108 protein-coding genes (1 of these 108 cut by a window edge) are annotated in these 112724 nt (G+C 71.4%); 48 read left to right on the plus strand and 60 right to left on the minus strand.

From position 1 onward, the window contains the following. Positions 1–73: 73 nt before the first annotated feature. From ACSUPV_RS03910 to ACSUPV_RS03920, 3 genes are all read right to left on the minus strand, one after another. Complete coding sequence (locus tag ACSUPV_RS03910; protein ID WP_436946914.1) at positions 74–1837, minus strand: BCCT family transporter; 1764 nt, start codon at positions 1835–1837, stop codon at positions 74–76. 159 nt (positions 1838–1996) lie between these two features. Further along, positions 1997–4333 (minus strand): FdhF/YdeP family oxidoreductase, encoded by a 2337-nt coding sequence (locus ACSUPV_RS03915; protein WP_436946915.1) that lies wholly within the window; start codon positions 4331–4333, stop codon positions 1997–1999. A gap of 694 nt (positions 4334–5027) precedes the next feature. Next, entirely contained in the window at positions 5028–6629 is a 1602-nt protein-coding gene (locus tag ACSUPV_RS03920; protein WP_037764677.1) for a multicopper oxidase family protein, read from the minus strand. Between the two features lie 266 nt (positions 6630–6895). Between ACSUPV_RS03920 and ACSUPV_RS03925 the strand changes: the two genes are divergently transcribed. After that, the gene (locus ACSUPV_RS03925) at positions 6896–7114 is read left to right on the plus strand and encodes a hypothetical protein (RefSeq protein WP_436946916.1); all 219 of its coding nucleotides are present in this window, start codon (positions 6896–6898) and stop codon (positions 7112–7114) included. 203 nt (positions 7115–7317) lie between these two features. Here ACSUPV_RS03925 and ACSUPV_RS03930 read toward each other — a convergent pair whose 3' ends face one another. Both ACSUPV_RS03930 and ACSUPV_RS03935 read right to left on the minus strand, forming a co-directional pair. Continuing rightward, a complete protein-coding gene (locus ACSUPV_RS03930) occupies positions 7318–7866 on the minus strand; it encodes a hypothetical protein (RefSeq protein WP_436946917.1) in 549 nt (182 codons plus the stop codon). After that, on the minus strand, positions 7863–8111 hold the full coding sequence (locus tag ACSUPV_RS03935; protein WP_436946918.1) for a hypothetical protein: 249 nt from the start codon (positions 8109–8111) through the stop codon (positions 7863–7865). Before ACSUPV_RS03935 ends, ACSUPV_RS03930 begins: the two co-directional genes overlap by 4 nt. Positions 8112–8235: 124 nt before the next feature. On the opposite strand from ACSUPV_RS03935, the gene ACSUPV_RS03940 reads away from it, so the two are divergent. Together ACSUPV_RS03940 and ACSUPV_RS03945 are read left to right on the plus strand one after the other, a co-directional pair. After that, positions 8236–8823 (plus strand): TetR/AcrR family transcriptional regulator, encoded by a 588-nt coding sequence (locus ACSUPV_RS03940; protein ID WP_031120042.1) that lies wholly within the window; start codon positions 8236–8238, stop codon positions 8821–8823. Positions 8824–8973: 150 nt separating this feature from the next. Further along, entirely contained in the window at positions 8974–9873 is a 900-nt protein-coding gene (locus ACSUPV_RS03945; protein WP_436946919.1) for a DUF5134 domain-containing protein, read from the plus strand. A gap of 130 nt (positions 9874–10003) precedes the next feature. Here the strand turns inward: ACSUPV_RS03945 and ACSUPV_RS03950 are convergent, their stop codons facing one another. From ACSUPV_RS03950 to ACSUPV_RS04000, 11 genes are all read right to left on the minus strand, one after another. Continuing rightward, positions 10004–10864, minus strand: a complete 861-nt coding sequence (locus ACSUPV_RS03950) for a F510_1955 family glycosylhydrolase (RefSeq protein ID WP_436946920.1) — start codon at positions 10862–10864, stop codon at positions 10004–10006. A gap of 129 nt (positions 10865–10993) precedes the next feature. After that, positions 10994–11674, minus strand: coding sequence for a DUF305 domain-containing protein (locus ACSUPV_RS03955; protein ID WP_436946921.1), 681 nt, complete (start codon positions 11672–11674; stop codon positions 10994–10996). Positions 11675–11767: 93 nt separating this feature from the next. After that, a complete protein-coding gene (locus ACSUPV_RS03960; protein ID WP_436946922.1) occupies positions 11768–12232 on the minus strand; it encodes a DUF6153 family protein in 465 nt (154 codons plus the stop codon). Positions 12233–12427: 195 nt separating this feature from the next. Next, positions 12428–13849, minus strand: coding sequence for an NADH-quinone oxidoreductase subunit N (locus ACSUPV_RS03965; RefSeq protein ID WP_436949869.1), 1422 nt, complete (start codon positions 13847–13849; stop codon positions 12428–12430). Between the two features lie 5 nt (positions 13850–13854). Further along, positions 13855–15363: a complex I subunit 4 family protein gene (locus ACSUPV_RS03970; protein WP_359787881.1), complete on the minus strand. Its 1509-nt coding sequence runs from the start codon at positions 15361–15363 to the stop codon at positions 13855–13857. Positions 15364–15368: 5 nt separating this feature from the next. Then, positions 15369–17225, minus strand: coding sequence for an NADH-quinone oxidoreductase subunit 5 family protein (locus tag ACSUPV_RS03975; protein WP_436946923.1), 1857 nt, complete (start codon positions 17223–17225; stop codon positions 15369–15371). Then, the gene (gene nuoK, locus ACSUPV_RS03980; RefSeq protein ID WP_436946924.1) at positions 17222–17527 is read right to left on the minus strand and encodes an NADH-quinone oxidoreductase subunit NuoK; all 306 of its coding nucleotides are present in this window, start codon (positions 17525–17527) and stop codon (positions 17222–17224) included. Before nuoK ends, ACSUPV_RS03975 begins: the two co-directional genes overlap by 4 nt. Then, positions 17524–18087 carry an NADH-quinone oxidoreductase subunit J gene (locus ACSUPV_RS03985; RefSeq protein WP_031120051.1) on the minus strand — a complete coding sequence of 188 codons (564 nt, stop codon included), beginning with the start codon at positions 18085–18087 and terminating at the stop codon, positions 17524–17526. Before ACSUPV_RS03985 ends, nuoK begins: the two co-directional genes overlap by 4 nt. A gap of 18 nt (positions 18088–18105) precedes the next feature. Beyond that, on the minus strand, positions 18106–19050 hold the full coding sequence (locus ACSUPV_RS03990; protein WP_359787874.1) for an NADH-quinone oxidoreductase subunit H: 945 nt from the start codon (positions 19048–19050) through the stop codon (positions 18106–18108). Further along, positions 19043–20335, minus strand: a complete 1293-nt coding sequence (locus ACSUPV_RS03995; protein ID WP_436946925.1) for a hypothetical protein — start codon at positions 20333–20335, stop codon at positions 19043–19045. The genes ACSUPV_RS03990 and ACSUPV_RS03995 overlap by 8 nt, the downstream gene beginning before the upstream one ends. A gap of 119 nt (positions 20336–20454) precedes the next feature. After that, complete coding sequence (locus ACSUPV_RS04000) at positions 20455–20805, minus strand: NADH-quinone oxidoreductase subunit A (RefSeq protein WP_359787869.1); 351 nt, start codon at positions 20803–20805, stop codon at positions 20455–20457. Between the two features lie 157 nt (positions 20806–20962). On the opposite strand from ACSUPV_RS04000, the gene ACSUPV_RS04005 reads away from it, so the two are divergent. The 3 genes from ACSUPV_RS04005 to ACSUPV_RS04015 all read left to right on the plus strand — a co-directional run bounded on the left by ACSUPV_RS04005 (position 20963) and on the right by ACSUPV_RS04015 (position 24013). Continuing rightward, a complete protein-coding gene (locus ACSUPV_RS04005) occupies positions 20963–21181 on the plus strand; it encodes a heavy-metal-associated domain-containing protein (RefSeq protein WP_037764686.1) in 219 nt (72 codons plus the stop codon). Positions 21182–22389: 1208 nt separating this feature from the next. After that, entirely contained in the window at positions 22390–23058 is a 669-nt protein-coding gene (locus tag ACSUPV_RS04010; RefSeq protein WP_436946926.1) for a hypothetical protein, read from the plus strand. Between the two features lie 349 nt (positions 23059–23407). Next, entirely contained in the window at positions 23408–24013 is a 606-nt protein-coding gene (locus ACSUPV_RS04015; protein WP_031120058.1) for a dihydrofolate reductase family protein, read from the plus strand. A gap of 181 nt (positions 24014–24194) precedes the next feature. Here ACSUPV_RS04015 and ACSUPV_RS04020 read toward each other — a convergent pair whose 3' ends face one another. Beyond that, complete coding sequence (locus ACSUPV_RS04020) at positions 24195–25166, minus strand: hypothetical protein (protein WP_436946927.1); 972 nt, start codon at positions 25164–25166, stop codon at positions 24195–24197. A gap of 174 nt (positions 25167–25340) precedes the next feature. On the opposite strand from ACSUPV_RS04020, the gene ACSUPV_RS04025 reads away from it, so the two are divergent. The 4 genes from ACSUPV_RS04025 (at position 25341) to ACSUPV_RS04040 (ending at position 28944) form a co-directional block, all read left to right on the plus strand. Next, positions 25341–25613, plus strand: a complete 273-nt coding sequence (locus tag ACSUPV_RS04025; RefSeq protein ID WP_031120062.1) for a heavy-metal-associated domain-containing protein — start codon at positions 25341–25343, stop codon at positions 25611–25613. 87 nt (positions 25614–25700) lie between these two features. Beyond that, on the plus strand, positions 25701–27968 hold the full coding sequence (locus tag ACSUPV_RS04030) for a heavy metal translocating P-type ATPase (protein WP_382616792.1): 2268 nt from the start codon (positions 25701–25703) through the stop codon (positions 27966–27968). A 24-nt stretch (positions 27969–27992) separates the two neighbouring features. After that, positions 27993–28274: a metal-sensitive transcriptional regulator gene (locus tag ACSUPV_RS04035; RefSeq protein WP_382616790.1), complete on the plus strand. Its 282-nt coding sequence runs from the start codon at positions 27993–27995 to the stop codon at positions 28272–28274. Between the two features lie 241 nt (positions 28275–28515). Continuing rightward, on the plus strand, positions 28516–28944 hold the full coding sequence (locus ACSUPV_RS04040; RefSeq protein WP_078650910.1) for a BlaI/MecI/CopY family transcriptional regulator: 429 nt from the start codon (positions 28516–28518) through the stop codon (positions 28942–28944). Between the two features lie 97 nt (positions 28945–29041). Here ACSUPV_RS04040 and ACSUPV_RS04045 read toward each other — a convergent pair whose 3' ends face one another. Together ACSUPV_RS04045 and ACSUPV_RS04050 are read right to left on the minus strand one after the other, a co-directional pair. Beyond that, on the minus strand, positions 29042–30541 hold the full coding sequence (locus ACSUPV_RS04045; protein ID WP_436946928.1) for an MFS transporter: 1500 nt from the start codon (positions 30539–30541) through the stop codon (positions 29042–29044). Between the two features lie 397 nt (positions 30542–30938). Further along, positions 30939–32375 (minus strand): MFS transporter, encoded by a 1437-nt coding sequence (locus tag ACSUPV_RS04050; RefSeq protein ID WP_436946929.1) that lies wholly within the window; start codon positions 32373–32375, stop codon positions 30939–30941. A gap of 882 nt (positions 32376–33257) precedes the next feature. Here ACSUPV_RS04050 and ACSUPV_RS04055 point away from each other — a divergent pair. The 4 genes from ACSUPV_RS04055 (at position 33258) to ACSUPV_RS04070 (ending at position 37342) form a co-directional block, all read left to right on the plus strand. Beyond that, positions 33258–33974: a hypothetical protein gene (locus ACSUPV_RS04055; RefSeq protein ID WP_436946930.1), complete on the plus strand. Its 717-nt coding sequence runs from the start codon at positions 33258–33260 to the stop codon at positions 33972–33974. Positions 33975–34506: 532 nt separating this feature from the next. Beyond that, complete coding sequence (locus ACSUPV_RS04060; RefSeq protein ID WP_436946931.1) at positions 34507–35349, plus strand: hypothetical protein; 843 nt, start codon at positions 34507–34509, stop codon at positions 35347–35349. A gap of 106 nt (positions 35350–35455) precedes the next feature. Then, on the plus strand, positions 35456–35986 hold the full coding sequence (locus ACSUPV_RS04065) for a carboxymuconolactone decarboxylase family protein (protein ID WP_436946932.1): 531 nt from the start codon (positions 35456–35458) through the stop codon (positions 35984–35986). An 81-nt stretch (positions 35987–36067) separates the two neighbouring features. Then, positions 36068–37342: an MFS transporter gene (locus tag ACSUPV_RS04070; RefSeq protein WP_436946933.1), complete on the plus strand. Its 1275-nt coding sequence runs from the start codon at positions 36068–36070 to the stop codon at positions 37340–37342. Positions 37343–37741: 399 nt separating this feature from the next. Here ACSUPV_RS04070 and ACSUPV_RS04075 read toward each other — a convergent pair whose 3' ends face one another. Continuing rightward, positions 37742–39130: a glycoside hydrolase family 43 protein gene (locus tag ACSUPV_RS04075; protein ID WP_037764715.1), complete on the minus strand. Its 1389-nt coding sequence runs from the start codon at positions 39128–39130 to the stop codon at positions 37742–37744. A 243-nt stretch (positions 39131–39373) separates the two neighbouring features. Between ACSUPV_RS04075 and ACSUPV_RS04080 the strand changes: the two genes are divergently transcribed. The 7 genes from ACSUPV_RS04080 to ACSUPV_RS04110 all read left to right on the plus strand — a co-directional run bounded on the left by ACSUPV_RS04080 (position 39374) and on the right by ACSUPV_RS04110 (position 47012). Beyond that, entirely contained in the window at positions 39374–40798 is a 1425-nt protein-coding gene (locus tag ACSUPV_RS04080) for an amidase (RefSeq protein ID WP_436946934.1), read from the plus strand. 65 nt (positions 40799–40863) lie between these two features. After that, the gene (locus ACSUPV_RS04085; protein WP_436946935.1) at positions 40864–41310 is read left to right on the plus strand and encodes a type II toxin-antitoxin system PemK/MazF family toxin; all 447 of its coding nucleotides are present in this window, start codon (positions 40864–40866) and stop codon (positions 41308–41310) included. Between the two features lie 936 nt (positions 41311–42246). After that, a complete protein-coding gene (gene egtA, locus ACSUPV_RS04090) occupies positions 42247–43560 on the plus strand; it encodes an ergothioneine biosynthesis glutamate--cysteine ligase EgtA (RefSeq protein ID WP_436946936.1) in 1314 nt (437 codons plus the stop codon). 32 nt (positions 43561–43592) lie between these two features. Then, on the plus strand, positions 43593–44948 hold the full coding sequence (gene egtB / locus ACSUPV_RS04095; RefSeq protein WP_436949870.1) for an ergothioneine biosynthesis protein EgtB: 1356 nt from the start codon (positions 43593–43595) through the stop codon (positions 44946–44948). After that, a complete protein-coding gene (gene egtC / locus ACSUPV_RS04100) occupies positions 44948–45727 on the plus strand; it encodes an ergothioneine biosynthesis protein EgtC (RefSeq protein ID WP_031120076.1) in 780 nt (259 codons plus the stop codon). Before egtB ends, egtC begins: the two co-directional genes overlap by 1 nt. Beyond that, positions 45724–46686: an L-histidine N(alpha)-methyltransferase gene (gene egtD / locus ACSUPV_RS04105; RefSeq protein WP_436946937.1), complete on the plus strand. Its 963-nt coding sequence runs from the start codon at positions 45724–45726 to the stop codon at positions 46684–46686. The genes egtC and egtD overlap by 4 nt, the downstream gene beginning before the upstream one ends. 110 nt (positions 46687–46796) lie before the next feature. Then, positions 46797–47012 (plus strand): dodecin, encoded by a 216-nt coding sequence (locus tag ACSUPV_RS04110; protein WP_031120079.1) that lies wholly within the window; start codon positions 46797–46799, stop codon positions 47010–47012. Positions 47013–47027: 15 nt separating this feature from the next. Here ACSUPV_RS04110 and ACSUPV_RS04115 read toward each other — a convergent pair whose 3' ends face one another. Beyond that, a complete protein-coding gene (locus ACSUPV_RS04115; RefSeq protein WP_436946938.1) occupies positions 47028–47276 on the minus strand; it encodes a hypothetical protein in 249 nt (82 codons plus the stop codon). 89 nt (positions 47277–47365) lie between these two features. Beyond that, positions 47366–47860 carry an LNS2 domain-containing protein gene (locus tag ACSUPV_RS04120; RefSeq protein WP_031120081.1) on the minus strand — a complete coding sequence of 165 codons (495 nt, stop codon included), beginning with the start codon at positions 47858–47860 and terminating at the stop codon, positions 47366–47368. A gap of 99 nt (positions 47861–47959) precedes the next feature. Between ACSUPV_RS04120 and ACSUPV_RS04125 the strand changes: the two genes are divergently transcribed. The 6 genes from ACSUPV_RS04125 (at position 47960) to ACSUPV_RS04150 (ending at position 55314) form a co-directional block, all read left to right on the plus strand. Continuing rightward, a complete protein-coding gene (locus tag ACSUPV_RS04125; protein ID WP_382616759.1) occupies positions 47960–49159 on the plus strand; it encodes a right-handed parallel beta-helix repeat-containing protein in 1200 nt (399 codons plus the stop codon). Positions 49160–49655: 496 nt separating this feature from the next. Beyond that, positions 49656–50033 (plus strand): DUF485 domain-containing protein, encoded by a 378-nt coding sequence (locus ACSUPV_RS04130; RefSeq protein WP_436949871.1) that lies wholly within the window; start codon positions 49656–49658, stop codon positions 50031–50033. Then, positions 50027–51622, plus strand: coding sequence for a cation acetate symporter (locus ACSUPV_RS04135; protein WP_037764737.1), 1596 nt, complete (start codon positions 50027–50029; stop codon positions 51620–51622). Before ACSUPV_RS04130 ends, ACSUPV_RS04135 begins: the two co-directional genes overlap by 7 nt. 113 nt (positions 51623–51735) lie before the next feature. Then, positions 51736–51906, plus strand: coding sequence for a 50S ribosomal protein L32 (rpmF, locus tag ACSUPV_RS04140; protein ID WP_031120085.1), 171 nt, complete (start codon positions 51736–51738; stop codon positions 51904–51906). A 49-nt stretch (positions 51907–51955) separates the two neighbouring features. Next, the gene (locus tag ACSUPV_RS04145; protein WP_436946939.1) at positions 51956–52954 is read left to right on the plus strand and encodes an LLM class flavin-dependent oxidoreductase; all 999 of its coding nucleotides are present in this window, start codon (positions 51956–51958) and stop codon (positions 52952–52954) included. Between the two features lie 11 nt (positions 52955–52965). Then, on the plus strand, positions 52966–55314 hold the full coding sequence (locus tag ACSUPV_RS04150; protein WP_436946940.1) for an ATP-binding cassette domain-containing protein: 2349 nt from the start codon (positions 52966–52968) through the stop codon (positions 55312–55314). A gap of 7 nt (positions 55315–55321) precedes the next feature. On the opposite strand, the gene ACSUPV_RS04155 is transcribed toward ACSUPV_RS04150, so the two are convergent. The 5 genes from ACSUPV_RS04155 to ACSUPV_RS04175 all read right to left on the minus strand — a co-directional run bounded on the left by ACSUPV_RS04155 (position 55322) and on the right by ACSUPV_RS04175 (position 60458). Further along, entirely contained in the window at positions 55322–56137 is an 816-nt protein-coding gene (locus ACSUPV_RS04155) for a lysophospholipid acyltransferase family protein (protein ID WP_382616747.1), read from the minus strand. Next, a complete protein-coding gene (locus ACSUPV_RS04160; RefSeq protein WP_037764745.1) occupies positions 56137–56904 on the minus strand; it encodes a GNAT family N-acetyltransferase in 768 nt (255 codons plus the stop codon). Before ACSUPV_RS04160 ends, ACSUPV_RS04155 begins: the two co-directional genes overlap by 1 nt. Positions 56905–57092: 188 nt before the next feature. After that, complete coding sequence (locus ACSUPV_RS04165) at positions 57093–57842, minus strand: succinate dehydrogenase/fumarate reductase iron-sulfur subunit (protein ID WP_031120091.1); 750 nt, start codon at positions 57840–57842, stop codon at positions 57093–57095. Next, complete coding sequence (locus ACSUPV_RS04170) at positions 57839–59788, minus strand: fumarate reductase/succinate dehydrogenase flavoprotein subunit (protein ID WP_382616741.1); 1950 nt, start codon at positions 59786–59788, stop codon at positions 57839–57841. Before ACSUPV_RS04170 ends, ACSUPV_RS04165 begins: the two co-directional genes overlap by 4 nt. 1 nt (position 59789) lies before the next feature. Then, complete coding sequence (locus tag ACSUPV_RS04175) at positions 59790–60458, minus strand: succinate dehydrogenase (protein ID WP_359787803.1); 669 nt, start codon at positions 60456–60458, stop codon at positions 59790–59792. A 119-nt stretch (positions 60459–60577) separates the two neighbouring features. Here ACSUPV_RS04175 and ACSUPV_RS04180 point away from each other — a divergent pair, with 119 nt between their 5' ends. After that, positions 60578–61462, plus strand: coding sequence for a LysR family transcriptional regulator (locus ACSUPV_RS04180; protein WP_031120094.1), 885 nt, complete (start codon positions 60578–60580; stop codon positions 61460–61462). Positions 61463–61528: 66 nt separating this feature from the next. Next, positions 61529–61849: a hypothetical protein gene (locus ACSUPV_RS04185; protein ID WP_037764752.1), complete on the plus strand. Its 321-nt coding sequence runs from the start codon at positions 61529–61531 to the stop codon at positions 61847–61849. A 169-nt stretch (positions 61850–62018) separates the two neighbouring features. Here the strand turns inward: ACSUPV_RS04185 and ACSUPV_RS04190 are convergent, their stop codons facing one another. The 4 genes from ACSUPV_RS04190 to ACSUPV_RS04205 all read right to left on the minus strand — a co-directional run bounded on the left by ACSUPV_RS04190 (position 62019) and on the right by ACSUPV_RS04205 (position 66715). Next, complete coding sequence (locus tag ACSUPV_RS04190; RefSeq protein ID WP_031120096.1) at positions 62019–64163, minus strand: putative bifunctional diguanylate cyclase/phosphodiesterase; 2145 nt, start codon at positions 64161–64163, stop codon at positions 62019–62021. Further along, positions 64160–64972: an SAM-dependent methyltransferase gene (locus ACSUPV_RS04195; protein ID WP_031120097.1), complete on the minus strand. Its 813-nt coding sequence runs from the start codon at positions 64970–64972 to the stop codon at positions 64160–64162. Before ACSUPV_RS04195 ends, ACSUPV_RS04190 begins: the two co-directional genes overlap by 4 nt. A gap of 330 nt (positions 64973–65302) precedes the next feature. Beyond that, positions 65303–66283 carry an SCO0930 family lipoprotein gene (locus tag ACSUPV_RS04200; RefSeq protein WP_037764760.1) on the minus strand — a complete coding sequence of 327 codons (981 nt, stop codon included), beginning with the start codon at positions 66281–66283 and terminating at the stop codon, positions 65303–65305. A gap of 282 nt (positions 66284–66565) precedes the next feature. Beyond that, positions 66566–66715, minus strand: coding sequence for a hypothetical protein (locus ACSUPV_RS04205; protein ID WP_359787797.1), 150 nt, complete (start codon positions 66713–66715; stop codon positions 66566–66568). A 21-nt stretch (positions 66716–66736) separates the two neighbouring features. On the opposite strand from ACSUPV_RS04205, the gene ACSUPV_RS04210 reads away from it, so the two are divergent. The 4 genes from ACSUPV_RS04210 (at position 66737) to ACSUPV_RS04225 (ending at position 68673) form a co-directional block, all read left to right on the plus strand. Continuing rightward, positions 66737–66892 (plus strand): hypothetical protein, encoded by a 156-nt coding sequence (locus ACSUPV_RS04210; protein ID WP_382616735.1) that lies wholly within the window; start codon positions 66737–66739, stop codon positions 66890–66892. A gap of 151 nt (positions 66893–67043) precedes the next feature. Then, positions 67044–67172: a hypothetical protein gene (locus ACSUPV_RS04215; RefSeq protein WP_037764767.1), complete on the plus strand. Its 129-nt coding sequence runs from the start codon at positions 67044–67046 to the stop codon at positions 67170–67172. A gap of 25 nt (positions 67173–67197) precedes the next feature. Further along, positions 67198–67962, plus strand: a complete 765-nt coding sequence (locus ACSUPV_RS04220; RefSeq protein ID WP_382616734.1) for a hypothetical protein — start codon at positions 67198–67200, stop codon at positions 67960–67962. Positions 67963–68163: 201 nt separating this feature from the next. Then, positions 68164–68673, plus strand: a complete 510-nt coding sequence (locus ACSUPV_RS04225; protein WP_031120101.1) for a hypothetical protein — start codon at positions 68164–68166, stop codon at positions 68671–68673. Between the two features lie 122 nt (positions 68674–68795). Here ACSUPV_RS04225 and ACSUPV_RS04230 read toward each other — a convergent pair whose 3' ends face one another. Then, on the minus strand, positions 68796–69284 hold the full coding sequence (locus tag ACSUPV_RS04230; RefSeq protein WP_031120102.1) for a hypothetical protein: 489 nt from the start codon (positions 69282–69284) through the stop codon (positions 68796–68798). A 351-nt stretch (positions 69285–69635) separates the two neighbouring features. Between ACSUPV_RS04230 and ACSUPV_RS04235 the strand changes: the two genes are divergently transcribed. Then, a complete protein-coding gene (locus tag ACSUPV_RS04235) occupies positions 69636–70304 on the plus strand; it encodes a class F sortase (RefSeq protein WP_031120103.1) in 669 nt (222 codons plus the stop codon). Between the two features lie 42 nt (positions 70305–70346). On the opposite strand, the gene ACSUPV_RS04240 is transcribed toward ACSUPV_RS04235, so the two are convergent. Beyond that, on the minus strand, positions 70347–71174 hold the full coding sequence (locus tag ACSUPV_RS04240) for a polysaccharide deacetylase family protein (RefSeq protein WP_436946941.1): 828 nt from the start codon (positions 71172–71174) through the stop codon (positions 70347–70349). Positions 71175–71529: 355 nt separating this feature from the next. On the opposite strand from ACSUPV_RS04240, the gene ACSUPV_RS04245 reads away from it, so the two are divergent. Both ACSUPV_RS04245 and ACSUPV_RS04250 read left to right on the plus strand, forming a co-directional pair. After that, positions 71530–71991, plus strand: a complete 462-nt coding sequence (locus tag ACSUPV_RS04245; RefSeq protein WP_037764775.1) for a universal stress protein — start codon at positions 71530–71532, stop codon at positions 71989–71991. A 32-nt stretch (positions 71992–72023) separates the two neighbouring features. Next, positions 72024–72152 carry a hypothetical protein gene (locus tag ACSUPV_RS04250; RefSeq protein ID WP_359787789.1) on the plus strand — a complete coding sequence of 43 codons (129 nt, stop codon included), beginning with the start codon at positions 72024–72026 and terminating at the stop codon, positions 72150–72152. A gap of 4 nt (positions 72153–72156) precedes the next feature. On the opposite strand, the gene ACSUPV_RS04255 is transcribed toward ACSUPV_RS04250, so the two are convergent. Next, a complete protein-coding gene (locus ACSUPV_RS04255; protein ID WP_436946942.1) occupies positions 72157–73311 on the minus strand; it encodes a CapA family protein in 1155 nt (384 codons plus the stop codon). Between the two features lie 222 nt (positions 73312–73533). Between ACSUPV_RS04255 and ACSUPV_RS04260 the strand changes: the two genes are divergently transcribed. The 4 genes from ACSUPV_RS04260 (at position 73534) to ACSUPV_RS04275 (ending at position 76836) form a co-directional block, all read left to right on the plus strand. Further along, the gene (locus ACSUPV_RS04260; protein ID WP_031120108.1) at positions 73534–74079 is read left to right on the plus strand and encodes a sigma-70 family RNA polymerase sigma factor; all 546 of its coding nucleotides are present in this window, start codon (positions 73534–73536) and stop codon (positions 74077–74079) included. Between the two features lie 151 nt (positions 74080–74230). Further along, positions 74231–74743 carry a hypothetical protein gene (locus tag ACSUPV_RS04265; protein WP_037764784.1) on the plus strand — a complete coding sequence of 171 codons (513 nt, stop codon included), beginning with the start codon at positions 74231–74233 and terminating at the stop codon, positions 74741–74743. A 151-nt stretch (positions 74744–74894) separates the two neighbouring features. Then, positions 74895–75548 carry a zf-HC2 domain-containing protein gene (locus ACSUPV_RS04270; RefSeq protein ID WP_037764787.1) on the plus strand — a complete coding sequence of 218 codons (654 nt, stop codon included), beginning with the start codon at positions 74895–74897 and terminating at the stop codon, positions 75546–75548. Positions 75549–75654: 106 nt separating this feature from the next. Further along, positions 75655–76836 (plus strand): PP2C family protein-serine/threonine phosphatase, encoded by a 1182-nt coding sequence (locus tag ACSUPV_RS04275; protein ID WP_436946943.1) that lies wholly within the window; start codon positions 75655–75657, stop codon positions 76834–76836. A gap of 28 nt (positions 76837–76864) precedes the next feature. On the opposite strand, the gene ACSUPV_RS04280 is transcribed toward ACSUPV_RS04275, so the two are convergent. The 3 genes from ACSUPV_RS04280 to ACSUPV_RS04290 all read right to left on the minus strand — a co-directional run bounded on the left by ACSUPV_RS04280 (position 76865) and on the right by ACSUPV_RS04290 (position 81073). Beyond that, positions 76865–77728: an Fpg/Nei family DNA glycosylase gene (locus tag ACSUPV_RS04280; protein WP_031120113.1), complete on the minus strand. Its 864-nt coding sequence runs from the start codon at positions 77726–77728 to the stop codon at positions 76865–76867. A 22-nt stretch (positions 77729–77750) separates the two neighbouring features. Next, entirely contained in the window at positions 77751–79838 is a 2088-nt protein-coding gene (locus tag ACSUPV_RS04285) for a SpoIIE family protein phosphatase (protein WP_031120114.1), read from the minus strand. A 77-nt stretch (positions 79839–79915) separates the two neighbouring features. Beyond that, the gene (locus ACSUPV_RS04290; RefSeq protein ID WP_436946944.1) at positions 79916–81073 is read right to left on the minus strand and encodes a DUF6777 domain-containing protein; all 1158 of its coding nucleotides are present in this window, start codon (positions 81071–81073) and stop codon (positions 79916–79918) included. Between the two features lie 150 nt (positions 81074–81223). Between ACSUPV_RS04290 and ACSUPV_RS04295 the strand changes: the two genes are divergently transcribed. After that, positions 81224–82645 carry a lipase maturation factor family protein gene (locus ACSUPV_RS04295; RefSeq protein WP_037764795.1) on the plus strand — a complete coding sequence of 474 codons (1422 nt, stop codon included), beginning with the start codon at positions 81224–81226 and terminating at the stop codon, positions 82643–82645. Here ACSUPV_RS04295 and ACSUPV_RS04300 read toward each other — a convergent pair. Genes ACSUPV_RS04300 through ACSUPV_RS04335 form a run of 8 tightly spaced genes read right to left on the minus strand, consistent with a single transcriptional unit; the run spans position 82633 to position 90490 of the window. Beyond that, complete coding sequence (locus ACSUPV_RS04300; RefSeq protein ID WP_037764798.1) at positions 82633–83466, minus strand: amidohydrolase family protein; 834 nt, start codon at positions 83464–83466, stop codon at positions 82633–82635. The genes ACSUPV_RS04295 and ACSUPV_RS04300 overlap by 13 nt on opposite strands. After that, complete coding sequence (locus ACSUPV_RS04305; RefSeq protein WP_031120121.1) at positions 83463–83780, minus strand: L-rhamnose mutarotase; 318 nt, start codon at positions 83778–83780, stop codon at positions 83463–83465. Before ACSUPV_RS04305 ends, ACSUPV_RS04300 begins: the two co-directional genes overlap by 4 nt. Then, complete coding sequence (locus ACSUPV_RS04310; protein ID WP_037764801.1) at positions 83777–84775, minus strand: aldo/keto reductase; 999 nt, start codon at positions 84773–84775, stop codon at positions 83777–83779. Before ACSUPV_RS04310 ends, ACSUPV_RS04305 begins: the two co-directional genes overlap by 4 nt. Beyond that, on the minus strand, positions 84772–85527 hold the full coding sequence (locus ACSUPV_RS04315) for an SDR family NAD(P)-dependent oxidoreductase (protein ID WP_436946945.1): 756 nt from the start codon (positions 85525–85527) through the stop codon (positions 84772–84774). Before ACSUPV_RS04315 ends, ACSUPV_RS04310 begins: the two co-directional genes overlap by 4 nt. Next, positions 85524–86867, minus strand: coding sequence for an L-fuconate dehydratase (locus ACSUPV_RS04320; RefSeq protein ID WP_037764807.1), 1344 nt, complete (start codon positions 86865–86867; stop codon positions 85524–85526). The genes ACSUPV_RS04315 and ACSUPV_RS04320 overlap by 4 nt, the downstream gene beginning before the upstream one ends. Before the next feature lie 35 nt (positions 86868–86902). Continuing rightward, the gene (locus ACSUPV_RS04325; protein WP_037764809.1) at positions 86903–87928 is read right to left on the minus strand and encodes an ABC transporter permease; all 1026 of its coding nucleotides are present in this window, start codon (positions 87926–87928) and stop codon (positions 86903–86905) included. Next, positions 87921–89411 (minus strand): sugar ABC transporter ATP-binding protein, encoded by a 1491-nt coding sequence (locus ACSUPV_RS04330; protein WP_031121020.1) that lies wholly within the window; start codon positions 89409–89411, stop codon positions 87921–87923. Before ACSUPV_RS04330 ends, ACSUPV_RS04325 begins: the two co-directional genes overlap by 8 nt. Positions 89412–89416: 5 nt before the next feature. Further along, positions 89417–90490 (minus strand): sugar ABC transporter substrate-binding protein, encoded by a 1074-nt coding sequence (locus ACSUPV_RS04335; RefSeq protein ID WP_037764813.1) that lies wholly within the window; start codon positions 90488–90490, stop codon positions 89417–89419. A gap of 167 nt (positions 90491–90657) precedes the next feature. Here ACSUPV_RS04335 and ACSUPV_RS04340 point away from each other — a divergent pair, with 167 nt between their 5' ends. Then, on the plus strand, positions 90658–91362 hold the full coding sequence (locus tag ACSUPV_RS04340; protein ID WP_031121023.1) for a FadR/GntR family transcriptional regulator: 705 nt from the start codon (positions 90658–90660) through the stop codon (positions 91360–91362). A gap of 67 nt (positions 91363–91429) precedes the next feature. Here ACSUPV_RS04340 and ACSUPV_RS04345 read toward each other — a convergent pair whose 3' ends face one another. Then, entirely contained in the window at positions 91430–91903 is a 474-nt protein-coding gene (locus ACSUPV_RS04345) for a carboxymuconolactone decarboxylase family protein (RefSeq protein WP_382616705.1), read from the minus strand. A gap of 123 nt (positions 91904–92026) precedes the next feature. Between ACSUPV_RS04345 and ACSUPV_RS04350 the strand changes: the two genes are divergently transcribed. Beyond that, positions 92027–93070: an alpha/beta hydrolase family protein gene (locus ACSUPV_RS04350; RefSeq protein WP_436946946.1), complete on the plus strand. Its 1044-nt coding sequence runs from the start codon at positions 92027–92029 to the stop codon at positions 93068–93070. A 4-nt stretch (positions 93071–93074) separates the two neighbouring features. On the opposite strand, the gene ACSUPV_RS04355 is transcribed toward ACSUPV_RS04350, so the two are convergent. Continuing rightward, complete coding sequence (locus ACSUPV_RS04355; RefSeq protein WP_436946947.1) at positions 93075–93251, minus strand: hypothetical protein; 177 nt, start codon at positions 93249–93251, stop codon at positions 93075–93077. A 98-nt stretch (positions 93252–93349) separates the two neighbouring features. On the opposite strand from ACSUPV_RS04355, the gene ACSUPV_RS04360 reads away from it, so the two are divergent. Both ACSUPV_RS04360 and ACSUPV_RS04365 read left to right on the plus strand, forming a co-directional pair. Further along, on the plus strand, positions 93350–94690 hold the full coding sequence (locus ACSUPV_RS04360) for an amidase (RefSeq protein WP_436946948.1): 1341 nt from the start codon (positions 93350–93352) through the stop codon (positions 94688–94690). A gap of 206 nt (positions 94691–94896) precedes the next feature. Further along, entirely contained in the window at positions 94897–95316 is a 420-nt protein-coding gene (locus tag ACSUPV_RS04365; RefSeq protein ID WP_037764815.1) for a VOC family protein, read from the plus strand. On the opposite strand, the gene ACSUPV_RS04370 is transcribed toward ACSUPV_RS04365, so the two are convergent. From ACSUPV_RS04370 to ACSUPV_RS04410, 9 genes are all read right to left on the minus strand, one after another. Then, positions 95288–95893, minus strand: a complete 606-nt coding sequence (locus ACSUPV_RS04370) for a GNAT family N-acetyltransferase (protein WP_031121028.1) — start codon at positions 95891–95893, stop codon at positions 95288–95290. The genes ACSUPV_RS04365 and ACSUPV_RS04370 overlap by 29 nt on opposite strands. Before the next feature lie 16 nt (positions 95894–95909). After that, on the minus strand, positions 95910–96392 hold the full coding sequence (locus ACSUPV_RS04375; RefSeq protein ID WP_031121029.1) for a GNAT family N-acetyltransferase: 483 nt from the start codon (positions 96390–96392) through the stop codon (positions 95910–95912). 54 nt (positions 96393–96446) lie between these two features. Next, positions 96447–96620, minus strand: a complete 174-nt coding sequence (locus ACSUPV_RS04380; RefSeq protein ID WP_167526749.1) for a hypothetical protein — start codon at positions 96618–96620, stop codon at positions 96447–96449. A gap of 375 nt (positions 96621–96995) precedes the next feature. Further along, positions 96996–98498, minus strand: a complete 1503-nt coding sequence (locus ACSUPV_RS04385; RefSeq protein ID WP_037764818.1) for an SDR family NAD(P)-dependent oxidoreductase — start codon at positions 98496–98498, stop codon at positions 96996–96998. Positions 98499–98602: 104 nt separating this feature from the next. Next, entirely contained in the window at positions 98603–99946 is a 1344-nt protein-coding gene (locus tag ACSUPV_RS04390; RefSeq protein ID WP_359787754.1) for a wax ester/triacylglycerol synthase family O-acyltransferase, read from the minus strand. 144 nt (positions 99947–100090) lie between these two features. Next, on the minus strand, positions 100091–102709 hold the full coding sequence (locus ACSUPV_RS04395; protein WP_436946949.1) for a PA14 domain-containing protein: 2619 nt from the start codon (positions 102707–102709) through the stop codon (positions 100091–100093). 126 nt (positions 102710–102835) lie between these two features. Then, positions 102836–104056: a glucose-1-phosphate adenylyltransferase gene (glgC, locus tag ACSUPV_RS04400; RefSeq protein WP_031121033.1), complete on the minus strand. Its 1221-nt coding sequence runs from the start codon at positions 104054–104056 to the stop codon at positions 102836–102838. A 51-nt stretch (positions 104057–104107) separates the two neighbouring features. Further along, the gene (gene glgA, locus ACSUPV_RS04405; protein ID WP_436946950.1) at positions 104108–105259 is read right to left on the minus strand and encodes a glycogen synthase; all 1152 of its coding nucleotides are present in this window, start codon (positions 105257–105259) and stop codon (positions 104108–104110) included. A gap of 39 nt (positions 105260–105298) precedes the next feature. Beyond that, positions 105299–106054 carry a (2Fe-2S)-binding protein gene (locus tag ACSUPV_RS04410; protein WP_031121035.1) on the minus strand — a complete coding sequence of 252 codons (756 nt, stop codon included), beginning with the start codon at positions 106052–106054 and terminating at the stop codon, positions 105299–105301. Positions 106055–106264: 210 nt separating this feature from the next. Between ACSUPV_RS04410 and ACSUPV_RS04415 the strand changes: the two genes are divergently transcribed. Beyond that, a complete protein-coding gene (locus ACSUPV_RS04415) occupies positions 106265–107509 on the plus strand; it encodes a DMT family transporter (RefSeq protein ID WP_382616688.1) in 1245 nt (414 codons plus the stop codon). On the opposite strand, the gene ACSUPV_RS04420 is transcribed toward ACSUPV_RS04415, so the two are convergent. Next, positions 107499–108785 (minus strand): transglycosylase family protein, encoded by a 1287-nt coding sequence (locus ACSUPV_RS04420; protein ID WP_382616686.1) that lies wholly within the window; start codon positions 108783–108785, stop codon positions 107499–107501. The two genes, ACSUPV_RS04415 and ACSUPV_RS04420, sit on opposite strands and share 11 nt — an antisense overlap. A gap of 348 nt (positions 108786–109133) precedes the next feature. On the opposite strand from ACSUPV_RS04420, the gene gndA reads away from it, so the two are divergent. Then, positions 109134–110573, plus strand: a complete 1440-nt coding sequence (gndA, locus tag ACSUPV_RS04425) for an NADP-dependent phosphogluconate dehydrogenase (RefSeq protein ID WP_031121039.1) — start codon at positions 109134–109136, stop codon at positions 110571–110573. Between the two features lie 575 nt (positions 110574–111148). Here the strand turns inward: gndA and ACSUPV_RS04430 are convergent. From ACSUPV_RS04430 to ACSUPV_RS04440, 3 genes are all read right to left on the minus strand, one after another. Then, positions 111149–111493 carry a GNAT family N-acetyltransferase gene (locus tag ACSUPV_RS04430; RefSeq protein ID WP_031121040.1) on the minus strand — a complete coding sequence of 115 codons (345 nt, stop codon included), beginning with the start codon at positions 111491–111493 and terminating at the stop codon, positions 111149–111151. A gap of 28 nt (positions 111494–111521) precedes the next feature. Continuing rightward, positions 111522–111941: an aspartate 1-decarboxylase gene (gene panD / locus ACSUPV_RS04435; RefSeq protein WP_031121041.1), complete on the minus strand. Its 420-nt coding sequence runs from the start codon at positions 111939–111941 to the stop codon at positions 111522–111524. Between the two features lie 86 nt (positions 111942–112027). Beyond that, a complete protein-coding gene (locus tag ACSUPV_RS04440) occupies positions 112028–112255 on the minus strand; it encodes a DUF6059 family protein (RefSeq protein ID WP_051649004.1) in 228 nt (75 codons plus the stop codon). A 360-nt stretch (positions 112256–112615) separates the two neighbouring features. On the opposite strand from ACSUPV_RS04440, the gene ACSUPV_RS04445 reads away from it, so the two are divergent. Then, positions 112616–112724: the beginning of an AAA family ATPase gene (locus ACSUPV_RS04445; protein WP_436946951.1), read on the plus strand. The gene runs 2558 nt beyond the window's last position; the window shows 109 of its 2667 coding nt (coding positions 1–109); it begins with the start codon at positions 112616–112618; its stop codon lies beyond the right edge, outside the window.

Genomic DNA, 112724 nt, shown 5'->3' on the forward strand with positions numbered 1-112724 from the left:
GCGGGAACGCCCGGCGGGGCCGTGGCGGACCAGGTCCGTGCCACGACCCCGCCGGGCGAGGGGACTTGCGGGCTCAGCGAGCGGACGCGGAGGGGGTCTGCGTCGCTGGCGGGGACTTCTGGGACGGCGGCGCGGCTTCCGTGGTCTCGTTGCACGCGACGGGGCCGATGCGCAGCTCGAAATCGCCGTCGTACTTCTCGTGGCCGGTGATGACGGCAGTTTCGATGGCTTCCTTGCCGATGCGCCCGCGGATGATGAGCGGGTCCTGGCGCAGATCGCGGGTGAGCGCGACACACAGGCCGACCATGACCAGGGTGAAGGGCGCCGCCGCGAGGATGGTGAGGTTCTGCAGTCCGGTGAGTGCGTCCCCCTTGCCACCGCCGATGAGCAGCATGATCGCGGCGACCGCCCCGGTCAGCACCCCCCAGAACACCACGATGCCCCGGGTCGGTTCCAGGGATCCGCGCTGCGAGAGCGTGCCCATCACGATCGAGGCGGCGTCGGCGCCGGAGACGAAGAAGATCCCGACGAGGACCATCACCACCACGCTCGTCACCGTGGCGACCGGGTACTGCTGGAGCACGTCGAAGAGCTGGCCCTGGGCGGTCGAGGCGCCGTCGAGGCGCTTCTCGTCCTGGAGGTGCATCGCAGAGCCGCCGAAGACGGCGAACCACATCAGGCTGACGGTGCTCGGCACCAGGATGACCCCGCCCACGAACTGCCGGATGGTCCGGCCGCGGCTGATGCGCGCGATGAACATGCCGACGAACGGCGTCCAGGAGATCCACCAGGCCCAGTAGAAGACCGTCCAGCCGGCCAGCCAGTCCGCCACGCCCTCGCCGCTGGACGCCTCGGTACGCCCCGCCATCTGGGTCAGGTCGCCGAAGAAGGCGCCGAGGGAGGTGGGCAGCAGGTCGAGGATGAAGATGGTCGGCCCGACGAGGAACACGAAGACGGCGAGCGACACCGCCAGCACCATGTTGATGTTGGACAGCCACTGGATGCCCTTGGCGATCCCGGACACGGCCGAGGCGACGAACGCGACGGTCAGCACCGCGATCACGGCGACCAGCAGACCGGTGCCGGCGGATCCCATCCAGCCCAGTCCGGTGAAGCCGCTGCCGATCTGCAGGGCGCCGAGCCCGAGGGAGGCCGCGGAGCCGAAGAGGGTGGCGAAGATGGCGAGGATGTCGATGATCCGGCCACCCCAGCCGTTCGCCCGCCGCTCGCCGATGAGCGGGGTGAACACGGCGCTGATCAGCTGTCGGCGGCCGCGCCGGAAGGTGCTGTAGGCGATCGCCAGGCCCACCACCGCGTACATCGCCCACGGGTGCAGCGTCCAGTGGAAGAGAGTGGTGGCCATGGCGGTCTCCATGGCCTCGTTGGCGTCGGCCGGGTCGGTGCCCGGCGGTGGCGTGACGAAGTGGGACAGCGGCTCGCTCACGCCGTAGAACATCAGGCCTATGCCCATGCCCGCGCTGAACATCATGGCGATCCACGAGACCGTGCGGAACTCGGGCTCCTCACCCTCCGCTCCCAGGGTGATCCGCCCGTAACGGCTGACCGCCAGCCAGAGGGCGAAGACCACGAAGCCCGAGGCGGCGAGGACGAAGGCCCAGCCGCCGTTGCGGATGGTTCCGTCCAGCAGCCTCCCCGACACGCTCTCCAGTGTGTCGGTCGCGGTGGCTCCCCACACGACGAAGGCCAGGGTGAGGGCCGCGGCGACGCCGAAGACGATCAGATCGGTCCGAGGGCCGGTGGACGCGGCCGGGCTGCCCGGCAGATCCGCTTCGACGGGACTACTGCGGCCATCATCCCTTTCGCGGGTTCTGTTCATCGGCTGGTCCTTTCCACAGACGGCAGTGGTGGTGGAGTCCTGGTCGCGGAAGAAGGTCAGGCGGAGCGGTCACCGTGACGCGTCGTTGCGCATAACCGTTGCGGATAATGCATCAGGCTTCACTATGAGCAACAACCATCCGAGGCCCGGAGAGGGCTGTCAAGAGGGCGGACGTGCCGTTGTCCCGCCGGACCGGGCACCGGCGGACCGCGGTTCCAGCCGGACGACGATGGACTTCGACGTGGGGGTGTTGCTGACGGCCGCCGTGGAGTCCAGGGGGACGAGGACGTTGGTCTCGGGGAAATAGGCGGCGCAGCAGCCCCGGGGGGTCGGGTACGGCACCGCCCGGAAGGCCGGTGCGCGGCGTTCCACGCCGTCCTCGAACTCACTGACGATGTCGACGAGGTCGCCGTCGGCCAGGCCTCGCTCGGCGAGGTCGTCGGGGTGCAGGAAGAGGACCCGGCGGCCCTGGTGGATGCCGCGGTAGCGGTCGTCCAGGCCGTAGATGGTGGTGTTGTACTGGTCGTGGGAGCGGAGCGTCTGCAGCAGCAGCCGGCCCGGCGGGACATCGGGGCTCTCCAGCCGGTTGACGGTGAAGTTGGCCAGGCCGGTGGCGGTCGGGAACCGGCGCTCGTCACGGGGCGGATGGGGCAGGCCGAAGCCGCCCGGCCGCCGCACCCGGGAGTTGAAGTCCTGGAAGCCGGGGATCACGCGTGCGATGCGGTCGCGGATGCGGTCGTAGTCCTCCTCGAAGTCGTCCCACGGCACCTGGGAGCCGGCCTCCCCGAGTGCGGCCCGCGCCATCCGGCAGATGATCGCGACCTCGCTCAGCAGCCGGCCGGACGCGGGCGCCAGCCGTCCCCGCGAGAGGTGCACCATGCCCATGGAGTCCTCCACCGTGACCAACTGGGGCCCGTTCGGCCGCAGGTCGGCCTCGGTCCGGCCGAGGCACGGGAGGATGAGGGCCTGCTCCCCGGCGACGACATGGGAGCGATTGAGCTTGGTCGAGATCTGGACGGTGAGACGACACCTGCGCAGTGCCTGCTCGGTCAGGTCGGTGTCGGGGGCCGCGGCGACGAAGTTGCCGCCCAGCGCGACGAAGACCCGCACCTCCCCGTCGCGCATGGCGCGGATGCTGTTGACCGCGTCGTGGCCGTGGTGGCGCGGGGGCGTGAAGGCGAACTCGTCGCCGAGCCGGTCCAGGAAGGCGTCGTCCGGCTTCTCGTGGATGCCCATCGTCCGGTCGCCCTGCACATTGGAATGCCCGCGCACCGGGCACAGGCCGGCGCCCGGGCGCCCGATGTTGCCGCGCAGCAGCAGGAAGTTGACGACGTCCCGGATGGTGGGCACGGAGTGCTGGTGCTGGGTCAGGCCCATCGCCCAGCAGACGACGATCCTCTCGGCGCCCAGCACCTGGCGGAACGCGGACCGGATCTCCTCCTCGGACAGGCCGGTGGCCGCCAGGATGTCCGCCCAGGACGCCTTGCGGGCGTGCTCGGCGAACTCCTCGAAGCCATGCGTGTACCGCTCGATGAAGGAGGTGTCCAGACAGGTGTCCGGCGCCTCGTCCTCCGTCTCCAGCAGCATGCGGTTGAAGGCCTGGAAGAGTGCCTGGTCTCCGCCCAGTCTGATCTGCAGGAACCGGTCCGCCAGCTTGGTGCCGCCGCCGAGGACACCGGAGGGCCGCTGGGGGTTCTTGAACCGGAGCAGCCCGGCCTCGGGCAGCGGGTTGACCGCGATGACACGGGCGCCCCGCTGCTTGGCCTTCTCCAGCGCGGAGAGCATGCGGGGGTGGTTGGTGCCGGGGTTCTGGCCCACCACGAGGATGAGGTCGGCTTCGTGGAGGTCCTCCAGGCTGACGCTGCCCTTGCCGATGCCGATGGTCTCCGTCAGGGCCGAGCCGCTGGACTCGTGGCACATGTTGGAGCAGTCCGGCAGGTTGTTGGTGCCGAACATGCGGACGAAGAGCTGGTAGAGGAACGCGGCCTCGTTGCTCGCCCGTCCCGAGGTGTAGAAGGCCGCCTGGTCCGGGTGATCGAGCGCGGCGAGTTCGCGGGCGATCACGGCGAACGCGTCGTCCCAGGAGATCGGCCGGTAGCGGTCGTCGCCGGCGGGGCGGTACATGGGGTGCGTGAGGCGTCCCTGCTGTCCGAGCCAGTAGTCGCTGCGCGGGAGCAGATCCTCCAGGGTGTGCTCGGCGAAGAAGTCCGGGGTCACCCGGCGGAGGGTCGCCTCCTCGGCCACGGCCTTGGCCCCGTTCTCGCAGAACTCCGCCTTGTGCCGGTGTTCCGGTTCGGGCCAGGCGCAGCCGGGGCAGTCGAAGCCCTCCTTCTGGTTGACCCGGAGCAGAGTGAGCAGGCTGCGGCGGGCCCCCATCTGTTCGCTCGCGTGCCGGAGCGAGGAGGTGACCGCGGGGATGCCGGCGGCGTACTCCTTCGGCGGGCCGACCCGCAGACGGGCGTCACCGGGGTCCTCGGCAGGTGGCTTGCGAGTCATCTGTAGCGCTACTCCGCGGTGTGGGGAGACCGGAGTCACGCCATGACCCCAGGTTGCGCATCACACAACGGTATCGTGATGCGCAACATGGAAAGGGAAACCTCGGAGCGGCGCCGTGTCAAGAGAACGACGGCAAGGGGGGAGGAACCGGAGCACCTGCTCGACGCCGTCCGCCTGTCGCGGCCGGTGTCCATTCGGCCGGGCCGGCCGTGGCGGGGCTCAGGCCCAGGCCGTCACCGGCACGAACGAACTGTCCTGCCGGGAACGTCCTGATGCTTCTGGGCACCGCGCTGACCTGCGTAGTAGCCCCATCGCGCAGCACCCCGTGCACATCGCGTGCACAATGGCAGCGGCCATCTCAGTGAGCGAGGCGCGCACGGTGAGGCCGCAGATCATCTCTGCCCCCTCTCCTTGCGAGCTGTGACAGCTGAGCCCGACACCCGCTTGATTGGTGCGCCGCCCCGGTGGCCACGCCCCCGCCCCACGCCAGCTTGTCGTCCCCGCCGCTGTGAGCGCGGCACCAGCGCCGCGTCGGGCAGTCCCACTGGGGCCGGAATGCCGAACAGCTCCTCGAAGGAAGCCGGTGCAGTTCCCAGTCCACTTCCAGGGCGAAGCCATTAGTCGCGCCCCTTCACTTCCGGCCCCGGGGCCTGCCGGACGGGTCAGACCCCGGGACCGAACACAGCGATGGCGGTCAGCTCTGGTAGGCGATCAGAGCCATCATGCCGACCTCCCCGTGGTACGCGTTGTGGCAGTGCATCATCCACTGGCCGGGGTTGTCGGCGTCGAAGACGACGGAGAGCTTCTTCTTGGGCAGCACGATGGCGGTGTCCTTGCGCGGGCCACTGTCCCCGAGCTGGTAGGTGTGCCCGTGCAGGTGCATCGGGTGCCACATCTCCGTGCTGTTGACGAAGTCCAGCCGGACCCGCTGCCCTTCCTCGACCGTGAGCGGATTCGCGGTCGGGTCGGCCATGTCGTAGGCCTTGCCGTTGACGGCCCAGTCGTACTTGTCCATGCCGCCGGTCAGCTCGACGCGGTGCACCCGGTCCACCTTCTTGGACGGAAGGCGTACGTCGTCAGCCGCGCGCAGCTCTGACGCCGTCAGGATCCTGCCGTTCAGTTCCTTCGGGCGGACGGTGGCCTTCGGCGCACCGCCGGATGCCGTACGCGCCAGGGCCATGCCGGTGGCGTCCTTGCCCTCGGCCAGCGCGACGAGCGGGAAGACGCCGTCTCCGAGGGTGACCAGGACGTCGTACCGCTCCCCCATGCCGATCAGCAGGGCGTCGACCTGCTGATGCTCGACAGGGAAGCCGTCGGTGTGGGTGATGGTCAGCTTGTGGCCGCCGAGCGCCACCCGGTACGCCGTGTCGCCGCCCGCGTTGATGATGCGCAGCCGGACCCGCCGGCCGGGCTTGGTCTGCAAGACGGCGGGGTCAGCGGGGACACGGCCATTGACCAAGTGGTACGGGTACTTCACGTCGCCGGCGTCGCCACCGAGCAGCTCGCTCTCGGCGCCCATCAGCATGAACTTCATCGACGAGCCACCGGACGAGGGTGAGGCGGACGGGGACGGCGAGTCCTCCCCCATGTCCATGTCGCCCATGTCGTGGCCCTCGTGAGCACCGGAGCCGGCGTGGCCGCCCATGTCCATGCCGCTCATACCGCGCCGCATCTCGGCAAGGACCTCGTCGGGGGTGCCGGTGACTCCGTCGACCCAGTCGTCCAGGACGACGACCCATTCGTCGTCGTACGACAGCGGTTCCTTCGGGTCCTCGACGATCAGCGGCGCGTAGAGGCCCCGGTCGAGTTGGACGCCGACGTGGGGGTGGAAGAAGTAGGTGCCGGGGGCGTCGGCGATGAAGCGGTAGGTGAAGTTGGCGCCCGCGCGTACGGCCTGCTGGGTAACCGGTGGTACCCCGTCCATATCGTTGCGCATGGCGATGCCGTGCCAGTGGATGGACGTGGTGGTCTTACTCGGCAGCTGGTTGGAGAGTTCGGCGGCCAGGGTGTCGCCGGCGGACAGGCGGATCTCCTTGCCCGGGGCCTGGCCGCTGAAGGCCCAGCTCTTGGCCATGACGCCGCCCCCGAGGTCGAGCATGGCGGGCGCGGCGGTCAGGGCCACCTTCTGCGTCCTGCCGGTGCACTTCCGCTTCCTCTCGGCTGCGGCGACCGCCGAGCCTGAGGGGCTGACCAGGGCGGGTGCCGCGCTGGAGCCGCTGCTGCAGGCGGCGAGCGCGCCGACGCCCGCGACGCCGAGCCCGGCGAGCAGGACGGAGCGGCGGTTGATGCTGTTCATGGGTGTCCTCGATCTCAGTGTGCGCATACGGTGGTTGGCGTGCTGGGACGGCTCCTCGGCATGACGAAGGCGCGAGGAAGCCGTTGGGCACGGCCTAAATGCGCAGTTGAGAGAGAACGGACAGGTCCGGGGGCGCTCGATCCACTGTCCCGGCGGAATGGGGCGCTGCGGCGACGGCTTCGGGAGCGGGGAGACCCCACGGCGCCGGGGTCTGTACCGGCACCGGGACCTTCACGACCTCCAAGCTCCCGGTCGAGCAGTGCTGCATGGCCACACCGGAGCAGGGCGGGCCATCAGCACTGCTCATCGGCGGCACGGAGGCCATCGTCGGCTCTGCGGCCTGCCCGGCGGTGCTTCGGTGCTCATGCCCGGACATGGCCGTCGCCGGTGCGCTATGGCCGCCCGACATCACCATGCCGGACGTCATCACATGCGTGGCGGATGAAGCGGTCGGGCCGATCGCCACGGCGACCGTCTCATGGTGAATCAGTACGGCGAGTGCTGCGAGCAGAGCGATGACGGCGGCACGTACCCAGCGGACGACGCCGTGCGCGGCATGGGTCCGCGGGGCACAAGCTCCACGTGGGGGCATCGCTTCCCTCTGGGTTCCGGTGAGATGACTGCCGCCAATATACCCGTAGGGGGTAAGCCGAACTCCGGGCCGCAGACGCGCCCGACCGCAGTGCCCTCACGTCTGAGGCACGGACACCGCACCCGGCGCGCTACGCCCCTCGCGCTGCGCTCCCTGCTTTCGCTGCCCGAACGGAGTGACGCCCCGCGGCTTGTACACCGCGAGCACCATGGCCAGCAGCAGCACGACCAGTGCGAGCACGGAGTGCAGCACAGGAGAGAAGTCGCGCACCGAGGACAGCTCAGCCTCCGGGTCCGCCGCCCTGTGCGCCATGGACCTGAACGTCCCCATGTAGATCAGCAGGACGACGGTGGCCACGACGTTGATCAGAAGCTTGAACAGGACCCAGTAGTGACGGAAGAGGCCCCAAGGCGTCCCCAGCGACTGGACGATGCCGGTGAGCAGCGCGGCAAAGGCGAGCGGGACGAGGGTGTACCAGGCGGTCGGCTCCATCACGAGGTAGACGCCGCGCACCGCCGCCGGGTCCTGGCTGGTTGTGCCGATCACCGCCAGGGCGAGAAAGGCCACGACCGCGCCGAGCCAACCGACCGAGGACGTGACGTGCGCGACGAGGGCCAGCTTGCGCAGGCGGGGCGGCATGGTCATCCGATGCCCCCGGTGGACGGTCCGTCGGGTGCAGACACGCCGACGGGCGGAACCTGTCCCCCGAAGTGACTGCCGGGACCGTGACCACCCGGTCCCGCCACCAGATGCATGATCACGAAGAGCAGGACCACGACCAGCGCGACGAACCCGGCCTTCACCCAGCGCGGCACTCCCGCGCGCGTTGCGCTGCCGGAAGTCCCATCGGCCGTCTTGCGAGTGGCCGGCTCCTGGGACGGATCCACCATGAGGGTTCTCCTTTTCTCGCCCAGGCCTGGGCGGCGTGCCGGTCGAACGAGCCCAGCTTTATCGAGACACTCTGTCGCTGTCAAACCATAGTGTCTCCACATCGGCGTCCCGTACGCTTTCTGCGTGCCGAAGCTCTGGAACGAGACGATCGAGGCGCACCGCCGCGAGGTGCGCGACGCCATCCTGGACAGCACCGCCGCACTCGCGGCCGAGAAGGGCCCCCTGTCGGTGACGATGTCTCAGATCGCGGAGAAGGCCGGTATCGGGCGGGCCACGCTGTACAAGTACTTCCCGGACGTCGAAGCGATCCTGCACGCCTGGCACGCGCGCGAGATCGCCGGTCACCTGGCCCGGTTGACGGAAGTCCGGGACCGGACCGACGGACCGGGCAAGCGCCTCGAAGCGGTCCTGGAGGCCTACGCCCTCATCACCCATGCGTCCCACGGCCACCACGACACGGACCTGGGAGCGTTCCTGCATCGGGACAGCGGCGACCACCTCGCCCACTCACACCGTCGCCTCCAGCACATGGTTCAGGACCTGCTGACCGAGGCGGCACAGGCCGGCGACGTCAGGGCCGACATCCCGCCCGCCGAACTCACGCGCTACTGCCTCAGCGCCCTGGCGGCAGCACGAACCCTGCCGTCCGAGGCCGCCGTGCGACGCCTGGTCACGGTCACCCTGGCCGGCGTGCGCCCTTCACCGCACTGACGCCCTCGGAGAGGGAACTTCCGCCTTCTGAACGCGCCTTGGCCTCACCACGTACTAAGGGCATCCGTAGACAACAGCCAGAGGACGGCCCACGTCGACGCGTCCGCGAACCACCGCACGCGCGACGGCCGGTCGATGCGGAGGGCAGCAATGGGAAGTCCGGCTCTGACCTGGACGCTGACGACGGTCGCCGCACTCGTGACCGTCGTGAGCGCAGCCCGGCTCGCCGCAGCGGGCAACGGAGAGGCCCGATTCGCCGCCGGAGGCGACGTCGTCATGGCCGGTGGCATGGCCGCGATGTTCCTGCCCGCGACGGCAGCCAGCTTCGGCGACCACGGCCTGTGGTGGGTCACGGCGTTCACCGCCGTCGGCCTCGGCGGTGTGGCCCTGTCCGTGCACCACGCTCGGCTGCACGGCTGGCAACACGGTCGCCGCTGGGCACACCACGTCATCGGCAGTGCCGCGATGGTGATCATGACGCTGGCCATGCCGGGCACCGATTCCCCGCCGGCTCTGGCTCTGGGTGGGCACTCGATGGCCGGCATGAATCACGGACATGGCCACGGGTCCGCCGGAACGTCCGAAGCCCCGGAGCTGGCGGGCATGGCCGGCATGGACCACTCCTCAGGGATGACCGCCCACGACATGACGACCGGCGCCGGCCACAGCGCCGCGGCGGGAGGCTCCGCTTCTGTGTGGCGTGTCGTTCTGTTCGCGCTGGCCTTGTACTTCCTGCTCTCGATCGTCGCGTCCGTATGGGCGCGGCTCCGCGGCACCGACCGGCAGGCGGGCGCGGGCCGCGGCGCAGGCAGGGGCCGCTGGGCACGGCGGTTCCTGGCCCTGCCCGACGCGATCGTGGTGTTCGTCGCGTCCCTGGCCCTGTCCGTCTGGGACAAGGCCCGGTCGGGAGGGAACAAGCGCCGGGCCCACGCGGCGGCAGGCAACCGGAGCCGCCGTCGCCCGCCGGGTACGTCACCGGCCGCAGCGCTGATGGCCCACATCGGCATGGGCGGCACGATGTGCGCCATGCTCGTCATGATGGCCGGCTGACGCCCCGTCGCCCGGACTTGGAGCACAGGGTGAGGCCCCTGCGGCGTCGGGAGCCATCGGGCACCGCAGGGGTCCACGTGGACGCCGAGTCGAGCTCTGGTGTGAAGTCGCGCGGCCCGGGAGATACCGCTCAGTGGGCGCCGTTCGATTCGACGGCGAGGCGCTTCGTGAACGCGTTGCCGCCGTTCTTCGACTCGTACACCCCGGTCTGGGTGGCTGCCAGGATGTGCTCGGCGTCGACGGCCGTGAGTGCTTGGGGCTGGCCGCCCGGCACGGTGGCGACCTTCTTCCAGGTGCGTCCGCCGTCACTGCTGCGGTGTACGCCCCCGGAGGTGTCGATGCCGTACAAGGCGTTCTTCGCCGCCCAGGAGAGGAAGGCCATCACCGGCTTCTCGCCCTTGGCGAAGGTCCTGCCGCCATCGGCGCTCCGGGCCACGCCGTCGGCGGTGGTGGCGAGCACAAGGTCGGGGTCCTGCGGGCTGACCGCGATGTCGATGGCTTCCAGCCGCGCGCCGTCCTTCCAGGAGACGCCGTCCTTGGTCGTGCGGACCAGGCCGTTGGTGGAGTCGTAGCCGTAGACCGTGCCGTGGGCGAACTCCAGGGCGTGGAAGTCCGACTCGCCGGACAGGGACAGGGACTTCCAGCTCCTGCCCGCGTCGGTGCTCTTGATGAGCCCCTTGTTGCCACCGGAGGCCGGGTGGCCGCTGGCGTAGAAGGTCTTGGCCCCGGCCACGGTGAAGCCCATGAAGTCGTCCTTGCTGTCACCCACCAGCTCGGGCTCCCCCTTGGCGTCGGGGCTGTAGACGCCCTCGTGGGTGGCGACGTACAGGCGCTGATCGGCGGGGTCCAGACCGAGACCGTGGATGTGACTCACGGTCGTCCCAGAAGCGGCGGAGCCGGTCGCGGCGTCGCCTCCGCTGCCGGAGCAGGCGGCCAGGGTGAGGGCAAGAGCCAGGGCAGTGGCTGCCACGGCGGCAGGGCGCTTGTTCATGATTCCTCGGGGCGTACGTGTGCACCGGAGCGGCGACGGCCGATCACGGTGATGGCGGCGTGGGGAGACGACCGCCCGGGCTCCTCGGGTGGCGCCTCGGAGCCCTGGGCGGTCAGTGGGTGATGCGGATCAGAGCCGGTCGAGGATCTTCTCGAACTTCTCGACCTCGGCGGACTGGGTCTTCACGACGTCGGCTGCGAGCTTCTTGGCCGTGGCGTTGCGGCCGTTCTTCTGCTCGTCCTCCGCCATGGTGATCGCGCCCTTGTGGTGCTCGATCATCATCTCCGCGAACATGCGGTCGAACTCGGTGCCCTTGGCGGCCTCGAGCTTCTTCATGTCCTCGTCGGACATCATTCCGGACATCCCGGATCCATGGTCCATGCCACCGGACCCGTGGTCCATGCCGGGCATGCTCTCCTCGGCGGACTCCGGCTTGCCCCAGGCCTTCAGCCAGGACTTCATGGTCTGGATCTCGGGATCCTGGGCCTTCTCGATCTCCGCGGCCAGGGTCTTGATCTCCGCGTCGTAAGCCCGGCCGTCCGCGAGCTTGGACATCTCCAGAGCCTGCTCGTGGTGCGGGATCATCATCTGGGCGAACATCACGTCGGCGTCGTTGAACGCGCCGGGCGCCGGGTTGTCGCCCGCGGTCTGCGTGGGCGTGGCGGAGGCGGAGCTACCGCTCCCGTGGTCCATGCCCTCCATGTCGTCCCCGCCGCAGGCGGCGAGCAGCAGCCCGCCTGCCGCGACGGTGCTCACGATCGCCATACGACGACGGAGACGGCGGCGCAGGGCAGGGTTGTGGGCAGTCATGTGCGAATACCTCGCTTGATCAGTTCTGTCAGTGAAGGTGGGGGATACACGCCGTGTGCACGGGCATGACGAAGCCCGGGCTGCGGGTCCGGCCTATATCCGCAGCACTGACAGCTGAACGAGGAGAGGTCTGGGCGGTGGCGGGAAGGGACGCAGCACTGCCATCGCGCGGGCGAGCAGGGCCGTCAGCTGGCCTTTCCGACGAGCCGCCGCGCACGGGAACAGCCAGAGCAGCCATCCGGTGAGAACAGCCACGCACACGGACAGCACGTCCATGCCGGTAACGGGCCCTTCCGCGGTCGGTTCGGTCGGTGCAACCGCCCCATGGTCCACCATTGCCACGGGCTCGGTGGAGGTCCGGGTCTCTGCAGCTCCCTGGGCCATGTCGCCCTGGTGCGTGACCGAGACGGCATGAGATGCGCCGCCCGTTCCTGAGCCGGACGAGTGCTCCGGATGTCCCATCGTGTGCATGGCGAAGACGCCGAATGCGAGCGCGGCGACCAGCAGCAGGTACCCGAAGGCCCCTCCCACACGCAGCCGACTGCTCACAGGCAACATGCCGGACATGCTACTAAGACGCTTCCTGGGACGGCGACCTGCCGACCGGCCCCGCAAGCTCACCCTCGCACCAGCCGTCGCAGATGCCTGGACATATTCACGCCGGTCCGCCACCACCTCAGCCGTGTCGCCTCACCGGCCAGGATCGACACCATGCGCGTACCCCTGATCAGCAGTGATGGCGCGTCTGGCCCGTCAGCGCGAGAGTGGTCCGCCCAGTACGTCCAGGACGGTCCCGCCGAGCACTCCGAGTACGACGGATCCGGTGGCCGCCCCGTAGGCGACTGCGGCAGCTGACCTGGACATCGCGCCCGGATCACTCCCGGGTCCGCGTGCGAGAAAGGCTGGGGCGATCCAGCGCAGGTAGTAGAAGAGGGAGGCCACCGTGTTGACGGCCGCGACGACGGCGAGCCATGCGTAGCCGCCGTCGATGGCCGCGCTGAAGGCTTCCAGTTTGCCGAGGAAGACGGCGGTCGGGGGTGTGCCCACCAGGCCCAGCAGGCAGACGACGAGCGAGGCGACCAGGGCCGGGTGCGCCCGTGCCAGGCCGCGGTAGTCGTCGATGGCGTGGGCGCCCGGGAGCGCGCAGACGACGGCGAAGGCGCCGAGGTTGGTCAGCGCGTACGCGGCGAGGTAGTACAGCAGCGCCTCCTGGTCGAGGGCGGTGCGTCCGGCGACGGCCACCGGGAGCAGGAGGTAGCCGACCTGGCTGATGGTGGAGTACGCGAGCAGGCGCTTGACATCCTGCTGGAAGAAGGCCGCCAGGTTGCCCAACGTCATCGAGGCGACCGAGAGCACCGCCACCAGGCCGGCCCACGGCAGGTCGGCGTCCGCGAGCGGCACGGCGGCGAGCCGGTAGAACGCCGCCAGGGCGCCGATCTTCGGGATCGTGGTGAGGAAGGCAGCAACGGGCCCCGAGCTGCCCTGGACCGCGTCCGGCACCCAGAAGTGGCCGGGCACGCCTCCGGCCTTGAACAGGACGCCGGCGAGCAGGGCGAGCGTGCCGGCTGCCACCAGTCCCGCCGGTGCCTCGGCGAGTTCAGTGCGCAGCATCGGGTACGACGTGACGCGCCCGGCGGCGAGGAGGGCGGTGATACCGGCGAGCATCACGACGCCGAGGAGCGCACCCACCACGTAGAACTTCATGGCCGCCTCGGTGCCGGGGCCGTCTTTGCGGAACCCTGCGAGCGCGTAGGCGGGCACGCTGGCCAGCAGGTAACCGGCAGCGAGGAGGAGCAGGTCCTGGGCGCCGGCCATCATCAGAGCGCCGGCGGAGGCGAGCTGGAGAAGGACGTAGAACTCCGTCTCGCGTGGGTCGGCGTACATGCGCGGCATTGCCAGCGCGAGGACCAGCAGTGTGGCGCCGAGGATGACGATCCTGCTGGTGGCAGTGAGCGTGTCCAGGGCGAAGGAGTCGCCGAAAGCCGTCTCCACGGGGCCGGCCGCCGCAATCGCGGCGGCCACGATCCCCCCGGTGCAGGCCGCGCCGGCCATCGCTCCGGTAAGCCACTGGCGGCCGCGCGGCAGCCACGCTCCGAGCAGCAGACCGAGCACGGCCGAGGCGCCGAGCAGGACCTCGGGCAGGAGGTCGAGGGGGTTCTCGTTCATCCCGGTCATCTCGTTCATCGCGCGAGCAGCTCCAGCACGGTGTGCGAAGCGGGCTCGATGACGTCGAGGACGAACCGGGGAGCGAGTCCCAGGACGACACCCAGGATCAGCAGCGGAACGATCGCGAGCCCTTCGTGGGCGCGGATGTCCGGGAAGGGCCGTTCGGTGCCCGGCGCGGCGACCGGTAGCCGCAGCGGTCCGAGGAAGATCTGTTGCAGGGCGCGCAGGAACAGGCCCGCGGTGAGCAGGATCCCGAGCACGGCCAGGCCGGTGGCCACCGGCTCCGGGCCCAGGCTCCCGGTGAGGATCTGGAACTCGGCGATGAAGCCGGAGAAGCCCGGCAGCCCCAGCGAGGCGAAGGCGGCGACGCCGGTCAGCGCGGCGAAGACGGGCGCCCGCCCGGCCACGCCGGAGTACGCGGACATCTCGTACGTACGGCCGCGCTCGTACAGCACGCCGGACAGCAGGAACAGCGCGCCGGTCAGCAGCCCGTGGCTGACCATCTGGAAGACCGAGCCGGTGACGGCCAGACGCCGGGCCTCCTCCTGGTCCGCGCCGACGGCCCCGGCCGCGCCGATCGCCAGGACGATGTAGCCCATGTGGTTGACGGAGGTGTACGCGACCATCCGTTTGAAGTCGTTCTGGGCGAGGGCGACCAGCGCGCCGTAGAGGACGGAGACCACACCGACGACGACGAAGACGAGGGCGTAGTCACGCCACGCGTCGGGCAGGACGGGCATGGCGATGCGCAGGAAGCCGTAGGTGCCCATCTTCAGCAGGACTCCGGCCAGGATCGCCGACCCGGCGGCCGGGGCGTCGGTGTGCGCGGGCGGCAGCCAGGTGTGGAAGGGCACGGTCGGCGTCTTCACCGCCAGTCCGACGGCGACGGCGAGGAGGACGAGAGCGCCATACGTCGTGCGCCCGGCGAGCGGGTCCGCGCGGGTCAGCTCGACGATGTCGAAGGTATGCGGATCGGCGGCCAGATACAGGCCGATGAAGCCGAGCAGCAGCGCGAGGGAGCCGATGAAGGTGTAGAGGAAGAACTTCAGGGCGGAGCGTGCCGCGTCCTTGTGTCCCCATCCGGCGATGATGAAGTACATCGCGACGATCGACAGGTCGAAGAAGACGAAGAACAGGATCAGGTCGAGGGCGACGAACAGGCCGAGACAGGTGGTCTGGAGGAAGAGGAACAGGGCCGCGAACTCCCTGACCCGCCGCGTCGCGCGCCACGAGTACAACGCGCAGGCGAGGAACAGCACGCAGGTGACGGCGACGAGCGGGAGCGACAGACCGTCGACTCCGACGTGGTAGCTGATGCCGGCGCTGGGGATCCAGCGGGCCCGGGTCTCGTACTGCATGCCGCCGTCGGGCTGGTATCCCGCCCAAACAATCACCGTCAGGACCAGTTCGGCGGCGGTGGTCGCTGCCCAAGCCATCAGGAAGAGAGCGCGGGGCGCGCTGCGCGGCACGCACAGCAGGAGGGCCGCGACGGCGGTCGGGAGCAGGACGATGGCCGTGAGCACGGCGGTCACCTCACAAGGACGAGGACGACGGCGAGGACGGTGAAGGCGGCGATCGCCTGCGCGATGTACTGGTGCAGCTGTCCGGTCTGCGGCCGTCGCGCCCAGCGGCCGAGCGCACGGGTACCGCCCGCGACGCCCTCCACGGCGCCGTCGACGAGCCGCTCCGCCTGGGCGTTGGTCCACTGCGCCAACCGGACCGAGCCGCGGGCGGTGTCCTCGACGGCGCGGTCCAGTACGCGGTCGTCGAAGGTGGCGAGCGCGTCGGCGAGGCGTAGTACAGGGTTCACGAAGAGGAAGCGTGCGGCGGTCTCCAGGCGAATCCAGTCCGACGCCCAGGCAGTCAATCGGCTGAGCACGGCGAGGAGTTGAGGACCATGGATCCAGACCAGGGCCGAGACAGCGACCGCAAGCGCGCCCGACAGGGCGAACTCCCAAAAGTACGGGCCCGGTTCCGCCTCTCCCCCGAGAACCCGCCCCACCGCGTCCCGGACGGGTGGGAAGGACGGGGCGGTGAGTGCGGCGCAGGCGACGGCCAGAGTCACGAGCGGCAGCCGGGCCACATGCGGCAGCGGCTGCCCGCGATCGTCCGGTAGGGGCACGGGCACGGGCTGCCAGACGAACCACAGGGCCTTGACGCTGTAGACAGCGGAGATCACCGCACCGGCCAGCCCGACGACGTACAGCGCCGCGTTGTCCTCAAGGGCGCCGGCGAGGAGCACATCCTTGGCCGCCCACAGGGCCAGAGGCGGGACACCGGCCAGAGTAAGGCCCGCAACGGTGAACGTGATCCCGGCCGTACGGTGCCGCCGGGCCGCCCCGCGCAGGGCGGACAGCGCCTTGGCGCCGAAGGCTGTCAGCCAGGCGCCCGCGACGAGGAAGGCCAGGCTCTTCGCGGCGGCATGGGCGATGAGCTGTAAGGTTCCGCCAGTTACCGCACCAGCCCCGGCGGCGAGCACCATGAAGCCGATCTGGGCACAGGTCGAGGCGGCGAGCAGCTGCTTGAGGTCGGTCTGCGCCACGGCGACCAGGCCGAGCACCACCGCTGTCACCGCGCCCGTCCACGCCACCACGGGCCCGCCCCAACCTGACTGGGCGAGAAGCGGCTCCAAGCGCAGCAGCAGATACGCCCCGGCCACGACCATGGTCGCCGAGTGCAGTAGAGCAGAGACCGGACTCGGGCCCTGCATGGCCCGGGACAGCCAGAAACTGAACGGCAGTTGGGCCGACTTGCCGAACGCGGCCGCGATGACGCCGGCGGTGATGACGGCAGACCACGCGCCGGTCGCGTCCGCGAGTTCGTCGAGGGCGAGGGAGTCGGCCTGCCCGCTGGCCAGCGCCGCCCCGGCGGCGACATAAAGGCCGAGGTCGGCGGCGCGCGTGGTGAGGAAGGCCGAGTTGGCGGCATCACCGCGCTCAGGATCGCGCCACCAGTAGCCGATCAGCGCCCAGGAGGTGGCTCCCATCACCTCCCACGCCATCAGCAGGACCGGCAGCGTGGTCGCGGTGACCGTCGTCAGCATCGCACCGCTGAACAGCAGCATCAGCCCGAAGAAGCGGGCGCGTGCCTCACCCGGTCCCATGTCGGCGACGCTGAACAGCAGGACGGCCGCGGTCACCGCCGTGACGGTTACGACCATGAGCCCGGAGAGCCCGTCGACCGCGAGCCCGGCGGGGAGCCCTTCGAGCAGCGGCGCCTCGATCCGTGGGTGCTCGAACGCCACGACGACGGCGATGCCGAGCGCGGCGACGGCCGTGCCGACCGCGACGCCAGGGGCGTAGCGGTCCACCGGGCGGCCAACTACCGCCAGCAGCGTCCCCACGGTCAGCGGCAGCGCGACGAGCGCCCACAGCAGCGCGCTCACTCCTTCAGCTCCGCCGCCATGTCGGTCATGTCGACCTCGCGAGCCCGGAACAGCGCGGTCACCACGGCGAACCCGATGGCCATCTCCACCGCCATGACCGTAACCGCCAGGACGACCAGCACCTGCCCGTCGGCAGCGGCCGGGGCGATGTAGTGCCAGACTGCCGCGGCTCCCAGGATGATGCCGCCCAGCATCAGTTCGAGCCCCATCATCAGCATCACGATCGACTGCTGGGTGAGCGCGCCGAACAGGCCGATACCGAACAGCGCGGCGGCAAGCAACAGGAACAGCTCCAGACTCATCGGCCCGTCCCTCCCCGTACCGCGTCGTCGGCGGTCCGCGCCTTCAAGTCGTCGCCGAACCGGTCGTAGCGGCCCCGGCGGGTGGCCAGGACGACGGTCGCCACGATGGTGGCGAACAGGGCGAGCCCCAGGGTCATCATGGTGAGCATCTGAGGTCCCATCAGTGACAGGCCCAGGTCCATGGTTGGATCGTCCGAGGGTTTGCCGCGCCGGGACGGCCACGGGGCGAGCAGGATCCCCGCGGCGAGTACGGCGAAGACCGCCGCGCAGATCACGGCCGCGCCCTTCTTGTTGTGGACCATGGTCATCGGCATGAGCCCGGCCGGGTTCATCATGTACATCACCATGAACACGGCCATGATGGCCATCTCGATGGTCATCATCAGCACGATCACAACGCCGAGGTAGTCCAGCCCGAGCAGCAGCACCTCGCCGCCGACGCACAGGAGCGAGGTCAGCAGCGCGTACGTCGCCCGGGCCATGGAGTCGAACCGGAAGACCATGACTCCGCCGGCAACCGCCAGCAGGGCCAGCACCCAGAAGATCACGTCGTCGAGCATGGGCGGCCCACCTCGCTCTCATCGGTTCAGGACGACGACGGCGACGAACAGCGCCTGAAGCAGCGTCAGCGGCACCAGCACCATCCACGCCACCTCCATGTACCGCTCCATCCGCAGCACGGGCAGTGCCCGACGCCCGGCGACCAGCAGCACCAGGACGGCGGCGGTCTTGATCAGCGTCCACGCCCAGCCCGGCAGCAGCGGGCCCTGTCCGCCTCCAAGGAACAGCGGCACACTGAAACCGGCGGTCACCACCAGCAGCAGCCACCGCCCGCCCAGGAACACCAGCCGGTCCACGCCCGCCAGTTCGGTCGCCGCACCGCCGGCCGCGTCCCGCGACAGCGGGTACTCGAACGGGCCCCAGAAGGCCATCGCGAGTGCGCTCAGCAGATAGACGACGAACGCGGCCGGCATCCACACCACGAACCACAAGCCCTCCTGAGCCGCGACCACGTCGCCCACCCGCAGGGACTCGGCACCAAGGGCGGCGGTGGTGATCGCGAACATGTGCGGAAGTTCGTACGCCAGCCCCTGCGCCAGGAATCGGTACCCGCCGATCAGCGACAGCGCCGAGTTCGGCCCCCAGCCCGCCAGCCACACCGCCGCCCAGGCCAGCGCCTCCATCGCGTTGAACCACACGATGCCGACGGACGGATCGCTCACGGCACGAAAACCCCACGGCAGTACGGCACCCGCGAGCACCGCGGCCAGCGGGACCAGCACCACGCCCAGCCTTCCGAGCAGCCGATCCGCGGCCGTCGTACGGCGCGGCTGCTGGACGAGCAGCCGCAGGGCCTCGCGTAAGGGGGCCACCGCCCGCAGTCCAGCCTCCCGGACAGTCCGGGCGGAGCCGCGCTCGGCCGACCCGGACAGCAACGCGTCGAACCCGGCCGTGACCACGGCTGCCACCGCCAGGGCGACGGGCAGGACGACGGTCGCCCACAGGGGCGCTGCATCAGGCATGGGCCGCTCCGGACACGGACGCGAGGGCGAGTTCGTCGAGGTCGGGGTCCAGGCTGGCCACGATGATCCGAGCGCAGGCGAACTCGGCGCCGGTCAGCAGCTCGGGGAGGACGTCGAGCAACGCCTGCGACGGTGGCCGTGGTCCGTCCAGCCTGCCACGCGGGCCGGTCCGGTCATCCGGCGCCAATGGCCGTGCGTCGTCGAGCCCGTCGAGGCCGCGTTCGACCTCGCTCATCCACATCAGCAGCCGGTTGTACGCGTCCCCGTCCGCAGCAAGAGCCGGCCCAGTCACTCCGACGGCCCGCGCCCTGTCCGCCGACAACTCACCCAGTCCGGCGATCGACCAGCGAAGGGGCCGGGACCGGCCGACTCTGCGAACCGTACGGCGCAGATCGCCGTCGACCCCCTCACGCGGCGCCCCCGACAGCACCTCGTCGCGCAGCCGACGGCACCGCGCCGCAACGTCGTCCCAGCCGACGACGGCAAGGAGCCGTCCCGCACTGTCCAGATGCGCGGCACAGCGTCGGCGCGCCGCACGGTCCCTGGTGACTTTCTCGCCCTGCGCGGCCCGCAGCCACGGCTCGTCCCAGAAGGGGAGTCGATGGACGGACGGTACGCGGAGGTGGTCCACTGCGACGTCCTGCACGACGTCGCCTTGCAGGGTGAGACGGAGGATGAGCCCCGCCGGCCAGTCGCTCAGCGCGGGACCGATCGGCACGTGCAGCTGGTCGAGCCTGAGCTCGTCTCGGTCGTCGCCCCTTTCGGCCATCGGCAGGCCTGCTACCTGGCCCATGGTGTGCATCTCGTGACCCATGTGACCCATATGGCCGTCATGGCCTGCGTGGTCCATATGGTCCTTGTGCGGCCCGTGGTCAGCAGGTTGGTGGTGCTCATGCCCCTCGTGGCCGGAGTGAGCGGCATGGCCACCATGGCCGTGGTCCATGCGGTGACGGTTTGGGCCTTGATCACCTTGATCGTCGGATGCTTCGGGCGGCGAGCTGTCGTGGTGCGTGTCGTGGTGGTGCCCCTCACCGTGCCCCTCATGATCGCCGTGCTCATGAGCGCCGGGCTCGTCCGCCACGTCGGCCCTGTGCCAAGTCACCGTCCTGTCGATCAGGTCCCTGCGAGCCATGTCGAGCGCGCCGGCGATCCGCCCGCTCTCCCCTGCCACGATGCGCAGGGCGGGCTCCGGCATCGACCACTCGATGCCGTCAAGCCACTCTCCGTCCTCCGGCGCCGGGACGCCGCAGACGAGCAGCAGATCCGCGGCGGCTGGAGTATCCACGACGGGCCACCCCCGCCGACGTACCTCCGCCTCAGCCTCCAGCCGGAGTTCCGTCACTCCAGGCATCGTCACCGCCAGCACCGCGGGGCGTGTCATCGCCGTGCGCCGTAGAGCGCCTCTCAGGTCCACCTCAGGGCCCCCTCGCGCCAGGCGTATGCCACCGCCGCGAACAGGATGCCGAGGAAGAGGAACATCTCCACGACGGCCGGAGTGCCCACCTCCGAAACGACCTTTGCCCACGGGTACATGAAGAGCATCTCCATGTCGAAGGCCAGGAAGATCATGGTGACCGGGTACCAGCGCACATGGAACCGGGACACGGCATGCTCGCCCGGCTTGAGACCTCCGGCGAAGGGACCGGCTTCGAGAGGAGCCCTCGCCGCCGCCAGCCACAGGCTCAGCCCATAGAGGGCAGCCAGGCCGGCCCCGACCACACCGAGAAGGACAAGCATCGGCTGCCATACGTCCATCACGCCCGACCTCCGTTCTCGGCTCCTCGCTCATGGTGCGCGACCGGCTGGTTCAGGCCCGGGAGGCGGGGCCCAATCCATCGGGAACACTTCGACCCAGAAACTCATTTACCCCCAGGGGGTATCATGATGCCCCCTCTTGGGAAAGGAGCAGCACATGGTTCAGAAGGTGTACGACGTCCAGGGCATGACGTGCGCTCACTGTGTTCAGGCCGTCAGCTCCGAACTCAAAGGCGTCCCCGGGGTCGAGGACGTCCAGGTGGATCTGCCGTCGGGCAAGGTCACGGTTACCAGCGAGCAGCCGCTGGATCGTGCCGCCGTCGCGGCCGCGGTCGACGAGGCGGGCTATGAGCTCGTCGGCGGAGAGGCCCAGTGACTCGGCGGGCGGAGCTGCTGCGCCGGGCTGTCGGTCACCCCATTGTCAGGCTCACGGCGGTGGCACTGCTCCAGGCCGCGGCCTCCCACCTCACAGGTTCCGGAACGGCTGCGGCTCAGAAGACCTGCGCGTGCGGCGGCCCCGCCCGCGCTGCCCTCTGAGCGACTACCGTCATGCACCGCTTGCCGCCCGGCCATCGCTCACGGGTACTCTGATGCGCCGCGACGGTTGCGGAGGCGTCATGACGACGCCAAGGCGGGATGACGGAGCATATGAGCAACGGAGCACAAGCAGGGCGAGGGGCAGTCGGTCGGCTGCTCCTCCTGCTGCTCCTCGCTCTCGGCCTGATGCACCTCCTCGCCCACGCCGGCAGCGCTGACACGAGCCCCGAACGCGGGGCCCCAGCTCACGCCCACACCATGCGGTCGGAGCCGACCGCACAGGACGAAGGAGCGGCTCCGCCCCTCGCGACGGCTTCTGACGAGCACAGCCATCACGGCACTTCGGACGCGGCGGAAGTCGGCCTGTGCGCTGCCGTCATCGGTTGCTGCGCTCTCCTGGCAGTAGGCGGTCGGCGGCTCCACGGACGTCGCGTCGCTTTGTTCCTCCAGCTCAGGCGACGCATTCAGACCGCCTGCCACAGCCTTTGCCGACCACCCCGTCCGAGGCATTCGCCGAGCGTCAACATCGCGCAGCTGGCCGTCCTGCGGATCTAGGCCACCGTCACGGCGTGCAGGCGTGTTCACCGTCGTACCACGTCGTACGACGAAGCCGGGCACCGCTCGAAGGCCGGCACCTCCGAGGTCCGGCCCGGACGAAGAACCCGGCACTCCTGCCGCTGACCCGACGTCTCCCTGCCACGCACGCCCCCGGCGGGTCGGCATGCCCTGTCGCGTGCCCGGCCCACCTGCGAAAGGCCTCGATTCGTGACCCAGCCCTACCTCGCCGACCGCGTCGGCATGCCCACCCAGCCGCAGGCACACCCCCCTCACCCACCGCAGTACCAGCAGCACGCCGGATATCAGCCCAACCCGCGATCTCCACAGCGGCCCCCTGTCCCGGTCCGCCCGGACATCCAGGACCCGCGGGATGTCCCGCCCGCCCATGAGCCTGCCCCGCTGGAAACGGAGCCCGCTCCCCGTCGCAGCCGGTCCTCAGAGTTCGACACCCCGCCCTCTGCCGGTGGCCGCCGGGCGCGTCGTCGTGCGATGAAGCGGACGCCGTTGATCGGTGATTATCTGGGGTACGCCACGACGTTCGTGGGGGCGGGTCTGATCAGTGGCGCGGTGGTCCACCATCCGCTGGATCCTGACCGGTACTCGATGATCGCTCTGATCGGTGCGGGCGTCTTCCTCTTCGCGACCGTGCTGAACGAGTTCGTCCTCAAGCGGCAGCGGCCCAGCGCTTCGAAAGTGGTCGCGATCGTCCTGTCCTCGCTGGCGCTGTCGTTCGGCATCGGCATGCTCAGCGGCGGGTTGCAGCACTTCGAGGACTTCCCCGAACGGGCGGCGATGCTGATTCCGTTCGGACTGGCACTGTCCTTCGTGGCGTACGTGGTGCGTCACGACACCACACGCTGGCGCAGCATCATCGGCCCAACCGGGCTGCTGGTGCTGGTCACCGCAACGATGGCGTTCTTCGGGCTGCGAGGTATCGCCTCCGACATGGCCGCGGAGCCCGCGGGCGGCGGCCACAGTCACGGCGAGGAGAGCAGCAGCGAGTCGGAGACGGCGAAGACGGAGGAGAACCCCACCGAAGAAGGCCACAGCGGGGGCGCCGACACGAAAGCTCCCGTTGCCTCACCCGGCATTAAAGGCACCGGAAGTGGAGCAGGAGGGGAGGAAAGCAGTCACGCGGAAGACTGGCACGCGCACTGAGTGGGAAGTCTGTGGCCGGGTGCCGTCTCGCAACTGAGCCGTGGCGGCTCCCGGCACACCAGGGCGGCTTCAAGTTCCGGGATCGCGTAGATCGTCGGGGCCGTTCGCGGGTGGGGCGGAGCTGGGGCTTTGGCAGAACTCAGACCGCCGTTCCCAGTCGCGTGGAGATCATTACCCGACTGCGTACATAGCGCACTCATGTAGGCATCCGGCCCTCCGAAGCAGTGCCGCTCCGCCGACCTGATCGGCTGCAGCGTCATGGGTTGTCTCGCTACTCCCACGGCGCGGCCGATGAGTTTGTGGCTCCCGGCCGGTCCAAGCTCGTGACACCCTAGGAAAGGACACCGCGATGTCGGAGCTTCTCGTCGACTTCATCACCTCCCTCGACGGCCACGCATCGGGAGAGGGATGGCCTGGGTTCTGGGGCCTCGAGGGCCCGGAGTACCTCGCGTGGCTCGGCGAGCAGCCCGAGGCCACCTACCTGATGGGAGCGAACACCTACCGCCTGATGTCGGGCTTCGCCGCAGGCGAGGTCCCGAAGGGCCAAGACGAGTTCAGGCCGGAAGAAGAGGCGTCCGTCGACGAGCTCACGCAAGCGTCCAAGGTGGTGTTCTCCTCCTCACTCGAGGAGCCACTGACGTGGGCCAACTCCACGCTCGTCCGCGACGACGCCGTCGAGGCGGTCCGCGCCATGAAGTCGAGTGGCTCGGGGCTCCTCAGCACGATCGGCAGCCTCAGCCTGTGCCGGTCTCTGCTACGAGCCGGACTCGTCGACCGCTTCAGGGTCGTGATGTTCCCGGTGATCACGGGTGCCACGGGCGAAGAACGCATCTACGACGGCTATCCGGACGTTGCCCTCGAGATGATCGAGCACCGCACCTTCGACGGCCGCATCCAGCTGGTCGAGTACAAGCCCCGCGTGCTCGAACACCCGCCGCTCGGCGCCCCTGCGTGACGTCGCACCGTCCGCCGATCCGGACGGCCACCAACACCGAGGACCGTCCAGGGCTGATTGCTCTTGTCGCGCTACGACCGCCAGCGTCGCCTGTCTTCGCCGTAGCGCCGAATGCGTCGCTCGCCATGAAGGTCGCTCCGAGGCTCACCCGTCGGCCATCTCCGCAGCTGCGTGCACCACTTCAGTGCGCGTGGCCGGGCACTTCCTCCGCGGGCACGGTCTCCGCCGCTGACTTCTCAGGCATCTCCGCCGCGCCGCCCGCCTGCACCGTGAAGGCCGCCGTACGCACCTTGCCCTCGTGCTGGAAGTCCAGGAACAGGCGGTACGCGCCGGCGCTCGGCGCCGTCGCGGTGAACGAGACGTCGGGGCCGGGCTTGGTCTTGCCGTCGCCGGGCTCGCCGTTGGGGTGGACGTGCAGGTAGGCGAGGTCGCCGGAGCGCAGGGCGACCAGGTGGCCGTACGCGCCCAGGTAGGGCTGGAGGTTGCGGGCCGGCTTGCCGTCCTTTGCCACCGTCAGCGTGAGTTCGCCGGCCTTGCCGGGCGTCAGTGCGCCGCGCAGCTTCACCTCGTAGCCGTCGACCTTCGCTGTGGTGTTGCGCTCGGGCAGCTCGCCGGGCTCGTAGCGCCCGGACGCGGCGAGGTCCGCACCAAGGGTGAGCGCTTCGCCGCCCCTCGGCTTGAAGTCGGCGAACACGCGGTAGCCGCCGGCCTCGGGCAGGTTCACGGGCGTCGACCAGGTGCCGTCGGCGGCCCGGGTGGGGTGCAGGTGGCGGTAGACGGTGAGGTCGCGTGAGGCGAGGATCAGATGCAGGTCCTTGCCGTGCTCGCGCTGGTACGCGGTGACCTTGCGTCCGGTCCCGTCCTGTACGACGGCGAAGCGCAGGTCGGTCTTCTTGCCGGCCTCGATGCGCGGGGTCTTCAGGTCGAGCGTGTAGCCGTTCCTGGAGATCTCGAGGCCTGCCAGCGGTTCTGTTTCGTGACCGTCGGCCGCCTTCTCTTCGTGCCCGGTGGCCGCGTGGCCCTCGGAGCCACCGTGCGTGCCGCTCTTCGGCTCGGGAGAGATCGGGCCGACCGCGCCCCCCACGCCGTAGGCGGTACCGAAGGTCGCGGCGAGCGCGGCGGCGAAGACGGTGATCCGCAGTCCGGTGTTCATAGGACAACTCCTCAACTCCGGGCCGCCCTACGTGCGGCCAACAGCGCCAACATACCCCTGGGGGGTACTAAGTCAAGTCAGATCAGCGTTCTTGCCAGCCGATACGGGTGGGGGGTATACATGGAGCCGTCGCAGATACCCCCTAGGGGTATGAACACTAGTTGCGGAGGACCCGTGTCGAACTGCTGCACCCCTGACGGAAGCTGCCACACCACCGCGGAGATCAAGACCACGTACAAGGTCGACGGCGTCGGCAGTGCGCACTGCCAGGGCGTCGTCACCAAGGCCGTGAGCGGCCTGGACGAGGTCACCGCGGTCGAGGTCGAGATCGGCACCGGCCTGGTCACGGTGACGACCGCGAACGAGCCCGACGAGTCGCTCGACGCGCTGATCGCCAAGACCGTCGACGAGGCCGGCTACGGCTTCGCCGGCCGCGTGGCCGCCTGACCCACGAACCGGGCGGGGGCCGCGCCGACTTCGCGGCCCCCGCCCCCGTCTGTCGCACATTGCATCCGTGAGCTCCGAGGAGCAGACATGACCACCACCACGCCCGGCGCCGCCGAGGTCGAACTCGCCATCGGCGGCATGACCTGCGCCTCGTGCGCCGCCCGGATCGAGAAGAAGCTCAACCGCATGGACGGTGTCGAGGCGACCGTCAACTACGCCACCGAGAAGGCGAAGGTCACCTACCGCGAGGACGTGACCGTCTCGGACCTCATCGAGACGGTCGAGGCCACCGGCTACACCGCGCGGAAGCCCGAGCCCGAAACCACCGGCGAGTCCGCATCCGGTGACGGGTCCGCACCGGAAGAGATCGACGAGCTGCGGCCGCTGCGCCAGCGGCTGACCGCCGCCGTGGCACTCGCCGTCCCCGTGATCGCGATGGCCATGATCCCGGCGCTGCAGTTCGAGTACTGGCAGTGGCTGTCGCTGACGCTGGCGGCGCCCGTGGTGACGTACGCCGCCTGGCCGTTCCACAAGGCCGCTTGGACGAACGCCAAGCACGGTGCCGCCACCATGGACACGCTGATCTCCGTCGGCACCTCGGCGGCGTTCCTGTGGTCGCTGTGGGCGCTGTTCTTCGGTACGGCGGGCACGCCCGGCATGACGCACCCCTTCGAACTCACCATCGCGCGCACCGACGGCGCCGGGAACATCTACCTGGAAGCCGCAGCGGGTGTGACCGCCTTCATCCTGGCCGGGCGGTACTTCGAGGCGCGCTCCAAGCGGAAGGCGGGGGCGGCGCTGAAGGCCCTGCTGGAGCTGGGCGCCAAGGAAGTCACCGTGCTGCGCGAGGGCCGCGAGGAACTCATCCCCGTGGGCGACTTGAAGGTCGGGGACCGGTTCCTCGTCCGGCCCGGTGAGAAGATCGCCACCGATGGTGTGGTCGTCGAGGGGTCGTCCGCCGTGGACGCCTCCATGCTCACCGGCGAGTCGGTGCCCGTCGAGGTCGGCACCGGGGACGCCGTCACCGGTGCCACGCTGAACGCCGGCGGCCGCCTGGTCGTCGAGGCCACCCGGATCGGCGCCGACACCCAGCTCGCCCGCATGGCCAAGCTGGTGGAGGACGCGCAGAACGGCAAGGCCGCCGCCCAGCGGCTCGCCGACAAGATCTCCGCGGTCTTCGTGCCGGTCGTGATCGCCCTGGCGCTCGGCACGCTGGGCTTCTGGCTCGGCAACGGCTCGGGCCTGACCGCCGCCTTCACGGCGGCGGTCGCCGTCCTGATCATCGCCTGCCCCTGCGCCCTGGGCCTGGCCACACCGACCGCCCTCATGGTCGGCACCGGGCGTGGCGCCCAGCTCGGCATCCTCATCAAGGGCCCCGAGGTCCTGGAGACGACGCGCAAGGTCGACACCATCGTGCTGGACAAGACCGGCACCGTCACCACCGGCAAGATGACCCTGCTCGCCGTGCACACCGCCGACGGCACCGGCGAGGAGGACGTCCTGCGGCTCGCGGGCGCCCTGGAGCACTCCTCCGAGCACCCCATCGCCCAGGCCGTCGCCACCGGCGCCGCCGCCCGGGTCGGCACACTGCCCGCCCCGGAGGACTTCGCGAACATCGCCGGCCTCGGCGTCCAGGGCATCGTGGAGGGCCACGCGGTCCTCGTCGGCCGCGAGAAACTGCTGGACGAGTGGGCCATCTCCCTGCCGGTGGAGCTGCAACGCGCCAAGGCCGAGGCGGAGGCGGCCGGACGTACCGCCATCGCGGTCGCCTGGGACGGCGAGGCACGCGCGGTGCTCGAGGTCGCCGACGCCATCAAGGAGACCAGCCCGGAGGCCATCAAGCGGCTCCGCGCCCTGGGCCTGACCCCGATCCTGCTGACCGGTGACAACAAGGCGGTCGCCGAGGCGGTCGCCGCCGAGGTGGGCATCGCGCCCGAGCACGTGATCGCCGAGGTCATGCCGCAGGACAAGGTCGACGTCGTCAAGCGCCTCCAGGACGAGGGCCGTTCGGTCGCGATGGTCGGCGACGGCGTCAACGACGCGGCCGCACTGGCCCAGGCCGACCTGGGCCTGGCGATGGGCACGGGTACGGACGCCGCGATCGAGGCGGGCGACCTGACGCTCGTGCGGGGCGACCTGACGGTCGCGGCGGACGCCATCCGCCTCTCCCGCAAGACGCTGGGCACCATCAAGTCCAACCTGTTCTGGGCCTTCGCCTACAACGTCGCCGCCCTGCCGCTCGCCGCCGCAGGCCTGCTCAACCCGATGATCGCCGGAGCGGCCATGGCCTTTTCCTCGGTCTTCGTGGTCGGCAACAGCCTGCGACTGCGCGGCTTCCAGCCCGCCGACCGCTGAAGCGGCCAACACAAGGAGGCCGCCGTGGCCGGAGAGCAGACTCACCGGGACGTCATTCTCCGACGGCTCCGCAGGATCGAGGGCCAGGTGAGGGGATTGCAGCGCATGGTCGAGGAGGAGACCTACTGCATCGACGTCCTGACCCAGGTCGCCGCCATCAACGCCGCGCTCCAGTCCTGCGCGCTGGCCCTTCTGGACGAGCACCTCAACTGCTGCGTCACGGAAGCCATCGTGGAGGGCGGCGAGCAGGCCAGGACCAAGGTCGGCGAGGCGTCCAAGGCCATCGCCCGGCTCGTACGGGCGTGACCTCCGAGTTCCGGGCCCGGGGCGGTACCACCGCCGGGCCCGTACTGCTCAACTCGGCTCCACCCAGGCCGGTTCGGCAGACCTTCGCACACGGGCCTTTCGGGGCTCCGACGGCAAATTCCCTGCTGAGTGGGAATGCGCAGCGCAATATACCCCCGCCCCGTATGCTGGAGGCTCACTGGGGCATGAGGGGCACCTTCGACGGGAGGTGCCCCTACAACGAGGAAGTACAGGGGGAAGAGTGCGACGGCTGGGTAACCTGGAAGCCGAGATCATGGACCGGCTCTGGCGCTGGAGCCGACCGGCCAAGGTCCGCGAGATCGTCGACGACATCAATCGCACGCGACCTGTCGCCTACACAACCGTGATGACCGTCGCGGACATCCTCCACCGCAAGGGTTTCCTCCGCCGCGAGAAGTTCGGGCGGGCCTGGCTCTATGAAGCCGAGCAAAGCCGCGAGGATTACGCCGCGGATCTCATGAAGGACACCCTCGGCAATGTCGATGACCGCCGTGCCGCGTTACAGCGCTTTGTGAAGCGCATGTCGCCGGAGGAGGTGTCCGCGCTGGCCGAGGCTCTGCACGAGGCGGGACACAGCCCTGTCGACGTCGAGGAGCGGGAAGGGCCATCACAAGCGAGTTCTGCGGCGACAAGGATCAAGTCGCTCTAACCTGTCCCGATGATTCAATGGTTACGGCCTTGCCGACCGGCCACTTGCTCAGCGTCTCGTGCCGGCGTCGATCAAGGATGCAGCCAAGGTGACGACCTCAGACGGACTTCCTCAGGGGCACTTCCTTGATGCACATCATGAGCAGCAATGCCGCGAACGCCACAGGTGCAGTCCAGAGATACATGTCAGCGATTGCCTGACTATACCCTTCCTCGACTGGACCGCGGGACGCCTCGGACAGTCTTTCCAGTTTCGGTACCTCGCCTGAGCCACCCAGGTAATGAGCCACGCGCGCAGACAGCACGGCCCCCATGGCGGAAGCCCCAAGGGTGCCACCGAGCGAACGAGAGAAGGATACAAGGGAGCTCACGGCCCCGAGATCGTCTGCCTCCACCTGATTCTGCGCCGCAAGCACAAGGTTCTGCATCACCATGCCGATACCCAATCCCATGAGCGCCATGGGAACGGCTGCCCGCCAGTACTCCGTATCCGAAGGAACTGCCCCCAGGAACACCAGGCCGAGCCCCATCAAGGCTCCACCAATGAGCAGCCAAAGCTTCCACCGGCCGAAATGGGCAATGGCAAGGCCGGAGACGGTGGTGGCGACGACCAGTCCGACTACGGTAGGTGTTGTCATCAGGCCGGACAATGTGGGCGAGGCGCCCAGAGCCAGCTGGAAGTATTGACCGAGAAACGCCGGGGCAGCCATCTGAACGACACCCACGAAGAGACTGGCCAACACTGTCAGGGTCACGGTCTTGTCCCGGAATAGCCTCAGCGGAACGACTGGTTGAAGTGCGCGACGCTCCACCCGAATGAATACGACCGACAGTAGAGCCGAACAGCCAAGCAGCACGACCGTGATCCAGGACAGCCAGTCGTCCACCAAGGTCAACCAGATAAGCAGCAGTGCAACCGCCACCGTGAACAGCAGTGCTCCCGCCCAGTCGATTCGTCGACGCGTACCGGTAGGCCTCGGCAGTACCAGTGTCCTCCGAAGAATCACAAGAGAAAGCAGCGCGAATGGCACGCCCAAACAGAAACACCATCGCCAGCCGAGTAGCGCAGCATCGGCGACCACCCCACCGAACAGAGGGCCGCAGATGGTCGCAGCCGCGAACGTCGTTGCAAAATACCCGCTGTATCGGCCGCGCTGACGCGGCGGCACCAGTACCGCAATAATCACCTGAGAGAGCGCGGCGAGTCCGCCAACGCCGACACCTTCCACAAGCCTGGCCGCAACAAGAACCTCAACATTCGGCGCCACGGCCGCAGCCAGAGCACCGAAGACGAATATCACGTATGCGGATTGGACAAGAACTCTTTTGTTGAAAAGGTCTGATAGTTTCCCCCACAAGGGGAGTGAGATGGCCAATGTCAGCAACGGCGCTGTCACAGCCCATGCGTATCCAGTTTGATCGCCGCCCAGTTCAGCGATCGCGCCAGGCAGGGCTACGGAGACGCCTGAAGACGTGAGCAGCGACACGAACATCCCGAGCAGGAGACCCGAAAGCACCCGGATCACCCGCCGATGCAGTACCGCCTCCGCGGAATCGCCGGCGAGACTCTCGTCAGTAACGCCACGGGAGAGCGCCACGCGACCAACTCCACTACACCGAGAACCAGAAAAAGGAAGAAGGAGGAGACTGACGAGCGAATCCGGGTGCGCCACCACGAAACGCGGCTGGCGCACCCGGCATGGCAGGCATCAAAGACTGAGCCCGCGAACTCCTTAACTCGACGGCTTATCAGAGGTCAACAGTTTTAATTCGACCGGCGCTACTACGAATTACTTAGTTACTTAGCAGAGCAGTATCGAAGCAATGCCGGGCTTGCCCTTAGACGTCCCGCGAAGTCGGCCACTACCGGCCGGTCGCCAGGTGCGTAGAGCCTCCCGACGAAAGGGCCATTCGTTGGCCGGCCTCCGGGCCGGGCAGCGAATGACCCTTAACCGTGTCGCGCTGCAATCACCAAGCAGCGCGCCAACGCAGCAGCTACGCACGCACGCGCTCGCTCTGCGCCGCAGGAGCGGTGTCGGACGGCGCGGCAGCCTTCTCGCCGCGCATCACCAACAGCGTGATCAGCCCACCCGCCGCGGCAATGGCGGCGGCCCAGATGAACGCCGCACTGAAGCCATCCGTCAGCGTGGGCAGGTTGCCCAGCTGACCGGCGCCCTGCGACGTGGCCACCGCGGTCAGTGCCGCGAGGCCCAGCGCGGAGCCCACCTGGTAGGTGGTGTTGACGATGCCGGACGCCAGGCCCGCCTGCTCCTGCGGAGCCCCGGACATCGCGGCCATCATCGCCGGGATGTAGGCGAGCGACATGCCGAGCGCGGCCACCAGCGAGGCGGGCAGGACGTCCACCACGAAGGTGCCGGTGGGCTCGACCGCGGACAGCCACAGCAGCCCGGCCGCGAGGACCAGCAGACCGCTGCCGATCATCGGCTTGGCTCCGAACCTGGCCATCAGCTTCGCCATGATCGCCGTCATGAAGATCATCAGCAGGCCGGTCATCGGCAGCAGCGCGGCACCGGACGCGAACGCCCCGTAGCCGAGCACCTGCTGGAGGTACAGGTTGAGGAAGTACCACATGGGGATCCACGCGGCACCGAGCAGGGTCATCGCCAGGTTGGCCGAGCCGAGCCGCGGGACGCGCCAGATACCGAGCGGCATGAGCGGCTCGCGCACCGTCTTCTGGATCACGAAGAAGAGCGCGAGCAGTGCGGCGGCGCCGACCAGCTGGAGCACGGTGCCGGTGGAGGCCCAGCCGACCTCGGGCGCACGGACGATGGCGAAGACGGCGAGCGCCAGACCAGCGGTGACCGCGGCGGCTCCGAGCACGTCGACGGCACCGCGACGGCTGCCGACGGCGGGCAGGAGCTGGGTGGCGGCGAGGGTGGCGACGCCGATCGGGACGTAGATGATGAAGATCCACGGCCAGCTCAGCCACTCGGTGAAGACACCGCCGAGGAACACGCCGGCCGTGCCGCCCGCAGGAGCGGCGGCGCCGTAGAGCGCCATGGCCTTGCCGAGCTCCTTCGGGTCGTGCGCGAAGAGCATCATCAGCAGCGTCATGGCCGAGGGCGCGATCAGCGCACCACCGACACCCTGAACGGCACGGCCGACGACCTCTACCGAGGCCGTCTGTGCGGCGGCCGCGACCACCGAGCCGGCGATCAGCACGACCCAGCCGGTGTTGAAGATCTTGCGCGCCCCGAGCAGGTCGGACAGGCGGCCGCCGAGCAGCAGCAGCCCGCCGAAGGCGATGACGTACGCGTTGAAGACCCACTGCAACTCACCCTGTGAGAAGCCGAGGTCCTTCTGCATCTCGGGGAGCGCCACCCCGATGATTGACGTGTCCATGATCACCATGAACTGAGCGGCAGCGAGCACGACCAGTGCCCACCAGCGCCGGGGATTGACGGCAGACATGGGTTCGTCCCTTCTATGACATACCCCGGGGGGGTACCTGTGGCAAGCGACCGTAGCATACCCACCAGGGGTATGTAAGAGAGCGAAGCGGCATCCGTCCCGGGCCGTGGTCGCACGCCGGCGAAGAGGTTCAGAGGGGCCGAACCCGCGGCGAGAGGAGAGCCGCCGAGATCGAGTGACAGCCGTCGGCGGGAGATCTCAACAAGGGCCAACGCGCGGTTCTGTGGGCGGGAAGGCTCTATCGTCTCTTCATGTCGATACGCCGTGAGGACCTGGTCAGCCGTACCACCCGCGGCAGGTTCCGCACGCTGGCCACGAATCTGACCGTCCGCACGATCGCCGAGATGTGGCAAAGCCACAACTTCGCGCCCGTTCCTGAGGACGAACTGCGGTACACCGACACCAGTGTGCGACGCACCACGTTCGAGTCGTACGCGGCGGCAGTCGACTGGTCCGATCGCTCCCATGTCAGCCGGGCCCTGCGAGTCTTCGAGGACATCATCCGCACCGGCAAGCGGGAAGGTTGGACGGGATCATGGCTGGACGAAGTAACGACGAGGCTTGAGCGGGACGGCCTGGTCCTCGACCAGCACGGCCGCATCACTGGCGTGCCGATGGCCGCCCCACCCCGGGACACGCTGACGGACAGTCGATCGCGTATAACCGAGGTCACGCGCCACCGCGTCTTCGACCTGCTGCGCCGCGAGGCCCGCTCGCCGTCCCCGCGGGCAGACCACCGACCCCCAGCGGACACGTGCCGGCGTCCGCTTCGGCACGGACGGCTTCGCCGCCCCGGAGCTCTCCCAAGACGCGCACGCGGCCACGCAGGCTGCCGACATCTACAGCATCGGCCAGCTCATCGGCTGGGCTGTCACCGGGGAGATGCCGCAGATCAACCTGCCCCTGATTCCCACATCAGGGCCGTGGCGCACCGTGGTGCGTGCGGCCACCCAACGCGAGCCCGCCCACAGGCCGGCAACTGTCCTAAGGCTCCAGCAGCTCATCACCCAAGAGACCGAAACGCCACCACAGCCTCCCCTCCTGCGCGCCGAAGAGCTAAGCAAATCCATCGCAGCAGGAACGTCAGCCGCAGCGCACGAACTTGTTGCGCTCGCGGCCGCACACACCGATGACGCACCTCTGTACTGCGACCTCCTCCTGAAGCTGCCGCCTGCCAGCCTCGCGCCGGCGCTCCTGGCCGTGCCGGGCCAGGCCGCAGAAGTCGTTCGGGCCATGGCCACGCTGCTCGGTACCCACAGACCCCCTGAACGCGGCGAGGTGGACGCCGTGATCATGTGGCTGATGAACATCGCCCAGGAAGCAGTGGACGCGGGCGAGCTGGATCTGCTGGAGGAATGCTGCAACGGCGCCTTTGAATGGGACGCCGACTGGGATCAATGGATACCGCAACGCCACATCGCCGACTGGTTGCTCACCCTGACCGGAGACTCCGCAAGCTCCGTCGCGGCAGCGCTCCGCCGCCACCCGGCCTGTGCGGCACACTTCACCCAGCTCGCCGGCACCTTCCGCATCGATCACCGGATCCAGGCTGCCATTGGGGTCGCTGCCGAAGGGCAGCATCAGAATCCAGCACTCTGAACCGGGCTCGTTCCCGTCACGATCTTGCCCCCCGCCAAGGCGCGTGCACGTACGGGCAGCTGGGCCTCGTCGGGACCGCTCAATGACCTCTGCGGTCATCCACCCGTCGAGTTCGGTCAGTCGCGCGGGGGGCTGCTCCGAGCCCTTGAAGTTGGGGATGCAGCCCTGGGCGGTGTCGTCGTGGACCGCACCGGCCACGTCGAGGCCCCTTCAGACCTGGGTTCGTACGAGCTGCCTGGCGTCGTCGTGCATCAGTGGCACCCACGCCAGTCTGATGGGGCAGCAACGCCAGCTGTCGCTCGTCGGTAATGCGCTGCCCCTTCAACCGCGCGCAAGCCACGGCAGGGGCAGCTGTGCCGACACGCCGACGCCACGAGGCTGGCGGACGGAAGCCGCTCCCTGGTGAATCCACTCCTGCAAGCCGTCTCACGAGATTTGACCATGGAGGAAATACCCCCGGGGGGTATATGGTTACGGTCAACGTCCTGAGCGGACAACGCCGGAAGGCGCATCAGACCAATTGGGAGATGTCATGAGCGATCACTTCGGCCACGGCCACGCCAACCACGGCGTCCACGGCGGAGCCCAGCCCGGTGGCCTGTCTGTCTCCGAGAACGGGTACACCCTCGAGCTCGACTCGACGATCCTCACCGCCGGCGTGCAGCCGGTCAGCTTCCGGGTGATCGGCCCCGACGGGCAGGCGGTGACCGAGTTCACGCCCGAGCACGAGAAAGAACTGCACTTCATCGCCGTCCGGCGCGACACGGCTGGGTTCCAGCACGTGCACCCGGTGATGGACGAGAAGGGCACCTGGAGCGTCGAACTGGCCCTGGAACCGGGGGACTGGAGACTCTTTGCCGACATCCACCCGGCCGGCCACGACGGGACCATGACGCTGGGGATCGACGTCGCGGTCGCCGGGCCGTACGACCCGCAACCGCTCCCCGCGGCCACCCGGATCGCACAGGTCGGCGAGTACACCGTCGCGCTCGACGGCGAACTCCTGCCCGGCGAGGCGAGCGAGCTGACCCTGACCGTCAGCCGGAACGACCGCCCCGTCACCGACCTGCAGCCCTACCTGGCCGCGTACGGGCACCTGGTGGCACTGCGGGTCGGAGACCTGGGCTACCTCCACGTCCATCCGGAGGGCGAACCCGGTGACGGCACCACCGCTCCGGGGCCCGAGATCGCCTTCATGGCGGTCGCGCCTTCGGCCGGCACCTACCGCCTGTACCTGGACTTCCAGCACAACGACGTCGTCCGGACGGCTGTGTTCACGGTTCAGACCACCACGACCAACCTCCGCTCGGACGCGGCAGCTCAGGCCGCACCCGAGCACAGAAGCCACCACCACAGCGGTCACGCACACCACTGACGCATGACCGCCGCCCATCGCCTGCCACGGCACACGGCAGACCCAAGGTCCGCTCGCCTCATCGAGCCCACCGCCCCCGCGCATCTCCTCCATCGGAAGGAGCGTCATGCCCCGCCTGACCCGACTCACGCCCGACACGGCGGTCGGCACCTCGCGCGACCTCCTCGCCGACCTGGTCTCCCGCCACGGCCAGATCGGTGACATGGTCTCCACGATGGCGCACTCGCCGGCCGTACTGGGCGGCTACCTCCAACTGAGCCGTGCCATGGGACGAGCCAGACTCGACCGAAGGATCAGCGAACGGATCTCGATCGCCGTTCAGGCCCTACAGGGATGCGGGCTGTGCCTCGACTCGCATGTAAATGCCGCGCGCGCCATGGGAGTGGACGAGGAGGAGATCGAGCGAGCCCACACGGGCACCTCGGCCGATCCCGCGATCGCAGCGATCATCGCCCTCGCCCTCCAGATCTATCGCGAGCCGACGTCGATCACCGACGAACAGGTCGTCGCGCTGCGTGAGTACGGCTACAGCGACCGCGCTATAGCCGACGTCGTCGGCGTCGTCGCACTCAACATCCTCACCGGCGCCTTCAACCTGCTCGCCGGTCTCACACCCGAGAGCGACAGCAGTGTCTAGGGACATCCCCGCCTGTACTCGCGGGGCACGGCCTCCGCCCCGAGCCCGGGCCCCGCCGCATGAACACGGAAGGAAACCGCCATGCGTCTGTTCGCCATCCGCGACTACCGTCAACTGTTCGGCGCCCAAGTCATCGCCCTGTTCGGTACCGGACTGACCACAGTGGCCCTCGGGCTCCTCGCCTACGACCTCGCCGGTCCGCGCGCCGGCATGGTTCTCGGTACCGCCCTGACCATCAAGATGGTCATGTACGTGGCCATAGCCCCCCTGGCTGCCGCGTACGTCGACCGGGTCCCCAGAAGAACCCTCCTGGTCCTCCTCGACGTGGTCCGCGGTGCAGTGGTCCTGGCACTGCCGCTGGTGACCGAGGTCTGGCACATCTACGTCCTGATCGGCCTGCTCCAGGGCGCCTCCGCGGCATTCACCCCGACGTTCCAGGCCGTCATCCCCGAGATCGTCACCGACGAGTCCGACTACACACGTGCCCTGTCCGCGTCCCAGGTCGCCTCCACCATGGAGAGCCTGCTCAGCCCCGTGCTGGCAGCCGTCGCCCTGACGTTCATGAGCTTCGGTTGGCTGTTCCTGGGCACTTCCGCCGGGTTCCTCATCTCCGCCCTGTTCGTCTTGTCGACGCGCATCCCCGGCGCCCGCCCCAGCACCCACACCAAGGCGTGGGACAAGGCGGCTGCAGGGATCAGGACCTTCCTCCGGACACCGCGGCTGCGCGGCATCATGGCGCTCAATCTCGTGGTTGCTGCGGCAGGGTCAATGGTCGTCGTGAACACCGTCAACTACGTCCGTGATGAGCTCGGCGGCTCGCAGTCGGACGTCGCCTGGATGCTCGCCGCATCCGGCACCGGGACACTCCTGGCCGCCCTCGTACTCCCCCGCGTTCTTGACCGGATGGCTGCCCGCACCGTCATGATGACCGGCGCCGGAGTCCTCGTGGGCAGCACGACCGCCGCGGTGACGCTCATCGCGGCCGGTCTCACCACATGGACCGGTACGGCGATCATCTGGACCGTCGTCGGCATCGGCATGGCGCTGATCATCACACCGACCGGCAAGGTCCTGCGCGCCTCCGTCGGACGGAACGCGATCCCCGAGGTATTCGCCGCCCAGTTCTCACTGTCGCACCTGGCCTGGCTGTTCACCTATCCCGTCGCGGGGTGGCTCGGCACGAACGCCGGCTTCACTCTCGCCTGGTCCCTCCTCGCGGTCCTGGCCGGGGCGGGAGCGATCGGTGCCCTCCTCCTGTGGCCGCGCCACGACGAACGAGGAGCCATGACCACGCTCGCGGCACCCTACCGGCGCGCGCCCGGCAAAGACCGGTCCGCCCTGGCCAAGGCCGCGTGAAGCACCGCGTACGGCGCCATGGGCGTCTGCTTCGTGCACAGCAGTTGCTGCTGGCCACACACCGTGTAGGCCGTCACTGGTCTGACGGAAGCGGCAGACGCTCCCCCGAAGACGGACCCCATCTGACCCGACCCGCAAACACGTACGGCGGGATTCAGCCCGGGCGCGCCCCCGGACAGACCCCGCCGCGCGTGTTCTCGCGGCTCAGGCAGCCACTGTTGGTGCATGCGAGCCCAGAGCAGCGGCGCCATGGTCAACTGTGGTCACGATCGCAGCACAGGGTCGGCCGCTCGCCGAGATGCCCCAGTGGCGAGGTGTCCGCGACACCGCACCGCCGACCTGGCAAGGGATACATTCCGTATCCCTCGGCATGATTGCCCAGGTCAGCAGGTGTGCAGGTCAGGCCCAGGCCGTCACCGGCACGAACGAACTGTCCTGCCGGAACAGGTCCGTTCCGTTCGAGCGCTCCACGCGGAGCTGGTAGGAGTAGTGGCGCAGGTAGTGCCCCGGGTAGTTGTACGACTCGAAGCGGACGGAGCCCGACGTCGTGCCGGCCCGGAGGAAGAACGTGGCGTCCTTGGCGAACGTGCTCGTGCCGTCGTTCGCGTCGAAACGGGCGCGGAAGTCCCAGTGCCGCAGGTATCTGCCGGCCGCGTCGCGGAAGGAGTAGCCGCTGCCGTCGGCCAGGCCGGCGACGACCGTGAACGTGGCGGCCTGCTTCTCGGCGGTGGTGCTGGAGCCGCTGACGACGGGCAGGTTGAGGAGCGAGGACTGCTGCTGCCAGTAGCGGGTGGAGTAGTTCGCCGAGCGGAAGGAGCGGGTGATGTCGCGAGCCAGGCTCGGTCCGCCCGTCACCGTCTCCTTGACCACCGTGAAGTGCCGTGCGGTGCCGGAGATCCCGGGCAGCGCGGCCGGCGCCGACCAGGTGGCGAAGGTGTCGTAGCTGTCGCTGTAGTAGTAGTTCCCGTCGCCGTAGCCGTCGAAGAACATCCGCCAGCCGCCGTTGTCGAGCTGGACGAGCGCCGGGCCCTCGCGGTAGCTGCCCCAGCCGGCCCAGTCGCCGGTACGGCGGATCGTGTACGGGCCGGTCAGGTTCGTGGCGGTGGCGTACTCGATGTACTTCGTCGTCTCGTTCTTCGGGAAGGCGTGGTACGTCGAGCCGATCTTCACGATGAACGTGTCGATGTGGTTGGCGCCGATGCCGGAGAGCGGCACGGGTGAACTCCACGCCGTGAGCGCGGAGTTGGTGGCCCGCATGAGGTAGGGCGTGAAGATCCACTGGTCGTTCGTGGTGGAGCAGGACACGATGACGCTGACGCTGCCGTCGCTGTCGACGAACCACTCGGGCGCCCAGGCGCGGGACAGGTTGGGCACGGGGACGGTGTAGTCGTAGAGGAACGTCCAGTTGACGCGGTCGGAGCTGCGGGCGAAGCCGATCGTCGTGGTCGTGTCCTGCCAGGTGCGCGTGGTGTAGGTGACGTAGTAGTAGCCGTCGGTGTGTCTGATGACGCTCGCGTCGCGGATCCGGCCGGCGGGCGGCGTGTACGCGGAGGCGCGCAGCAGGCGGAAGTCGGTGGCGTCGTCCGACTGGTAGACGTTGACCGTGCCGTCGTTGCTGTTGAGGAACGGGACGATCGTGTAGCGGGTGGCGGAGCCGTTCGGGGGCGCGGCGGCCAGGGCGCTGCCGAGCAGTCCCGGGGTCTCGCCCAGCAGCACTGCCGAGGCGGGCAGGGCGGCCAGGGCGCGCAGCAGGGTGCGGCGGGACGGGGCGGCGGGGTGTGGGGTCACGGGCGGCTCTCCCTTGAGCAACCGGGAGTCGATATACCGAACAAGGTTCGGCAAACCGATCAGGAAGTGGGGCTCAGAAAGTAAGGGGGAGGCAGGGGGCCGTCAATGGTTTGAACAGGAGCGGATGAGCCCAGTGAGGAAGATGTGGCCTTGTGGGTGAATTTCCACTCCCGCCGTCGGCATTCCCCCACCGGCCACCGGACGTTACCGTTCGGTAGAGGAGCTGCTTCCGGAGGTGTCCGTATGACGCTCGACCGTGCCGCAGGCCTGGCGGAGACCGCCCGCGCGCTGGCCGCCGGGGACGTGACGTCCCGGGCGCTGGTCGAGCGGACGCTGGCCCGGATCGAGGCGGCGCAGGACAGCGTCAACGCCTTCCGGATCGTGCGGGCCGAGGCGGCGCTCGCCGAGGCCGACGCGGCCGACCGGGAGCTGGCCGCGGGTGGTCGCAAACCGCTGCTCGGCGTGCCCGTGGCGGTGAAGGACGACATGGACGTGGCCGGCGAGCCGACCGCCTTCGGCTGCTGCGGGGAGTTCCCGCCGGTCGCCGAGGACGGCGAGGCCGTACGGCGGCTGCGCGCGGCCGGGGCCGTGATCGTCGGCAAGACCAACACCTGCGAGTTCGGGCAGTGGCCCTTCACCGAGGGGCCCGCCTTCGGCGCGACCCGCAACCCGTGGAGCACCGACCACACGCCCGGCGGTTCCTCGGGCGGCTCGGCCGCGGCGGTCGCCGCCGGCCTCGTGCCCGCCGCGCTCGGCTCGGACGGGGCGGGATCGGTGCGGATCCCGGCCGCGTGGACCCATCTGATCGGCATCAAACCGCAGCGCGGCCGCATCTCCACCTGGCCGCGCGGCGAGTCCTTCCAGGGCATCACCGTCAACGGCACCCTGGCCCGCACGGTCGCCGACGCGGCCCTGCTGCTGGACGCCGCGAGCGGCAACCACGCCCAGGACCCGCACCGGCCGCCGGCCGTCGACGTCTCCGGGGCCGTCGGCCGCGACCCGGGGCGGCTGCGCATCGCGCTCTCCCTCAAGCCGCCGTTCACGGCGGTGCCCGCGCGCCTGCTGCCGGAGGTGCGCACCCGGGTCGTGGAGCTCGCCGAGCGGCTGGCCGCGTCGGGGCACTGGGTCGAGGAGGCCGACCCGCCCTACGGGCAGATCGGGCTGACGTTCGTGCCGCGCGCGACGGCCGGGATCGCCGAGCGCGTGGGCGAGGCGCCCTTCCCGGCGCTGCTGGACCGGCGCACCCGGGACGCGGCCCGGCTGGGCCGGCTGCTGGCCGGGGCACCGCTGCGGGCGGCCCGGCGGGCGGAGGCCGTGCTGCACCGCCGTATCGGCGGGTTCTTCACCTCGTACGACGTCGTCCTCGCCCCGACGACCGCCGCTCCCCCGCCCCGCATCGGCGCCCTGCTCGAACTCAGCGGGTTCGCCACCGACCGGGCCATGATCGCGGCCTGCCCGTACGCCTGGCCGTGGAACGTGCTCGGCTGGCCGGGGATCAACGTGCCCGCGGGTTTCACGCCGGACGGTCTGCCGGTCGGGGCGCAACTGCTCGGACCGGCGAACAGCGAACCGCTCCTGGTACAGGTGGCCGCGCAGTTGGAGGCGGAGCTGCGCTGGCACGAGAAGTGGCCGGAGCCGGCGGTCACGGCACGTTCCGCCGCCGCCTGAGCGATCGAGCACCTGGCACGGGGGTGGGCCGGACGCGGCACGGAGGCAGCCCTTAGGGTGCCCCCGTGACCGCGTTTACCGACGAGAACGTCCCCGGCCGCCACGGCCCGTCCGCCACCGTCCAGGCCGATCCGCGCGAGGTGGGCCGGGTGCGCACCGAGTACTCGCCCGCGCACGACGGCGATCCCGACCCGGGCGAGATCGTCTGGACGTGGGTGCCCTTCGAGGAGAACGACGGCCGGGGAAAGGACCGCCCGGTGCTCGTGGTCGCCCGCGAGGCCGGCGGCACGTTCCTGGCCGTGCAGCTGTCCAGCAAGCGGCACGACGGCTACCGGGAGTGGGTGCCGATCGGCAGCGGCCCGTGGGACCGCTCCGGCCGGGACTCATGGGTCGACGTGGACCGGGTGCTGCGCCTGCACGAGGACGGCATGCGCCGGGAGGCCTGCGCCCTGGACCGCATGCGCTTCAACCTGGTCAGACACCGCCTGCGGGAGCGCTACGGCTGGACCTGACAGGAACACACCGCAACCGCCGGGTCCCCCGGCACCGGCGCGCGGCAGCCGTGGGCGGAGCCGCGGCCGGAGCCGCGGCCGGGACAGCTGACGGGAGCGGCGAGCGGCGGCTAAGGGCGACAGCCGTCGCGACCAGCGCCCGCTCACCGCGAGCGGCCGGTCACGCCCGGCGAGCGGCGGCTACGGGCCGCAACCGCCACGGTCGAACGCGCGGCAGCCCGGCCGACACGCCTCACACCCGGCGCGCAGCACTCCCGGCGGACGCCCCTCGCAACCGGCGCGCAGCACTCCCGGCGGACGCCCCTCGCAACCGGCGCGCAGCACTCCCGGCGGACGCCCCTCGCAACCGGCGCGCAGCACTCCCGGCGGACGCCCCTCGCAACCGGCGCGCAGCAGCCCCAGCCGACACCCCACGCAACCGGCGCGCAGCAGCCCCAGCCGACACCCCACGCAACCGGCGCGCAGCAGCCCCAGCCGACACCCCACGCAACCGGCGCGCAGCAGCCCCGGCCGACACCCCTCGCCACCACGCGGTAACCGTCACCGGTCGGCGTCCGCGTCACCCGGACGGAGGATGTCGGTATCGGTCGCGGCCGCGCCACTCGGTCCGTTGCCCCCGTGTCCCGCGCAGGCGCGCGCTCGCGGCGCGACCCCCGTACGCGCCGCCGAGCACCTGCCGCACGATCCTTCTTGTCGTGCTCACGCAGGCATCCTGAGTGACGCCGGATCCGCGGCGCAACAGAGTTTTTCGCGGCCGGAAAACACCGGGGAAAGCGCCGGGAAACACCCGGTCCGCCCGGATGACCGACCCGGTACGCCCCGGTTCGCACCCTTGTGCCGAGCGACGGGAGGGGCTTGGGTGGGACGGGTGAACCCGGTTCGGGCCGCCGGAGTGCCCGGACCGATGGCATGGTGGAATCTCAGGAGGATCCCTATATGCCTGATTCGCCCACTGCAGCGGCGGGCGGCTGTACCCAGCCACACGCCGCACTGTCCGAGGCAGATGTCGAGGCCCTCGTCCGCGGCATCTGCTTCAAGACCGGCCCGCCGCGCCGCCTCGGGGTCGAGGTGGAATGGCTCGTCCACGAGCTGCGCGCACCGCAGCTCCCCGTCACACCCGAACGACTCGAAGCGGCCTACGCCGCACTGCGGACCCTGCCCCTGAGGTCGGCGCTCACCGTGGAGCCCGGCGGCCAGCTGGAGCTGAGCTCGCCCCCCGCCGCCTCGCTGACGGAGGTCGTCCGCACCGTCTCCGCCGACCTCGACGCCGTCCGCGCGGTTCTGCGCGAGGACGCCCTCACCCTCGTCGGCATCGGCCACGATCCCTGGCACGAACCCCGCCGGTTCCTGCGCGAACCGCGCTACGACGCCATGGAGGCCTGCCTCGACCGCACGGGTCCCGCCGGCCGCGCCATGATGTGCACCTCCGCCTCCGTGCAGGTGTGCCTGGACGCGGGCCACGAGGAGCCCGGGCCCCTCGGCCACGTACGGCGCTGGTGGCTGGCCCATCATCTGGGGCCGGTCCTGGTGGCCGCGTTCGCCAACTCCCCGCTCGCCGGCCACCGGCCGACCGGCTGGTTGTCCACCCGGCAGCTGCTGTGGACACGGATCGGCGCCGGCCGGGCGGGCGGGCCACCGCTGGACGCCGAGCCGCGCGCCGCCTGGGCCGGGCACGTGCTGGACTCCCCCGTGATGTGCGTACGGCGGGAGGGGGCGCCCTGGGACGTCCCGGAGGGCCTGACCTTCCGGGAGTGGATCCGTACGGGCGTGCCGAGGCCGCCCACGCGGGAGGACCTCGACTACCACGTCACGACGCTGTTCCCGCCGGTCAGGCCGCGCGGCCATCTCGAACTGCGCATGATCGACGCGCAGCCGGGGGACGACGGCTGGATCGTGCCGCTGGCCGTGACGGCGGCGCTGTTCGACGACCCGGAGGCCGCCGAGACCGCGTACCGGGCCGTGAAGCCGCTGGCCGAGCGCACCCTGGGGATGCCCGCGCCGCACAACCCGCTGTGGCTCGACGCGGCCCGGCGCGGCCTGGCCGACGCCGAACTGCGCGAGGTGGCCGTCACGTGCTTCGCGACCGCGCTGGACGCCCTGCCCCGGCTCGGCGCCGCGCCCGAGGTCACGGACGCCGTCACCGCCTACCTGGACCGTTATGTCGTCCTGGGCCGGTGCCCCGCCGACGACCTGCTCGACCGACAGCGCGGCACGGACGGTCGCGCCCACGGGAAGGACTTCCGCCGATGACCCACACCGAGCCCGCCGCCGACACCGGGACCATGGACCGCACCGAGCCCGCGGCCGACACCGGGACCGTGGACCCGGAGGCGCTCCGTGACCCCGAGGCGCTCCGTGAGCGGGCGGTCGCCTCGTTGGTGGTCGCCCGCGACCGCACCACCCTGCTGACGAGCTGCGTCGAGGACCCCGACCTGACCGCGCAGCACTCGCCGCTGATGTCGCCGCTGGTGTGGGACCTCGCGCACATCGGCAACCAGGAGGAGCAGTGGCTGCTGCGGGCCGTCGCCGGGCAGGAGGCGATACGGCCCGAGATCGACAGTCTCTACGACGCCTTCGAGCACCCGCGGGCGGAGCGGCCGAAGCTGCCCCTGCTGTCGCCCGCCGAGGCCCGCCGTTACGCCTCCGACGTGCGCGGCCGGGCGCTGGACGTGCTGGAGAAGGCCGCGTTCCACGGCACGCGGCTGACGGAGGCGGGCTTCGCCTTCGGCATGATCGCGCAGCACGAACAGCAGCACGACGAGACCATGCTGATCACCCATCAGCTCCGCAAGGGCCCGCAGGCCCTGACCGCGCCCGACCCGGATCCGGTGCCGCTGTTCACCGGACCGTCCGAAGTCCTCGTGCCCGGCGGCCCGTTCACGATGGGCACCTCCACCGAGCCCTGGGCCCTGGACAACGAACGCCCCGCGCACCGGCGCGAGGTGGCGCCCTTCTTCATCGACACCACCCCGGTGACGAACGCCGCGTACCAGGCGTTCATCGAGGACGGCGGCTACGAGAACCCGCGCTGGTGGGCCCCGGAGGGCTGGGCGCACATCCGCAGGCACGGCATCACCGCCCCGCTGTTCTGGCGGCGCGACGGGAAGCAGTGGCTCAGGCGCCGCTTCGGTGTCACCGAGGTCGTCCCGCCCGACGAGCCCGTCCTGCACGTGTGCTGGTACGAGGCCGACGCCTTCGCCCGCTGGGACGGCCGCCGGCTGCCGACCGAGGCGGAGTGGGAGAAGGCGGCGTGCCACGACCCGGCCGGCGACCGTTCGAGGCGCTACCCGTGGGGCGACGCCGACCCGGGCCCCGAGCACGCCAACCTGGGCCAGCGGCACCTGCGCCCGGCGCCCGCGGGGAGCTACCCGGCCGGCGAGTCGCCGCTCGGTGTACGGCAGTTGATCGGCGACGTGTGGGAGTGGACGGCGAGCGACTTCCTGCCGTACCCGGGGTTCCGGGCGTTCCCGTACAAGGAGTACTCGGAGGTGTTCTTCGGGCCCGAGTACAAGGTGCTGCGCGGCGGTTCCTTCGCGGTGGACGCGGTGGCCTGCCGGGGCACGTTCCGCAACTGGGACTACCCGATCCGGCGGCAGATCTTCTCAGGGTTCCGCACGGCCCGCTCGGAGGACGTCTGATGTGCCGTCATGTGGCGTACGTGGGACCCGAGGAGCCGCTCGGCCGGTTCCTGGTGGAGCCCCCGCACGGCCTGTACCGGCAGTCGTGGGCGCCCCGCCACCAGCGGTACGGGACGGTCAACGCGGACGGTTTCGGCGTGGGCTGGTACGCGGAGGGCGATCCGGTGCCGGCCCGCTACCGGCGGGCCGGGCCCATCTGGGCGGACCTGTCGTTCGCCGACCTCGCCCGGATCGTACGGACCGGCGCGCTGCTCGCCGCCGTGCGGGACGCGACCCTGTCCGGCGCGGACGCCGAGGCCGCGGCGGCACCGTTCGCCGCGGGAACCTGGCTGTTCAGCCACAACGGCGCGGTCAAGGGCTGGCCCGGCTCCCTGGCCGCCGTGTCCCGGACGCTGCCGCACGAGGACCTGCTGTCCCTGGAGGCCCGCAATGACTCGGCGCTCGTCTGGGCGCTGGTGCTGGCCCGGCTGCGCGGGGGCGACACGGAGGGCCAGGCGCTGGCCGACACGGTCCTGGAGGTCGCCGCGGCGGCCCCCGGTTCCCGGCTCAACCTCCTCCTCACCAACGGCGACACCATCACCGCGACCGCCTGGGGCGACACCCTCTGGTACCTCACCCGGCCCGGCGGCGGCACCGTCGTGGCCTCCGAGCCCTACGACGACGATCCGCACTGGCAGGAGGTCCCCGACCGCACCCTGCTCGCGGCGAGCCGCACGGACGTGCTGCTCACGCCGCTCAAGGACCTCCCGGACGCATCTCCCAAGGAGCCCCGTACGTGAGCCCGTTCCGCCTCACCCGCACCCTGCCCGAGGACGCCACGGAGGCCGCCCTGCGCGCCGACGTCCACCGGGGCCTGACCCACACGCCCAAGACCCTGCCGCCGAAGTGGTTCTACGACGCCCACGGCAGCGAACTGTTCGAGCGGATCACCGAGCTGCCCGAGTACTACCCCACGCGCGCCGAGCGCGAGATCCTCGTCGCCCGCTCCGGCGAGATCGCCGCCGCCACCGGCGCCCGCACCCTGGTGGAACTCGGTTCCGGCTCCTCCGAGAAGACGCGGCACCTCCTCGACGCCCTCACCGGTCTGCACACCTACGTCCCCGTCGACGTCAGCGGGAGCGCCCTCACCCAGGCGGGGCAGGCGCTCGCCGCCGAGCGGCCGGGGCTCGACGTGCACGCCCTGATCGCCGACTTCACCGCGGAGCTGACGCTGCCGGACACTCCGGGGCCCCGGCTGGTGGCGTTCCTCGGCGGCACGATCGGCAACCTGCTGCCCGCCGAGCGCGCCGCGTTCCTGGCCTCCGTACGGGCCCTGCTCAGCCCGGGCGACGCGCTGCTGCTGGGCACGGACCTGGTCAAGGACGAGGAGGTGCTGGTCCGGGCGTACGACGACGCGGCCGGGGTGACGGCCGCGTTCAACAAGAACGTCCTGACCGTGATCAACCGCGAGCTGGGCGCCGATTTCGAGCCCGGCGCGTTCGACCACGTGGCGCTGTGGGACGCCGAGCACGAGTGGATCGAGATGCGGCTGCGCTCCCGTACCGCGCAGACGGTGAAGGTGCCGGCGCTCGACCTGGCGGTCGACTTCGCGGCGGGCGAGGAGCTGCGCACGGAGGTGTCGGCGAAGTTCCGGCAGGAGGGGGTGCGGGCCGAACTGTTCGCGGCGGGCCTGGACCTGGCCCACTGGTGGACGGACGGCGCGGGCCGGTTCGCGCTGTCGCTGAGCGTGGCGCGCTGACACCGGGGAGCCCCCTTCGGCGGCGGGGCGGGAGGTGACGCCTCGCGCTTCGCCGCCGCGTGGGGCACGGTGGAGTGACGCGCGACACTCGCCAGAACAGGAGCAGCGGCATGTCGAACCACACCTACCGGGTCACGGAGATCGTCGGGACCTCGCCCGAGGGCGTCGACCAGGCCATCCGCAACGGCATCGGCCGGGCCTCGCAGACCCTGCGCAACCTGGACTGGTTCGAGGTGACGCAGGTGCGCGGCCAGCTCGAGAACGGGGAGATCGCGCACTGGCAGGTGGGGCTCAAGGTGGGCTTCCGGCTGGAGGAGTCCGAGTAGAAGCCCCCTCAGGGCTCAGTCCGGCAGCGGTCGCGAGGTGGCGCGGCCCGGCTGCCTGCCCTCCGGCGGGTAGTCGCAGTCGATGCTGGTGACCTCGCGGTCGCTGTCCTCGGAGTCGACCACCGCCACACCGGTGCAGGCCCGGCCGTGTTCGTCGGTCCAGGTGACGATCTCGCTGCGGTCGGGCTTGGCGCAGCCGGTGGGCAGCAGCGCGGCGCCGAGCAGCGCCGCTCCCGCGAGCGCGCCCTTGCGACGTCCGTTCATGGCATCCCCCGTGTGTACGCGCACCGGTGCGCCGGTGCTGGTGGCTCGGGGATACCCGGCGGAGGTGAACAGTCCGCCAACCCCGGGTCTCAGGTCCGCCCTTCGCGCTCCTGGGCCGCCTTCATCTCGGCGGACCGCGCGGCCCAGTCGGCCCGTACGACGGTGAAGCCCGCACGCCGGGCGTCGGCGCAGACCAGTTCGTCGTCGTCCACGAGGACGCGGACCTCGCGCGTGCGGGCGAGCCGCTTCAGGATCTCCAGCTTGGTGAACCGCGCGGGCCGGCGGTCGGCGTCCCGCCGCATGTACACGCGCCCCTCGGGCAGCCCTTGGGCCGCCAGCCAGTCGAGCGTGTCCCGTCGGCAGCGCTCGGGGCGCCCGGTGAGGTAGACGATCTCGCACTCCCGCGCGCTCTCCCGCACCAGTGCGATGCCCTCCGGGAGCGGCCCGTCCTGCGGCGCCGCCGAGAAGAACCCGTCCCAGTCCTTCGGCCTGCGCTCCAGGAACCGCTGCCGGTGCGCGGTGTCGGCGAGGGTGTTGTCCAGATCGAACACGGCCAGCGGGGCCTTGCTGCGGTCGTCACTCACGCTGCCCACCCTAGGGGGTGTCCGCAAAGTCCCGGCAACCTTCGCTCCCCCGGCGGCCACTCCTGTGCGACACCCACGCGGGGAAAGGCAGGAGGCCGTATGCGCAACGCACGGATCTGGTCGGCGGCGATGGCGGGGGCCGCGCTGGCCCTGGCACTGACGGGGCCGGCGGCCGCCGCGGGCGCGACCCTGGTCGTGGCGCCGAACGGCGACGACGCCGCCCCCGGCACGCTCGCCCGGCCGCTGAAGACCATCCAGCGGGCGGTGGACCTGGCCGGGCCCGGCGACACCATCACCGTGCGCGGCGGGACGTACGCCCTCACCGACAACATCACCATCACGACCTCGGGGACCGCCTCCCGGCCCATCACCCTCTCGGCCCACCCGGGCGAGCGCGTGGTCATCGACGGCGAGAAACTGCCCGCCAGTCACACGCCGGTCGGCGGCAGCATCCCGCGCGCCGAGCGCGGGGCGGTCCACATGGAGGCGTCGTACTGGCGGATCTCGGATCTGGAGATCGTCAACGGCCCGTACGGGGTGTACTGCGACGGCTGTGACGGCAACGTCTTCGCGCGGCTGCGCACGCATGACAACTACGAGTCCGGGTTCCAGCTCCAGGGCGATTCGAGCGACAACCTGATCCTGGACCTGGACAGTCACGGCAACCGCGATCCGCGCAAGAACGGCGAGAGCGCCGACGGCCTGGCCGTCAAGGAGGGCAGCGGCACGGGCAACGTGGTGCGCGGCGCCCGGCTGTGGAACAACGTCGACGACGGCTTCGACGCCTGGGAGTTCGCCTCCCCGGTGACGATCGAGAACACCGTGGCGTACGGCAACGGCTTCAACCGGTGGAACTTCCCGGACTTCGCGGGCGACGGCAACGGCTTCAAGCTCGGCGGCGGCAGCCCGGCCCCGGCGGTGGCCCACACCGTACGCAACAGCGTCTCCTTCAAGAACGCGAAGCACGGCCTCACCGACAACGGCAACACGGGCTCCCTCGTCCTGAGCCGCAACTCCACCTACGGCAACGGCGGTACGGGCTTCGACGCCGACGTCTCGGGCGGGACCGCCCGGATCACCGGCAATCTGTCCATCGCGGACCGGCGCGCGGCGGCCGTCGGAGGCAAGACCGTCGCCGACGGCAACTCCTGGAACATCGGTGGCACCTGGGACGCCGCCTCGGTGCGGAGCACCGATCCGGGTCCGCTCACCGGGTCCCGGGCGGCGGACGGTTCACTGCCGAAGGCACCGGAGTTCCTCGTGCCACGTTCCGGCACGGCGGTCGGGGCACGTTTCTGATCCGGCCGTCACGGCGGCACGTTTGAGCCGGACTGGCCGGAGAAATGGTCCGGACTATTCTCCGGCGGGCCCTTTCGGACAGGCCCGTCGCAGTACCGCCGGCTCTTCGCCGGGGGTGTGAACGCGCCATGGACAGAAGTCAATTGACCCTCACAGTTGATGGCTCAAGCACGACACTGACATACTCCGCTTTCAGCCTCGCCACCACCCGTGGCCGGGGCTGGTCGGGGATCTCCACACAGAACCCCGAGGCCGTCCGGGTGATTCCGAACAGGAAGTTTTTCGGTTTCACGAGCCCCCCACAGAGCCCGCACCCCCTCAGCGCGTCCGGCACCCCTCCACCCTGCCCGAAAGCCGGACGCGCCACTGACTCGACGGGGTCGAGTGCGGGGCACGAAGCAGCGAAGAAGGTGCGCCTGTGCCCGAATTTCCACCGCGGCGGGATGACACTCCTACATTCCCGCTCCCGCACATCGAACATACTCCGCCGTCCGGCATATCCGACCATCCCGAATTTCACTCGTTGCGCCGCGCGCAGCGCCGGTTCGGCACTCGGGCGACGATCTTGTCCGTCGGCGGATTCCTGCTGTATGTGCTGCTGTCGAGTTTCGTCCCCGCGGTGATGAACCAGCCGCTGTTCGGCCACCTCACGATCGGGCTCGCCCTGGGGCTCGGGCAGTTCGCCATCATGGGCGTGACCGCCTGGTGCTACGTGCGGCACATGCGCACCCGGGTCGATCCGCTCGCCCGCGGCCTGCGGTCGCGGCTGCACGAGAACGAGAACCGCCGCGCCCGCGCCGCCGCACCGCCCCAAGGCGCCGGGCAGCCCGGGCAGCCCCTCCGGCAGGGCACGAGGGGGTTCCGCACGTGGTGACCGCCGCCGCCATCGACGACAGCAGCCTGCAGCTGACGTTCGTGCTGTTCCTGACCGTGGTCGTGATCACCCTGTTCACGGCCCTGCTGACGGCCCCCCAGCGCGACGAGATCAGCGAGTTCTACCTCGGCAACCGCGCGATGTCCCCGTTGCGCAACGGCCTCGCCATGTGCGGCGACTACCTGTCCGCCGCCACCCTCCTGGGCAGCACCGGGCTGGTCGCCCTGACCGGGTACGACGGACTGATGTACCTCGGCGGCACCACCGTCGCCTGGATGATGGTGCTGCTGCTGATCGCCGAACCCCTGCACCGCACGGGAAAGTTCACGCTCGGCGACACGGTGGCGCTGCGCCTGCCCCGGCAGCAGCGGCCGGTGCGGGTCGCCCTGGCGGTGTGCATCCTGGCCATCACGACGCTCTACCTGGTGGCCCAACTGGTGGGCAGCGTGGCCCTCCTGACGCAGTTCACCGGCGTGCCGAGCGGCACCACCCGCACCCTGTGCGTCGTCGTGATCGGCACTTTCGTGATCCTGTACGCCTCCCTCGGCGGGATGCCCGGCGCGACGGTCATCCAGATCATCAAGGCCGTGATGCTGATCGTGGGCGTGCTGTTCACCGCGGGCTGGGTGCTGCACCGCTTCGACTGGAACCCCAACGCCCTCCTGGAGCGGGCGGCCGAACGCAGCGGTACCGGTGTGACCTTCCTCGAACCCGGGTTGCGCTACGGCGGCACCGTCAGCAACAAGCTGGACTTCCTCAGTCTCGAACTGGCCATCGTCCTCGGGCTCGCGGCCCTCCCGCACGTGCTGATGCGGCTGCTGGCCCCGCGCAGCAGCAGTGTGCTGCGCTCCTCGGTGCTGTGGGCCATCGGGCTGGTCGGCGCGGTCTGCTTCGGGGCCGGCATCCTCGGTCTCGGCGCCACCGCGCTGCTGGGCCGGGACACCATCCTGGACACGGACCGCACCGGCAACGCCTCCGTCCTGCTGCTCGCGCACGAGCTCGGCGGCAGTGTCCTCACCGCGCTGCTGACCTGCCTGGCGTATCTGACGCTGCTCGCCGTGGCGGTGGGCCTCACCCTGGCGGCGGCCTCCTCCCTGGCACACGACCTGTACAGCGAGGTGATCCGCAAGGGCCGGGCCAGCGAGACGGAGGAGCTGACCGTCGCGCGGCTGTCCGGGGCGGTCATCGGCATCCTCGGCATGCTGCTCGCCCTCGTCGCCTGGGGGGCGAACACGGCGACGCTCGCCTTCCTCGCCTTCGCCATCGCGGCGTCCGCCATCCTGCCGACGATCATCTACACCCTCTTCTGGCGGCGTTTCTCGGCGAAGGGCGCCCTGCTCAGCCTCTACGGCGGCCTGCTCTGCTCCGTGCTGCTCGCCGTGTTCTCCCCCGTCGTCTCCTCCGCCCCCGCCTCGTTCTACCCCGAGGCCGACTTCGCCTGGTTCCCGCTGCAGAACCCCGGCATCGTCTCCATCCCCGTCGGCTTCCTCCTGGGCTGGCTCGGCACGGTGCTGGACAAGGGGCCGGCTGAAGAGGCGGGCACGCACGAGGAGTTCGAGGTGCGGATGCTCGTGGGCGCCGACGACTGAGGCACTCCTGCGGAACGGCCGGGCAGGCACCGCGGACGCTGATTGTTAATGGGATCCATTTTCATGTAGCGTCCTCGGTGCCCGTCCGTGGTTGTGCACCGAGGAGGAATCCCATGGCCGTCCCGAAGCGGAAGATGTCCCGCAGCAACACCCGTCACCGCCGCGCCCAGTGGAAGGCCGCCACGCCGACCCTGGTGCCGGTCACGATCGACGGCGTCCGCCACCTGGTGCCCCAGCACCTGGTCAAGGCCTACGAACGCGGCCTCCTGCGCCCCGAGGGCTAGGCGACACCGCAGCCGGGAATGCCGCTGCGCCCCAGGCGTTGAACCCCGTGTGAGCTCCCTGATCGCCTCGACCCGCTTCTCCGTCCTCGACCGCTCCCGCACCCGCGAGGGCCACACGCACCCCGAGGCCCTGCGCGACACCGTCTCGCTCGCGCAGGAGCTGGAGCGGCTCGGCTACCACCGCCTGTGGGTCTCGGAGCACCACGGGGTGCCCGGGGTCGCCGGTTCCACGCCGACCGTGCTGGCGGCCGCCGTCGCCGCCGCGACCCGGACGATCCGGGTCGGCACCGGCGGGGTGATGCTGCCCAATCACCGGCCGCTGGTCGTGGCGGAACAGTTCGGGGTGCTGGAGTCGCTGTTTCCCGGCCGGATCGACATGGGCCTCGGCCGCTCGGTCGGCTTCACGGACGGCGTGCGCAGGGCCCTGGGCCGCGGCAAGGGCGACGCCGAGGACTTCGAGGCCCAGCTGCGGGAGCTGCTCGGCTGGTTCCGCGGCACCTCCCCCACGGGAGTGCACGCCCGCCCGGCCGAGGGGCTGACCGTGCCGCCGTTCGTCCTGGCCATGGGCGAGGGCGCCGGCATCGCGGCCCGCGCGGGCCTGCCCATGGTCATCGGCGACCTCAGGAACCGGGAGAAGATGCGCCGCGGCATCGACCACTACCGCGAGCACTTCCGGCCCTCGCCCTGGGCGCCGGAACCGTACGTCGTCGTCTCCGGCACGGTCGCCGTGGCCGCAAGCCCCGAGGAGGCCCGGCGGTTGCTGGTCCCCGAGGCCTGGTCCATGGCGCACTCCCGCACCCACGGCACCTTCCCGCCCCTGCCGCCCGCCGAGCGCGTCGAGTCACTCACCCTGACCCCGAAGGAGCGCGGCTTCTACGAGTCCGGGCTCACCGGGCACATCGCCGGCACCGAGGAACAGGTCGCGCACGAGCTGGAGACGGTGCTGAAGGAGACGGGGGCACAGGAGGTCCTGGTCACCACCAGCACCTACGACCGCGAGGCGCTCCTCGACTCCTACCGGCGACTGGCCGCGATCACCTCCGGTTAGAGTCGTTTCCCATGCACGCCCCCCACCGCCCCCACGACCCGTACGTCCGCGTCAGAGGAGCCCGCGAGCACAACCTCCAGGGCGTGGACGTCGACATCCCCCGGGACGTGCTGGCCGTGTTCACCGGCGTGTCCGGCTCGGGCAAGTCGTCGCTGGCGTTCGGCACGATCTACGCGGAGGCGCAACGGCGCTACTTCGAGTCGGTCGCGCCGTACGCGCGCCGCCTGATCCACCAGGTCGGAGCGCCGAAGGTCGGGGAGATCACCGGTCTGCCGCCGGCCGTCTCGCTCCAGCAGCGCCGCGCGGCGCCCACCTCGCGCTCCTCCGTCGGCACCGTCACCAACCTCTCCAACTCCCTGCGCATGCTGTTCTCCCGGGCCGGCACCTACCCGCCCGGCGCCGAGCGGCTCGACTCCGACGCCTTCTCGCCCAACACGGCGGCCGGTGCCTGCCCGGAGTGCCACGGGCTCGGGCAGGTGCACGGTACGACCGAGGAGTCGCTGGTCCCCGACCCCTCGCTGTCGATCCGCGAGGGCGCGATCGCCGCCTGGCCGGGCGCCTGGCAGGGCAAGAACCTGCGGGACGTCCTCGACGCGCTCGGGTACGACGTGGACCGGCCGTGGCGGGAGCTGCCCGCCGAACAACGCGAGTGGATCCTGTTCACGGACGAGCAGCCGGTGGTCACCGTGCACCCGGTCCGGGACGCCGACCGCGTCCAACGGCCGTACCAGGGCACGTACATGAGCGCCCGCCGGTATGTGACGAAGACCTTCTCGGACTCCAGGAGCGCGACCCTGCGGGCGAAGGCCGAACGGTTCCTCACCAGCGCGCCCTGCCCGGCGTGCGGCGGCAGCCGGCTGCGTCCCGAGGCGCTGGCGGTGACGTTCGGCGGGCGGACCATCGCCGAGCTGGCCGCGCTGCCGCTGGCGGTGCTGGCCGCGTCCCTCGACGCGAGGTCGCGGACCGCCCGGGTCCTGACCGACGACCTCACCTCCCGGATCGCCCCCGTCGTGGAACTGGGCCTCGGCTACCTCAGCCTCGACCGGCCCACCCCCACCCTCTCCGCGGGCGAACTGCAACGCCTGCGCCTCGCCACCCAGCTGCGCTCCGGCCTCTTCGGGGTCGTCTACGTCCTCGACGAGCCGTCGGCCGGGCTCCACCCGGCGGACACCGAGGCGCTGCTCACCGTGCTGGAGCGGCTGAAGACGGCCGGGAACTCGGTGTTCGTCGTGGAACACCACCTGGACGTCGTACGCGGCGCCGACTGGGTGGTGGACGTGGGCCCGCGGGCGGGCGAGCACGGCGGGCGGGTCCTGCACAGCGGCCCGGTGGCCGGCCTGGCCGCCGTCGGGGAGTCCGCCACGGCCCGCTACCTGTTCGACGGCTCCCCCGCCCCGGCCCGCCAGACCCGCGAGCCGCGCGGCTGGCTGATGACGGGCCCCGTCACCCGGCACAACCTGCGGGACGTGACCGCCGCGTTCCCGCTCGGCGCGTTCACCGCGGTCACCGGCGTGTCCGGCTCCGGCAAGTCCACGCTCATCGGCGAGATCACGCAGGACACGGCGGGAGTCGGCCGGCTGGTCTCGGTCGACCAGAGGCCCATCGGCCGCACGCCGCGCTCGAACCTCGCCACCTACACCGGCCTGTTCGACGTCGTGCGCAAGGTGTTCGCGGCGACCGACGGAGCCCGTGCACGCGGCTTCGGCGTCGGCCGGTTCTCCTTCAACGTGGCGGGAGGGCGCTGCGAGACCTGCCAGGGCGAGGGATTCGTCAGCGTGGAGCTGCTGTTCCTGCCCAGCACGTACGCGCCCTGCCCGGACTGCGGCGGGGCCCGCTACAACCCCGCGACGCTGGAGGTGACGTACCAGGGGCGGAACATCGCGCAGGTGCTGGACCTGACGGTGGAGAGCGCGGCGGAGTTCTTCGCCGACACCCCGGCCGTCGCCCGCAGCCTCGCCACCCTGCTCGACGTGGGCCTGGGCTATCTGCGCCTCGGCCAGCCGGCGACCGAGCTGTCCGGCGGCGAGGCCCAGCGCATCAAGCTGGCGAGCGAACTCCAGCGCGGTCGGCGCGGCCACACGCTCTACCTCCTCGACGAGCCGACGACCGGCCTCCACCCGGCCGACGTCGACGTCCTGATGCGCCAGTTGCACGGCCTCGTCGACGCCGGGCACACCGTCGTCGTCGTCGAGCACGACATGTCCGTCGTCGCGGGCGCCGACTGGGTGATCGACCTCGGGCCCGGCGGCGGCGACGCGGGCGGGCGGATCGTGGCGGCGGGCCGGCCGGCACAGGTGGCGCGCTCGGCGGAGAGCCGGACGGCGCCCTATCTCGCGCGCACGTTGTCCGGGACCCGCTGAGCCCGCCCTACGCCACGAGCACCGTGTGCGTCCAGGCCGGCGCGGCCGTCTCCGGCGCCTGCGCGGCGCGCGCGAGGGAGCGGCGGTCGGGGTGGCCGCCCGGCGGGATCGCGTCCCGTACCTCGACCTCCGCGACCAGGCCGCGGGCCGTCGCCACCCGCCACAGGGAGGCGAGCAGCGTGTCGTCGCCGACGTACGCGGGGGCCGTGGTGGGCGCTCCGCCGTCGAGCCGGTAGCCGATGCGCACCGGCTGGACCGGCACGCCGGCGTCCAGGGCGGCCTGGAAGACGGCCCGGCGGAAGGTGCCCTGGGCACGGCCGCACCAGGTGCTGCCCTCGGGGAAGGCGGCGACCGCGGCGCCCGCGCGCAGGGCCCCGGCGATCCGGGCGACGGTGTCCGGGAGGGCCCGCAGCCGGTCCCGTTCGATGAACAGGGTGCCGCCGCGCGCGGCCAGCGGCCCGGCGACGGGCCACCGCCGCACCTCGGTCTTGGCCAGCATGCGGGCGGGACGCACGGCGGCGAGCAACGGGATGTCCAGCCAGGAGATGTGGTTGGCGACCAGCAGCAGTCCGCCGGTGGGGGCGGCGGCGCCGGTGACGCGGACCCGGACCCCCGCGGCCCGCACGATCCACCGGCACCACCGCCGGACCAGGGACGCCGGTATCCGGGCGCCGAACGGCGACAGCGCGATCCCGGCGAGGAGCAACAGCACGACTCCCGTGAGCCGCAGCACGGCGCGCGGCACGGCCCGCGCGGGCACCGCGGCCGGCGCCTCGACACAGGCCCGGGGCGTGCAGGGCGCGGTGGGCAGCCAGACGCTCATCAGGCCGGCACGAGGGAGAGGAAGTGCCGCAGGTACCGCGGGTTGACCCGGCTCATCGGCAGCAGCACGTACAGGTCGGCGACGCCGAAGTCCGGGTCGTGGGCCGGTTCGCCGCACACCCAGGCGCCCAGGCGCAGGTAGCCGCGGAGCAGGGCGGGCAGTTCGACGCGGGCGGCGGGAGCGGGGCCCGGCGTCCACGGCAGCAGGGGCCGGACGCGGTACTCCTCGGGCGAGAGGTGCTTGGCGCTCACCCGCTCCCAGGTGGCGGAGGCGAGGGTACCGCCGTCGGCGAGCGGGACGGAGCAGCAGCCGGCGAGCCACTCGTGGCCGCGGTCGACCATGTAGCGGGCGATGCCGGCCCAGATGAGGCTGATGACCGCGCCGTCGCGGTGGTCGGGGTGCACGCAGGAGCGGCCGACTTCGACGAGTTCCGGCCGGATCCCGGCGAGGGAGGTCAGATCGAACTCGCCCTCGGAGTACAGCCGCCCGGCGACCGCCGCGCGCTCCGGCGGCAGCAGCCGGTAGGTGCCGACGACCTGGCCGGTCGTCTCCTCACGTACGAGCAGGTGGTCGCAGTACGCGTCGAACGGGTCCACGTCCAGCCCGGGCTGCGAGCCGGTGAGCAGGGCACCCATCTCCCCGGCGAAGACGTCGTGCCGCAGCCGCTGGGCGGCACGCACGTCCTCCTCGTTCCGGGCGAGGGTGACGGTGTAGCGGGTGGGGGCCGTGGGCTGGGCGGGGCGGTCGACGGTCAGTACGCCGGTCATGGCTTCTCCTGGTCACGGGCCGGTGGCGGCGAGCGGTGCCGCCGCCCCCTGTTGTGCCCATGCCGCCTGACCACCGCATGACCAGTACCAGGAGAGCGGGTGCCAGAATGCTGAATGCCAGAGGGGCCACGCCCCTTCAGGGGCGCGGGGAACTGCGCGACAAGCCACAGTCGGCCCGCACCCGGCAACTACCGCCTGCCCACCCTGCGAGTAGCCCGCAACCACTCCTTGTTCATGCTGGTAATGGACATGAGCGGAATCCCCTTGGGACAAGCCGTGGCACACTCACCCGTCAGCGTGCACCCCCCGAATCCCTCCTCATCCATCTGCTCCACCATGTCCAGCACCCGCGTCTCCCGCTCCGGCGCCCCCTGCGGCAGCACGTTCAGATGGTTGATCTTGGCGGACGTGAACAGCATCGCCGCCCCGTTCGGGCAGGCCGCCACACACGCCCCGCACCCGATGCACTCGGCGTGCTCGAACGCGAAGTCGGCGTCCGGCTTCGGCACCGGCGTGGCGTGGGCCTCGGGGGCCGCGCCCGTCGGCGCGGTGATGTAGCCGCCGGCCTGGATGATCCGGTCGAACGCCGACCGGTCCACCACCAGATCCTTGATCACCGGGAAGGCGGACGCCCGCCACGGCTCCACGTCGATCGTGTCGCCGTCCTTGAAGGACCGCATGTGCAGTTGGCAGGTGGTCGTCCGCTCCGGCCCGTGCGCGTCCCCGTTGATCACGAGCGAGCAGGCGCCGCAGATGCCCTCGCGGCAGTCGTGGTCGAAGGCGACCGGGTCCTCGCCCTTGAGGATGAGTTCCTCGTTGAGGGTGTCGAGCATCTCCAGGAACGACATGTCCTCGGAGATCCCGTCCACCTCGTACGTGGACATCGTGCCGTCGGCGTCGGCGTTCTTCTGCCGCCAGACGCGCAGGGTGAGCTTCATGCGTAGCTCCGCTGGGTGGGGTGGACGTACTCGAAGACCAGGTCTTCCCTGTGCAGGACGGGGGCCTCGCCGGTGCCGGTGAACTCCCAGGCGGCCGCGTAGGAGAACTCGTCGTCCTTGCGGGCGGCTTCGCCGTCGGGTGTCTGCGATTCCTCGCGGAAGTGGCCGCCGCAGGACTCGGAGCGGTGCAGGGCGTCGAGGCACATCAGCTCGGCGAGCTCCAGGTAGTCGACGATGCGGTTGGCCTTCTCCAGCGCCTGGTTGAACTCCTCGCCGGTGCCGGGCACCTTGATGCGCCGCCAGAACTCCTCGCGGATCTGCGGGATGCGCTCCAGGGCCTTGCGCAGCCCCGAGTCGGTGCGGGCCATGCCGCAGAACTCCCACATGAGTTCGCCGACCTCGCGGTGGAAGGAGTCGGGTGTGCGGTCGCCGTCGACGGACAGCAGCAGGTTGAGCCGGTCCTGCGTCTCGGCCAGCACCCCCTGGACGACGGGGTGTTCGTCGGTCACCTCGTCGTGGTGCGGGTTGCGCGCGAGGTAGTCGTTGATGGTGGCCGGGAGGACGAAGTAGCCGTCGGCCAGGCCCTGCATCAGCGCGGAGGCGCCGAGCCGGTTGGCGCCGTGGTCGGAGAAGTTGGCCTCGCCGATGGCGAACAGGCCGGGGACGGTGGTCTGGAGGTCGTAGTCGACCCACAGGCCGCCCATCGTGTAGTGCACGGCGGGGTAGATCCGCATCGGCACCTCGTACGGATCCTCGTCGGTGATCCGCTGGTACATGTCGAAGAGGTTGCCGTACTTGGCCTCGACGGCCTTGCGGCCCATCCTCCGGATCGCGTCGGCGAAGTCCAGGTACACGCCCTGGCCGCCGGGACCGACGCCCCGTCCCTCGTCGCAGACGTTCTTCGCGGCCCGGGAGGCGATGTCGCGCGGCACGAGGTTGCCGAAGGAGGGGTAGATGCGCTCCAGGTAGTAGTCGCGCTCGTTCTCGGGGATCTCGTTCGGGGGCCGGGTGTCGCCCTTCGCCTTCGGCACCCAGATCCGGCCGTCGTTGCGCAGCGACTCGCTCATCAGCGTCAGCTTGGACTGGTGGTCGCCGGTGCGCGGGATGCACGTCGGGTGGATCTGTGTGAAGCAGGGGTTGGCGAAGTACGCGCCGCGCCGGTGGGCCCGCCAGACGGCGGTGGCGTTGGAGTTCATGGCGTTCGTCGACAGGTAGAAGACGTTGCCGTAGCCGCCGGAGGCGAGCACGACGGCGTCCGCGAAGTACGTGTCGATCTTCCCTGTGACGAGGTCCCGGGCGACGATGCCGCGCGCCCGTCCGTCGACGACGATCAGGTCGAGCATCTCGGTCCGCGGGTGCATCTCGATGTTCCCGGCGGCGATCTGCCGGCTGAGTGCCTGGTAGGCGCCGAGGAGGAGCTGCTGTCCCGTCTGGCCGCGGGCGTAGAAGGTGCGCGACACCTGTACACCGCCGAACGACCGGGTGTCGAGCAGGCCGCCGTACTCCCGGGCGAACGGCACGCCCTGGGCCACGCACTGGTCGATGATCTCGACGGAGATCTGCGCGAGCCGGTGCACGTTGGACTCGCGGGCGCGGAAGTCGCCGCCCTTGACGGTGTCGTAGAACAGCCGGTGGATGGAGTCGCCGTCGTTGCGGTAGTTCTTCGCCGCGTTGATGCCGCCCTGCGCGGCGATGGAATGGGCGCGGCGCGGAGAGTCCTGGTAGCAGAACTGGACGACGTGGTAGCCCTGTTCGGCGAGGGTGGCACCGGCGGAGCCGCCGGCGAGGCCGGTGCCGACGACGATCACGGTGTGCTTGCGCCGGTTGGCGGGGTTCACCAGCTTGGCCTCGAAGCGGCGCTTGTCCCAGCGCTCGTTGATCGGCCCGGACGGTGCCTTGGTGTCGACGACCGGCTCACCGGTCGCGTAGTCGGCGTAAGAGGTCATGTCAGCTCACCACTCCGGTCATGACGCCCACGGGTACGGCGATGAAACCGGCCGTGAGCAGCAGCGCGAGGACGTCGGCGACGGTCTTCAGGGTGCGGTCACGCCGCCGGCTGCCGACGCCGAGGGTCTGGGCGGCGCTCCAGAACCCGTGCCGGACGTGCAGCCCGAGGGCGAGCATCGCGACGATGTAGATGACGTTGCCGTACCAGGTGGAGAAGGTGTCCACGACGTTCTGATACGGGTGGCCGGGCCGGAAGCCCGGGTGCACGGAGCCCGTCGTCAGGTCGAGGACGTGCCAGACGATGAACAGCCCGAGGATGATCCCGCCCCAGCGCATGGTGCGGGTGGCGTAGGAGGCCCGTGGCTTCTTGTGCATGTACTTGCTGGGCCGCGCCCTGATGTCGCGGCGGCTGAGCTGGTACGCGGAGACCGCGTGCGCGACCACGGCCACCACGAGCGCGACGCGGACCAGCCAGAGCGTCCACTCGTAGTGCATGAAGGGCTCGCCGACGGTGCGCAGCCAGTGGGCGTAGTGGTCGAACTCGCCGGCCCCGAAGAAGATCTTCAGGTTCCCGATCATGTGGACGACCAGGTACAGCAGCATGATCAGACCGCTGACCGCCATCACGGTCTTCTTGCCGACGGTGGAGTCCCACACGGTGCGTGCCATGGACGGCCGTCGGTCCGTCCGCGTTGCCAGAGCCATGGCACAGCACGCTACGGACCCGCGGCCGATCGGTCCAAGACATGGTATGGCTTGATTCCATAGGCCCTGGCTATGGTAAGAGGATGCAGTTCCAGCAGCTCCAGTACTTCGTGGCCGTCGCCGAGACCCGGCACTTCACCCGGGCCGCCGATCTGGTCCATGTCGCGCAGCCATCGCTGTCGCAGCAGATCAAGGCGCTGGAAAGGGAGTTGGGGGCCGACCTGTTCCTGCGGGCGCGCGGCAACATCACGCTCACGGACGCCGGGGAGGCGCTGCTGCCCCTGGCCCGGCGCATCCTGGCCGACGCGGACACGGCGCGGCACGAGGTGCTGGAGCTGGTGCAGCTGCGGAGGGGGCGGGTGCGGCTGGGGGCGACGCCGAGTCTGTGCACGGGTCTGCTGCCGGACGTGCTGCGCGCCTTCCACGACCGCTACCCGGGGATCCGGCTGCTGATCGAGGAGGGCGGCTCCCACGACCTGGTGCGGGAACTGGCCCGTGGCGCGCTGGACCTGGCGCTGGTGGTGCTGCCGCTGCCGTCGCCCTCCCCCGCCCTGACGACGGTGGAGCTGCTGCGCGAGGACCTGGTCGTGGTCTCCTCCCCGGACGCGCCGAGGCCCGGGCAGGGGCGGCGGACCGTGCGCGTCGCCGATCTGGAGGGCGAGCGGCTTGTGATGTTCCGGCACGGCTACGACCTGCGGGAACTGACCGTGGCGGCGTGCCGGGCGGAGGGGTTCGAGCCGGACTTCGCGGTGGAGGGCGGCGAGATGGACGCGGTGCTGGGCTTCGTACGGGCGGGACTGGGTGTCGCCGTCGTCCCGCGGATGGTGGCCGCGCGGTCGGGGCGCGGACTGCGGGTGACTCCCCTGGCGCGGCCCGGCCTGCACCGCACGATCGCCCTGGCCCACCGCAGCGATGTGGCGCCGCCGCGGGCGGCGAGGGAGTTGCAGCGGATGCTGCTGGAGCGGTGACCCACCGCCCGGGGCACCTGCGGATATTCCCTGCGCCCGGCAGCAGCCCGCGCCTAACCTCGACCCATGGGTGATGAGCAGTACGTCCGGTATCGGGACGACATGAAGGTGCTGGCCGCCATCGGGGCCTGCGTCGACCGGCAGGCGGGCCGGGTCGTGGTGCGGGTGCCGCGCGAGCCGGCCGAGGCGGCGGTGGCGGCCTGGGAGCGCACGGAGGAGGGCGCGCCCGGCGCGGAGACGCCGGAGCAGTACGCGCTGCGGGACGGTGCCGCCGAGCTGGCGCTGATCGGCCTCGCGATCAGTGAACGCGGCCGCTGGGAGGGCGAGGAGGTCGTCGTGGACCTGGACGTCGCCTCCGCGGGGGCGGCGCTCCGCGCGGCGCGGTGACAGCGGCTCCCGCCCGTCACCCGGTCCTGGCCGCTCCCGCACGGCGTGCGGCGGCGGCCGACCGGATCCGCTCCGGTGGGATGCCGGCCCGTTCGCCGTCGATGTCCCGGGCGGCCTCGATCGTGGGAAGCGGTCCCGGGGCCGACCACCGGGACCGCCGCCCGTCCGCTCAGCCCGTCGCGTCGACCAGCGCCAGCTCGTGCAGCCGCTCCGGCGGGCCGGGGCGGGCGTAGTACCAGCCCTGTGCCGTGTCGCAGCCCAGTATCCGCAGCTGCTCGGCCTGCGCCCCGGTCTCCACGCCCTCCACCGTGACCGCGAGGTCCAGGCTGTGGGCCAGCGAGACGATCCCCTCGACGATCTTGAGGTCGACGGGGTCGGCAGGGAACTGCTGCATGCTCTGGGTGAAGGAGCGGTCGAGCTTCAGGATGCTGACCGGCAGGCGACGCAGGTTGGCGAGGTTGGAGTAGCCCGTGCCGAAGTCGTCCAGGGCGATGTCGACGCCCATCTCCGCCAGTCGGCGCAGCGGCTTCAGCAGGTCGTCGTCCGCGCCGATCAGGGCCGACTCCGTGACCTCCAGGCAGAGCGCGTCCGGTTCGATGCCCGTGCGTTCCAGGATGTCGACGGTGTCCTGGACCAGGCCCGGGTGGGTCAGCTGGCAGGGCGAGAGGTTGACGTTGATCCGCAGCGGGCCCACCGCCTCCGCACCGCCGTGCAGTTCCCGCCACTCGCGGGCCTGCCGCACCGACTGCTCCAGGACCCAGCGGCCCAGCGGCACGATCAGCCCCGTGTGCTCGGCGAGCGGGATGAACCGGTCCGGGCCGAGCACGCCGTGCTGCGGGTGCAGCCAGCGCACCAGGGCCTCGGCGCCCCGGACGCTGCCGTCGCCGAGATGCACCAGCGGCTGGTACTCGATGAAGAACTCGCCCCGCTCCAGCGCCGTCGGCAGCGCGGTGGTGAGTCCGTGCCGGGTGATGGCGCGGGCGTCCGCCTCCGGGTCGGCCAGCTCGAAGCGGTTGCCGCCCGCCGACTTGGCCCGGTACATGGTGATGTCGGCGCTGCGCAGCACCTCGGCGGGGCTGCGCTCCCCGGCCGGGCCCTCGACGATGCCGATGCTGCCGCGCACGGTCAGCTCGCGGCCGTCGACGCTGATCGGCGCGAGCAGCGCGTTCATGATGCGGGCGGCGAGTTCGTCGACCTCGCGCTGGGTGTCGGGGCCGGTGGTCAGGGCCACGAACTCGTCGCCGCCGAGCCGGGCCACCATCTCGCCCGGCGCGGTGGCGCAGGACTGGAGCCGGTCGGCGACCTCCACGAGCAGCCGGTCGCCGGCCGCGTGGCCGAGGCTGTCGTTGACGGTCTTGAAGCCGTCCAGGTCGAGGTAGCACAGCCCGAACCGCTGTCCCTCGCCCGCGCCCAGTGCCTTCTCCAGGCGCTCGAAGAAGAAGGTGCGGTTCGGCAGGCCGGTGAGGGCGTCGTGCGTGGCCTCGTAGCGCAGGCGCAGGTTGAGCAGCCGCCGCTCGGTGGTGTCCTCCATGAGGGCGAGCTGGTACTGCGGGTTGCCGTCGGCGTCCCGGAGGAGGGAGACCGTCAGGTTGGTCCACAGGACCGTTCCGTCCGGGCGGTAGAACGCCTTCTCCAGGTGGTAGTGCTCCCGCTCGCCGCGGACGAGTTCCTCGTAGAGCCGCCAGGTCTGGGGCGCGTCGTCGGGGTGCGTCCACTCCATGACGTTGCGGCTGCGCAGGGTCTGCTCGGAGACTCCGAACATGCGCAGCAGCGCCCCGTTGACCTGGAGGATGTTGCCGTCCAGGTCGGCCATGCCGATGCCTATGGCCGCGCCCTCGAAGACGGCGCGGAAACGGGCCTCGCTCGCGTGCAGGGCCTGCGCGACCACCCCCTGTGCCTGGAGCGCGGCCTGCGCGATGGCCTCCTGCTCGGCCAGGGTCCGCTCGCGCAGCGCCCGTGCGAAGCCGGCGGCCATCGCGTGCTGCAGGCGCGCGCACCGGGCCCGCAGGTCCTCCTGGTCGCCGTCGTTCCCGCAGTACAGGACGAGGTAGGCGTCCACGCAGTCCAGCGTGCGGCTGAGTGCCTCGGGGTCGGTGCAGTGCGCGTCCACGAGGGCGGCGCCGACCGCCTTGCCCGCGTCGGCGTCGAAGGCCCGGGCCAGCAGAGCCTCGCTCAACCGCCGGGCCAGCGGCAGCAGGTGCGCCTCGAACTCCGGGCGGGTCGACGACGTCGAGGTCACCGGGAAGACCGCCCGGCTCCAGATCGTCGCGAACCGACGGAGTCTGTCCTCCGGCCCGTCCGGTTCCGCGATCACGCCGTACGCCCCACGCCCGCGAACCCGGAGAACGCATACGGATCCTCGTCCTCCGGTGCGGTGTCGGGCCGCCAGCGCGGCATCGCCACCAGTCCGGGTTCCACCATGTCGTACCCCTCGAAGAACCGCGCGATCTCCTCGCGCGAGCGCATGATCAGCGGGTTGCGGATGTCCTCGTACACGTCCACCGCACCCCCGGCCCGCTCCTGCGGCAGCGGGATCCCCTCGTAGGAGGCGTGGGTGAGCACGAGCAGGCTGCCGGGCGCGAGCGCCTCGCGCAGTTCGGCCACCGCCCCGTACGGGTCGTCCTCGTCTTCCACGAAGTGCAGTATGGCAACGAGGAGCAGCGCCACTGGCTGATTCAGGTCGATCAGCCGCTCCACCTCGGGGCTGCGCAGGATCTCCTGGGGCTTGCGCAGGTCCGCGGCGACGATGGCCGCGTCCTCGTTGCCCTCCAGGACCGCCTGGCTGTGCGCCACGGCCACCGGGTCGTGGTCGACGTAGACGACGCGCGCGCCGGGGCGGGCGGCCTGGGCGACTTCGTGGACGTTGCCGAAGGTGGGTATGCCGGAGCCGATGTCCAGGAACTGGGTGATGCCCTGGTCGGCCGCGTAGCGCACGGCGCGGCGCATGAACGCCCGGTTCGCCTGCATGATCTTGGGGAGTCCCGGCATGAACTCCATGGCCCTGCGGGCCGCTTCCCGGTCGACCTCGAAGTTGTGCGATCCGCCCAGGTAGTAGTCGTACATCCGGGAAACGCTGGGCACCGAGATGTCGATGCTCCGTGGGGCCCAGGCGGGACGCTCCATCTATCTCTCCAAGGCGTAGGCGATCCGGTGTTCGAGCAGAGGCTACTGATCGCCCGCCAATGGAGCGACCCGAAACGGAAATTGACCGTCCGTTCCCGGTCACTGCCTGCGGCACGTGCCGAATTGATACCCGTCCGCATGCCCTTCGAACATATGACGAACAGTGTCCGAGGCATTCCGGAGAGTTCCGGTCCGGAAGGGGGAGAGTGCCAGGAATTCGATGAGTTCAGGTGAAGCACGGCAAAACGGTCCGCCCCTCCGTGAGCACGGAGGGGCGGACCGGGTCGGCGTCGTCGGGTGACGAGATGAACCCTGGGGAGGTCGCTCTTGTTATTCCGACGCGCCGACCAGCTTGCCGTCGGGCCGGACGGCGAACCAGGTGCCGCCGACGCCCTGGCCGTTGGTGTCACCGGGAGCCTTGTCGCCGGCGAAGGTGTAGATCGGCGAGCAGTTGATCGTCTGCTGCTTGCCCTTGCCGTCGGTCCGGTCGAAGATCATGTAGCCCTTCTCCTGGATGCCCTTGGTGTCGGCGAAGTCGACGGGCTCCACGAGCGGCCACTTCTCCAGGCAGGCTCCGGTGCAGTTGGAGACGGGCTTGGGCCACGCCTTGTCCTTCTTGAACCGGTAGACCGTCATGCCGTTCTTGTCGACGACGATCTCGCCGAGCTTGGGGTCGTTACGGGTCGACAGCCCCAGTTCCTCGGCCTCGCCGGCGGCACCCACGCCGCCCGCGCCCTCCTGCACCTTCTTCCCGTCGGGGGCGAGCGCGTACCACTTGCCGCCCACGCCCTGGCCCTTGACGTCACCGGCGTTGACGTCCTTGGCGTAGCGGTAGGCCGGCCAGCCGCCGACGGTGAGCTGCTTGGTGCCGTCGGCCCGGGTGACCGAGCCGAGCAGCGCCTTGTCGATGCCCTCGCCGGCCTCGGCGTCGTCCGCGGGGACCGGCGGCCAGGTCTTGGCGCAGTCGCCGTCGCAGTTCGACTTGGGCGGCTGCTCGGTGTCCTGGTCGAACCGGTACAGGGTGAGGCCGAGGCTGTCGGTGACCACCTTGCCGATCTCGGCGGTGGAGACGGACAGCTTGCCCGCGGGGTTGGACAGGCCGGTGGGGCTCGGCGCGGCCGGCGGGCTGCTGGCGGTGCCGCCGACACCGTTCCCGGTGCCCGAGCCGATGCTTCCGTAGTCCCCGGGCGCGGCCGTGGCGCCCACGTTCTGGCTGGCCGCCGGTGGGCTGTCCTGACCGCACGCCGTCGTCAGCGCCAGGACCGCCGCGGCGCTCGCCACGAGTGAGGCGCTCCGCCAGGAGGTCTTCATCGTCAACTCCCCATATTCGCAAGGGTGTTGCAGCGCCCTGCTGCGCCGCCGCACGGCCATGAGTACGCATGGGGGCGGCGTTTGTGTTCAACGTCCGGCCAAATTTCTTTCCGGAGCCTGTGACAGCCGCCGCACGCCCGTGCGGACCGGCCGCCCCACGCGTGACGCCGGATCAAACCGGCACCCCCGGAACATCCCTCTTTCGGGGCAATCCCCTTGCGCTGCGGCCCGCCTGGGCGGCACAGGGCTCATGATCTTCGTCGTGTATGGACCCCTCTCGACTCAACCCGCCCTCGCCGCACGGGCCTTGGCGGTGGCGACGCTGACCTGGGCGCTCGTCGGCGCACCGGCCGGAGGGGCGGTGGCCGACTCCTGCGCGTACGCCTCGACGGGGCCGGACGGCACCAAGGCGGTGGCGGTCGCCGGGAGCAAGACCTGGCCGACCAAGCCGCCGTGCCCGACACCCACACCGACGCCCACCCCCACGCCCACCCCGAAACCCCCTCCGCCGAAACCGACCCCCACCCCGAGCCCGACGCCGACGCCGAGCCCGGACCCGCCACCGCCCTCACCCAAGCCCCCGCCCCCGAAACCGCCGCCCACCGCTGAACCGGAGCCTCCTCCTCCGCCCGCTCCACGCCCGGCGGTGCCCGCACCCCGGCCGACTCCGCGGCCCACTCCTCCCCCGCCCCCTCCGCCGGCACCGGCACCGGCCCCGAAACCGTCGGCCAGTCCCACCCCGCGTCCGTCCGCGAAGCCCGTGCACTACCCGCGCTACCGGGCCGCGCCACGGCCACGGCCGTCGAACAACACGCTGTCGCCGCTCACCTTCGTCCTGCTCGTCACGGTGCCCGCGGTAGTCGCCGTCGCCGCGCTGCGGGCGCGCTGATCCCTGGAAGCTCTGGAGGCACCTCTTGCCGGAATGGCTTGTTCTCACCCTCGCGATGCTGGCCGCCTGCGCCGTGGTGGTCGTCATCACCCTCGTTCGGCACCGCAGGGCGCCCGAGGACGAGGACCCCAGCGAGACTCCGGACGTCATCGAGTACATGACGATGTGGATCGGTGTCGTGTACGCCATCGTCCTGGGCCTGGCGATCGCCGGTGTCTGGGAGGGGCGCAGCGCCGCCCAGGACCACGTCCAGGCCGAGGCGACCGCGCTGCACGAGATCTCGGAGCGGGTTCGGGTCTACCCGGCCGAGGAACGCGACCGCATCCGGGACGACATCCACGCGTACGTCAGCCACGTGGTCACCACCGAGTGGGACACCATGGCCGACTCGGGCCGGGTCACCGAGCGCGGCGGCGAGCTCTTCGAGCGGGTCCGCGCGGACGTCACCGACTACGAGCCGAGGACGGACTTCCAGGCCCAGGCCTACCAGCCGCTCCTCGACCAGGTGACCGCGGCGAGCCAGGCGCGGATCGCCCGGGCGGAGTCGACCGGGGAGACCATGCCGGGCGTGGTGTGGTTCGGGCTGATCGCCGGGGCCGTCGTCACCATCGGGATGATCTTCGCGCTGCAGATCCGCAGAACGACACGCGAACTGGTCCTCGCCGGGCTGTTCTCGGCCCTGATCGCCTTCCTGCTGTTCCTGATCTGGGACTTCGACTCGCCCTACAGCCGGGGCGTGACGGCCTCGGCGGACCCCTTCCTGAACCTCTTCCCGGGTGTCGAGGACTGACGGTGCCCCCACCACGGATCCCTGCCGGGGGGCGCGCGACCCACCGTCGCCGTCCCCTGGGCGGGCCACCCCCGTACCCCGTTTGCGCTACTCCGATCGCGCCACCGCGGGCCCGTTCCTAGCGTTTCGGGCATCGAGGTGCAGGTGTGATGTGAGCGGAACAGGTCCGCGGCTGCTCCTCGGGGACCCGGAGGATCCATCATGCGCGCGATATGCGTCGCTTCGGCCGTACTGCTGGGCGCCGGCGCCCTCACCTCCTGCGTGCCCGCCGCCGACGCGGCGATCGCGACCGACTTCGGTTTCGCCGTCGAGCCCTCCACCGTCGCGGCGGGCGGCCGGGTCACCCTGCGCGTGGAGCGCAACGAGGCGTGCCGGGGCGAGGCGGCCGTCTCCTCGGCGGTCTTCGACGTGGTCACCATCCCGCCGGGGAAGTCGTCGGCGACGGCCGTGGTCGACTGGGACGCCAAGCCCGGCGCCGTCTACGACGTGGAGTTCGTCTGTGACGAGTCGAGCGGCACCGCGCGTCTGACCATCGCCGGCGGCCGGCCGACGCACCACCACCGTCACCCCAAGGGCGTGCACGCCGGTGAGGGCGGCACCTTCGCCGGCCTCGACCTCAAGGAGATCGGCCTCGGGGCCGCGCTCATCGCCGGTTCCCTCGGCGCCGCCTACCACTTCTCGCGCCGCCGCCCCGACGAGGACGCCGGCTGAAGACGCACGTCCGCAGGTGTGCGCCCCGGGGTTCCCCGCGCGAGGGAACCCCGGGGCGCACACCGTTCAGGTGCGAGGCGACCGCTCGTAAGAAGGCCGGGGCGCAAGAAGCCCGGGGAGCGTCAGATGCGCCGTTCGGCCCGCCGGCGCATCCAGAACACGCCACCGCCGACGAGCGCAGCGGCCACGAGACCGCCCCCGATGGCCATGTCGGTCGGGGTCGCGCCGGTGGTGCTGCCGCCGCCGATGCCGCCGCGGACACCGCCGATGACGGTGAAGGCCTGTGGCTTGGTCAGGCTCTTGCCGTTGCACGTGACCGTGATGTCGTACGGCCCCGGGCGGGCGTTGGCCCTGATGGTGGCGGTGCCCCTCGCCGTCTCCTTGGGGCCGGAGACGGGCGAGAGCTTCGCCGGCATGGTGAACGCGGCGGAGGTCGCCGTGCCACCGTGGCGGCAGCCGTCGACCGTGATGGTCAGCTGGCCGCCACGGGCGATGACGCTCGGCAGGGCGACGATGTTGCTGGGTGTGTCCCACGCGACGGCCGCGGGGGCGGAGAGGCCGAGGGCGGCGACGGCCGCACCGGCGACCGCCAGGGCACGAGTGTTAGGCATGTGAACCTCCGCGGAAGACGCCCCGGGACCCGTCCCCGGTCGATCGGCGAGAAAGCGCCTCCCAGGAAGACAGTCAGTTGCCTTGTCCGCACCCGCATTTCGGGAATGGTCCGTCCTGGTGAGAGAGGGCAGCGCGGGAAAACCGCGCAATGGGTTATCGCCGCAGGTCACGCACGGTCGGAAATTTCCTCACGGCGGCAACTCGGATGGCGCACCTCAGGGTCCCGGGCCGCCCCGCACAGCCCCGGGCCACCCGTTCGCTCCTGCCCCGTCGCCGCTTTCCCGCATGGCACTTAACGTGCTGATATGCGCGAATGACACGGCGACGGCCGGGTCGAGAGGGGAAGGCGAATGTCTGCGTCCGAACTGGCCGAGGCGGAAGAGGAGGCGCGGCGGAAGAAGCGCGCCCCGTGGGGCGTGATAGCGCTGGTTCTGCTGACCGGCCTCGCGCTCATTCGGAATGGTTCGGGGGAGTTCGACGAGGGCCCGCCGCAGCCGGCCACGGCCGCCGCGGCGGACAGCCGGGTGCCCGCCGCCACCTTCGCCGGGACCGTACGGCCGCTGCCCTACGCCCTTCCGGACCGGGTCCGGATCCCGGCCATCCAGGTCGACGCGCCGATCATTCCCGTGGGCCTGGACGCGGACGGCTGGGTGGGCGCGCCGCCGCCCGAGGACCCGAACCTGGCCGGCTGGTTCACCGGTGCCGTCACGCCCGGGGAGAAGGGCACGGCGGTCGTCGTGGGCCATGTCGACAACCAGCAGGGCCCCGCCGTGTTCTACGGGCTCGGGGCGCTGAAGAAGGGGAACCGCGTCGAGGTCGCCCGGCAGGACGGGAAGACCGCCGTGTTCGAGATCTACGGCGTCGAGGTGTTCGAGAAGAACAACTTCCCCGGCGACCGGGTCTACGCGTCCAAGGGCGCGGCCGAACTGCGGGTCATCACCTGCGGCGGCGGATTCTCCGAGCAGGACGGCTACGCGGGCAATGTCGTGGCCTTCGCCCGCCTGGTCGAGGTGCGCTGAGCGCTGCCGGCCGGGCGGGCGAAAGTCCGAGCGTTCCTCTCCTTACGCGTAGTGCCGCCGGGGCACGGTGACGCGGTAGCCGGAGTCCAGCAGTCCGGGGAGGTAGCGCCGCAGGGCCCGCACACTCTGCGAGCGGTCGCCCCCGGCGTCGTGCGAGAGCACCACGACGCCGGGGGCGGCGCCGTTCTCGACCCGCCTCACGATCGACCGGGTGCCCGGGGTGGTCCAGTCGAGGGTGTCCAGCGTCCAGGCGAGGGGCTCCATGCCGAGTTCGGCGCCGATCTGGAACGTGGCGCGGTTCCAGGCGCCGTAGGGCGCGCGGAACCACTCGGGGCGCTCCCCGCACGTCTCCTCGATGACCTCGCTGGTGCGCTCCATCTCCCTGCGGATCTGCCGGCGGGTGAGACGGGTGAGCAGCGGGTGGGACCACGTGTGGTTGCCGACGACGTGGCCCTCGTCGGTCATCCGGGACAGCAGGTCCCTACTGTCGGCGGCCATCTCCCCGCACACGAAGAACATGGCGCGGACGTCGTACTCGGCCAGGGTGTCCAGGACGTCCGGGGTGTAGCGGGGGTCGGGGCCGTCGTCGAAGGTCAGCACGATGGTGCGGCCGCGTCCGGAGACGCGCAGCAGCGGTTCGCGGCGCACCAGGGTCCGGCGGGGCGCGGCGTGCGGCGGGCCGTAGCCGGTCAGGGGCTGGAGGCGGTACGCGGAGGCGCTGCGGGGGCTGCGGGCCTGGGCGCCGGCGGCCGGGCCGGAGCCTGCGGGGACGTCCCCGGTGACCGCCGTGAGCACCCCGGCCGTGGCGGCCGCTCCCACGCCGCCCGCGAGCAACGCCGCGCGTCGGGTGAGCAACTGATCCTTCTTCATGACTCATCAGTCGCCCGGCGGAGGGCCGACGCACCTGAGCAACACCGGTGCGGCGGCACGATTTCACCCGAACGGCCCACGTATGAGGGTCAGTGGCGGCGCGGCACGGCCGGTGAGGGGGTCGGCGGGCTCGGTCCCGTCCCCTCCGGCGAGGCCGAGCGCCGCCAGTGACGGCGGCCCTGCCGTGGTGACGGGCCGCTGTCCGCCGGTCGGGTGCCCCTTTCCCGACGACTTGAGCACCATGAACTCCATCGCGATGTCGGGGGCGGTGCGTTGGCGTTCTCCCCGGGGTGCCCGGCACGGTCTCGCCCTCCCGCCCGGCTGCCGGCCCCGTCGCCTCCGATAGCCTCGCGCCGTGACGGAACAGCACTCCCCTAGGTTCGAGCGGGGCACGGACGGGCCGAAAGTGATCGTGGCCGGAGTGGACGGCTCCGACTCCTCCCTGCGGGCCGCGGCCTACGCGGCCGGCCTGGCCCGGCGACAGCACGCGCTGCTCGCCCTGGTGTACGTGCAGCCCGTGCTGGCGGCGGGGGCCGCGCTCGGGGCGCCGGTGGCCGAGACGACCGACGAGATCGCCGAGGACCTGGTGGCGCAGATCCGGGACGCGGCGGAGCGGCTCAAGGGGATATACGAGGTCCGCTGGGAGTTCCACACGTTCCGCGGCGACCCGTACAACGGCCTGGTGAAGGCCGCCGACGCGCTCAAGGCGGACGCGGTGGTCGTGGGCGCCTCGGAACAGGCGGGCCACCGCATCGTCGGCTCGGTGGCGGTACGGCTGGTGAAGGCGGGGCGCTGGCCGGTGACGGTGGTGCCGTAGCGGTACCCGGTGGCCGGAGCGCGCGAGGAGCGGTGGGACGAGCGGTCGCGCGCGGCCCGTCCGACGAACCCGGGTGGTTCGCGCTGGGGCTCGTGAGCTACTTCGCCTGCTCCTACCGGCGCTCGGAACTGGCCGGGCACCGGCCGGAGCAGGGGGACTGAGGCCCTACTCCCCCATCACCAGTCCGTCCTGCGCCGCGCCGCGGCTGAGGACGACGTCCCGGATGCGGTCGCGTACGGCCCGGACGTCGGCGCCCTGGGCGAGGGCCCGGTTGAGGTTGACGACCCGGCCGGCGTCGACGTCGAACAGCTGCGGGACGAACTCCGCCTTCGTCACCTCCCAGCGGCCGCCCGGCCGTGCGGGCGGGGCGAAGGTGAAGCGGCCGAGGGTGGACTGGTTGCCGCGCGGGTCCTTGGCGCCTTGGTGGTTGGTCATCAGTCCGGCGATCTGGTCGCCCATGCCGTAGATCACCCAGGTGCCGTTGACCTTCTCGTAGGCCTGCGGGACGTGTGCGTGGGTGCCCAGGATCAGGTCGATGTCGGGACGCCCCTCGCTGCGGGCGGCGGTGAGGTTCCGGGCCAGGGTCAGCTGCCGGTCGTCAGGGGCGTCCTGCCATTCGGTGCCCCAGTGCATGGACACGACGACCACGTCCGCGCCCGCATTCCGCGCGGCCCGGGCGTCCGCGAGGATCCTGCCCTCGTCGATGAGGTTGACGGCCCTGGGCTGTCCCTCGGGGAGCGGGATGCCGTTGGTGTCGTAGGTGTAGGCGAGGTGAGCGATCTTCGCCTGGCCCGCCTGGAGGACCGTCACGGTGCGGGCCTCCTCCTCGCTGCGGGCCGAGCCGGCGTGCCGGACGCCCGCCCGGTCGAGGGCGTCGAGGGTGCGGCGGATGCCGTCGGCGCCGTCGTCCAGGGTGTGGTTGGAGGCCGTGGAGCAGCCGTCGTAGCCGGTGGTGGCGAGGGCCGGGGCCTCCTCGGGCGGGGACTTGAAGGCGGGGTAGCCGGTGTAGTCGCCGTTCGCGCCGTAGACGGTCTCCATGTGGCACAGGGCCAGGTCGGCGCGTTCGACGACGGAGCGGATCCCGGCGAGCATCGGCCGGAAGTCGTAGCCGGTGCCGCCGGCGTCGAAGCGGGCCCGGTCGATGATCGTGTCGTGCGGGAGGACGTCGCCGGAGGCGACCAGGGTGAAGCCGCGGGGCTCGGCGAGGGATGGTGCGGGGCGCCCGGGGCCGGGCGGTTCGTGGTCACGGGCCTGGCAGGCGGCGCCTGCGGCGAGGGCGACGGTCAGGGCCAGGGCCACCTGTCGACTGCGTGCGATCATCCGTTCACCCCACTGTGGGCGTTGTGGTCGTATTTACACACAAACAGGAAAGAAGGCCCACGCCGCCCCACGCGGCTCCGACACGCTCATCAGCCCGACCGGCACCCGCCCGGTCGAGCGCCCCGACCGTTCGTCGAACCGTTCGTCGACGCGATCGACCGTCCGCCGCACAGCCGGGTACGTGGCCTGTGCCACAGCCACGCCCTGCGGTGGCATACGGCCATGACGGCCGGATCCACTCTCATGAACGGGACGACCGCCGAGCACGAGCTCGCCGCACTGCAGCGGGAGCACGGCCGGCCCCTCTTCGCGCTGCTGCTCCGGCTCTGTGACGGCGACCGGCAGCGCGCGGAGGACCTGGTCCAGGAAACGCTGGTGCGCGCCTGGCAGCACCCCGAGGCCCTGCGCGCCGACGACTTCGACTCCGTACGCCCCTGGCTGATGACCGTCGGGCGACGGCTCGCGATCGACGCCCGGCGGGCCCGGCAGGCCCGTCCGGCCGAGGTCGGCGACGCCGTGCTGGAGAACGCGCGGGTCATCTCCGACCACGCCGAACGGGCCGCGGCGACGCTCGACGTCCGCCGGGCTGTGAAGACACTCACTCCGGAACACCGTGAAGTCCTGGTACTCGTGTACTTCCAGGGGGCGAGTGTGGCGGAAGCCGCAGCGACCCTCGGGATCCCGCCCGGTACCGTGAAGTCCCGCGCGTACTACGCGCTGCGCGCCCTGCGCCGGGTGCTTCCGGGATACGCCGCCGACCTGCGGTGAAACCAACGGCCGAGTCAAACCTCCGTAAAGCGCCTTGCTGAGGACCCCGGTTGAGTAATCGGCTGTTCTCATCCGTGTTCCGGATGGGGCCGACAACGCCCCGGAGCCCGGTGTCGGCCAACGCGCACGTACCGGAGGAAGGCAGGAAGGGATGCTGCACAGAGGGCAGGAGAGCACGGACGGCGCCGGCGGTGAACTGACCGTCCCCATGGCGTGGTTGTACGCCGAGTACATCGCCGACGAGCTGCTGCGGACCGGCGATCTGATGCCGCCGACGTCCTTCGAGTTCCGCGCCGGGCGCGACGCCCTGGCGCTGACGATCTTCCTCTCCGACACCGACGGGGAGCTGTCGGGCATCCGGGTCGTCACCCAGCTGGAGACCTGGCTGTCGCTGACCGCGTACGACCAGCCGTGGCAGGAGTGGGTGCGCGAGCGGCTGGCCGAGGTCGCCGCGGCCGCCGCGGAGTCGGGCGGGCCGGCACCCGACCTGGAGCTGGCGGAGGAGGCCTGGCGCTGGCTGCAGGAGACGGAGCTGCTCGCGCCCGACCTGAACGCGGTGCCGGGCGGCGCTCCGGTGGTCGCGGAGGACGAGGGGCCGAAGGTGTGGACGCCCGCCTGGCAGCTCGGACTGCCGCTGGGGCACCTCGCGATCCATCTTTTTTAGATTTCTGCGACCCCGGACCAATCCGGGGGCCGGAGGGCTCCGAATCCTTTGGTTGCGATTGTGTCACCGGCTTGAGTGATTCCGCTGCCTGGTCCGTACCGGTGGGAGCAAGGAGTAACCCCACCCGCACCCAACGGCACGAGGATTCGGCATGAGGTCCCTGGAAAGGCATCGCGACGTCGGCGCCTACGCGCTCGGCGTGCTGGACGAGGCGGAGGCCTTCCGCTTCGAGGACCACCTCATGGAGTGCCCTCGGTGCGCTGCAGAGGTGACGGAATTCGGCCCGACGACACGGCAGTTGATGCTGTACCGGCGGGCGACGCCGCGGTTCGTGAGCCCGCTGACGCAGCCCGGGCCGCGCATGCTGGACCGGCTGCTGGCCGAGGTGGCCACCCGGCGCCGGGCCGGGCGCAGGCGCATGCTGTTCGCCCTGGCGGCCTCGGTGGCGCTCGCGGTGTCGGTGCCCGGGATCGCGATGATGGCCCGGGGCGGCGGCGAGGGGCCCCTGACCGTCGCGGCGACCGACGCGCGCACGGGGGTGTGGGCGCAGGTCACGACGGAGGACGAGGCCTCGGGCAGCCAGGTCGAGCTGCAGGTCAAGGACGCGGCTGGGCCCCGCGCCTGCCACCTCGTGATCATCGGCCGCGACGGCACGGAGGAGACCGCGACCAGCTGGCAGGGGCCCGGTCACGACGCCCACCCGAACACGATGATGGCCAGCTCGTCCATGCACCCGGACGAGATCGCCCGCTACGAGATCCGCTCCTCGGCCGGCGAGGTCCTGGTGAAGCTCCCGTCGCCCTAGCCCCTGGGGGTCTGTCGTCCGTCCGCCTCTGTCGCCGGGCGGCCCGTGCGTCCCGGTGTGAGACTGCTCGACGACACACCCGGGCTGCGCGGCGAGGGGAGACGAGGTGACGACGGCGGAGACCGGTGACGGTCGCCTGGAGGAGTTCCTCGCCGATCCGGAGAGCTCGACGCTGGGCCTGGCCGCGGCGGTGGCCCGCTGCACCAAGGCCGTGGGGATCCAGCACTCCGTGGTGTACCTGGCCGACATCCAGCAGCGCCGGCTCGTGCCGCTCACCGACGTGGCCTCGCCCCTGCCCGTCGACGACTCGCTGGCCGGCTGGACCTACCGCACCCAGTCGCTGCGCGTGGAGGAGTCGGAGACGGGCGGCATGACGGCCTGGTTCCCCCTCCTGGACGGCGCGGAACGGCTCGGTGTGCTCTCCGTGCTCTGCCCGGCGCTGACCCCGGCCGTGCTGCGCCGCGGCAGGGCCCTCGCCACCCTGCTCGCCATGATGATCACGTCGAAGCGGGCGTACAAGGACTCCTTCGTCCGGCGGACGCGCACCGAACCGATGCGGCTGCCCGCCGAGATGCTGCGGGCCTTCCTGCCGCCCCGCACGATCGGCACCGCGCACGTGGTGTCCACGGCCGTGCTGGAGCCGGCCTACGAGATCGGCGGCGACGCCTTCGACCACTCCCTCACGGAGACGACCCTGCACGCCGCGGTCCTCGACGCCATGGGGCACGACCTGGCCTCCGGGCTCACCACGGCCGTGTCGCTGGCCGCCTGCCGCAACGCCCGGCGGACCGGGGCGGACCTGCCCGAGCTGGTGGAGTGCGTCGACGACGCGCTGGCGCACTGGCTCCCCGACCAGTTCTGCACGGGCGTCCTGGCCCAGCTGGACCTGGCCTCCGGGTTGCTGCGGTGGTGCAACTGCGGGCACCCCCCGCCGCTGCTCATCCGCGACCAGCGGCTGCACGTGGACGCCATGCGGCGCGAGCCGGATCCGCCGATGGGGCTGCCGTCCCTGCTCGCCGGGCGGCAGCGGCAGACGCACGAGATCGCGCTGAAGCCCGGCGACCGGGTGCTGATGTACACCGACGGGGTGACCGAGGCCCGGGGCAGCGACGGCGGCGAGTTCGGTCTCGAACAGTTCGCCGACTACATCATCCGGGCGATGGCGGCGGGCGAGCTGGCGCCCGAGACGCTGCGCCGGCTCATCCACTCCGTCCTGGACTCGCCCACCAGCCGGCTGCGGGACGACGCGACCATCCTAATGTTCGAGTGGACACCGCCGACCCGGTGATGCCGCCGACCCGGTGACGCGGGCCCGGTCACTTCAGCAGGCGGGACATCCTGCGGTCCGCCAGCGGCTTCCCGCCCGTCTGGCAGGTCGGGCAGTACTGCAGCGAGGAGTCGCTGAAGGACACCTCGCGGATGGTGTCGCCGCACACCGGGCAGGGCTCGCCGGTGCGGCCGTGGACGCGCAGGCCGCTCTTCTTCTCGGCCTTCAGCCGCCCGGCCGCCACGCCCCGGGAGCGCTCGACCGCCTCGGTGAGCGTGTCGCGCAGGGCCGTGTACAGCCGCCCGGTCTCCGCCTCGGTCAGGGACGCGGCCAGCTTGAAGGGCGACATCCTCGCGGCGTGCAGGATCTCGTCGCTGTAGGCGTTGCCCACGCCCGCGATCAGGCTCTGGTCGCGCAGCGCCCCCTTGAGCTGCCGCCGCTCACCGGACAGCAGCCCGGCGAGGCGCGCCTCGTCGAAGTCGTCGGCGAGCGGGTCCGGGCCGAGCCGGGACACGCCCGGCACCTCCTGCGGATCCCCGACGACGTACACCGCGAGCCGCTTCTGCGTGCCGGCCTCCGTCAGGTCGAAGCCGGCGCCGGTCTCCAGGGCCACGCGCAGGGCGAGGGGGCCCTTGCCGGGGCGGGGCGGGCCGTCGGGGAGGCGGTCCTTCCAGTGCAGCCAGCCCGCGCGGGCCAGATGCGTCACGAAGTGCGGGCCCTCCGCGGTCCCGATGTCGAGGAACTTGCCGTACCGGCGCACGGCGGTCACCTCGCGGCCCTCCAGCGCGGACAGCGGCGGGTCGTAGGTCTTCAGGACGCTGATCGCCACGGGCAGCACCCGTACGATCTCGTGGCCGACGAGGTGCTCGGTGAGGAAGTCCTTGAGCGCCTCGACCTCGGGGAGTTCCGGCATAGGTCCAGAGTGCCACGTGGGGTCAGTCGTGGTCCGGCACCACGAACTCGCACCAGACGGCCTTGCCCCCGCCCCGGGCCTCCACGCCCCACACGTCGGTGAGCAGCTCGACCAGCAGCAGGCCCCGCCCGGAGACGCCCGAGTCGCCCGCCTCGCGGCGGCGCGGCAGGGCGCTGGAGGAGTCCTCGACCTCGACGCGCAACCGGACCTCGGAGCCGGTGAGGGCCCGCAGGGTGACGATCGCGGAGCCCTCGGTGTGCATCAGGGCGTTGGTGATCAGCTCGTCGGCGACCAGCTCGATCTCGTCGGCGCGGTCCCGGGCTCCCCAGGCGGCGACCGCGGTGCGGATCATGTGCCGGGCCTCGGCCAGGGCCGCCGGGTCGCCGGGGGCCACGTGCCGCTGGAGCCGGCGGCCGGACTGCGGGCCGTCCGGGCCGCGCCGGCGCAGCAGGAGCAGCGCCACGTCGTCGTCGCCGCCGCGCTCGGCGGCCACGTCGATGAGCCGGTCGGCGAGGTCCCGTACGTCGTCGGGGCCGGTGTCGACGAGCGCGGTGAGGGTGCGCATGCCGTCGTCGAGGTCGGCGCCGGGCTGCTCCACGAGGCCGTCGGTGCACAGCAGCAGGGTGTCGCCGGGGTCGAGCTCCATGGTGCCCACCGGGTAGTCGAGGCGGCCGAACTCGGCGGACAGCCCGAGCGGCAGACCACCCGGGACGGTGACGCGGCGGCAGGAGCCGTCGGGGCTCCGCACGAGCGGGTCGATGTGCCCGGCCCGGACCATCTGGAGGACGCCCGTGGACAGGTCGGCCTCGGCGTAGAGGCAGGTGGCGGAGCGGTCGGTGTCGAGTTCGTGCAGGAAGACGGAGGCGCGGGCCATGACGGTGGCCGGGGGGTGCCCCTCGGCGGCGTAGGCGCGCAGCACGATGCGCAACTGGCCCATGACGGCGGCCGCGTGGGTGTCGTGGCCCTGGACGTCGCCGATGACGGCGCCGACCCGGCCGCCGGGCAGCGGGATCAGGTCGTACCAGTCGCCGCCGATGTCCCGGCCGACGGATCCGCCGATGGTGGCGGCGCGGTAGCGGACGGCGACGTCGGCGCCGGGCACGCTGGGGATGGTCCGGGGCAGCATGGCCTGCTGGAGGCCCTGCGCGAGGTCCATCTCCTGCTCGTAGAACATGGCCCGCTGCAGGCTCTGCGCGATGCTGCTGCCGAGGGCGACGAGGATGTTGCGCTCCTCGGAGGTGAAGCCGCGCCGGTCGCTGTAGAGCAGGCCCATGGCGCCGATCGGCCGGGCCTGGACGATGAGCGGCAGATAGGCGGCCGAGGTGATGTTCAGGTCGGTGATGTGCGGCCACAGGATCGGGTAGCGCTCGGCGAACTCCTCGGGCGATTCGATGAAGCACGGGCCGAGGGTCCGTACGGCCTCGCTCATCGGGTAGGGCTCGTCGATGCGGGTGACGCGGGTGCCGGGCACGAAGCTGTCCGCGGGTCCCTCGGCGACCAGGCGGATGCGGCCGGCCTCGACCAGGCCCATGACGAGGCTGGTGGCACCCAGGTGGGTGAGGCCGTGGGTGTCCTTGAGGACGTCGATGACGTCCTGGACGGTCCGGGCGTGGGCGAGGGCGGCCGTGGTGAGTTCGACGACGTTGGTCTGCTCGCGGCGGGCCTCGTCCCGGTCGGCCTGGTCGCGCCGGGCGTCGATCTCGCCGAGCTCCTGGGTGGCGTCCCGGACGATGCCGATGATGCGGCGGGGCCGCCCGGTCTCGTCGCGCCGGATGTAGCCCTGGGTGTGCGTCCAGCGCAGGGTGCCGTCGCGGCGGCGGATGCGGAAATAGGCGCCGTAGTTCTCGCTGCCGTCCTTCAGGGCCTGGGAGACGGCGGTGTCCAGGCGCCGGGCCTCGCCGGGCGGGACGCGCCGGGAGAGGGTCTCGGGGTGGTCGTCGTACTCGTCGGGGCGCACGTCGAAGACCTCGTGGGCCTGCGCGTCCATCTGCATCAGGCCGGTGTCCAGATCCCAGTCGAAGCTGCCCATCCGGTTGAGCGCGAGGATCGGGTCCGGGTGGGCGGGCCAGTCGTCCGGGAGGGACAGGGCGCTCGCTCCCCGATCAGCCATGGGCCCACCTTGCCAGGATTCGTCCGATTCTTCGACCGGATGTGCCGAGTGTACGAGCCACCCGTCCGGGGCGGCCCTCAGTTACTGAAGACGTCCGTGGGGCTGCCGAAGATGCTGTCGGTGGCCGGTTCTTCGGGAATCAGCCCGCCGCCGTCGGGCAGGTCGGGGCTGTCCGGGACGACTTCGGGGCCGACCTCGCCGGGTTCCTCGGGGTCCGGATCGCCGGGATCCTCGGGGTCCGGATCGCCGGGGTCCTCAGGCTCCGGGTCGCCGGGGCCCTCCGGGGCCGGTTCGTCCGGGGGCGGGTCGGTCTCGTCCGGCGGGAGCGGGGCGGAGTCGCCGGTCAGGCCCGTACCCCGGGACGCGTCCGGGTCACGCGGCAGGGCGTCCGGCCCGCCCGGGGCGACGGACGCGGGCGCCGACGCCACGGGGGTTCCCGTCGCCCACACCGGCGGCGGCAGGACCCGGTCGTGCCGCACGTCGTGCCCGGCGCGCCGTTCGATCCAAATGCGGGCGGCGACGTCGACGATCGTGAAGTCGGTGACCGCCCGCGGCGCCGGGGTCACGACGATCACCTCGCCGGGGCGGTAGCCGGGCCACGGAGTGCCTTGGGTGACCGGTGTGCCGCGCATCGCCGCCGGCGGGAGCAGCGGGTTGCCGCAGGCGCAGCGGACGCGCGGCACGCCCCGGTCGTCGACCAGGACCGCGGTGCCCGCCTGGAGGACGGACTGGTAGCCGTCGGCCCGTCCGGCGCGGTAGCCGTGGCCGGTGACGCGGGTGTCGGCGCGCAGCACGACCGGGGTCAGGGCGCGCACGTGGTCGCCGAGGGCCGCCGGGGAGACACCCGCGACCCGGGCGAAGGCGCGGGCCCTGGCCCGGTCGCGGGTGAGGTGGCCGATCTGCCGGCCGATGTCGCAGCTGCCGGTCCGTTCGATGCCGCCGTACAGGCCGGGTGTCGCGCCGGAGAGGGTGCGCAGTCCGCTCAGGGCGGCGGAGACCCGGGCGGAACCGTCCGCCGTCCGCGGCGTTCGCGGGGCGGGAGGCGGGGTAGCCGTCGTGGTGGCCGTGGAGTCGGTGAAGGGGTCCGGCCCCCGGTCCGCGGCCGGCAGGAGGACGAGCGCTCCGCCGGTGCCCGCGTCGTCGTCGCGGTCGCCGGCGCCGCCACCGCAGCCCGTGAGGAGGAGCGCCGCCGTGAGTGCGCAGGATGTGACGAAGGCCCCCGTCGGTGTCCGCACCTCGTCCTCCCGCCCACCTCGTCACCACTCGGGCATGTCAGGCAATGCGTCACTATTGTTTGCTTCGCTCACTCGGGTCACGCAACCGGAGCGGCGGCACACGGAGCGTGACCCCGGGGTCCGGCGTCGCAGGGGAAGGAGCGCACGGCCGTGGACTGGTTCACCGCGTCCGACTACTGGCTGACCCGGCTGGTCTTCCAGCGGGCGCTGGCCGCCGTGTACCTGGTGGCGTTCCTGACGGCGGCGCTCCAGTTCCGCGCGCTGATCGGGCGGCGCGGCATGCTGCCGGTGCCGCGGTTCGTCGAGCGGGTGCCGTTCAAGCGGGCGCCGAGCCTGTTCCAGCTGCACTACTCGGACGGCTTCTTCGCGCTCTGCGCCTGGGCGGGCTGCGCGGTGTCGGCGGCGCTGCTGGCCGGGCTGGACGCGCTGCTGCCGCTGTGGGGCGGCATGCTGCTGTGGCTGGTGCCGTGGGTGCTGTACCTGTCGATCGTCAACGTCGGCCAGACCTGGTACTCGTTCGGCTGGGAGTCGCTGCTGCTGGAGGTGGGCTTCCTCGCCGTGTTCCTCGGCAACGACGAGGTGGCGCCGCCGCTCGTGGTGCTGTTCCTGCTGCGGTGGATCCTGTTCCGGGTGGAGTTCGGCGCGGGGCTGATCAAGATGCGCGGGGACGAGTGCTGGCGGAAGCTGACGTGCCTGGACCACCATCACGAGACCCAGCCGATGCCGGGTCCGCTGAGCTGGTTCTTCCACCATCTGCCCGGGCCCGTGCACCGCGTCGAGGTGGCCGCGAACCACGTCACCCAGCTCGTGGTGCCGTTCCTGCTGTTCGCCCCGCAGCCGGTGGCGACGGCCGCCGCGTCGCTGATGATCGTCACCCAGCTGTGGCTGGTGCTGTCGGGCAACTTCTCCTGGCTGAACTGGATCACGATCGTGCTGGCGCTGTCGGCGGTGCGGTTCCCGGCCGATCCGCCGGACGTGCCGGACGCGCCGCTGTGGTACGTCGTCGTGGTGCTCGCGGTGGCCGCGCTGCTGGTGGGCCTCAGCTACCAGCCGGTGCGCAACATGCTCTCCCGGCGCCAGGTGATGAACCGCTCCTTCGACCCGCTGCATCTGGTCAACACCTACGGGGCGTTCGGCAGCGTGAGCCGGGTGCGGTACGAGGTGGTGGTCGAGGGGACGTCGGACGACGTGCCGCGGGAGGACTCGGACTGGCGGGAGTACGAGTTCAAGGGCAAGCCGGGCGATCCCCGGCGCTGGCCGCGCCAGTTCGCGCCCTACCACCTGCGGCTCGACTGGCTGATGTGGTTCGCGGCCCTCTCCCCCGCGTACGCCGGGTCCTGGTTCGGCGCGCTGGTGGAGCGGTTGCTGGAGAACGACCGGGACACGCTGAAACTGCTGCGGTGCTCGCCGTTCCCGCCGGACGAGCCGCCGCGGTACGTGCGCGCCCGCCTGTTCCGCTACCGCTACACGACCTGGCGGGAGCTGCGGGAGACGGGCGCGTGCTGGGAGCGGACGTATGTGCGGGAGTACCTGCCGCCGACGCGGCTGTCGGAGGTCGTTCAGAGGCCGTAGACGCGGGTGGCGGTGGTTTCGAGGATCTGTGCGTGGTCGTGCGGGTCGGTCAGCCGGCGTGTGGCGTCCAGCATGTCGCCGTACGTCGCCGCCAGGGTGGACACCGGCCAGTCCGAGCCGTACATCAGGCGGCCGGGTCCGAAGGCCTGAAGCGCCACGTCGGCGTACGGGCGCAGGTCCTCGACGGTCCAGGAGGCGTGGTCGGCCTCGGTGGCCAGGCCGGAGAGCTTGCCGACCGTGTTGGGCAGGGCGGCGAGGGCGCGCAGGCCGGACGCCCAGGGTTCGAGGGCGCCGGAGGCGACGGGCGGTTTGCCGAGGTGGTCGAGGACGAAGGTGAGGCCGGGCAGGGCGGCGGCGGCCCGGACGCAGGCGGGCAGTTGGTGCGGGAGCACCACCAGGTCGTAGACGAGCCCCGCGTCGGCGACGGCGGTCAGTCCCCGGCGTACGTCCGGGCGGAGCAGCCACTCGGGGTCCGGTTCGCCCTGGACCTGGTGGCGGATGCCCTTCAGGTACCGCCCGCCGGGGAGTTCCCGCAGCCGGGCGAGTTCGTCGGCGACGTCGGGGCGGGTGAGGTCGGTCCAGCCGACGACGCCCGCGACGAGGTCGTGTTCGTCGGCCAGGGCGAGGAACTCGGGGGTCTCCTCGGGCACGGTGATCGTCTGGACGAGGACCGTGCGGCCCACTCCGGCGGCTCTCGCCTCGGGTTCGAGGTCTTTGAGGGTGAAGTCGCGCCGGATCGGGGCGAGTTCGGGTCCGGTGATCCAGTCCTGGTCCCGGACGGACAGGTCCCACACGTGGTGGTGCGCGTCGGTCACGGTCATGCCGGCAGCTCCCAGACGACGGGCAGGCCGGCGTCCGCGCCCTCGTCGGAGTAGTCGTGCACGACGTCGAGCAGCTCGGCCATGCGGGCCTGCCAGGCGACGTTGACCGGCAGTTTCTCCAGCTCGGCGAGGAGACGGGCGTAGTCCTCGCACTCCAGGACGTGGAACAGGTCGGTGCCGCTGCGCCAGATCGTCCAGGAGGTGGCGCCGGCGGCGCGGATGGCGTCGGTGAGTTCCTCGGGGACCTCGCGGTGGGCGGCCTCGTAGGCGGCTACGCGGTCGGCGCGGACCTTGGTGTGCAGGGCGACTCTCATGAGAGCTCCTTCGAGGAGGCCTCGGCGGGGACGGGGGCGTCGGCGGGCAGCAGGCCCTTGGCGCGCAGGTCCTGCCAGAAGGCGTCCGGCACCCGGGCGGCGAACTGGTGGGCGCAGTCGCGGACCTCGTGCGCGGAGCGGGCTCCGACGAGGACGCTGGCGACGGCCGGGTGGGCGGCGCAGAAGGCCAGGGCGGCGGCGCGCAGCGTGGTGCCGTGGCGATCGGCGACGGACTTCAGCCGCAGGGCCCGCTGGACCAGCTCGGAGGGGGCGATGCTGTAGTTGTAGCGGGCGCCCGGCTCGGGGTTGGCCAGCAGGCCGGAGTTGAAGGCGCCGCCGATGACGACGGACGTGCCGCGTTCGTGGGCCGCGGGCAGCAGGTCGGTGAGGGCGCTCTGGTCGAGCAGGGTGTAGCGGCCGGCGCACAGCACCACGTCGACGTCGGTGTCGCGGACGAAGCGGGTGAGCATCTCCGACTGGTTCATGCCGGCGCCGATCGCGCCGACCACGCCCTCCGAGCGGAGCTTCTCCAGGGCCGGGTAGCCCTCGCGGAAGGCGGCTTCGGCGTGCTCGTCCGGGTCGTGGAGGTACACGATGTCCACCCGGTCCAGGCCGAGGCGTTCCAGGCTGGACTCCAGGGTGCGGCGGATGCCGTCGGCGCTGAAGTCCCACACGCGCCGGTGGGTGGCGGGCACCGCGAAGCCGTGGGCGAGGTCGTCGCCGGTGCCGTGGGAGGGTTCGAGGCGGCGGCCCACCTTGGTGGAGACTGTGTACCGGTCGCGGGGGTGGTCGCGCAGGGCGGCGCCGAGGCGGCGTTCGGAGAGGCCGAGGCCGTAGTGCGGGGCGGTGTCGAAGTAGCGGATGCCGCGCTGCCAGGCGGCTTCCACGGCCTCGTGGGCCTGCTCCTCTCCGACCTCGGTGTACAGGTTGGCGATGGCTGCGGCGCCGAAGGACAGGGCGCTGACCCGGACGCCGCTGCCGCCGAGCGGGTTCACCGGGCCACCGGGCGCAGCCGCAGGCCCTGCATGCCGCCGTCGACGGCGAGCGCGGTGCCCGTGGTGGCTCCGGACAGGGGGCTCGCCAGGTACGCGATGGCGCCCGCCACCTCGGCCGGGGAGACCAGGCGGCCGGTGGGCTGGCGGGCCTCCAGGGCGGCGCGTTCGGCGGCCGGGTCGGGCGCGGCGTCGAGGAGACGTCCGACCCACGGGGTGTCGACCGTGCCCGGGTTGACGCAGTTGACGCGGATGCCCTCGCGGACGTGGTCGGCGGCCATGGCAAGGGTCAGGGAGTACACGGCCCCCTTGGTGGCGCTGTACAGGGCGCGCTGCGGCAGGCCCGCGGTGGCGGCGATGGAGCAGGTGTTGACGATCGCCGCGTGGGCGGAGGCGCGCAGGTGGGGCAGGCAGGCGCGGGTGGTACGGACCATGCCGACGACGTTGACGTCGTAGACGCGGTGCCACTCGTCGTCGGGGTTGTCCTCGACGGTGCCCTGGGCGCCGATGCCCGCGTTGTTGACCAGGATGTCGAGGCCGCGGAGTTCCGCGACCGCCGCCGCGACGGCCGCCCGCACGGACGTGTCGTCGGTGACGTCCGCGCGGTGGCCGAGGAGTGGCTTGCCGACCGGGGACGGGTCCAGGTCGAGGACGGCGACCTGGGCGCCGCGCTCGGCCAAGAGGTCCGCGGTGGCCCGGCCGATGCCGGAGGCACCGCCCGTCACCAGGGCCCTGAGACCCTCGAAGTCGCTCATGCAGCGTGCCCCTTCTTCGTCGCGTCGAGGTCGGCGGCCCAGAAGCCGCCGCCCGGGTACGTGTAGCGCGCCAGCGACTCGGGCCGCATGGCGGCCGAGAAGCCCGGCGCGGTGGGTGCCGTGTAATGACCTTCGCGGATCACCACCGGATCGAGGAAGTGGTCGTGCAGATGGTCGACGTATTCGATGACGCGGTCCTCGGTGGTGCCGGTCAGGGCCACGTAGTCGAACATCGACAGGTGCTGGACGAGTTCGCACAGGCCGACGCCGCCCGCGTGCGGGCAGACCGGTACACCGAACTTGGCCGCGAGCAGCAGGATCGCGAGGTTCTCGGGGACGCCTCCGACGCGGGCCGCGTCGATCTGGACGACGTCGAGCGCGCCGGCCTGGAGGAGCTGCTTGAAGACGATCCGGTTGTGGACGTGCTCGCCGGTGGCGACCTTCACGGGGGCGACGGCCCGGCGGATCGCCGCGTGGCCGAGGATGTCGTCGGGGCTGGTGGGTTCCTCGATCCAGTACGGGTCGAACTCGGCGAGGGCCTTGGTCCAGCGGATCGCCTCGTCCACGTCCCAGCGCTGGTTGGCGTCGACGGCCATGCGGATGTCGGGGCCGATGACCGACCGGGCCACGCGGCAGCGGCGGATGTCGTCGTCGAGGTCGGCGCCCACCTTGAGCTTGATCTGCGTGAAGCCGTCGGCGACGGCCCGGGCGGCGAGCCGGGTGAGTTTCTCGTCGTCGTAGCCGAGCCAGCCGGGCGAGGTGGTGTAGGCGGGGTAACCGCGTTCCAGGAGCCGGGCCGTGCGCTCCTCGGCGCCCTGCCGGCCCTGGCGCAGGAGGGTCAGGGCCTCCTCGGGGGTGAGGGCGTCGGTGAGGTAGCGGAAGTCGATCTGGCGGACGAGCCACTCGGGTTCGGCCTCGGCGAGCAGCCGCCACAGCGGCAGGCCGGCACGCTTGGCGGTCAGGTCCCACACGGCGTTGACGACGGCGCCGATCGCCATGTGCATCACGCCCTTCTCGGGACCGAGCCAGCGCAACTGGCTGTCGCCGATCAGGTCGCGGTTCAGGGTGGCGGGGTCGGCGCACAGGTCGGCCACGTCACGGCCGACCAGGTGTCCGCGCAGCGCGTCGATCGCGGCGACCTGCACCTCGTTGCCCCGCCCGATGGTGAAGGCGAACCCGTGCCCCTCGTGGCCGTCGGCCGCGTCCGTGCGCAGGACGACGTAGGCCGCCGAGTAGTCGGGGTCGGGGTTCATCGCGTCGGAGCCGTCGAGCTCGCGCGAGGTGGGGAAGCGGATGTCATGGGTGTCGACCGCGATGATGCGGGCGGGCGTCCGGGACACGGGGGGCCTTTCGTCGGTCGGAGCGAGGGGCGGGGTCAGTCCTGGGCGCGGCCGGTCGTCACCCGGGCGATCATGAGGGCGACCAGGATGATCCCGCCGTAGATGGCCTGGATCCAGAACGACGGCACCTGCGCGAGGGTGAGCAGGTTCTGCACGACCCCCAGAAGGAGTACGCCGGTCAGGGCGCCGAACATGGTGCCCTTGCCGCCGTCGAGGGCGATGCCGCCGATCACCGCGGCCGCGAACACCGTGAAGATCATGTTCTGGCCCTGGTTGGCGCTGATCGCGCCGACGTACCCGGTCTGCATGATGCCGCCGACCGCGGCGAGGACGCCCGCGACGACGAACACGCCGAGCATGACGCGCTCCACGCGGATGCCCGCCGCCCGGGCCGCGTCGGCGTTGCCGCCGATGGCGTACAGGGCGCGCCCCACCCGGTGGTACTTCAGGACCAGCCCGGCGACGGCGAAGGCGAGCGCGGCCAGCCACACCGACAGCGGCACGGTGAGGAAGGTGGTGGTCGCCAGGGAGTAGAAGCTGTCGGGCATGCCGAACAGCGTCTTGCCCTTGGTCGCGCCGACCAGCAGGCCGCGCAGCACGATCAGCATCGCGAGCGTCACAATGAACGCGTTGAGCTTGAACTTCACGACGAGGACGCCGTTGAAGGCGCCGACGGCCGCGCCGGCGACCAGGACGGCCAGGAGGGCCAGGGCGGCGGGGAGTTCGGTGCCCCAGCCGGACTGGGCGGCGGGCAGCACGAGCAGCGCGCCGACGGCGGGAGCGATGCCGACGACCGATTCCAGGGACAGGTCGAACTTGCCGGTGATCAGCACGAGCGACTCGGCGAGCACGACCATCGCGAGGGCGGCGGAGGCCCCGAGGATCGAGATCAGGTTGCGCTCGGTGAGGAACGAGTCGTTGACGATCGCGCCGAGCACCATGAGCAGCAACAGGGCCGGTACGAGGGCGAGTTCGCGGGCCCGGCGCACCAGCACGGTCCTCGCCGACCCTGGGTCGGTCACGCGCACCGGCTTCACCGGTGGGGCCTTGGTGTCAGCCATGGTCCACTCCTTCGATGGAGGCGATGAGCTCGTGGTCGCGCCAGCCCGCGCGGTGCTCGGCGACGACCCGGCCGTGGAAGAGGACGAGGACCCGGTCGCAGCGCCTCAGGTCGTCGAGTTCGTCGGAGACGACGAGCACGGCGGTGCCGTCCTCGCGGGCGCTGTCGACGCGGGCGAGCAGGGACTCCTTGGACTTCACGTCGACGCCCGCGGTCGGGTTGACGAGGACCAGCAGCCGCGGGTCGGAGGCGAGGGCGCGGGCCATGACGACCTTCTGCGCGTTGCCGCCGGACAGGTCCGAGACGGGCTGCTCGGGGCCCTCGGCGTGGATGTCGAGCCGTTCGATCAGGGCGGTGGCCACGTCGCGCTTGCGGTCGGCGCCGACGAAACCGAAACGGCCGAGGCGTTCCAGGACGCTGAGCGTGGCGTTGTCGCCGATGGACATGCCGAAGACCAGGCCCTGGTCGTGCCGGTCGCGGGGCACGAAGCCGACACCGGCCTCCAGGGCCCTGCGGACGTCGCCGAAGGGCAGCGGCGCGCCGTCGAGCAGGGCCGTCCCGCTCGTCGGGGTGTGCAGTCCGGTGAACGTCTCGGCCAGTTCGATCTTGCCGCTGGCGCTGGATCCGGCGAGTCCGACGACCTCGCCCCTGCGGACGGTGAGGTCGACGTTCTCGTACGCCGTCGAGCCGAGCCCCCGGACGTCGAGGAGGACGGGGCCCGCCGCCTCGACGGCCCGTCGCCGCTCGGCCTGTTCGGCGACGGTCTCCCCCGCCATGGCCTCCACCAGGGCATGGCGCGGGAGGTCGGCGACCGGGGCGGTGGTGATCCAGCGGGCGTCGCGCAGGACCGTGACGGTCTGGCAGACCTCGTACACCTCCTGGAGGTGGTGGGAGATGAACAGGAAGGTGACGCCCGAGTCCTGCAACGCCCGCATGCGGGTGAACAGGCGCTCGATCTCCCGGTTGTCGAGCTGGGCGGTGGGTTCGTCCAGGATGATGAAGCGGGCGCCGAAGCTCAGGGCCCGGGCGATCTCCACCATCTGCCGGTCCTCGACCTTGAGGTCGGCGGTGCGGGCCTCGGGGTCGACGCGCACGTCCCAGGTGTCGAGGAGCGCGGCGGCCTCCGCCTTCAGCCGGCGCCAGCTGATGAACCCCCGCCGCAGGGGCTGCCGGTTGATGAACAGGTTCTCGGCGACGGTCAGTTCGGGGACGACCGTGGGGTGCTGGTAGACGCAGGCGACCTTGCGGCGCCAGGCGTCGCGGTCGGTGAGCGGGGGTGCGGGGTCGCCGTCGAAGCGGACGGTGCCCTCGTCGGGTGCCTGGAGTCCGGTGAGGATCCTGACCAGGGTCGACTTGCCGGCGCCGTTGCGGCCGACGAGGGCGTGGGACTCGCCCGGCAGGACGGTGAGCCGCCCGTCGGCGAGCGCGGTGGTGGGGCCGTACCGCTTGACGATGCCCCGCGCTTCAACCAGTGCGGTACTCATGCGACTCATTCGACCGTGTTGCCCCAGAGCTTGGGGTCGTCGACGTTGTCCTTGGTCACCAGCGGCGCGGGCAGCTGGTCCTCCAGGATGCCGCTGGGCAGCTTGACGATCGTGGAGTCGTGATCGGTCGGGCCGGGCTTGAACGTCTTCCCCTGCATCGCGGCCTTGATGTAGTACATGCCGTACTTGGCGTAGGCGTCGGCGGGCTGGGAGACGGTCGCGTCGATCTCGCCCTTGCGGATGGCGTCGAACTCCTGCGGGATGCCGTCGTTGGAGACGATCGTGATGTGGCCCGGCTGCCCGGCCTTCTTCAGCATGCCCTTGGACTTGAGGGTCTGGAGGGTGGGCGCCAGGTAGACGCCGCCCGCTTGCATGTAGATGCCCTTGATGTCCGGATTGGCGTTGAGGAGGGTGTCGAGTTTGGAGGCCGCGGTGTCGGACTCCCACTTGGCCGGGATCTCCAGGACCTTCAGCTTGGGGAAGTTCTTCTTCACGCAGGCGCGGAACGCCTCGGAGCGGTCGCGGCCGTTGACCGAGGCGAGGTCGCCCATGATCTGCACGACCTTGCCCGAGGTGATGTGCTCGCCGAGGTACTGGCAGGCCTTCTCGCCGTAGGCCACGTTGTTCGCCCGGACCACCATGGCGACCTTGCCCTTGTCGGGCGCCACGTCCACGGCGACCACCGGCACGCCCTTGCGCTCGGCCTGGTCGAGGCCCGCCTCGATGGCGGCGCTGTCCAGCGGGGCGACGACCAGGCCCTTGACGCCCTGGTTGAGCTGGTTGTTGATGTCGGTGATCTGCTGCGAGGGGTCGCTGTTGGAGTTGACGGTCTTCATCGCGTCGACGCCCTCGGACTTCGCCATCTTGGGCACGTAGTCGTTGTACGACTGCCAGAACGGCGAGGTGAGCAGGGGCAGCACGACCCCCACCTTGCCCGTGCCGTCACCACCGCCGGCTCCCGAGGCGCCGGTGTCCTTGGTGCTGCCGCACCCGGCGAGCACGAGACTGGCTCCGGCGGCGAGGGCCACCGCGCCGACGATCCGGGATTGCTTCCGCTTCCGCACTGTGCTTCCGGGCATCTCTGGGTGCTCCCATCGACCGGTGTTCCAGCAGATGCCCGCATACTTATCAGACCACTCCCCCGCCAGAACACCCTGCGACGCCACATTTCCTCGCCTGGGACGCATAGTGGTCCGACCACCCTGCTGGTTAGACTGCGCCGGAGCGCTGTGATCGGAGGACGGGCGTGGACGACGAGACAGCCCCGCAGAAGGGCACCGTGACGCAGCGCGCCATCGAGCGGATCAAGGCGATGATCGGCGAGGGCCGGCTGGAGCCGGGCCAGCGGCTGCCGACCGAGCGGGACCTGGCCGCGCAGCTGGGCATCTCCCGCAGCTCGATGCGGGAGGCGATCCGCGCGCTGACGGTGCTGGGCGTGCTGGAGGCCCGGCACGGGTCGGGCATCTACGTCACGCAGTTGGAGGCCGGCGACCTGCTGGAGACCTTCGGTGTCGTGGCGGACCTGTCGCGCGGCCCGCGCCTGGTGGAGCTGCTGGAGATCCGGCGGATCCTGGAGTCGACGGCGACGGCGCTGGCCGCCGCGCGGATCACCCCGGACCAGCTGGCCGAGGTGGAGAAGCACCTGGCGGCGATGAACGCCACGGACGATCCGGAGGAGATCCTCGCCCACGACCTGGCCTTCCACCGTGTGATCGCGGCGGCGGCGGGCAACGAGACGATGGCCGCGATCCTGGAGGGCCTGTCGTCGCGGACCTTCCGCGCCCGAGTCTGGCGCGGCTACCAGGAGGAGGGCGCCTTCACCCGCACCCGCCGCGAACACGCGGCGATCCACCGCGCCCTGGCCGCCCACGACCCGGAGGCGGCCCGCGCGGCGGCGGCCGCACACGTGGGTGAGGTGGAGGAGTGGCTGCGGGCGCAGCTCGGGCCCTAGGCACACGCCGAGGGCCCGCTGTGGGCCCCGGGACACGCCCAGGGCCCGCTGGCCCGTTGTGCGGCCGCTACTTGAACTGGCCGGGCCGGTAGTCGCCCGCCGGCTGCTGGAGGATGACGTTCAGCCGGTTCGCGGTGTTCATGAAGGCGATGAGGGTCACCAGCGCGACGAGCTGCTCCTCGTCGTAGTGCTTGACGGCCCGCTCCCACACCTCGTCCGGGACCCCGCCGGCCCCGTCCGCGATCCGGGTGCCCTGTTCGGCGAGTTCCAGGGCGGCGCGCTCGGCCTCGGTGAAGACCGTGGCCTCACGCCACCCCGCGACCAGGTGGAGGCGTACGGAGGACTCGCCCGCCGCCGCGGCCTCCTTGGTGTGCATGTCGATGCAGACCGCGCACCCGTTGATCTGACTCACGCGCAGCGACACCAGCTCCCGGGTGGCGGCCGGCAGCGCCGACTCCACGACCAGCCGTCCCACGGAGGTGAACTGCTTGACGAGCTTGCTCCCGCTCGGGGTGGCGAAGACGTCCAGACGCGCGCTCATGGTGAGCTCCTTCGTCGTTGTCGTTGCTTACGCCCTTATGAGCCGGCGGCCTCACCCGGATGTGACATGCACGGATGTGACCTGCGTCTCTCCCTCCGTTCGAACGGGGTCACAATGGACCGTATGCGGCGACGGGGTACCGCCTGTGCCGCCGCCGGACTGCTGCTGGCCGTCGCGCTCGGCTGCACCGGCGGCGGGGGCGAGGACACGCCCGAGCCGTCCCCGGTACCGTCCCGGGCCACGAGCGAGACCCCCCGCGGCACGCCCTCCCCCACCTCCACCTCCACCTCCGCACTTGCCGATCCCGTCTCCCTCCCGGCCCTGATGCGCCGCGAGCACACCGGCTCCGGCCTGCGCCTCGGCTCCGTGCTCGACCGCACCTCCGCCTACACCCGGTACGCCATCACGTACGAGGCGAACGGCCTGACCGTCTCGGGCATCATGAACATCCCCGAGGGCGAGGGCCCCTTCCCGGCGCTGGTGCTGGCGCACGGGTACATCGACCCGGACGTCTACGTCAGCGGCCAGGGCATGCCCCGCGAGCAGGACCGCCTGGCCCGCGGCGGCTACGTCGTCCTGCACACCGACTACCGCAACCACGCCCGCTCCGACGAAGACCCGGACAACGACGTCGACCTGCGCCTCGGCTACACGGAGGACGTCATCGGCGCCGCCCTGGCCCTGCGCGACTCCGGGCGACCGGAGATCGACGGCGACCGCATCGGCCTGTTCGGCCGGTCCATGGGCGGCGGGGTCGTGTACAACACGCTGGTCGTGGCGCCCGGGCTGTTCGATGCGGCGGTCGCGTACGCGCCGGTGAGCGGACGGCCGCAGGAGAACATCGACCACTTCCAGCGGCCCGACGGCGACCCCGTCGTGGCCGAGATCGAGGAGAAGCACGGCACGCCCGAGGAGGACCCGGCCTTCTGGCGCGATGTCTCGCCCCTCACCTTCGCCGACCGGGCGACGGAGCCCCTGCTGATTCAGCACGGCACCGCGGACGACACGTGCCCCCTCGCCTGGTCCCGCGAGGCCGCCGCCGCGTTCGAGAAGGCGGGCAAGGACGTCGAACTGCGCGCCGTTCCCGGGGAGGGCCACACGTTCGGTTCCCGCTGGGCGTCCGAGATGGACGCCACCGAGGCCTTCTTCGCCCGGCACCTGCGCTAGCGACTCACACCCTCGACCGGTACAGCACGAACTCCGCGATCCGCACGGCCCCTCGCGCCCCGGTCACCCGTACCCGCCACCGGCAGGCCCGCACGGCCTCCGGCAGCAGCAGGGACCGCGCACCGGAGTTGAAGCGGGTGATCGGCGGTCCAGGGGGCGCCGGGGGCGTGACGAGGCGCATAAAACAGCTCACTACCTCGACGTGCGCCCCCGGCCGGTGCACAGTTCTCCCTACGTACTCGCCAGTAAGCCCGTTTCCCTCCCCTCCGAGGAGCCGCTGTGACCACCTGGGCCGGCCGCACCGCCGCCGAGATATCCGCCGCCGTCCGCGAGAAGCGGGTCACACCCCGGGAGGTGGTCGCCGAGCACCTCGCCCTGATCGAGCGGCTCGACGGCCGCGTGGGGGCGTTCCGTACCGTGCGCGCCGAGGCGGCGTCGGCCGAGGCCGACGAGGTGGCCGCCCGCGGCGACCTCGGCGAACTGCCGCTGGCCGGGGTGCCCGTGGCCGTCAAGGACAATCTCGCGGTGCGCGGCGAGTCCCGGCGCAACGGCTCGGCGGCGACGCCGGACACGCCGGCCGCCCAGGACCATGTGACGGTGGCCCGGCTGCGCGCCGCGGGCGCGGTGGTGGTGGGTCTGACGCACGTGCCCGAACTGTGCGTCTTCGGCACGACGGACGGCGTGCTGGGCACCTCCCGCAACCCCTGGGACCCGGCGCGCTCGGCGGGCGGTTCGTCGGGCGGCAGCGCGGCGGCCGTCGCCGCCGGGATGGTGCCGATCGCCCTGGGCAACGACGGCATGGGCTCCCTGCGCATACCGGCCGCCAACTGCGGCCTGGTCGCCATCAAGCCGGGGAGCGGAGTGGTCCCGGCGGGCGAGGGCAGCACCTGGTTCGGCATGACGGAGCACGGCCCGCTCGCCACGACCGTCGAGGACACCCGCCTGATGCTCGCGGTCCTCGCCGGCACCGCGCCCGTCCCCCGGTCCGAGCCGGGCACGCTCCGCATCGCCGTGTCGTTGCGGAGTCCGCTGGCCGGCGTCACCATCAGCCGCCCGTACGCGGCGGCCGCCCGTGAGGCGGCCGGGGTGCTGATGCGGGCGGGCCACCAGGTCCGCCGCGCCGACCCGCCCTACCCCCTGTCCCTCGCCACGACCTCGCTGACCCACTGGACGGCGGGCACGGCCGCGGACGCCCAGGACCTCGACCCCCGCCTGCTGACGCGGCGCACCCGCGTCCACGCCCGCGTCGGCCGCCCGTTCATGGCCGCGGCCCGCTCCGGGAGCGCCCGGGAACAGCTGCGGCGACGGCTGGAGCCGTTCTTCACGGAGTACGACGTGCTGCTCACCCCCGCGCTCGCCCGCCGCTCCCCCAAGGCCGGGCCCTGGCACGAGCGGGGCTGGCTGAGCAACGTACTGGCCAACACGAACTACTCGCCGCTGACGCCCGCGTGGAACCTGACCGGCTGGCCCGCCATGGCCGTCCCCTGCGGAACCCTCCCCTCCGGCGCCCCCTGCTCCGTGCAGCTGGTGGGGCGCCCCGGCTCGGAGTCCCAACTGCTGGAGGTGGCGGCCCAGTTGGAGGAGAGAAACCCGTGGCGGCGTACGGCGCCGGTGCACTAGAGTCGTCCGGGTGACTGCCGGGTCGGCCGTGGGCCAAGCACGAGTGAGGCGCCCGGCCTCGGCGTGAGCGCGGCGGGGGCGACCCCGCCCGGCCCCGCCCGAGTGCCGCAGCGGGCACGCGCCCCGCCTCCCGTCTCCGTTCCCCCTCTTTTCCGCGCCTTCTCGCGGCGCTTCTCACCTACCAGGAACCGGAGACGAACCCACCCATGTCCCCCGCACAGCACACCCCTGACCTGCCGGCCACCGTCGCCCGCCTCGACCACACCGCCGTGTACGCCTCGGACCGCCGGCTCTCGGCGGAGTTCCTGGCGGCGGTGCTGGGCCTGGAGGTGGGCGCCCCCTTCGGGCCGTTCCTGCCCGTCGACCTGGGCAACGGCGTGACCCTCGACTACTACGAGAAGAGCGACGAGCCGATCCAGTCGCAGCACTACGCGTTCCTCGTTCCCGAGGAGCAGTTCGACGCGATGATCGCCCGCCTGGAGAAGCTCGGAGTGACGTACTACGCCGACCCGAGCCACACCGAGCCGGGCCGGGTCAACGACCTCTTCGGCGGTCGCGGTGCCTACTTCGACGACCCGGACGGCCACAACATGGAGATCATGACCCGGCCGTACGTCCGGCCCTGACGGCCGCGGGCGGTACCGCCCGGGACATGACCCAGTGATGCTTGCCGAGGCGCCGGATCCGCTCGAAGCCTCGGCCCTCGAACAGCGTCACCGTGCCGGTGAACAGGAGCGACGCCGAGACCTTCCGGTCCTCGGTGTCCTCGGGGTAGCCCTCCACGGATCCGCCGCCGAGCCGCGCGATCTCCTGGAGGGCGCCTTCGAGGGCGGCGGCGGCAACTCCTCGCCCGCGGTGGGCGCGATCGACGAAGAAGCAGGTGACGCGCCAGTCCGGGAGGGTGTCGAGGTCCTTCTCGTAGGCGCGCCGGTGCTTGATGCGGGGCAGTTCGGCGGGCGTTCCGAACTGGCTCCATCCGACGCAGTCCTGACCGTCGTAGACGAGGGCGGCGTGCGCGCGGCCCTCGCGGACCCGGGTCTCCTTCTCGGAGCGGTTCTGCTCCGGGTCCTTGTCGCGGCTCAGGCCCTCCGGGTGGAAGGCCATGCACCAGCAGCCGCCCCACACTCCCTTGTGCCGCTCGACCAGACCGGCGAAGTCCGGCCAGGTGGCCACGTCGAGAGGTCTCACCCGAAGACCGGTCATGGGCTCCTCCGTCGGTCTACAGCGCCCGGTACATGATGTGCAGCCCCACCCGGCCGTGCCGGGGGTGGTCGAAGGCGTCCGGGACGGTACCGAGGATGGTGAAGCCGAGGGAGGTCCACAGCTTCACGGCCGGGTTGGTCTCGACGACGGCGTTGAACACCATGCCGCGGTAGCCGGCCGACCGGGCCTCGGTCAGGAGGTGTTCGGCGAGGGCGCGGCCGTGGCCCCGGCCGCCCTGGTCGGGGTCGACCATGAAACCGGCGTTGGCGATGCGGGCGGCGGGCCCGCCGTAGTTGGGGGTGAGGTAGGCGGAGGCGACGACGGTGCCGCTGTCGTCCTCGACGACGTAGACGCGTTTCGCCGGGTTCATCCACAGGACCCGGGCCTCCTCCTCGGAGGTACCCGGGTCCCAGGCGTAGGTCTCGCCCGCGGCGACGATGCGGTGCCAGAACGGCCAGATGCGCGGCCAGTCGTCCGCCGTTGCTTCCCTGATCAGCATGGGTGCGAGTGTGGCACGGCCGTACGGTCGGCGATCGCGGAGGGGCGCCCGCTGTCAGTCGACGCTGGGCAGGATGTGGGGCTCCGCGAGGTCGTCCTCGTAGCCCGCGAGGCGGATGGGGGCCGAACGGGCCCACACGTCGAGGCTGCCGAGCTCGTCGGCCCGCCGGCCGGCGCGCTCGCCGCGTTCCTTGGGGCGCTGATCGCGATTCGTCTTCTCCGGTGTCACCGCGCACTCCTTATGTGTCGGTCACCCTCGGGACGTCCGCGCCGGTCCTGCTGCGCCTGACGCCCGCTCGGGCTCTGATGTCAAATGCAGTTCGGACGCGGTGGCGCCGGTCGACTCACGGGAGAGCAGGCCGTGGTGAACCGGCTTGTCCCATGACGGACCGTGGGTGTGGGTAGGACCCCGTGTTGCTGTCCGTCCGCTCCAGATTAACCAAATGAGCGGGCCCCCGCTCGATGGGGCTGAAAACAGACGGTAACGATCGCGCGTCATCCCGCGTTCAGCACGGGTTTCCGTACCGTTTTGTCCACGCGGGGGCGTTGTGCGGATCGCCCGTTCGACGTAGCCGGGCGAGGGCGCTTTCGAGCCGATCCGCCCCTACCACTTCCCGGGCGCGTAGTCCTTCAGGAAGACCCCGTAGAGGTCCTCCCCCGCCTCGCCCCGCACGATCGGGTCGTACACCCGGGCCGCGCCGTCGACGAGGTCGAGCGGCGCGTGGAAACCGGCCTCGGCGAGCCGCAACTTGTCGTAGTGCGGCCGCTCGTCCGTGATCCACCCGGTGTCGACCGAGGTCATCAGGATGCCGTCGGTCTGGAACATCTCCTGGGCGCTGGTCCGCGTGACCATGTTCATCGCGGCCTTCGCGGCGTTGGTGTTCGGGTGCCCGGCGCCCTTGTACCCGCGGCCGAAGACGCCCTCCATCGCCGACACGTTGACGACGTACGCGCGTCCGCTCGCCGCCTTCTTCGCGGCCTCGGCCATCGCCGGCCGCAACTTGCTGATGAGGATGAACGGCGCCGTGTAGTTGCACAGCTGGGTCTCCAGCAGCTCCACCGGGGAGATCTGCTCGATGGTCTGCACCCAGGTGTTGGTGTCCACGACGTCGGGGACGAGACCGCCCGCGTCGATCGCCGTGCCGTCGAGGTGCCGTTCGACGCTGGCGTTGCCGGCGACCAGGGCGAGGTCGGCGACCTGCTGCGCGTCGAGGCCGCTGCTGCCCAGCGGCAGCGCGGCGAGGCCGTCGACCGCGCCGGAGTTGAACGCGCCGATGACATGGTGGGCGGGCAGCTCACCGGCGGGCAGCGGCGCGCTCTCGCCCTCGACCAGGGCGGCATAGGCGGACGGCAGGCGGCGCACGGTCTGGGTCGCGTTGTTGACGAGGATGTCGAGCGGCCCGGCCTCGGCGATCTGGTCGGCGAGGGCCACGGCCTGCGCCGGGTCGCGCAGGTCGATGCCGACGACCTCCAGGCGGTGGATCCAGTCCGCGGAGTCGTCCATGGCCTTGAAGCGGCGGATGGCGTCCTTGGGGAACCGCGTGGTGATCGTGGTGTGCGCCCCGTCGCGCAGCAGCCGCAGCGCGATGTACATGCCGATCTTGGCGCGGCCGCCGGTGAGCAGGGCCCGCTTGCCGGTGAGGTCGGCGCGGACGTCGCGCTTGGCGCGGTTCACGCGGGCGCAGGCGGGACAGAGCTGGTGGTAGAAGTAGTCGACTTCCACGTACCGGGTCTTGCAGGTGTAGCAGGAACGCGGGCGCTGGAGTATCCCCGCGATCCTGCCCTCCTCGGTGTTCGACGACGGCAGAAGACCCTCGGTCTCGTCGTCGATGCGCTGGGCGGAGCCGGTCGCCGTGGCCTCCGTGACCGCCTTGTCGTGGGCGGTCTTGGCGGCCCGGCGCTCCTGGCGGCGGCGCTGCTTGACCGTGCGGTAGATGCCCGCGGTGGCCCGGCGCACCGCGATGGCGTCCGGGTGGTCGATCTCCAGCTTGTCGAGTTCCTCGAGCACGCTGAGGCAGACGGCCAGGCGCTCCGGGTCGATGCCGGGTCCGTACGAGAGCCCGCTCGCCTCGTCCATGGCCTGCGGGCCGTCCTCTGTCACCGTCATCGCCGCTGCGTTCCCTGCTCTGCCGTCGCGGCGCGCCGGTCGCGGCCGCTTTCGAACGGCGGATTTTACTTCAGCGCCGGGCCGCACCGCCAAACTCGCGCCGATCAGGACCGGCAGGCCTTGATCAGCGTCGCCACCTCCTTGGAGACGGCCGTCGCGAACAGGTCCAGGTCGGAGACCGCCTCGCCGTCGGCGACGAGCCCGTAGTGGACGCCGCCCCGGTACGTCGAGACGGCGACCGCGAGGGAGTGGCCGGGGGCCAGCGGGGCGAGCGGGAAGACGGCGGTGAGGGGGTGGCCGCCGAGCTTCAGGCCGAGGCTGGGCAGGGGCACGCTGGTCACGAGGATGTCGAACCAGAGCCGGGCCGCCTGGCCGACCAGGGGTCCGCCGAGCCGGTGGGCGAGGGCGGGGACGTGATCGGCGAGCAGGGCTACGGCGCCCGCGCCCCGGTTGGGACCGGCGTCCTTGTTGCGGTCCATGGCGGTGCGGACCGAGGCCAGGCGGGCCAGCGGGTCGGGGTCGTCGACCGGAAGCCGTATCAGGTACCCGGAGAGCCGGTTGCCCTGCGGGTGGGCGGTGCGCGGGCGGCGCTTGGAGACCGGGATCAGGGCCCGGGGCGCGACGCCCTCGCTGCCGTCGCCGCGCTCGTCGAGCCAGCGGCGCAGGGCGCCGGCGACGACCGCGATGAGGACGTCGTTGACGGTGCCGCCGACGGTCTTGCGGATCCGGTGCACGTCGTCGAGGTCGAGCACCACTCCGGCGGTGCGGCGGGTGCCGCTCGGCTCGCAGGTGAGGGCCGGGGTGGAGCGCACGTCGAGGGAGGAGCGGGCGACGGCGGTGCCGATGTCCAGGGCGCGGCCGACGTCGGACAGGGCGCCGCGCATGAGCCCGGGCAGGTCGCGCACGTCCGGCAGCAGTCCGCGCGGGGGGTCCGCGGGACGGGGCCGGGGCGCGGGCATGTCCATCGGGTCCATGACGCCCGCGGCGAGCGTCAGCGCCCGCAGCCCGTCGGCCAGGGCGTGGTGGAACTTGAACAGCACCGCGAAGCAGACCCCGTCCTCCCCCGGCAGTACATGGGCCTCCCAGGGCGGTCGGCCGCGCTCCAGCGGACGCCCCATGAGCCGGCCGGCCTCCGCGTGGAAATCGGCGGTCGGCGCGTGCAGCCGCACGTGGTGCAGGGGGTCGAAGCCCGGGTCCGGCTCGCGGGCCGCGCCGCCGAAGGCGAGCGGGCGGCGCAGGGCGGAGGGCAGCGGCTGCCACACGTCGCGGATCCGCATCCGCAGTCCGGGCACGCCGGCGGCGCGGGCGGCGAGCAGGTCCGCCGCGTGGGCGCCCGCGGTGGGCGAGTGAGCGGAGAAGATCCCGAGCGCGCCGAGGTGCATCGGGTGGTCGGCGGACTCCATGTTCCAGAACGCCAGGTCGAGAGGAGCGAGCAGGTCAGCAGTCAAGGGCTTGCCTCGCGTCGACGACGGGTGGGCCAGCAGTCAATCGCCCCCAGCCGATTACGGTCAAGTACGATCAGGCTACGTACAGTTAACAGCGGATTAAGTCCCGCCCCGAGGAAAGGGGCGGGACTTATGGTGCATCTGCGGTCAGTCCAGCACAGGTTGCGGCGCCGGGCACCCCGTGGGAGTCACCCGGGAGGCGTCATGGATCAGCGCCTCGTGCGCGGCCCTGAGCCGGGCCGTGTCGGGTTTCAGCACCGCGCGGTCGTAGGTGAGGAAGCCGTTCAGCTCGCCCTCGACGTCCGCGATCTGGGTGTAGACGGCCCCGTTGCTCCCCTTGCAGACCAGCGCGCGGACCTCGTCCAGCTTCTCCAGGTAGTCCTCGGTGTAGGTGGCCGGGTCGACGTCGACGTACGACTGCTGCACCGACCAGGCGTGGCCGGGCACCGCGAGGCCCAGGCCGCCGTACTCGCCGCTGACCAGGGCGCGCTGCCCGTCGGGGCGGGGCGGCAGGGCCGGGCTCGGGTAGCCGTGCTCGTCCATGATGTCGCCGGTGCCGCCGTCGGCGCCGAGATTCAGCCCGGACTGGCCGTTGACCAGGCGGGTGGGGTCCCAGGCCTTGGCCTGCTCGGCGATCCGGCCCACGTCGTACTGGCCCCAGCCCTCGTTGAAGGTCACCCACATGACGACCGACGGGCTGCTGATGTGTTCGTCGATCATCTCCTTCAGCTCACGCTCGTAGCGGGCCCGGGAGGTGGCGCTCGGGTTCACCCCGGCCGTCATCGCGGGCATGTCCTGCCAGACCAGCAGTCCGAGCCGGTCGGCCCAGTAGAACCAGCGGTCCGGCTCGACCTTGATGTGCTTGCGCACCGAGTTGAAGCCGAGCCGCTTGTGCGCCTTCAGGTCGTAGGCCAGCGCCTCGTCGGTGGGGGCGGTGTGCAGGCCGTCGGGCCAGAAGCCCTGGTCGAGGGTGGCCATCAGGAAGACGGGCTCGCCGTTGAGGAGCGTGCGGGGGACGCCGTTGACCTTCTCGACGGCGACGGAGCGCATGCCGAAGTAGCTGCCGACCCGGTCGGCGCCGACCTTGACCTTCAGGCCGTAGAGGAACGGGTCGTCCGGCGACCACAGGTGCGGGTCGCGCACGGTCAGCGTGAGCGGGCCGCCGGTGCGGCCGCTCGCGGTGGCCACCTCGCGCCGGCCGTCGTACGCCGTCGCCGTGACCGGTACGCCGCCTGGGACGCCCCGGACCTCGACGGTGACCTTCTCGCCCGCCACGTCGGGGACGATCTTGAGGGAGTCGACGTGGTCGCGGGCCACAGGCTCCATCCAGACCGTCTGCCAGATGCCGGAGGACGGGGTGTACCAGATGCCGCTGGGGTCCAGGCGCTGCTTGCCCAGCGGCGGGTTCTCGCCGGAGGCCGCGTCGGTCGGGTCGTAGACGCCGACGATCAGCTCCTGGGTGCGGCCGGGTTTGAGCGCGTCGGTGACGTCGGCGCTGAACTTGTCGTAGCCGCCCTCGTGCGTGGCGACCTTCGTGCCGTTGACGTAGACCTCGGAGCGCCAGTCGACGGCGCCGAAGTTGAGCCTGAGCCGCTGACCCGAGCCGATCTTCCAGTCGCGCGGGACGGTGAAGGTGCGGCGGTACCACATGCGGTCCTCGTGCCGCTCGATGCCGGAGAGCTGGGACTCCACCGGGTACGGGACGAGGATGCGCTCCTTCAGCGTCCTGCCGACGGGAGGCTGCTGGCCCGGCTCGGCGGCCTCGAACTGCCAGCGGCCGTTGAGGTTGCGCCAGGCGTCCCGGGTCAGCTGCGGGCGCGGGTACTCCGGGAGGGCGTTGTCCGGTCCGACCTCGTCGGCCCAGCGGGTGCGCAGCTGGTGGGTGGAGTGGTTCGGGCCGGACGTCCAGAACTCCTTGACAACGTTGCCTTCGGCGTCGGTGAGGCCGCCTTCGCCGTCGTAGCGGACATCGGCCGTGCCGCGGGCCGTGCCCGTCTTGTTGCCGACGACCGGCTCGTCCAGGGCCACCAGCAGGGCCGTGGGGTCGGACGGGTCCGGGCGGGCCTCACCCAGGGGCCACGCGGCGCCGCCGATCACGGCGTCGAGATGGTCGGTGAAACCCGCCGGGGGTGCGGTGAGCTCCTGGGCGAAGTCGAGCTTGAGGGTGCGGCCGGTGGCCTGCACGGTGGCCGCTAGGGCGCCGTCGTAGTCGAAGCCCTCGGGGAGGCGGAAGGCCGACTGCGGGACGGGGGCCTTGGCTGCGCCGGGCTGGGTCCAGCGCAGGTGGAAGTTGGAGCCGCCGTAGTGCTCGAAGTACTCGACCTTGATGTCGTGGGCGCGGCCGGCGGTGAGGTCGACGGGCTCGGCGGTCTGCTCGCGGTCCCAGTCGTCGACCCAGTGGTCGATGGCGAGCCGGCCGTCGATCCAGAGGCGGAAGCCGTTGTCGGCGCTGACCGAGAAGGTGTGCGGCCCGCTCTTCTCCGGGACGATCCGGCCGGTCCAGCGGACGCTGACGTCGTCGGACTGTCCGGTGGTGAAGTTCAGGCGCGGCTCCAGGTTGTCGAAGTCGAGGTCCTGGTCGAAGGTCGTCGCCTTGAGGGTGTGGAAGTCGAAGGCGCCGGGGGCGGAGTGGGTGTAGTACTCGCCCTTGAGGCCGTGGATCTCGGCGGAGTCGTCCGCGAGCGCGGGGACTGCGCTCAGGCCCGTGAGGGCGAGGAGCGCGGCGAGCGGTAACGCGAGGCGGTTTCTGAGGCGTCGGGGACGCACGGAACCTCCATGCCAACGTTGTCATGTACAAGACGTCGGCATGACAGCACGGATCCCGCGCTTCGTCCAGAGGCAGGACAAAGTCCCTCCGGAGGCGTCTCGTCGAAGTCCCCCGGCTGCGTCGCGTCAGGTGACCAGCTGGCCCTTGCCGAGCGCGATGACGCCGCCCTTGGAGACTGTGTACAGCTCGGCGTCGCGCTCCGGGTTCACGCCGATCGTCGCGCCCGGCGGCACCTCGACGTTCTTGTCGAGGACGGCGCCGCGCACCACGGCGCCCCGGCCGATGTGCACGTTGTCGTGCAGCACGGACCCCTGCACCACGGCCCCCGGGTCGACCACGACACCAGGCGACAGCACGGACCGGGTGACCTGACCTCGGACCAGGCAGCCCGCGCTGATGATGGACTCGCTGGCGATGCCGCCCGCGTTGAAGCGGGCCGGCGAGAGCTGGTACGAGTGCGTGTAGATCGGCCAGCTGCGGTTGTACAGGTTGAAGGCGGGGCGCTCGGCGATCAGGTCCATGTGGGCCTCGTAGTAGGCGTCGAGCGTCCCGACGTCCCGCCAGTAGCCCTGGTCGCGCGTGGTCTCGCCGGGCACGTGGTTGGCGCTGAAGTCGTACAGCGCGGCCTCGCCCCGGTCGGTCAGCTGGGGCAGGATCGAGCCGCCCATGTCGTGCACGGAGGACTCGTCCTCGGCGTCCCGCTTGAGCGCCTCGATGAGGGCCTTGGTCGTGAAGATGTAGTTGCCCATCGAGGCGAACACACAGCTGGGGTCGTCCGCGAGGCCCGGCGGGTCGGCCGGCTTCTCCAGGAAGCGCTCCACCGTCTGCCCGTCCGAGCCCGGTGTGATCACGCCGAACGACGAGGACTCCGTGCGCGGCACCCGGATCCCGGCGACCGTCACGCCCGCACCGCTGTCGATGTGCTGGGCGAGCATCTGGCGGGGATCCATGCGGTACACGTGGTCGGCGCCGAAGACGGCGACGTACTCGGGGCGCTCGTCGTAGATCAGGTTCAGGGACTGCAGGATCGCGTCGGCGCTGCCCAGGTACCAGCGGGGGCCGAGGCGCTGCTGGGCGGGGACGGGCGTGACGTAGTTGCCGAGCAGGTTGGACATCCGCCACGTGGTGGTGATGTGCCGGTCCAGCGAGTGCGACTTGTACTGCGTCAGGACGCAGATGCGCAGGATGTCGCCGTTGACGAGGTTGGACAGGACGAAGTCGACCAGGCGGTACGTGCCGCCGAAGGTCACCGCCGGTTTGGCTCGGTCCGCGGTCAGGGGCATCAGCCGCTTGCCCTCGCCGCCCGCCAGCACGATTCCCAGGACCGAAGGACCACCACCACGCATGGCCGCTCCCCTCACGCCGATTTCCCGATGCCTGCCCCTGAGCAGCACGCACTAAGCCTGTTTGACGATCTCCTCGTAGAGCCGGACCGTGCGGCGGGCCACCGCGTCCCAGCCGAACTCGCCGACCGCACGCTCCCGCCCGGCCTCGCCCATCCGCCGGGCGGTCTCCGGATCGCCCAGGACGGTGTCCATGGCCCGGGCCAGTCCCGCCTCGAAGCCGTCGCCCGCCGGGACGAGCAGGCCGGTCCGGCCGTCGTCCACGACCTCGGGGATGCCGCCCACCGCCGAGGCCACCACGGGCGTGCCGCAGGCCATCGCCTCCAGGTTCACGATGCCGAGCGGCTCGTACACCGACGGGCACACGAACAGCGCGGCGTGCGTCAGGAGCTGGATCACCTCCGGACGCGGCAGCATCTTCGAGATCCAGTACACGCCGTCGCGGACGTCGCTCAGCTCCGCGAACAGCTCCCGGAACTCCCGGTCGATCTCCGGCGTATCGGGCGCGCCCGCGCACAGCACGACCTGCGCGGCCGGGTCGATGTCCCGCACCGCGCGCAGCAGGTGGGGCACGCCCTTCTGCCGGGTGATCCGCCCGACGAACAGCACGTACGGGCGGGAGCGGTCCAGGCCGATCCGGTCCAGGGCGTCCGTGCCGTGGTCGGGCCGGTACAGGTTCGTGTCGATGCCGTTGTGCACGACGTGGACCTTCTCCGGGTCCAGCGCCGGGTAGCAGCCGAGGATGTCCTCACGCATGGCCCCCGAGACGGCGATCACCGCGTCGGCGGCCTCGATCGCGGTGCGCTCGGCCCAGCTGGACAGCTCGTACCCGCCGCCGAGCTGCTCGGCCTTCCAGGGGCGCAGCGGCTCCAGGGAGTGCGCGGTCAGCACGTGCGGGATGCCGTACAGCAGCTTGGCGAGGTGGCCGCCGAGGTTGGCGTACCAGGTGTGGGAGTGGACCAGCTCGCGGCCCTGCAGGGCGGCGGCCATCGCGAGGTCGACGGAGAAGGTGCGCAGCGCGTCGTTGGCGCCGTCGAGCGCGGACCAGGGGCGGTGGCGCAGCACGCCGTCGGCGCGGCCCTCGCCCCAGCAGTGCACGTCCAGGTCGACCAGGGGTCTCAGCTCCCGGGCGAGGAACTCCACGTGGACACCTGCGCCGCCGTACACGTCCGGCGGGTACTCCCGGGTCAGCAGTCCGACGCGCACCCGCAACTCCCTGCTCTCAGCGGCCGTTCCCTTTCATGGTCACCCAGATGGGGCGCGTGGGGAAGAGCGGGGCGGCCTCGGGAAACAACAGTCGCCGCAGACGCCCCCGCCGGGCACCCGGTAGTACAGGCAGCAGCTGCGGCGCCGGAAGGCCGTCCCGGTGAGGGTTCCGGCGCCGTCGAGCAGCGGGTGCGCGAGGAGTTCCCCGGCCAGGGAGCGGGCCCGGGCGGCGGCGTCCGTACGGCCGTGCCCGCGCGCCCAGCGGTCGAACTCCCGGGCGGCGCCCGCCAGCGCGGAGGCGGCGTTGCCCCGCAGCAGGCCCGGGGCGAGGCGGTGGTGGGCGCGCAGGGCGGCCGAGAGGGGTTCGAGGTGGCCGTGCAGGACGGTGTCCGCGAGGGTCGGCGCGTCCCCCGGCAGCGGCCGTACGTCGGACAGCCACAGGTCGTCGGGGGCGCTGCCGTCGGCGTCCCAGCGCAGCAACCGGGCGTCGAGGTCGGGGATGCCGCCGTACAGCGCGGCGCAGCCGAGCGTCACCGACCAGAGCCGGGCCGCGAGCCCCTGGTGGGTCACGGACGCGGCCACCCGCAACTCCGGGGCGCGCAGGGCGCTCGCGACCTTGCGGACGCGGAAAATCAGCGGATTTCGGGCTCCATCCGGTGCCGGGTCGGCGTAGGCCTGTGCGAGAGTGGGAAGAGGCCCGGCCGCGGCCCCTTCCGTGCGCAGCACGAAGAAACCACCCAGCGGGCGGAGCGCGGCGAGGCCGGGGTCGAGGTCCACGAAGAGCAGTAGTACCAAGGCCCCTAAGGGACGCGACCCGGTGGTCCCCGACCGGCGTCGCCCACCCTGGGGATGACGGGGTTCCCGTCGTACTCCATCGGCAGTAGGACCCAATGAGTGCTCAGGGACGACGACGGGAAGACCTGGACACGGCAGGGTGTTGGTCATGAAAGCCGACCTATCGCCGCGCCGGGCCGAGCGCCCCCGCCTGACGCAGAGGAGCAGCCGATGAGCGCCCTCGCGTTGTCCGTCCTGCTCTCCCTCGTCTCCGCGGTCGCCTACGCGGGCGGGGCGATCGTGCAGGAGCGGGTGGCGGAGTCCTCGCCGGGCGAGGAGTACGCGCCGCTGCGTCGGCCGGGCTGGTGGGCGGCGGTCGCGCTCAACGGCCTCGGCGGTCTGCTGCACGTGGTGGCGCTGGCCTACGGTCCGCTCAGCCTGGTGCAGCCGCTCGGCGCGCTGACCATCGTGGTGGCCCTGCCGATGGCCGCGCTGTTCGTCGGCCGCAAGGCGGGTGCCACGGCCTGGCGGGGCGCGATCATGGCGACGGTGGGGCTCGCCGGTCTGCTGTCCCTGGTCGCCGCGTCCGACGCCCAGTCGCTGAACGCGGCGGAGCGGGTGGCTGTCGCCCTCGTGACCGCGGGTGTCGTGGTGGCCCTGATGATCGCCGCGCGTGCCGCGCACCGGCACCCGGCGGTCCGCAGCACGCTGCTGGCGACGGCCTCGGGTATCGCGTTCGGCATGTCCTCGGTGTTCACCAAGACCGTCGCGGTCGACTGGACCGGCGGCGTGTCGGCGGCGGACGTGCCGTCCCTCGCCGTGATCGGCGTCCTGGCCACGGCCGGCATGCTGCTGTCGCAGGCCGCCTACCGGGGAGCCGGACTCGCGGCGCCGCTGGCGACGCTGACGGTCGTGAACCCGGTGGTGGCGGCCGCGGTCGGCATCACGATGTTCGGCGAAACCTTCCGCTACGGCACGACGGGCACGGTGCTCGCCCTGGGCTGCGGTGTGGTGGCGGCGGGCGGACTGATCCTCCTGACGACGGAGCGGCTCGCGCACTCCGACCCGGAGGGCGAAGGGGCCGGGCTGGAGATCGCGGGGACCGGGCTGGTTCCCGTGGACACGGGCCTCGGGGCGACGGACTCCGTCCCGGCGGGCCTCCCGGGAGGCGGGGGCGTGCCCCAGCCGGTGGGCGCGGTGCCCGGGGTCGTGGGTGGAGTGGTCGAGCCGGTGGGTGGTCCGGGCGAGGGCGCGAGTGCCGAGGCCGAGGCGGTGCCCGGGGGTGGGCCGCTGCTCGTCGAGGAGGTCCTCGTGCCCGGCCCGCGGGCGTCGCCCGGGCCGGACGTCGCGTACGAGAGCGGGGAGCCGCCGGTGTCCGCCGACGCCCAACGCCCGCTCTCCTACCTGCCCTTCTACGGCATCCCGTACGTCCCGATGCCCACGGTGGACCGGCACCGCACGCGCGTCAGATCCTGACGCCGCCGGCCCTCAGATACGCCACCGGGTCGACGTCCGTACCGAAACCGGGCCCCGTCCGCACCTCGAAGTGCAGATGCGGGCCCGAGCTGTTGCCGGTGGAGCCGGAGCGGCCGATGCGCTGCCCGGCGCTCACCGTCTGCCCGTCCCGCACGGAGATCGCCGACAGGTGGGCGTACTGGCTGTAGCGGCCGTCGCCGTGCCGGATCACGACCTGGTAGCCGAACGAGCCGCCCCACCCCGCGGTGACGACCGTGCCGCCCGCGACCGACTTGACGGACGTGCCCGTCGGGACGGGGAAGTCGACGCCGGTGTGATAGCCCTGCGACCAGGCGGAACCCGCCTTGCGGTAAGGCGTGCCCAGGGACGCGCTGACGGGCGCGACCAGGCCCTGCCGGGTGGCCGTCGACCGTGCGGCCCGGTCCTCTTTCTGGCCCTTCGTCCGTTCCCTGGCACGCTCCTCGGCGCGGTCCGGGGCCGGCTTCTTCGTCGAAGGCTTCTTCGTCGACGGCTGCTGCGCGGACGGCTTGGCCGACGGGGACGGCTTGTGGGCGGGACGCGTCTTCGTGGTGCCCTCACCGCTCAGCGCGAGCCGCTGGCCGGGCACGATCAGGTCGGGGTCGCTCCCTATGGTCGAGCGGTTGGCAGCGTACAGGCCGCGCCAGCCGCCCCGGACCTCCTCGTCCGCCGCGATGCCGGAGAGGGTGTCGCCGCGGACCACCGTGTACATCTCGGCGCTGCCCGCCCGGGACTGCGGTGTGGACTGCGGCCGGACGTCCTCGATGGACGTCTGCTTCCGGTCCGTCTTCCCGCTCTGCTTCTCGCTCTGCTTCTCGCTCTTCTTCGCGTCGTTCCGCTTCGTGCTCGCGGCGGCCGGCCGGATGTCGGGCTCGCCCCCGCCCCGGGTCAGTCCGGCCCGGACCGAGCAGACCGGCCAGGCGCCCGGGCCCTGCCCGTCGAGCACCTTCTCCGCGACGGCGATCTGCTGGTCCTTGGTCGCCAGGTCCGCGCGCGCCGCGTAGGCCCGGCCGCCGTACGCCTCCCAGGTGGACTGGGTGAACTGCAGCCCGCCGTAGAAGCCGTTGCCGGTGTTGATGCTCCAGTTGTTGCTGGACTCGCAGGCGGCGACCTTGTTCCAGGTGCTCACGTCCGCCGCCTGCGCCGTGCCGGCGCCCATGAACGGGAGCGCCATGCCCGCGCCGCCCGCCGTGACGGTGAGTGAGGCGCGGTTGATCCTGTTCGGCTGATACCGGCGGTGCCGGCCGCGTACGGCCATCGATTGCCCCCCTAGACATGCGTCAGGAGGGGCAAAAGTAAGCGCTGCGAACCGGCCAGGACAAGGCGGCTATCGGCCGCCCGGATGCCCAAATGGCCGGTATGAGGCCCCTGTTGCGCGACGTGCGCCACGGCGGTGCATCGCGTACGCCACCCGGTGCCCGGGTGCGCCGTGCGCGGGGACGCGTACGGCGGCTGAGTGCCACGGGGCTCCTGTGCGTATCTGCCTGCACGACGTCGTACGACCCGCGCGTGCGGACGAAGTAGCGGCACGTCAGGATGGTCGACGGGGGCATGCTGGTGGGCAGCACCGGCAGCACCGGTACCGAGCTTTTTAGGAGCGAACCGAATGAGCAGTTCAGCGCAGATCGGCGTCACGGGTCTGGCGGTCATGGGCCGCAACCTCGCCCGCAACTTCGCCCGCAACGGCTACACGGTGGCGGTGCACAACCGGACGCCCGCGCGCACCCGCGCCCTTGTCGAGGAGTTCGGTGGCGAGGGGCGGTTCGTCGCGTGCGAGTCCGCGAAGGACTTCGTCGCGGCGCTGGAGCGGCCACGGCGGCTGGTCGTGATGGTGAAGGCCGGTGAGCCGACGGACGCGGTGATCCGGGAGTTCGCGCCGCTCCTGGAGCCCGGCGACATGATCATCGACGGCGGCAACGCGCACTTCGCGGACACCCGGCGCCGCGAGCGCGACCTGCGCGAGCAGGGCATCCACTTCGTCGGCATGGGCGTCTCCGGCGGTGAGGAGGGCGCGCTGAACGGCCCGAGCATCATGCCGGGCGGCCCGAAGGAGTCCTACGACTCGCTCGGCCCGATGCTGGAGAAGATCTCGGCCAAGGCGGCCGACGGTTCGCCCTGCGTCTCCCACGTCGGTCCGGACGGCGCCGGGCACTTCGTGAAGATGGTGCACAACGGCATCGAGTACGCGGACATGCAGCTCATCGGCGAGGCGTACCAGCTGCTGCGGGACGTCGCCGGGTACTCCCCCGCCGAGATCGCGGAGATCTTCCGCACCTGGAACCAGGGGCGTCTCGACTCCTACCTGATCGAGATCACGGCCGAGGTGCTGTCCCACGTGGACGCGGAGACGGGCAAGCCGTTCGTGGACGTGGTGGTGGACCAGGCCGAGCAGAAGGGCACCGGCCGCTGGACGGTGCAGATCGCACTGGACCTGGGTGTGCCGGTGTCGGGGATCGCCGAGGCGGTCTTCGCGCGCTCGCTGTCCGGGCACGCGGCGCTGCGTGAGGCCTCGCGCGGACTGGCCGGCCCGAAGGCGAAGCCGATGGGCGAGGCGGAGGCCCGGGCCTTCGCCGACCGGGTGGAGCAGGCGCTGTACGCGTCGAAGATCGTGTCGTACACGCAGGGCTTCCACGAGATCGACGCGGCCCGCGCCGAGTACGGCTGGGACATCGACCTCGGCGCGGTGTCCGCGCTGTGGCGGGGCGGCTGCATCATCCGCGCGGCGTTCCTGGACCGGATCCGCGCCGCGTACGACGCCCGGCCGGACCTGCCGAGCCTGCTGTCGGACGCGACGTTCGCACAGGAGATCGCGGACGCGCAGGACGACTGGCGCGAGGTGCTGGTCGCCGCGACCCGGCAGGGCGTGCCGACGCCCGGCTTCGCCGCGGCCCTCGCCTACTACGACGCCCTGCGCGCGGAGCGGCTGCCGGCGGCGCTGACGCAGGGGCAGCGGGACTACTTCGGTGCGCACACCTACCGGAGGGTGGATCGGGACGGGTCGTTCCACACGCTGTGGGGCCAGGACCGGTCGGAGGTCTCCGCCTAGGCGCCGAGGCCATTCGATACGGGGCGGTGGACAGCGTGATACGGGGCGGTGGACGGCCGCGGGTGCCGTCCACCGCCCCGTTCTCGTACCCGGGTCAGGACAGCGGCGGCCCCGGCTCGGGGTTGGGTACGGGTTCCGGCCCCGGAGGGATCGGGGACGGGCTCGGTCCCGGCACCGGGTCGGGGCCGGGCGGGGTCGGTCCCGGCGGGGTCGGACCCGGTGGCGGTGGGGTCGGACCCGGTGGCGGGGTGGGGGCCGGCGGAGGCGGGGTCGGCTCCGGGCCCGGCGGGGGCTGCGGGTTCGGCACGGGATCGGGGCCCGGGGGCTCCGGTGGCCGGGGATCCGGGCCCGGTGTCGGTGCCGGCGGCACGGGGTCGGGATACGGGTTCGTCATGAGGTCCTCCAGCCAGTGGGACGACTCCGGCTCTGGACTACTCCCCCGCCTACCCGACCCCCGCTTGGGCAGTCACCCCGGGGCGGGAACGGGAGGGGGCCAGGTGGAGGTAGCGGTCGTGAAAACAAGCCGCCCCGGCGCGAGGCCGGGGCGGTTCGAGGGTGGGGCGGTTCGAGGGTGGTCAGAAGCGGTCGGGGTGGGCCCTCAGCCAGTCCTTCGCCGCGGTGAGCAGGGACTCGTCCGCCGGCGGTGCCTCGTCGGGGTGGCGTTCGGCCCACTTGGCGACGTAGGGGCACAACGGGGCGACCGCGCTGTGCTCGCGGCCGGCGATGGCGTAGAGCTCGCGTGCCAGCGAGCCCGCGATGCCCTTGCCCTCGTGGGCCGGCTCGACGATCGTGTGGACGGGCACGAGGGCACGCTCGGGGCTGTCGAGCACGAAGTACTCGATGCGGCCGACGACTTCGCCGTCGGCGACCGCCTCCAGCCGGCCCGCCGCCCGGTCGTCACGAATCTCCGGGTCGCTCATGGACACGCTCCTGCTCCTGTCGTCTCGGTCAGGCCCCGACGGCCTGCGGGCTGCGCTGCTGGTCCGACCCCGGCACCGGCTCGGACGGGTCGGCACCGAGGGCCACGATCCGGTTGTCGCCGTCCACGTGCACGACCCGGGGCGCGAGTGCCCGCGCCTCGGCGTCCGTCACCTGGGCGTAGCTGATGATGATGACGAGGTCGCCGGGGTGGACGAGGTGGGCCGCGGCCCCGTTGATCCCGATCACGCCGGAACCGCGCTCGCCCTCGATGACGTAGGTCTCCAGGCGGGCGCCGTTGGTGATGTCCACGATGTGCACGAGCTCACCGGGCAGCAGATCGGCGGCGTCGAGCAGGTCGGCGTCGATCGTCACGGATCCCACGTAGTGCAGGTCGGCCTGGGTGACGGTGGCTCGGTGGATCTTGGACTTGAACATGGTGCGCAGCATGAATGCTCCCGAAGGTCGGCTCCCTGCCTGCGTTTGTGCAGGTCAAGGGCTGTTTGCACACCTTACAGCGGGCACTTTCGATTCGGCTAGGGATCCCGGGAGGGCGCCGGCGGGTCGATGTCGCGAAAATGCCGGAGGATCTCCTTCTCCACCGCGTTCAGCGGCACGTCGGGACAGAGCCGTTCCGGATGCCCCGGGGGCGGCCCCTGCAACGGCTCCTCGGACTCGACGGGCGGGATCCACACCCATATCCGGCCGAAGGCGATCAGGGAATCTCGCGCCGCGCGCAGCAGCCAGGCGTAGACGGAAGCCATTCGTGCAGGGTGTTCGGCCCGGCCAAAGCGCGGCCAAAGCGGCCGGAAGGAGTGCCTGCGGCGGGTGCGCGACGGATATCCGGACGCCGGCAGTCCGGATTCATGGCTACCGGATACCACCCCTGCGCACCGTCACGAGAATGTAGGCTGGGCGCATAACATGAGACAGCCCGGATAATGCAGAACAAAACGGGCACACTTTTCCGCCACTGCGGGAAAGTGACCTTGCGCATCATCGCCCGATGGTTATCTTGTGGCCGAGATGCACAGCGCGGCTGAAATGTGCGGTCTGGAGTTGCTTTTGGCTTGTTTACCCACGGTACGCAAGCCCACGGGGGTGAGTATTCCGGAATGGCTTTTGTGAGTCGTGAGAGAGAACTCGGGGTTCTGAAGGCGGCTCTTTCCAGTTGTGGCCACGGCCCATCGAGAACGATCGTCATCACCGGCGGCGCGGGCGTCGGCAAGAGCG

The organism is Streptomyces sp. SudanB52_2052, assembly GCF_964272415.1.
Classification (GTDB): domain Bacteria; phylum Actinomycetota; class Actinomycetes; order Streptomycetales; family Streptomycetaceae; genus Streptomyces; species Streptomyces olindensis.

Bases quoted from the DNA above. Each gene is read 5' to 3' on its own strand.
- ACSUPV_RS03990 (WP_359787874.1), bottom strand. From the start codon at position 19,050: ATGCCTGATGCAGCGCCCCTGTGGGCGACCGTCGTCCTGCCCGTCGCC.
- ACSUPV_RS04315 (WP_436946945.1), bottom strand. From the start codon at position 85,527: ATGAGCGACTTCGAGGGTCTCAGGGCCCTGGTGACGGGCGGTGCCTCC.
- ACSUPV_RS03950 (WP_436946920.1), bottom strand. From the start codon at position 10,864: ATGAACAAGCGCCCTGCCGCCGTGGCAGCCACTGCCCTGGCTCTTGCC.
- ACSUPV_RS04180 (WP_031120094.1), top strand. From the start codon at position 60,578: ATGCAGTTCCAGCAGCTCCAGTACTTCGTGGCCGTCGCCGAGACCCGG.
- ACSUPV_RS04060 (WP_436946931.1), top strand. From the start codon at position 34,507: ATGAGCGATCACTTCGGCCACGGCCACGCCAACCACGGCGTCCACGGC.
- glgC (WP_031121033.1), bottom strand. From the start codon at position 104,056: ATGCGTGGTGGTGGTCCTTCGGTCCTGGGAATCGTGCTGGCGGGCGGC.
- ACSUPV_RS04255 (WP_436946942.1), bottom strand. From the start codon at position 73,311: ATGATCGCACGCAGTCGACAGGTGGCCCTGGCCCTGACCGTCGCCCTC.
- ACSUPV_RS04170 (WP_382616741.1), bottom strand. From the start codon at position 59,788: ATGACCTCTTACGCCGACTACGCGACCGGTGAGCCGGTCGTCGACACC.
- ACSUPV_RS04065 (WP_436946932.1), top strand. From the start codon at position 35,456: ATGCCCCGCCTGACCCGACTCACGCCCGACACGGCGGTCGGCACCTCG.
- ACSUPV_RS04330 (WP_031121020.1), bottom strand. From the start codon at position 89,411: ATGAGTACCGCACTGGTTGAAGCGCGGGGCATCGTCAAGCGGTACGGC.
- ACSUPV_RS04305 (WP_031120121.1), bottom strand. From the start codon at position 83,780: ATGAGAGTCGCCCTGCACACCAAGGTCCGCGCCGACCGCGTAGCCGCC.
- ACSUPV_RS03915 (WP_436946915.1), bottom strand. From the start codon at position 4,333: ATGACTCGCAAGCCACCTGCCGAGGACCCCGGTGACGCCCGTCTGCGG.
- ACSUPV_RS03920 (WP_037764677.1), bottom strand. From the start codon at position 6,629: ATGAACAGCATCAACCGCCGCTCCGTCCTGCTCGCCGGGCTCGGCGTC.
- ACSUPV_RS04355 (WP_436946947.1), bottom strand. From the start codon at position 93,251: ATGCGCCTCGTCACGCCCCCGGCGCCCCCTGGACCGCCGATCACCCGC.
- ACSUPV_RS03985 (WP_031120051.1), bottom strand. From the start codon at position 18,087: ATGCTCGACGACGTGATCTTCTGGGTGCTGGCCCTGCTGGCGGTTGCC.
- ACSUPV_RS03965 (WP_436949869.1), bottom strand. From the start codon at position 13,849: ATGACCGGGATGAACGAGAACCCCCTCGACCTCCTGCCCGAGGTCCTG.
- ACSUPV_RS04415 (WP_382616688.1), top strand. From the start codon at position 106,265: ATGAGCGCCCTCGCGTTGTCCGTCCTGCTCTCCCTCGTCTCCGCGGTC.
- egtC (WP_031120076.1), top strand. From the start codon at position 44,948: ATGTGCCGTCATGTGGCGTACGTGGGACCCGAGGAGCCGCTCGGCCGG.
- ACSUPV_RS04015 (WP_031120058.1), top strand. From the start codon at position 23,408: ATGTCGGAGCTTCTCGTCGACTTCATCACCTCCCTCGACGGCCACGCA.
- ACSUPV_RS03960 (WP_436946922.1), bottom strand. From the start codon at position 12,232: ATGTTGCCTGTGAGCAGTCGGCTGCGTGTGGGAGGGGCCTTCGGGTAC.
- ACSUPV_RS04055 (WP_436946930.1), top strand. From the start codon at position 33,258: ATGCCGCAGATCAACCTGCCCCTGATTCCCACATCAGGGCCGTGGCGC.
- egtA (WP_436946936.1), top strand. From the start codon at position 42,247: ATGCCTGATTCGCCCACTGCAGCGGCGGGCGGCTGTACCCAGCCACAC.
- ACSUPV_RS04300 (WP_037764798.1), bottom strand. From the start codon at position 83,466: ATGACCGTGACCGACGCGCACCACCACGTGTGGGACCTGTCCGTCCGG.
- rpmF (WP_031120085.1), top strand. From the start codon at position 51,736: ATGGCCGTCCCGAAGCGGAAGATGTCCCGCAGCAACACCCGTCACCGC.
- ACSUPV_RS04285 (WP_031120114.1), bottom strand. From the start codon at position 79,838: ATGGCTGATCGGGGAGCGAGCGCCCTGTCCCTCCCGGACGACTGGCCC.
- ACSUPV_RS04235 (WP_031120103.1), top strand. From the start codon at position 69,636: ATGTCTGCGTCCGAACTGGCCGAGGCGGAAGAGGAGGCGCGGCGGAAG.
- ACSUPV_RS04000 (WP_359787869.1), bottom strand. From the start codon at position 20,805: ATGGACGTATGGCAGCCGATGCTTGTCCTTCTCGGTGTGGTCGGGGCC.
- ACSUPV_RS04125 (WP_382616759.1), top strand. From the start codon at position 47,960: ATGCGCAACGCACGGATCTGGTCGGCGGCGATGGCGGGGGCCGCGCTG.
- ACSUPV_RS04375 (WP_031121029.1), bottom strand. From the start codon at position 96,392: ATGCTGATCAGGGAAGCAACGGCGGACGACTGGCCGCGCATCTGGCCG.
- gndA (WP_031121039.1), top strand. From the start codon at position 109,134: ATGAGCAGTTCAGCGCAGATCGGCGTCACGGGTCTGGCGGTCATGGGC.
- nuoK (WP_436946924.1), bottom strand. From the start codon at position 17,527: ATGAGTCTGGAGCTGTTCCTGTTGCTTGCCGCCGCGCTGTTCGGTATC.
- ACSUPV_RS04325 (WP_037764809.1), bottom strand. From the start codon at position 87,928: ATGGCTGACACCAAGGCCCCACCGGTGAAGCCGGTGCGCGTGACCGAC.
- ACSUPV_RS04270 (WP_037764787.1), top strand. From the start codon at position 74,895: ATGAGGTCCCTGGAAAGGCATCGCGACGTCGGCGCCTACGCGCTCGGC.
- ACSUPV_RS04420 (WP_382616686.1), bottom strand. From the start codon at position 108,785: ATGGCCGTACGCGGCCGGCACCGCCGGTATCAGCCGAACAGGATCAAC.
- ACSUPV_RS04030 (WP_382616792.1), top strand. From the start codon at position 25,701: ATGACCACCACCACGCCCGGCGCCGCCGAGGTCGAACTCGCCATCGGC.
- egtB (WP_436949870.1), top strand. From the start codon at position 43,593: ATGGACCGCACCGAGCCCGCGGCCGACACCGGGACCGTGGACCCGGAG.
- ACSUPV_RS04150 (WP_436946940.1), top strand. From the start codon at position 52,966: ATGCACGCCCCCCACCGCCCCCACGACCCGTACGTCCGCGTCAGAGGA.
- ACSUPV_RS04350 (WP_436946946.1), top strand. From the start codon at position 92,027: ATGCGGCGACGGGGTACCGCCTGTGCCGCCGCCGGACTGCTGCTGGCC.
- ACSUPV_RS03945 (WP_436946919.1), top strand. From the start codon at position 8,974: ATGGGAAGTCCGGCTCTGACCTGGACGCTGACGACGGTCGCCGCACTC.
- ACSUPV_RS04185 (WP_037764752.1), top strand. From the start codon at position 61,529: ATGGGTGATGAGCAGTACGTCCGGTATCGGGACGACATGAAGGTGCTG.
- ACSUPV_RS04175 (WP_359787803.1), bottom strand. From the start codon at position 60,458: ATGGCACGCACCGTGTGGGACTCCACCGTCGGCAAGAAGACCGTGATG.
- ACSUPV_RS04280 (WP_031120113.1), bottom strand. From the start codon at position 77,728: ATGCCGGAACTCCCCGAGGTCGAGGCGCTCAAGGACTTCCTCACCGAG.
- ACSUPV_RS04365 (WP_037764815.1), top strand. From the start codon at position 94,897: ATGTCCCCCGCACAGCACACCCCTGACCTGCCGGCCACCGTCGCCCGC.
- ACSUPV_RS04115 (WP_436946938.1), bottom strand. From the start codon at position 47,276: ATGAACGGACGTCGCAAGGGCGCGCTCGCGGGAGCGGCGCTGCTCGGC.
- ACSUPV_RS04020 (WP_436946927.1), bottom strand. From the start codon at position 25,166: ATGAACACCGGACTGCGGATCACCGTCTTCGCCGCCGCGCTCGCCGCG.
- ACSUPV_RS03935 (WP_436946918.1), bottom strand. From the start codon at position 8,111: ATGGTGGATCCGTCCCAGGAGCCGGCCACTCGCAAGACGGCCGATGGG.
- ACSUPV_RS04080 (WP_436946934.1), top strand. From the start codon at position 39,374: ATGACGCTCGACCGTGCCGCAGGCCTGGCGGAGACCGCCCGCGCGCTG.
- ACSUPV_RS04165 (WP_031120091.1), bottom strand. From the start codon at position 57,842: ATGAAGCTCACCCTGCGCGTCTGGCGGCAGAAGAACGCCGACGCCGAC.
- ACSUPV_RS03930 (WP_436946917.1), bottom strand. From the start codon at position 7,866: ATGACCATGCCGCCCCGCCTGCGCAAGCTGGCCCTCGTCGCGCACGTC.
- ACSUPV_RS04345 (WP_382616705.1), bottom strand. From the start codon at position 91,903: ATGAGCGCGCGTCTGGACGTCTTCGCCACCCCGAGCGGGAGCAAGCTC.
- panD (WP_031121041.1), bottom strand. From the start codon at position 111,941: ATGCTGCGCACCATGTTCAAGTCCAAGATCCACCGAGCCACCGTCACC.
- ACSUPV_RS04155 (WP_382616747.1), bottom strand. From the start codon at position 56,137: ATGAGCGTCTGGCTGCCCACCGCGCCCTGCACGCCCCGGGCCTGTGTC.
- ACSUPV_RS04005 (WP_037764686.1), top strand. From the start codon at position 20,963: ATGGTTCAGAAGGTGTACGACGTCCAGGGCATGACGTGCGCTCACTGT.
- ACSUPV_RS03955 (WP_436946921.1), bottom strand. From the start codon at position 11,674: ATGACTGCCCACAACCCTGCCCTGCGCCGCCGTCTCCGTCGTCGTATG.
- ACSUPV_RS04385 (WP_037764818.1), bottom strand. From the start codon at position 98,498: ATGACGGTGACAGAGGACGGCCCGCAGGCCATGGACGAGGCGAGCGGG.
- ACSUPV_RS04070 (WP_436946933.1), top strand. From the start codon at position 36,068: ATGCGTCTGTTCGCCATCCGCGACTACCGTCAACTGTTCGGCGCCCAA.
- ACSUPV_RS04230 (WP_031120102.1), bottom strand. From the start codon at position 69,284: ATGCCTAACACTCGTGCCCTGGCGGTCGCCGGTGCGGCCGTCGCCGCC.
- ACSUPV_RS04265 (WP_037764784.1), top strand. From the start codon at position 74,231: ATGCTGCACAGAGGGCAGGAGAGCACGGACGGCGCCGGCGGTGAACTG.
- ACSUPV_RS04440 (WP_051649004.1), bottom strand. From the start codon at position 112,255: ATGGCTTCCGTCTACGCCTGGCTGCTGCGCGCGGCGCGAGATTCCCTG.
- ACSUPV_RS04200 (WP_037764760.1), bottom strand. From the start codon at position 66,283: ATGAAGACCTCCTGGCGGAGCGCCTCACTCGTGGCGAGCGCCGCGGCG.
- ACSUPV_RS04335 (WP_037764813.1), bottom strand. From the start codon at position 90,490: ATGCCCGGAAGCACAGTGCGGAAGCGGAAGCAATCCCGGATCGTCGGC.
- ACSUPV_RS04110 (WP_031120079.1), top strand. From the start codon at position 46,797: ATGTCGAACCACACCTACCGGGTCACGGAGATCGTCGGGACCTCGCCC.
- ACSUPV_RS04370 (WP_031121028.1), bottom strand. From the start codon at position 95,893: ATGACCGGTCTTCGGGTGAGACCTCTCGACGTGGCCACCTGGCCGGAC.
- ACSUPV_RS04430 (WP_031121040.1), bottom strand. From the start codon at position 111,493: ATGAGCGACCCGGAGATTCGTGACGACCGGGCGGCGGGCCGGCTGGAG.
- ACSUPV_RS03925 (WP_436946916.1), top strand. From the start codon at position 6,896: ATGGCCACACCGGAGCAGGGCGGGCCATCAGCACTGCTCATCGGCGGC.
- ACSUPV_RS03910 (WP_436946914.1), bottom strand. From the start codon at position 1,837: ATGAACAGAACCCGCGAAAGGGATGATGGCCGCAGTAGTCCCGTCGAA.
- ACSUPV_RS04050 (WP_436946929.1), bottom strand. From the start codon at position 32,375: ATGTCTGCCGTCAATCCCCGGCGCTGGTGGGCACTGGTCGTGCTCGCT.
- ACSUPV_RS04260 (WP_031120108.1), top strand. From the start codon at position 73,534: ATGACGGCCGGATCCACTCTCATGAACGGGACGACCGCCGAGCACGAG.
- ACSUPV_RS04240 (WP_436946941.1), bottom strand. From the start codon at position 71,174: ATGAAGAAGGATCAGTTGCTCACCCGACGCGCGGCGTTGCTCGCGGGC.
- ACSUPV_RS04160 (WP_037764745.1), bottom strand. From the start codon at position 56,904: ATGACCGGCGTACTGACCGTCGACCGCCCCGCCCAGCCCACGGCCCCC.
- ACSUPV_RS04010 (WP_436946926.1), top strand. From the start codon at position 22,390: ATGAAGCGGACGCCGTTGATCGGTGATTATCTGGGGTACGCCACGACG.
- ACSUPV_RS04195 (WP_031120097.1), bottom strand. From the start codon at position 64,972: ATGGAGCGTCCCGCCTGGGCCCCACGGAGCATCGACATCTCGGTGCCC.
- ACSUPV_RS04225 (WP_031120101.1), top strand. From the start codon at position 68,164: ATGCGCGCGATATGCGTCGCTTCGGCCGTACTGCTGGGCGCCGGCGCC.